This is a genomic window from Phytomonospora endophytica, from assembly GCF_014202425.1.
Classification (GTDB): Bacteria; Actinomycetota; Actinomycetes; order Mycobacteriales; family Micromonosporaceae; genus Phytomonospora; species Phytomonospora endophytica.
This window is the reverse complement of record NZ_JACHGT010000005.1, coordinates 111,936-224,658: the sequence shown is the minus strand read 5'-3', so window position 1 is coordinate 224,658 and position 112,723 is coordinate 111,936. Positions and strand designations below refer to the sequence as shown.

Annotated in this window: 105 protein-coding genes and 1 pseudogene (2 of these 106 only partly in view); 50 read left to right on the top strand and 56 right to left on the bottom strand. The window is 71.7% G+C overall.

From position 1 onward, the window contains the following. Nucleotides 1–577: the 5' portion of an ABC transporter permease gene (locus HNR73_RS12925; protein ID WP_184787644.1), read on the bottom strand. The gene continues 215 nt to the left of window position 1, outside the view; the window shows 577 of its 792 coding nt (coding positions 1–577); the start codon lies at nt 575–577; its stop codon lies off the left edge, out of view. A 257-nt stretch (nt 578–834) separates the two neighbouring features. On the opposite strand from HNR73_RS12925, the gene HNR73_RS12920 reads away from it, so the two are divergent. After that, entirely contained in the window at nt 835–1,917 is a 1,083-nt protein-coding gene (locus HNR73_RS12920; RefSeq protein WP_184787643.1) for a WG repeat-containing protein, read from the top strand. 45 nt (nt 1,918–1,962) lie between these two features. Here HNR73_RS12920 and HNR73_RS12915 read toward each other — a convergent pair whose 3' ends face one another. Then, nucleotides 1,963–3,573 carry an alpha/beta fold hydrolase gene (locus HNR73_RS12915; RefSeq protein WP_184787642.1) on the bottom strand — a complete coding sequence of 537 codons (1,611 nt, stop codon included), beginning with the start codon at nt 3,571–3,573 and terminating at the stop codon, nt 1,963–1,965. Nucleotides 3,574–3,710: 137 nt separating this feature from the next. On the opposite strand from HNR73_RS12915, the gene HNR73_RS12910 reads away from it, so the two are divergent. The 3 genes from HNR73_RS12910 to HNR73_RS12900 all read left to right on the top strand — a co-directional run bounded on the left by HNR73_RS12910 (nt 3,711) and on the right by HNR73_RS12900 (nt 6,161). Continuing rightward, complete coding sequence (locus HNR73_RS12910) at nt 3,711–5,033, top strand: sensor histidine kinase (protein WP_184787641.1); 1,323 nt, start codon at nt 3,711–3,713, stop codon at nt 5,031–5,033. Beyond that, nucleotides 5,030–5,701 (top strand): response regulator, encoded by a 672-nt coding sequence (locus HNR73_RS12905; RefSeq protein WP_184787640.1) that lies wholly within the window; start codon nt 5,030–5,032, stop codon nt 5,699–5,701. The genes HNR73_RS12910 and HNR73_RS12905 overlap by 4 nt, the downstream gene beginning before the upstream one ends. Nucleotides 5,702–5,762: 61 nt before the next feature. Continuing rightward, nucleotides 5,763–6,161: a helix-turn-helix domain-containing protein gene (locus HNR73_RS12900; RefSeq protein ID WP_184787639.1), complete on the top strand. Its 399-nt coding sequence runs from the start codon at nt 5,763–5,765 to the stop codon at nt 6,159–6,161. Between the two features lie 53 nt (nt 6,162–6,214). Here the strand turns inward: HNR73_RS12900 and HNR73_RS12895 are convergent, their stop codons facing one another. The 3 genes from HNR73_RS12895 to HNR73_RS12885 all read right to left on the bottom strand — a co-directional run bounded on the left by HNR73_RS12895 (nt 6,215) and on the right by HNR73_RS12885 (nt 8,350). Further along, on the bottom strand, nt 6,215–7,144 hold the full coding sequence (locus HNR73_RS12895; RefSeq protein WP_184787638.1) for a 2-dehydropantoate 2-reductase: 930 nt from the start codon (nt 7,142–7,144) through the stop codon (nt 6,215–6,217). A gap of 142 nt (nt 7,145–7,286) precedes the next feature. Then, entirely contained in the window at nt 7,287–7,880 is a 594-nt protein-coding gene (locus HNR73_RS12890; protein WP_184787637.1) for a GNAT family N-acetyltransferase, read from the bottom strand. A 68-nt stretch (nt 7,881–7,948) separates the two neighbouring features. Then, nucleotides 7,949–8,350: a helix-turn-helix domain-containing protein gene (locus HNR73_RS12885; RefSeq protein WP_184787636.1), complete on the bottom strand. Its 402-nt coding sequence runs from the start codon at nt 8,348–8,350 to the stop codon at nt 7,949–7,951. A 244-nt stretch (nt 8,351–8,594) separates the two neighbouring features. On the opposite strand from HNR73_RS12885, the gene HNR73_RS12880 reads away from it, so the two are divergent. Next, complete coding sequence (locus HNR73_RS12880; RefSeq protein WP_203686649.1) at nt 8,595–9,512, top strand: sporulation protein; 918 nt, start codon at nt 8,595–8,597, stop codon at nt 9,510–9,512. A gap of 85 nt (nt 9,513–9,597) precedes the next feature. On the opposite strand, the gene HNR73_RS12875 is transcribed toward HNR73_RS12880, so the two are convergent. Genes HNR73_RS12875 through HNR73_RS12860 form a run of 4 tightly spaced genes read right to left on the bottom strand, consistent with a single transcriptional unit; the run spans nt 9,598 to nt 12,688 of the window. After that, on the bottom strand, nt 9,598–10,653 hold the full coding sequence (locus HNR73_RS12875) for an ABC transporter ATP-binding protein (RefSeq protein ID WP_184787635.1): 1,056 nt from the start codon (nt 10,651–10,653) through the stop codon (nt 9,598–9,600). After that, the gene (locus HNR73_RS12870; RefSeq protein ID WP_184787634.1) at nt 10,650–11,492 is read right to left on the bottom strand and encodes an ABC transporter permease; all 843 of its coding nucleotides are present in this window, start codon (nt 11,490–11,492) and stop codon (nt 10,650–10,652) included. Before HNR73_RS12870 ends, HNR73_RS12875 begins: the two co-directional genes overlap by 4 nt. A gap of 3 nt (nt 11,493–11,495) precedes the next feature. Next, entirely contained in the window at nt 11,496–12,278 is a 783-nt protein-coding gene (modA, locus tag HNR73_RS12865) for a molybdate ABC transporter substrate-binding protein (protein ID WP_184787633.1), read from the bottom strand. Further along, entirely contained in the window at nt 12,275–12,688 is a 414-nt protein-coding gene (locus HNR73_RS12860; protein WP_184787632.1) for a TOBE domain-containing protein, read from the bottom strand. The genes modA and HNR73_RS12860 overlap by 4 nt, the downstream gene beginning before the upstream one ends. A 177-nt stretch (nt 12,689–12,865) precedes the next feature. Here HNR73_RS12860 and HNR73_RS12855 point away from each other — a divergent pair, with 177 nt between their 5' ends. After that, nucleotides 12,866–13,369 (top strand): hypothetical protein, encoded by a 504-nt coding sequence (locus tag HNR73_RS12855; RefSeq protein WP_184787631.1) that lies wholly within the window; start codon nt 12,866–12,868, stop codon nt 13,367–13,369. Nucleotides 13,370–13,406: 37 nt separating this feature from the next. On the opposite strand, the gene HNR73_RS12850 is transcribed toward HNR73_RS12855, so the two are convergent. Further along, on the bottom strand, nt 13,407–14,291 hold the full coding sequence (locus HNR73_RS12850; RefSeq protein ID WP_184787630.1) for a TIR domain-containing protein: 885 nt from the start codon (nt 14,289–14,291) through the stop codon (nt 13,407–13,409). Between the two features lie 482 nt (nt 14,292–14,773). Here HNR73_RS12850 and HNR73_RS40690 point away from each other — a divergent pair, with 482 nt between their 5' ends. From HNR73_RS40690 to HNR73_RS12835, 3 genes are read left to right on the top strand one after another with little or no spacing between them, the layout of a single operon-like run. Beyond that, a complete protein-coding gene (locus HNR73_RS40690) occupies nt 14,774–16,060 on the top strand; it encodes a DUF2786 domain-containing protein (protein WP_184787629.1) in 1,287 nt (428 codons plus the stop codon). A 42-nt stretch (nt 16,061–16,102) separates the two neighbouring features. Continuing rightward, complete coding sequence (locus HNR73_RS12840) at nt 16,103–16,669, top strand: TetR/AcrR family transcriptional regulator (protein WP_184787628.1); 567 nt, start codon at nt 16,103–16,105, stop codon at nt 16,667–16,669. A 10-nt stretch (nt 16,670–16,679) separates the two neighbouring features. Then, entirely contained in the window at nt 16,680–16,976 is a 297-nt protein-coding gene (locus tag HNR73_RS12835) for a hypothetical protein (RefSeq protein ID WP_184787627.1), read from the top strand. 51 nt (nt 16,977–17,027) lie between these two features. Here the strand turns inward: HNR73_RS12835 and HNR73_RS12830 are convergent, their stop codons facing one another. Further along, the gene (locus HNR73_RS12830; RefSeq protein WP_184787626.1) at nt 17,028–17,741 is read right to left on the bottom strand and encodes a flavodoxin family protein; all 714 of its coding nucleotides are present in this window, start codon (nt 17,739–17,741) and stop codon (nt 17,028–17,030) included. A 136-nt stretch (nt 17,742–17,877) separates the two neighbouring features. Between HNR73_RS12830 and HNR73_RS12825 the strand changes: the two genes are divergently transcribed. From HNR73_RS12825 to HNR73_RS12795, 7 genes are all read left to right on the top strand, one after another. After that, nucleotides 17,878–19,536, top strand: coding sequence for an ABC transporter transmembrane domain-containing protein (locus HNR73_RS12825; RefSeq protein WP_184787625.1), 1,659 nt, complete (start codon nt 17,878–17,880; stop codon nt 19,534–19,536). Beyond that, a complete protein-coding gene (locus tag HNR73_RS12820; protein ID WP_184787624.1) occupies nt 19,533–21,305 on the top strand; it encodes an ABC transporter ATP-binding protein in 1,773 nt (590 codons plus the stop codon). Before HNR73_RS12825 ends, HNR73_RS12820 begins: the two co-directional genes overlap by 4 nt. A 14-nt stretch (nt 21,306–21,319) precedes the next feature. Then, nucleotides 21,320–21,751, top strand: a complete 432-nt coding sequence (locus tag HNR73_RS12815) for a hypothetical protein (RefSeq protein WP_184787623.1) — start codon at nt 21,320–21,322, stop codon at nt 21,749–21,751. Between the two features lie 81 nt (nt 21,752–21,832). Further along, complete coding sequence (locus tag HNR73_RS12810) at nt 21,833–22,816, top strand: aldo/keto reductase (RefSeq protein ID WP_184787622.1); 984 nt, start codon at nt 21,833–21,835, stop codon at nt 22,814–22,816. A 160-nt stretch (nt 22,817–22,976) separates the two neighbouring features. After that, nucleotides 22,977–23,519, top strand: coding sequence for an EXLDI protein (locus HNR73_RS12805; RefSeq protein ID WP_239122259.1), 543 nt, complete (start codon nt 22,977–22,979; stop codon nt 23,517–23,519). A gap of 14 nt (nt 23,520–23,533) precedes the next feature. Continuing rightward, nucleotides 23,534–24,493: an ATP-binding cassette domain-containing protein gene (locus HNR73_RS12800; protein ID WP_184787621.1), complete on the top strand. Its 960-nt coding sequence runs from the start codon at nt 23,534–23,536 to the stop codon at nt 24,491–24,493. Further along, on the top strand, nt 24,490–25,263 hold the full coding sequence (locus HNR73_RS12795) for an ABC transporter permease (protein WP_184787620.1): 774 nt from the start codon (nt 24,490–24,492) through the stop codon (nt 25,261–25,263). Before HNR73_RS12800 ends, HNR73_RS12795 begins: the two co-directional genes overlap by 4 nt. Before the next feature lie 3 nt (nt 25,264–25,266). Here the strand turns inward: HNR73_RS12795 and HNR73_RS40685 are convergent, their stop codons facing one another. The 7 genes from HNR73_RS40685 to HNR73_RS12760 form a co-directional block, all read right to left on the bottom strand. After that, nucleotides 25,267–25,911, bottom strand: a complete 645-nt coding sequence (locus tag HNR73_RS40685) for a transglycosylase SLT domain-containing protein (RefSeq protein ID WP_184787619.1) — start codon at nt 25,909–25,911, stop codon at nt 25,267–25,269. Nucleotides 25,912–26,024: 113 nt separating this feature from the next. Next, entirely contained in the window at nt 26,025–27,245 is a 1,221-nt protein-coding gene (locus HNR73_RS12785) for a cytochrome P450 family protein (RefSeq protein WP_184787618.1), read from the bottom strand. 13 nt (nt 27,246–27,258) lie between these two features. Then, a complete protein-coding gene (locus tag HNR73_RS12780) occupies nt 27,259–28,503 on the bottom strand; it encodes a cytochrome P450 (protein WP_184787617.1) in 1,245 nt (414 codons plus the stop codon). Then, nucleotides 28,500–29,102, bottom strand: coding sequence for a GTP-binding protein (locus tag HNR73_RS12775; protein ID WP_184787616.1), 603 nt, complete (start codon nt 29,100–29,102; stop codon nt 28,500–28,502). Before HNR73_RS12775 ends, HNR73_RS12780 begins: the two co-directional genes overlap by 4 nt. Then, complete coding sequence (locus HNR73_RS12770) at nt 29,077–29,445, bottom strand: DUF742 domain-containing protein (RefSeq protein WP_184787615.1); 369 nt, start codon at nt 29,443–29,445, stop codon at nt 29,077–29,079. Before HNR73_RS12770 ends, HNR73_RS12775 begins: the two co-directional genes overlap by 26 nt. After that, nucleotides 29,442–29,873 carry a roadblock/LC7 domain-containing protein gene (locus HNR73_RS12765; RefSeq protein WP_184787614.1) on the bottom strand — a complete coding sequence of 144 codons (432 nt, stop codon included), beginning with the start codon at nt 29,871–29,873 and terminating at the stop codon, nt 29,442–29,444. Before HNR73_RS12765 ends, HNR73_RS12770 begins: the two co-directional genes overlap by 4 nt. Next, entirely contained in the window at nt 29,873–31,267 is a 1,395-nt protein-coding gene (locus HNR73_RS12760) for an ATP-binding protein (RefSeq protein ID WP_184787613.1), read from the bottom strand. The genes HNR73_RS12765 and HNR73_RS12760 overlap by 1 nt, the downstream gene beginning before the upstream one ends. 2,362 nt (nt 31,268–33,629) lie before the next feature. Here HNR73_RS12760 and HNR73_RS12755 point away from each other — a divergent pair. After that, nucleotides 33,630–33,998, top strand: a complete 369-nt coding sequence (locus HNR73_RS12755; RefSeq protein ID WP_184787612.1) for a helix-turn-helix domain-containing protein — start codon at nt 33,630–33,632, stop codon at nt 33,996–33,998. A 64-nt stretch (nt 33,999–34,062) separates the two neighbouring features. Here the strand turns inward: HNR73_RS12755 and HNR73_RS12750 are convergent, their stop codons facing one another. From HNR73_RS12750 to HNR73_RS12730, 5 genes are all read right to left on the bottom strand, one after another. Continuing rightward, nucleotides 34,063–34,683, bottom strand: a complete 621-nt coding sequence (locus HNR73_RS12750) for a ClpP family protease (protein ID WP_184787611.1) — start codon at nt 34,681–34,683, stop codon at nt 34,063–34,065. 2 nt (nt 34,684–34,685) lie between these two features. Further along, on the bottom strand, nt 34,686–35,291 hold the full coding sequence (locus HNR73_RS12745) for a ClpP family protease (protein ID WP_184787610.1): 606 nt from the start codon (nt 35,289–35,291) through the stop codon (nt 34,686–34,688). Between the two features lie 105 nt (nt 35,292–35,396). Then, nucleotides 35,397–35,951: a YbaK/EbsC family protein gene (locus HNR73_RS12740; protein WP_184787609.1), complete on the bottom strand. Its 555-nt coding sequence runs from the start codon at nt 35,949–35,951 to the stop codon at nt 35,397–35,399. 56 nt (nt 35,952–36,007) lie between these two features. Continuing rightward, a complete protein-coding gene (locus HNR73_RS12735) occupies nt 36,008–37,996 on the bottom strand; it encodes a hypothetical protein (RefSeq protein ID WP_184787608.1) in 1,989 nt (662 codons plus the stop codon). Nucleotides 37,997–38,085: 89 nt separating this feature from the next. Continuing rightward, entirely contained in the window at nt 38,086–38,706 is a 621-nt protein-coding gene (locus HNR73_RS12730) for a TetR/AcrR family transcriptional regulator (RefSeq protein ID WP_184787607.1), read from the bottom strand. Nucleotides 38,707–38,788: 82 nt separating this feature from the next. Here HNR73_RS12730 and HNR73_RS40680 point away from each other — a divergent pair, with 82 nt between their 5' ends. The 3 genes from HNR73_RS40680 to HNR73_RS12715 are packed head-to-tail and all read left to right on the top strand — an operon-like array spanning nt 38,789 to nt 41,780. Next, nucleotides 38,789–39,298 carry a PH domain-containing protein gene (locus HNR73_RS40680; RefSeq protein ID WP_203686666.1) on the top strand — a complete coding sequence of 170 codons (510 nt, stop codon included), beginning with the start codon at nt 38,789–38,791 and terminating at the stop codon, nt 39,296–39,298. After that, nucleotides 39,295–40,794: a PH domain-containing protein gene (locus HNR73_RS12720; RefSeq protein WP_184787605.1), complete on the top strand. Its 1,500-nt coding sequence runs from the start codon at nt 39,295–39,297 to the stop codon at nt 40,792–40,794. The genes HNR73_RS40680 and HNR73_RS12720 overlap by 4 nt, the downstream gene beginning before the upstream one ends. Next, nucleotides 40,791–41,780, top strand: coding sequence for an MsnO8 family LLM class oxidoreductase (locus HNR73_RS12715; protein ID WP_184787604.1), 990 nt, complete (start codon nt 40,791–40,793; stop codon nt 41,778–41,780). The genes HNR73_RS12720 and HNR73_RS12715 overlap by 4 nt, the downstream gene beginning before the upstream one ends. Before the next feature lie 37 nt (nt 41,781–41,817). On the opposite strand, the gene HNR73_RS12710 is transcribed toward HNR73_RS12715, so the two are convergent. Next, nucleotides 41,818–43,251, bottom strand: a complete 1,434-nt coding sequence (locus HNR73_RS12710; RefSeq protein ID WP_184787603.1) for an MFS transporter — start codon at nt 43,249–43,251, stop codon at nt 41,818–41,820. Between the two features lie 97 nt (nt 43,252–43,348). Here HNR73_RS12710 and HNR73_RS12705 point away from each other — a divergent pair, with 97 nt between their 5' ends. Then, nucleotides 43,349–43,996, top strand: a complete 648-nt coding sequence (locus tag HNR73_RS12705; protein WP_184787602.1) for a TetR/AcrR family transcriptional regulator — start codon at nt 43,349–43,351, stop codon at nt 43,994–43,996. A gap of 634 nt (nt 43,997–44,630) precedes the next feature. Here the strand turns inward: HNR73_RS12705 and HNR73_RS12700 are convergent. Then, the gene (locus HNR73_RS12700) at nt 44,631–45,560 is read right to left on the bottom strand and encodes a prenyltransferase/squalene oxidase repeat-containing protein (RefSeq protein ID WP_184787601.1); all 930 of its coding nucleotides are present in this window, start codon (nt 45,558–45,560) and stop codon (nt 44,631–44,633) included. Between the two features lie 199 nt (nt 45,561–45,759). Between HNR73_RS12700 and HNR73_RS12695 the strand changes: the two genes are divergently transcribed. Then, nucleotides 45,760–46,212, top strand: a complete 453-nt coding sequence (locus HNR73_RS12695; protein WP_184787600.1) for an iron chaperone — start codon at nt 45,760–45,762, stop codon at nt 46,210–46,212. Nucleotides 46,213–46,264: 52 nt separating this feature from the next. Here the strand turns inward: HNR73_RS12695 and HNR73_RS12690 are convergent, their stop codons facing one another. The 4 genes from HNR73_RS12690 to HNR73_RS12675 all read right to left on the bottom strand — a co-directional run bounded on the left by HNR73_RS12690 (nt 46,265) and on the right by HNR73_RS12675 (nt 48,248). Next, nucleotides 46,265–47,059 carry a WXG100 family type VII secretion target gene (locus tag HNR73_RS12690; RefSeq protein ID WP_184787599.1) on the bottom strand — a complete coding sequence of 265 codons (795 nt, stop codon included), beginning with the start codon at nt 47,057–47,059 and terminating at the stop codon, nt 46,265–46,267. 4 nt (nt 47,060–47,063) lie between these two features. Beyond that, nucleotides 47,064–47,378 carry a type VII secretion target gene (locus HNR73_RS12685; RefSeq protein ID WP_184787598.1) on the bottom strand — a complete coding sequence of 105 codons (315 nt, stop codon included), beginning with the start codon at nt 47,376–47,378 and terminating at the stop codon, nt 47,064–47,066. Further along, nucleotides 47,375–47,758 carry a YbaB/EbfC family nucleoid-associated protein gene (locus HNR73_RS12680; RefSeq protein ID WP_184787597.1) on the bottom strand — a complete coding sequence of 128 codons (384 nt, stop codon included), beginning with the start codon at nt 47,756–47,758 and terminating at the stop codon, nt 47,375–47,377. The genes HNR73_RS12685 and HNR73_RS12680 overlap by 4 nt, the downstream gene beginning before the upstream one ends. Nucleotides 47,759–47,837: 79 nt before the next feature. Continuing rightward, nucleotides 47,838–48,248: a MarR family winged helix-turn-helix transcriptional regulator gene (locus HNR73_RS12675; protein ID WP_184787596.1), complete on the bottom strand. Its 411-nt coding sequence runs from the start codon at nt 48,246–48,248 to the stop codon at nt 47,838–47,840. An 86-nt stretch (nt 48,249–48,334) separates the two neighbouring features. On the opposite strand from HNR73_RS12675, the gene HNR73_RS12670 reads away from it, so the two are divergent. Further along, nucleotides 48,335–49,777 (top strand): MFS transporter, encoded by a 1,443-nt coding sequence (locus HNR73_RS12670; RefSeq protein ID WP_239122262.1) that lies wholly within the window; start codon nt 48,335–48,337, stop codon nt 49,775–49,777. Nucleotides 49,778–49,865: 88 nt separating this feature from the next. On the opposite strand, the gene HNR73_RS12665 is transcribed toward HNR73_RS12670, so the two are convergent. The 3 genes from HNR73_RS12665 to HNR73_RS12655 form a co-directional block, all read right to left on the bottom strand. After that, complete coding sequence (locus HNR73_RS12665) at nt 49,866–53,099, bottom strand: S8 family peptidase (protein WP_184787594.1); 3,234 nt, start codon at nt 53,097–53,099, stop codon at nt 49,866–49,868. Nucleotides 53,100–53,178: 79 nt separating this feature from the next. After that, nucleotides 53,179–54,180 (bottom strand): CU044_5270 family protein, encoded by a 1,002-nt coding sequence (locus tag HNR73_RS12660; RefSeq protein WP_184787593.1) that lies wholly within the window; start codon nt 54,178–54,180, stop codon nt 53,179–53,181. Then, nucleotides 54,177–54,836, bottom strand: a complete 660-nt coding sequence (locus HNR73_RS12655) for an RNA polymerase sigma factor (RefSeq protein ID WP_184787592.1) — start codon at nt 54,834–54,836, stop codon at nt 54,177–54,179. The genes HNR73_RS12660 and HNR73_RS12655 overlap by 4 nt, the downstream gene beginning before the upstream one ends. A 114-nt stretch (nt 54,837–54,950) precedes the next feature. On the opposite strand from HNR73_RS12655, the gene HNR73_RS12650 reads away from it, so the two are divergent. Beyond that, nucleotides 54,951–55,943, top strand: a complete 993-nt coding sequence (locus tag HNR73_RS12650) for an aldo/keto reductase family protein (protein WP_184787591.1) — start codon at nt 54,951–54,953, stop codon at nt 55,941–55,943. Nucleotides 55,944–55,990: 47 nt separating this feature from the next. Here the strand turns inward: HNR73_RS12650 and HNR73_RS12645 are convergent, their stop codons facing one another. Beyond that, the gene (locus HNR73_RS12645) at nt 55,991–56,194 is read right to left on the bottom strand and encodes a hypothetical protein (protein ID WP_373316629.1); all 204 of its coding nucleotides are present in this window, start codon (nt 56,192–56,194) and stop codon (nt 55,991–55,993) included. Between the two features lie 45 nt (nt 56,195–56,239). Here HNR73_RS12645 and HNR73_RS12640 point away from each other — a divergent pair, with 45 nt between their 5' ends. Further along, nucleotides 56,240–57,286: a nicotinate-nucleotide--dimethylbenzimidazole phosphoribosyltransferase gene (locus HNR73_RS12640; RefSeq protein ID WP_184787590.1), complete on the top strand. Its 1,047-nt coding sequence runs from the start codon at nt 56,240–56,242 to the stop codon at nt 57,284–57,286. Nucleotides 57,287–57,330: 44 nt separating this feature from the next. Further along, a complete protein-coding gene (locus HNR73_RS12635; protein WP_184787589.1) occupies nt 57,331–57,690 on the top strand; it encodes an MmcQ/YjbR family DNA-binding protein in 360 nt (119 codons plus the stop codon). Nucleotides 57,691–57,696: 6 nt separating this feature from the next. Here the strand turns inward: HNR73_RS12635 and gcvT are convergent, their stop codons facing one another. After that, nucleotides 57,697–58,800, bottom strand: coding sequence for a glycine cleavage system aminomethyltransferase GcvT (gene gcvT, locus HNR73_RS12630; protein ID WP_184787588.1), 1,104 nt, complete (start codon nt 58,798–58,800; stop codon nt 57,697–57,699). A 113-nt stretch (nt 58,801–58,913) separates the two neighbouring features. On the opposite strand from gcvT, the gene HNR73_RS12625 reads away from it, so the two are divergent. From HNR73_RS12625 to HNR73_RS12615, 3 genes are all read left to right on the top strand, one after another. After that, nucleotides 58,914–60,398: a leucyl aminopeptidase gene (locus tag HNR73_RS12625; RefSeq protein ID WP_184787587.1), complete on the top strand. Its 1,485-nt coding sequence runs from the start codon at nt 58,914–58,916 to the stop codon at nt 60,396–60,398. Nucleotides 60,399–60,518: 120 nt separating this feature from the next. Next, nucleotides 60,519–62,189 (top strand): RNA ligase family protein, encoded by a 1,671-nt coding sequence (locus tag HNR73_RS12620; RefSeq protein ID WP_184787586.1) that lies wholly within the window; start codon nt 60,519–60,521, stop codon nt 62,187–62,189. Then, nucleotides 62,176–64,740: an RNA repair domain-containing protein gene (locus HNR73_RS12615; protein ID WP_184787585.1), complete on the top strand. Its 2,565-nt coding sequence runs from the start codon at nt 62,176–62,178 to the stop codon at nt 64,738–64,740. The genes HNR73_RS12620 and HNR73_RS12615 overlap by 14 nt, the downstream gene beginning before the upstream one ends. A gap of 18 nt (nt 64,741–64,758) precedes the next feature. Here HNR73_RS12615 and HNR73_RS12610 read toward each other — a convergent pair whose 3' ends face one another. Continuing rightward, the gene (locus HNR73_RS12610; RefSeq protein WP_184787584.1) at nt 64,759–65,589 is read right to left on the bottom strand and encodes an SDR family oxidoreductase; all 831 of its coding nucleotides are present in this window, start codon (nt 65,587–65,589) and stop codon (nt 64,759–64,761) included. Between the two features lie 123 nt (nt 65,590–65,712). Between HNR73_RS12610 and HNR73_RS12605 the strand changes: the two genes are divergently transcribed. From HNR73_RS12605 to HNR73_RS12595, 3 genes are all read left to right on the top strand, one after another. Then, nucleotides 65,713–66,297: a TetR/AcrR family transcriptional regulator gene (locus HNR73_RS12605; protein WP_184787583.1), complete on the top strand. Its 585-nt coding sequence runs from the start codon at nt 65,713–65,715 to the stop codon at nt 66,295–66,297. A gap of 289 nt (nt 66,298–66,586) precedes the next feature. Further along, entirely contained in the window at nt 66,587–68,248 is a 1,662-nt protein-coding gene (locus HNR73_RS12600; protein ID WP_184787582.1) for an ABC-F family ATP-binding cassette domain-containing protein, read from the top strand. Between the two features lie 70 nt (nt 68,249–68,318). Next, on the top strand, nt 68,319–69,359 hold the full coding sequence (locus tag HNR73_RS12595) for a protein kinase family protein (protein WP_184787581.1): 1,041 nt from the start codon (nt 68,319–68,321) through the stop codon (nt 69,357–69,359). Nucleotides 69,360–69,486: 127 nt separating this feature from the next. Here HNR73_RS12595 and HNR73_RS12590 read toward each other — a convergent pair whose 3' ends face one another. Further along, on the bottom strand, nt 69,487–69,810 hold the full coding sequence (locus HNR73_RS12590; RefSeq protein ID WP_184787580.1) for an oxidoreductase: 324 nt from the start codon (nt 69,808–69,810) through the stop codon (nt 69,487–69,489). 174 nt (nt 69,811–69,984) lie between these two features. Between HNR73_RS12590 and lpdA the strand changes: the two genes are divergently transcribed. The 5 genes from lpdA to HNR73_RS12565 all read left to right on the top strand — a co-directional run bounded on the left by lpdA (nt 69,985) and on the right by HNR73_RS12565 (nt 77,166). Then, nucleotides 69,985–71,370: a dihydrolipoyl dehydrogenase gene (gene lpdA / locus HNR73_RS12585; RefSeq protein WP_311677454.1), complete on the top strand. Its 1,386-nt coding sequence runs from the start codon at nt 69,985–69,987 to the stop codon at nt 71,368–71,370. A 23-nt stretch (nt 71,371–71,393) separates the two neighbouring features. Continuing rightward, nucleotides 71,394–73,136, top strand: a complete 1,743-nt coding sequence (gene sucB / locus HNR73_RS12580; RefSeq protein WP_184787579.1) for a 2-oxoglutarate dehydrogenase, E2 component, dihydrolipoamide succinyltransferase — start codon at nt 71,394–71,396, stop codon at nt 73,134–73,136. 82 nt (nt 73,137–73,218) lie between these two features. Beyond that, nucleotides 73,219–74,193 carry a magnesium and cobalt transport protein CorA gene (locus tag HNR73_RS12575; RefSeq protein ID WP_184787578.1) on the top strand — a complete coding sequence of 325 codons (975 nt, stop codon included), beginning with the start codon at nt 73,219–73,221 and terminating at the stop codon, nt 74,191–74,193. Between the two features lie 19 nt (nt 74,194–74,212). After that, complete coding sequence (locus HNR73_RS12570) at nt 74,213–75,097, top strand: TIGR01777 family oxidoreductase (protein WP_184787577.1); 885 nt, start codon at nt 74,213–74,215, stop codon at nt 75,095–75,097. Nucleotides 75,098–75,105: 8 nt separating this feature from the next. Then, entirely contained in the window at nt 75,106–77,166 is a 2,061-nt protein-coding gene (locus HNR73_RS12565; protein WP_184787576.1) for a caspase, EACC1-associated type, read from the top strand. Here the strand turns inward: HNR73_RS12565 and HNR73_RS12560 are convergent. The 3 genes from HNR73_RS12560 to HNR73_RS12550 form a co-directional block, all read right to left on the bottom strand. After that, nucleotides 77,163–77,963: a metallophosphoesterase family protein gene (locus tag HNR73_RS12560; RefSeq protein ID WP_184787575.1), complete on the bottom strand. Its 801-nt coding sequence runs from the start codon at nt 77,961–77,963 to the stop codon at nt 77,163–77,165. The two genes, HNR73_RS12565 and HNR73_RS12560, sit on opposite strands and share 4 nt — an antisense overlap. 7 nt (nt 77,964–77,970) lie before the next feature. Beyond that, a complete protein-coding gene (locus HNR73_RS12555) occupies nt 77,971–79,890 on the bottom strand; it encodes an ABC1 kinase family protein (RefSeq protein WP_184787574.1) in 1,920 nt (639 codons plus the stop codon). A gap of 70 nt (nt 79,891–79,960) precedes the next feature. Further along, nucleotides 79,961–80,791: an SDR family NAD(P)-dependent oxidoreductase gene (locus HNR73_RS12550; protein ID WP_184787573.1), complete on the bottom strand. Its 831-nt coding sequence runs from the start codon at nt 80,789–80,791 to the stop codon at nt 79,961–79,963. A gap of 149 nt (nt 80,792–80,940) precedes the next feature. Between HNR73_RS12550 and HNR73_RS12545 the strand changes: the two genes are divergently transcribed. Both HNR73_RS12545 and HNR73_RS12540 read left to right on the top strand, forming a co-directional pair. Then, the gene (locus HNR73_RS12545) at nt 80,941–82,527 is read left to right on the top strand and encodes a cellulase family glycosylhydrolase (RefSeq protein ID WP_184787572.1); all 1,587 of its coding nucleotides are present in this window, start codon (nt 80,941–80,943) and stop codon (nt 82,525–82,527) included. 208 nt (nt 82,528–82,735) lie between these two features. Continuing rightward, complete coding sequence (locus HNR73_RS12540; RefSeq protein ID WP_184787571.1) at nt 82,736–85,273, top strand: phosphocholine-specific phospholipase C; 2,538 nt, start codon at nt 82,736–82,738, stop codon at nt 85,271–85,273. 35 nt (nt 85,274–85,308) lie between these two features. Here HNR73_RS12540 and HNR73_RS12535 read toward each other — a convergent pair whose 3' ends face one another. The 6 genes from HNR73_RS12535 to HNR73_RS12510 form a co-directional block, all read right to left on the bottom strand. Continuing rightward, nucleotides 85,309–86,424, bottom strand: a complete 1,116-nt coding sequence (locus HNR73_RS12535) for an ArnT family glycosyltransferase (RefSeq protein WP_184787570.1) — start codon at nt 86,422–86,424, stop codon at nt 85,309–85,311. 103 nt (nt 86,425–86,527) lie between these two features. Further along, nucleotides 86,528–87,277: a ribonuclease III gene (rnc, locus tag HNR73_RS12530; RefSeq protein WP_184787569.1), complete on the bottom strand. Its 750-nt coding sequence runs from the start codon at nt 87,275–87,277 to the stop codon at nt 86,528–86,530. A 14-nt stretch (nt 87,278–87,291) separates the two neighbouring features. Continuing rightward, nucleotides 87,292–87,465, bottom strand: a complete 174-nt coding sequence (rpmF, locus tag HNR73_RS12525; RefSeq protein ID WP_184787568.1) for a 50S ribosomal protein L32 — start codon at nt 87,463–87,465, stop codon at nt 87,292–87,294. Between the two features lie 3 nt (nt 87,466–87,468). Beyond that, nucleotides 87,469–88,035: a YceD family protein gene (locus HNR73_RS12520; RefSeq protein ID WP_184787567.1), complete on the bottom strand. Its 567-nt coding sequence runs from the start codon at nt 88,033–88,035 to the stop codon at nt 87,469–87,471. Nucleotides 88,036–88,188: 153 nt separating this feature from the next. Then, nucleotides 88,189–90,441 (bottom strand): KAP family P-loop NTPase fold protein, encoded by a 2,253-nt coding sequence (locus HNR73_RS12515; RefSeq protein ID WP_184787566.1) that lies wholly within the window; start codon nt 90,439–90,441, stop codon nt 88,189–88,191. 25 nt (nt 90,442–90,466) lie between these two features. Then, nucleotides 90,467–90,964 (bottom strand): SPFH domain-containing protein, encoded by a 498-nt coding sequence (locus tag HNR73_RS12510; protein ID WP_184787565.1) that lies wholly within the window; start codon nt 90,962–90,964, stop codon nt 90,467–90,469. A 108-nt stretch (nt 90,965–91,072) separates the two neighbouring features. Between HNR73_RS12510 and HNR73_RS12505 the strand changes: the two genes are divergently transcribed. Then, nucleotides 91,073–92,182: an RNA-guided endonuclease InsQ/TnpB family protein gene (locus tag HNR73_RS12505; RefSeq protein ID WP_184787564.1), complete on the top strand. Its 1,110-nt coding sequence runs from the start codon at nt 91,073–91,075 to the stop codon at nt 92,180–92,182. Nucleotides 92,183–92,305: 123 nt separating this feature from the next. Here HNR73_RS12505 and coaD read toward each other — a convergent pair whose 3' ends face one another. Genes coaD through HNR73_RS12480 form a run of 5 tightly spaced genes read right to left on the bottom strand, consistent with a single transcriptional unit; the run spans nt 92,306 to nt 98,807 of the window. Then, nucleotides 92,306–92,785: a pantetheine-phosphate adenylyltransferase gene (gene coaD / locus HNR73_RS12500; RefSeq protein ID WP_184787909.1), complete on the bottom strand. Its 480-nt coding sequence runs from the start codon at nt 92,783–92,785 to the stop codon at nt 92,306–92,308. 8 nt (nt 92,786–92,793) lie between these two features. Next, nucleotides 92,794–93,354, bottom strand: a complete 561-nt coding sequence (gene rsmD, locus HNR73_RS12495) for a 16S rRNA (guanine(966)-N(2))-methyltransferase RsmD (protein ID WP_184787563.1) — start codon at nt 93,352–93,354, stop codon at nt 92,794–92,796. After that, entirely contained in the window at nt 93,351–95,576 is a 2,226-nt protein-coding gene (recG, locus tag HNR73_RS12490; RefSeq protein ID WP_184787562.1) for an ATP-dependent DNA helicase RecG, read from the bottom strand. The genes rsmD and recG overlap by 4 nt, the downstream gene beginning before the upstream one ends. Further along, nucleotides 95,573–97,282 (bottom strand): fatty acid kinase ATP-binding subunit FakA, encoded by a 1,710-nt coding sequence (locus HNR73_RS12485; protein WP_184787561.1) that lies wholly within the window; start codon nt 97,280–97,282, stop codon nt 95,573–95,575. The genes recG and HNR73_RS12485 overlap by 4 nt, the downstream gene beginning before the upstream one ends. A gap of 49 nt (nt 97,283–97,331) precedes the next feature. After that, the gene (locus tag HNR73_RS12480; RefSeq protein ID WP_184787937.1) at nt 97,332–98,807 is read right to left on the bottom strand and encodes a hypothetical protein; all 1,476 of its coding nucleotides are present in this window, start codon (nt 98,805–98,807) and stop codon (nt 97,332–97,334) included. Between the two features lie 192 nt (nt 98,808–98,999). Between HNR73_RS12480 and rpmB the strand changes: the two genes are divergently transcribed. Further along, nucleotides 99,000–99,194, top strand: coding sequence for a 50S ribosomal protein L28 (gene rpmB, locus HNR73_RS12475; RefSeq protein ID WP_184787560.1), 195 nt, complete (start codon nt 99,000–99,002; stop codon nt 99,192–99,194). A gap of 121 nt (nt 99,195–99,315) precedes the next feature. On the opposite strand, the gene HNR73_RS12470 is transcribed toward rpmB, so the two are convergent. After that, the gene (locus tag HNR73_RS12470) at nt 99,316–100,281 is read right to left on the bottom strand and encodes a thiamine-phosphate kinase (RefSeq protein WP_184787559.1); all 966 of its coding nucleotides are present in this window, start codon (nt 100,279–100,281) and stop codon (nt 99,316–99,318) included. Nucleotides 100,282–100,464: 183 nt separating this feature from the next. Between HNR73_RS12470 and HNR73_RS12465 the strand changes: the two genes are divergently transcribed. Both HNR73_RS12465 and HNR73_RS12460 read left to right on the top strand, forming a co-directional pair. Next, nucleotides 100,465–100,698 (top strand): Lrp/AsnC ligand binding domain-containing protein, encoded by a 234-nt coding sequence (locus tag HNR73_RS12465; protein ID WP_184787558.1) that lies wholly within the window; start codon nt 100,465–100,467, stop codon nt 100,696–100,698. An 11-nt stretch (nt 100,699–100,709) separates the two neighbouring features. Next, nucleotides 100,710–101,261, top strand: coding sequence for a DUF3515 domain-containing protein (locus tag HNR73_RS12460; RefSeq protein WP_184787557.1), 552 nt, complete (start codon nt 100,710–100,712; stop codon nt 101,259–101,261). A 160-nt stretch (nt 101,262–101,421) separates the two neighbouring features. On the opposite strand, the gene HNR73_RS12455 is transcribed toward HNR73_RS12460, so the two are convergent. Continuing rightward, nucleotides 101,422–102,423 carry an NAD(P)H-dependent glycerol-3-phosphate dehydrogenase gene (locus tag HNR73_RS12455; RefSeq protein ID WP_184787556.1) on the bottom strand — a complete coding sequence of 334 codons (1,002 nt, stop codon included), beginning with the start codon at nt 102,421–102,423 and terminating at the stop codon, nt 101,422–101,424. A gap of 10 nt (nt 102,424–102,433) precedes the next feature. Further along, the gene (locus HNR73_RS12450) at nt 102,434–103,093 is read right to left on the bottom strand and encodes a lysophospholipid acyltransferase family protein (RefSeq protein ID WP_184787908.1); all 660 of its coding nucleotides are present in this window, start codon (nt 103,091–103,093) and stop codon (nt 102,434–102,436) included. Nucleotides 103,094–103,324: 231 nt separating this feature from the next. Between HNR73_RS12450 and HNR73_RS12445 the strand changes: the two genes are divergently transcribed. The 6 genes and pseudogenes from HNR73_RS12445 (at nt 103,325) to mraY (ending at nt 108,594) form a co-directional block, all read left to right on the top strand. Then, nucleotides 103,325–103,534, top strand: a complete 210-nt coding sequence (locus tag HNR73_RS12445; RefSeq protein ID WP_184787555.1) for a hypothetical protein — start codon at nt 103,325–103,327, stop codon at nt 103,532–103,534. Nucleotides 103,535–103,536: 2 nt separating this feature from the next. After that, a pseudogene (gene cofC, locus HNR73_RS12440) lies at nt 103,537–104,076 on the top strand (2-phospho-L-lactate guanylyltransferase); the annotation flags it as partial. Nucleotides 104,077–104,167: 91 nt separating this feature from the next. After that, nucleotides 104,168–104,374 (top strand): cold-shock protein, encoded by a 207-nt coding sequence (locus HNR73_RS39705; RefSeq protein ID WP_444544128.1) that lies wholly within the window; start codon nt 104,168–104,170, stop codon nt 104,372–104,374. A 71-nt stretch (nt 104,375–104,445) separates the two neighbouring features. Then, complete coding sequence (locus HNR73_RS12435) at nt 104,446–106,536, top strand: RNA degradosome polyphosphate kinase (RefSeq protein ID WP_184787554.1); 2,091 nt, start codon at nt 104,446–104,448, stop codon at nt 106,534–106,536. Nucleotides 106,537–106,541: 5 nt separating this feature from the next. Then, nucleotides 106,542–107,438, top strand: coding sequence for an NUDIX hydrolase (locus HNR73_RS12430; protein WP_184787553.1), 897 nt, complete (start codon nt 106,542–106,544; stop codon nt 107,436–107,438). Nucleotides 107,439–107,505: 67 nt separating this feature from the next. Then, nucleotides 107,506–108,594: a phospho-N-acetylmuramoyl-pentapeptide-transferase gene (gene mraY / locus HNR73_RS12425; RefSeq protein WP_184787552.1), complete on the top strand. Its 1,089-nt coding sequence runs from the start codon at nt 107,506–107,508 to the stop codon at nt 108,592–108,594. Between the two features lie 1,142 nt (nt 108,595–109,736). Here mraY and HNR73_RS12420 read toward each other — a convergent pair. The 3 genes from HNR73_RS12420 to leuC all read right to left on the bottom strand — a co-directional run bounded on the left by HNR73_RS12420 (nt 109,737) and on the right by leuC (nt 112,579). Beyond that, nucleotides 109,737–110,330 (bottom strand): HU family DNA-binding protein, encoded by a 594-nt coding sequence (locus tag HNR73_RS12420; RefSeq protein ID WP_184787551.1) that lies wholly within the window; start codon nt 110,328–110,330, stop codon nt 109,737–109,739. Nucleotides 110,331–110,564: 234 nt separating this feature from the next. Then, complete coding sequence (gene leuD / locus HNR73_RS12415; RefSeq protein WP_184787550.1) at nt 110,565–111,158, bottom strand: 3-isopropylmalate dehydratase small subunit; 594 nt, start codon at nt 111,156–111,158, stop codon at nt 110,565–110,567. A 14-nt stretch (nt 111,159–111,172) separates the two neighbouring features. Next, a complete protein-coding gene (gene leuC, locus HNR73_RS12410) occupies nt 111,173–112,579 on the bottom strand; it encodes a 3-isopropylmalate dehydratase large subunit (RefSeq protein WP_184787549.1) in 1,407 nt (468 codons plus the stop codon). A gap of 64 nt (nt 112,580–112,643) precedes the next feature. On the opposite strand from leuC, the gene HNR73_RS12405 reads away from it, so the two are divergent. Then, on the top strand, nt 112,644–112,723 hold the beginning of the coding sequence (locus HNR73_RS12405) for an IclR family transcriptional regulator (protein WP_184787907.1). It continues 607 nt past the right edge of the window; the window shows 80 of its 687 coding nt (coding positions 1–80); the start codon lies at nt 112,644–112,646; its stop codon lies off the right edge, out of view.

Sequence of the window (112,723 nt, the reverse complement as noted above, 5' to 3'; positions counted from 1 at the left end):
CGAGCGGGAAGTACAGGCCGGACAGCACGCCGGCGGCCGCCATCCACAGCGACACGACCCCGCGGATGTCGAGCAGCCAGAACGCCGTGAGGTTGACCAGGTAGCGGCAGGCGAAGCAGAGCAGCACCGCCAGCACCAGGCTGACACCGAAGAGCGGGTAGCTGAGCGGTTCGCGCGGCCAGTAGAAGGGGAAGAACAGGGCACCGAACAGCACCGGGACGAGCAGCCTGATCAGGGCGGCGTGCCCGGCCCGGCCGAGGTCGGTGGCGAGATAGGTCCAGACCGGATTGACCGGCCGGAGCAGGTCGGCGACCACGTCACCGGAGCGGACCCGGTCGGAAAGCTCCGTCCAGCCCCACATCAGGATCGTGGCCAGCAGTCCCTGCCCGACCCAGATGTAGGTGCCCAGCTGCGGCACGGTGTACCCGGCCATCACTCCCCCGGCCGCCGCACCCGCCGCCACCAGGACGTACATGCGCAGCATCCCGAAGACGATGTTGGTGGACAGGCCGGCGAGGGTCGCCTGCCGGTAGGTGGAATAACGCCGGAAACCGGCACGTGCCAAGGCGGCGCCCATGGCGACGCTCCGCACATTCAATGAAACTCCCTGGATGCAGAAGAGCACGAAATGATCACGAGTCCAGGCGAGCGGCTACGGCTCGCGAGTCCAGGGCGCGAAGGAGGTACTTTACTCCGACCGCACAGGTCTCGCACGCCCGATATCAACGGGGGCCAGATCTTCCGCTCCCTTGGGCGGCATGGCAGAGTAGGCGCCAGAGATGTGTGGTTAGTGCAGGTGGCATACGGCGGCCACCGGGCGGTATCGGGACCCAGATGACGGAAACGGCAGGCTTGGCGAGGGCGCTGCAACGCGCCACCATGCGCTTCGACCCCAATACTTTGCGCGAGTACGTCGACGACGCCGAGTCATTGTGGGCCGTGCGCGAGGAGATGGCCACCCGTCTCCCGACACTCCATCTCGACGTCGACCGCGCCCGGCTGCTCGGGCTCAAGGTCGTCGCCTCCCGCCTGCTCGGGGACTTCGAGACCGCCATGACCGACGGCAAGCAGGCCCTGGAGATCGCCGAGGCGACCGGCCGGGACCTCATCGTCGCCCCCGCCCGCGCGCGACTCGCCCGCGTCCACGCCTGGCGCAACGAACACGACGAGGCCGACCGGCTCTTCGCGCTCGCCGAGGCCGGCGACCTGCCGCGCGCGCTGGTCGCGTCGGTGCGCCTGCACGCGGGACTGTCGTGCATCGCGCAGGGGCGCCTCATCGAGGCCCTGATCCATCTCGAACGCGCCCTCGACAACTCCAACAACGACGAGTGGCTCACCTCGATCGCCGCCTACGCCCTCGACGCCGCGCACCGCCGCGCCGGGGCCTACGGCTTCGGGCCCCGCCCGCGCTCGTGGGCCGAACGGGCCCAGAACCCGGCACCGCGGCCCTACCGCGACCGCGAGACCGGCCGCTACGGCTACAAGGACGCCGACGGCAACCCCGTCATCATGAGCGCCTTCGACCAGGTCGGCGACTTCCGCGGCGGCGTCGCCACGGTCCGCCGCGGCCTGTGGGGAGCGATCAGCCGCGAAGGCCGCACGGTCGTGCCCTTCCTCTACGACGAGATGCGCACCGAGATGCCCGACGGCCGGGTCGTCGACGGGTTCGTCGACGGCGTCGTCGGTGTCGACCGCAGGGGCGGGAAAGGCGCCGTCGACCGGACCGGAAAGCTCGTCGTCCCCCCGAAGTACCGGCAGGTGCTGGCGCACCCGGGCGGTTTCGCGGTGTGCACGTCCTTCGGCCAGTGGGGCGCCATCGACCGCGACGGCGTCGAGGTCCTGCCCGAGCGCTACCGGCGCGAGCAGGTGCTGTCGCGGCTGGAGTCGTTCATCGTCGTCGACAACGGGCCGCTGTAGACGCGAGACCGGGCCGCCATGGCGGCCCGGTCCCCCATGCGGTCTCTAGAAGCGGAACCCCGATCCCTCGGCGAAGGCGAAGGTCCCCGTCTCCTCCGGCTCGCTCGGCGCACCGACGCAGGTCCGGGAACCCACCCTGCCGGTCTCGAAGAACTCCGCGATCCGGCCGGCGCAGTCCGGCGACATGAGCGCCGAGCCGTGCACGTCGTCGTTGACGGTCATGACCTTCCCGCCGACCTCGTCGTGCATGTCCCAGGTCCACTCATAGGGCGACAGGGTCTCGTAACGGTGGCCCGACAGGACCAGCGGCGTGCCGGAATCGCGCAGCCGCACCGGCTCCGGCGGGATCGTCCAGCCGGCGCAGGGCGGGACGAAGCCGCGCAGGCGCCCGGTGACCGGGTACTTCTTGAGGGCCTTGCGGTAGTCGGCCCAGGTCGAGTCGAAGTCGCGGTCGCCGAGGTCCTCGTTGCAGAACACGGCCTGGTTCATGGTCTCGTTGAACAGGCGCGGCGTCCCGGGCGGCGGGTCGCCGCGATCGGGCTCGTCGAACAGATCCTTGACCGACTGCGGCGCCTCGGGACCGGTCGCGTCGCGCAGGTCGGCGAGGAGCCGGGCGGCCAGTGCCCAGGTCGGCGCGTCCTGGTCGCCGGCCATGGCGACGAACGCCCCGTCGAAGACGAAGTCGAGATCGGTGAAGACGCGAGGTTCGGCGTCGAACGCCGCGGCCAGCCGGGCCAGGGACTTCTCGACCGCGCGGGTGGTCGTGCCGAAGCCGTACTCGTCGTGTTCGGCGAGCCAGCCCGCCATGCGGGTGAAGTCGCGGCCCACGGCGTTGCTGCGGACGGTGGCGAACTCGTCGAAGCGGAACTCCGGCGGCGCGACGCTGTCGATCCAGACCCGCCCGGCGTGCCTCGGGTGCTCGCTGCGGTAGACCGCGCCGAGCCAGGTGCCCCAGGAGACGCCGAGGAAGTTCATCCGGTCCTCACCGAGCGCCGCCCGGATCCGGTCGAGGTCGTGGGCGACGTTGACCGTGGTGAGCTGGGCGAGGAAGTCGGCGTTCGACTGCGAGCACTCGCGGTTGGCGGCGACGACGGCCGCGTACATCTCCCGCGCGTCGGCCTCGGTGACCACTCCCGCCGGGTGCCGTCCGCCGGGGCCGAGGTCGGCGCAGTCGTAGGAGGTGCTGTAGCCGACACCGCGCGGATCGAAGCCGATGAGGTCGTAACGCTCGTTGAGTTCGAGACCGACCGGCGTGACCCCCGGCGGGGCCATCGACAGGTCCAGCGGCATGAGGTAACCGCTGCCGCCGGGTCCGCCCGGGTTGACCGCGAGGCTGCCGAGACGGTTGGCCTGGTCGGTCGCCTTCAGGCGGGTGAGGGCGACGGTGATCCGCTCCCCGCCGGGATCGTCGTAGTCGAGTGGGACGCTGATCGTCCCGCATTCGGTGCGGGCCATGAGTTCGTGGAAGCTCGGGACCGCCTCGGCGGGCACGCCCAGCCAGGCGAGCATCTCGTCGGTGTACTCCGGACACGCGTTCCAGGACACCGTGGACGGACGGTCGGCCGCGTTCGCGGCGGCCGAGGGTTCCGGTGTGAACATGGGTGCGCCGACGGCGAGCAGCGTGGCGGCCGCGGCGATGGTCCTCGGTAAGGTCATGCCGCCACGTTCGCCCGGGCCGTGCTGCGCACGCGTCTGCCGGGCGGGAGACCGGCGGGTATGCCTCAGGGCATACGCGGCCGCCGTCCTCGCGGCCGATTCGCCCGGCGCGGATGCCGCATAGGCTCCTGGTTGCCATGTCGCACAACGTCTTCCGCGCATTTCGAGCCTGGTCGCGACGTCTCTGGGTCCAGGACGCCGGGCTCGCCCTCGGGCTGCTCGCGGCCACCGTCATGACCACCGGCCCGGAGGGCATGATGCCGCCCGGACCGCCGTGGTCGACCGAGCCCATGCCGAACTACGGCCTGTGGTGGCTGGCGACCGCGGTCGCCGTGCCCGCCCTGGCCCTGCGCCGCCGGTGGCCGTTGCCGCTACTGGCGGTGTGCGCGCTGACGGCGGTGACGCACATGTCGATCGGAGCGCTCGGCACACCGGTCGACCTGGCCACGCCGATCCTGCTGGGCACGGTCGCGGTCCGCCATTCGCGGCGGCTGTCGGTGGGCGTGCTGGTCGCGTTCGTGATCGGCGCGACCCTGTGGAGCATCGGGCTGACCGACACGGGCGCGGCGCCGAACGGGCTGGAGGAGGCGATCCAGGGGCAGACCACGGTCTCGGGCAAACGGCCGCCCGCGCCGCCCACCGCCGAGATCAAGATGCTCCACTACAGCGAGCCGGAGGGGCTGCTCCCGGCGACCTGGGGCGGCCTGCCGGTACTCGGTTCGGTGCTGATCGCCGCCTGGGCCTTCGGTTCGCGCGCGAAGGCCCGCCGCGCCTGGCTCGACGAACTGACCGCCCGCGCCCGCGACCTGGAACGCCAGCGCGACCAGCGCGCGGCCCTGGCCGTGGCCGCCGAGCGCGACCGGATCAGCCGGGAGTTGCACGACGTCGTCGCACACGGCCTGTCGGTCATGGTCGTGCAGGCGCAGGGCGGCGCGGCGGCCATGGACAACCGTCCCGCCGACACCAGGGCCGCGCTGGCCGCGATCGTCGAGACCGGGCGGGGAGCGCTGGCCGACATGCGCCGGGCGCTGGCCGCCGTCGGATCCGTCGACGCCACCCGGGAGCCCGCGCCGGGGCTGGCGGACCTCGCGGGACTGGCCGAACGGCTGCGGGGGGCGGGCACACCGGTCGAGCTGCGGATCGAGGGCCGCACCGCCCCGCTCCCGTCCACTGTGGACCTCTCGGCGTACCGCATCGCCCAGGAGGCGCTGACCAACACCGTCAAGCACGCCGGACCGGGCGCGAGCGCGGTCGTCACGCTCGTCCACGCCGACGGCGAGATCCGCGTCTCGGTCACCGATGACGGAACGGCCGCCCCCGTCGCCGACGGTTCGGGCAACGGACTGCGCGGCATGCGCGAACGCGCCGAACTGCTCGGCGGGACCCTCACCGCGGGCCCGGCGCCCGGTGGCGGATTCACCGTCGAGGCCAGGCTGCCCATCGAAAGGCGTCCACGATGACGACCCCGCCCGCACGCATCCGCGTCCTCCTGGCCGACGACCAGGCCCTGGTCCGCACCGGCTTCCGGATGATCCTCGACAACTCGCCCGACGCCGTCGTCGTAGGCGAGGCCGGGGACGGCGCCGAGGCGGTCGCGCTGGCCGCCGAGGTCGACGCCGACGTGGTGCTGATGGACATCCGCATGCCGGGGACGGACGGCGTCGACGCCACCAGGCTGATCCGCGCGGCCGGCGGCCCTCGCGTGCTGGTCCTGACCACCTTCGACCTCGACGAGTACGTCTACGCCGCCCTGCGGGCCGGCGCGAGCGGCTTCCTGCTCAAGGACACCCTCGCCCCGGACCTCCTCTCGGCGATCCGCGTCGTCGCCGCGGGCGAGGCGATCGTCGCGCCGACCGTGACCCGCCGCCTGCTGGAGCGCTACGTCGGCACCGGCGAGCCCGCTCCCCCGCCGGTCGACCTGGACGTGCTCACCGACCGCGAACGCGAGGTGCTGGGGCTGGTCGCGCGGGGACTGTCGAACGCCGAGATCGCCGCGCGGATCTACGTCTCGGAGGGCACGGTGAAGACGCACGTGAGCCGGATCCTCGGCAAGTTCGGGCTGCGCGACCGGGTGCAGGCCGTCGTGCTCGCCTACGAGAGCGGGCTCGTGCGGGCCGGGTCGGTGTGAGGCCCGCCGCCGGAACCGGCGTCCGGGCGTGGCCGACACACCCCCGTGCCATGCTGACCTGGTGAGCACCGACGACCTGGTCCGCCTGCGGCGGGCCCGCGATCTCATGGACCGCTCCTACCGCGAGCCCATCGACGTCGCCGTGCTCGCGCGCGAGGCCCTGATGTCACCGGGCCACTTCTCCCGCAGTTTCCGCGCGGCCTTCGGTGAGACGCCCTACAGCTACCTGATGACGCGCCGGATCGAGCGCGCGAAGGCACTGCTGCGCCGGGGCGATCTGTCGGTCACCGAGGTCTGCTTCGAGGTCGGCTGTACGTCCCTGGGCTCGTTCAGCTCGCGCTTCACCGAGATCGTCGGCGAGAGCCCGAGCGTCTACCGGGCGCGCTCGCACGAGGAGAGCGCCAACATCCCCGCCTGTTACGCGCGGATGTTCACCCGGCCGGTACGGCGGCCCGGGTAGGCCGGTGAAGGCGGCCCGGCGCTGTGCCGGCGTCGAACCGCCCGTTTCCCGCCCTACCCCCGCCGGGAGGCCTCCCGCGCCGACAGGATCGTGTAGACGAAGGCGCAGACCGGCGTCGGCGTGCCCGTGCGCTTCCCGAGGCGCACGACCGAGCCCGTCCAGGCCTCCAGTTCGGAGCGCTTGCCTTCAAGGATGTCGCGGTGCAACGAGGGCGTGCCCTCGGCGGGCTGCCGGTCGAGGAAGGCCATGCTCTCGTCGACGATGTCGGCCGGGAGCTCGACGCCCTCGGCCGCGGCGACCGCCGCCACCTCCGTCATCGCCGCGGCGACCATGGCGCGGGTACCGGCCTGCTCGCGGATGACGCCGAACGGTGCCTCCACGGTCGCGCACAGGCCCCCGGCGGTCGCCACGAAGAGCAGCTTCGCCCACAACGCGACCCACGGGTCGGCGGGCAGCTCGACGGAGACGCCCGCGCCGTTCAGGGCCTCGGCGAAGCGCTCCACGCGCGCGGAACGGCGCCCGTCCCACTCGCCGAAGGTCAGCAGCCCGGCGCCGCCGACGTGGCGGACGTGTCCCAGCCCGGCCAGCAGCGCGATGATGCGGGCGGTTCCCGGCCACACCGCGTCACGGCCGACGGCCTCGGCGACCTCGACCGGTGCCTCGACACCGTTCTGGAGGGTGATCACGGCGGTCCCGGGCCCCATCAGCGGCGGCAGTGCCTTGACGGCCTCGTCGAGCTGCCAGGTCTTGACGCAGAGCAGCACGACGTCGACCGGGCCGACCTCGCCCGTGTCGCCGGTGGCGGTGAAACCCGCCGGGGCGAGGGTGAAGTCGCCCTTGGGGCTGTCGACGGTCAGGCCGTCGCGGCGCAGGGCCGCGAGGTGCTCACCGCGCGCGACCAGCGCGACCTCGTGCCCGGCGACGGCGAGCCGCCCGCCGAAGTAGCCGCCGATGCCGCCTGCTCCGATGACCGCGATCCTCATGTGGGTCCTCCTTCGTGTGGCCGGTCGATCGGCCGGCCGGGTGGACCGGCCCATCCGGGCGCCGGCCGAGTGGTGGGGCGAGCTCCCCACCCGCCGAGCCGGTGGAAGGCCGTGTGGCGGGAGCGGACGTGCCGCGGGCAGGTCAGCGCGCGAGTTTCGACACCAGCCGCTCGCGGGCGGGCGGCCACTCCTCGGCGACGATCGAGTAGACGACGGTGTCGCGGAAGGACCCGTCCGGGCGCAGCCGGTGCCGCCGCAGCACGCCCTCGCGGGCCGCGCCGAGGCGTTCGATGGCCCGCTGGGAGCGTTCGTTGCGGTGGTCGGTGTGCCAGGCGACGCGCTCGGCGCCCAGATCACCGAAGGCGCGGTCGAGCAGGAGCAGCTTCGCCTCGGTGTTGACGCCCGTGCGCCGCCACTTCGCGCCGATCCAGGTGCCGCCGATGCACAGACCGCGGTCGGTGGCCTCGACGTCGTGATACGACGTGGTCCCGGCGACCTCGCCGCTGCCGGCGTCCACCTGGACCCACGGCACGGTCTTCCCGGCGGCGTGGGCGGCGAGGGAACCGGCCACGATCGCGCGCATCTCGTCCACTGTGGACGGTTGCCGGTGGCGCAGCCAGGTCCAGATGCCGGGGTCGGCCGAGGCCGCGAACAGCCCTTCGGCGTGGTCGAGGGAGAGCGGCTCCAACCGCACGTGCGCGCCCGCGAGAACGGGCCGGTCGAACCAGTCGGTCATGCCGGTGATCCTTCCGCCCGGCGGCGGCCCGGACAACGATCGCGGCCGAAGTGTGCCCAACGCGACTGTCAGGGCGGGGGCACGGCCCCGCCGAGCTCTATCGCGGTGATCAGCAGCGTGTGGGCGCGTTCGACGATCGCCCCGATCAGACCGTGCAGTTGCGGGTCGAGGGCTCCCGGGGCGGCGTCCTCCAGGGTCGACAGGTCCTCGCCGACCCGCGCGAGCAGCGCCGACAGGTCCGCCGGGGCCTTGCTGAGGGCGCCACCGACGTCGGTGAGGCTCAGGCCGTGCCCTTCGAGGCGCTGGATCAGGTGCACGCGGTCGACGGCCTCGACGGCGTAGAGCCGGTATCCGCCGGGCGAGCGCGTCGCCGGTGCGAGCAGGCCGAGCTGGGTGTAGTGGTCGATGGTGCGCGGTGACACGCCGGCTCTGGCGGCGAGCTCGCCGATCTTGAGCAGTCCGTCGGTCATGACCTCGCCCCCTCGTCACTCGAATACACGGCCGTTCGCGGTGGGTAACCATACAGTGGCACGTGCTACTCTTCGCTCGTGCCGGACGACGATACAGAGGGCTCCGTTCCTCGGCCGGGCCGGGCCCGGCGTCGTCTCATGGCGCTGCCGACGATCGTCGGCAGCGGGTGTCCCCACCCGTCGAGTGTGGGGCGTCGCTCCACGCTTCCCCTGCGAAGGATTCCAGCGAAGGAGCGGTTCTTCCGTGGTCTTCAAGAAGATGTTGCGCGTGTTCGGCGTCGGCGGTCCCACGGTGGACACCGTGCTCGACCCGCCGCGGGCCCGTCCGGGCGAGACGCTGACCGGCACGGTCCACATCAAGGGCGGTGACCACGACGTCGCCATCGAGGGCGTCGCCCTCGGGCTCGTCACGCGCGTCGAGGTGGAGAGCGGCGACGGCGAGTTCGGGGCGACGACGGAGTTCGCGCGGCTGGCGGTGTCGGGTCCGTTCCGGCTGGCCGCGGGCGAGACGCGCGACATCCCCTTCGGTTTCCCGGTGCCTTTCGAGACCCCGGTGACCCACGTGCACGGCCGGAACCTGCGGGGCATGACCTTGGGCGTGCGCACCGAACTGGCGGTCGCCAAGGCCGTCGACAAGGGCGACCTGGACGCCGTCGAGATCCACCCCCTGGCCTCCCAGGAGCGGGTCCTCGGGGCCTTCGGCGAGCTCGGGTTCGGTTTCAAGAGCGCCGACCTGGAGCGCGGGCGGATTCACGGCCTGCGCCAGGAGCTGCCCTTCTATCAGGAGATCGAGTTCCATCCTCCGTCCCGTTTCGCCGGGCGGGTCGGTGAGGTCGAGCTGACCTTCGTCGCCGACGCTCATCACCTGGCCGTGGTCCTTGAGGCCGACCGCCGGGGTGGCGTGTTCGGTGGTGGCGGCGACGCCTTCGGGCGCTGGACCTTCCCACACGAGGTCGCGCTGCGCACCGACTGGGAGGGCGAGATCGGGCGCTGGCTCGACGAGGTCGCCCAGCGCGGCGGCCGGCCCGGCGGGCACGGGCATCGCGGGCACGGTGGCGTCGGGGCGGGCGGTGTCGTGGCGGGCGCGGCGGCCGGGATCGTCGGCGGCATGGTGCTCGGTGAGGTCTTCGACGAGATGGGCGACTTCGGCGACGAGGGCTAGTCCGCGCGTCCCATGAACGGCCGGTCCGGGCCGCCTCTCCCAGCGGCCCGGACCGGTGGCCTTCACCGCGGGTCCGTCGCGCGGTCTACACCGGGTAGGCGCGGACCTGGGTCGCCTTGACCGCGGCCCAGACCTCGCGGCCGGGCACGAGCCGCAGTTGCGCGACGGCGGCGGGGGTGACGTCGGCGGCGACCGGGATCGGCCCGTCGAGGCGGACGCGCAGGTTGTCGCCGTTGTGCTGGACGCTGGCGACCGTCGCGGGCCAGGTGTTGCGGGCGCTGCCTTCGGGCCGTTCGGGATGCAGCGCCACCGCCGAGGGCGGGAACGCCGCGAAGACCTCGCCCGACACGCGGTCGGCGACGGCGAGGGGGAAGTCCGCGCCGACGCGCACGTCGTGGCCGTCGCCGTGGCCTCGGAAGAGGTTGAGGCCGACGAGCCGGGCGACGTAGTCGGTCCGGGGCCGCGCGGTGACGGCGGCGGCGTCGCCTTCCTGGACCACCCGGCCGTCTTCGATGATGACCAGCCGGTCGGCGAGGATCAGCGCGTCGAGCGGGTCGTGGGTGACCAGCAGGGTCGCGCCGGCGTGCTCGCCGAGGTGGGTGTGCAGTTCGGTGCGGGTGTCGAGGCGCGTGCGTGCGTCGAGGGCGGCGAGCGGCTCGTCGAGGAGCAGCAGCGTCGGCTCGACCGCCAGCGCGCGGGCCAGTGCGACCCGTTGCGCCTGGCCGCCGGACAGGTGCCGGGGCTTGCGGGCGGCGTAGTCGGTGAGGTCCATGCGTTTGAGCCAGTCGGCGGCCTTCGCGCGCGCGTCGCGTTTCGCCAGCCCTCGCCGCCGCGGACCGAAGGCGACGTTGTCGAGGGCGCTCAGGTGCGGGAACAGCAGGTAGTCCTGGAACACGACGCCGACCCGGCGCCGCTCCACCGGTGTCCACAGTCGGCTGCCGGGCCGGTCGAGGTCGAGCCCGTCGAGGGTGACGTGCCCGGCCGTCAGCGGCCGCAGCCCGGCCAGCGCGCGCAGGGCGGTGGTCTTCCCCGCGCCGTTCGGGCCGAGGAGCGCCACGACCTCCCCGGCGGCGATGCGCAGGGGCACGTCGAGGCGGAAGGTCTCCCGCTCGACGACCAGGTGCGCGTCCAGGACCGTCATGGCGAACTGATCCACCGGTCGCGCAGGCCGGCCAGGATCACCACGGAGACGACCAGCAGGACGAGGCTGAGCACGATCGCGGCCTCCAGGTCGGTCTCCAGGGCGAGGTAGACCGCCAGGGGCATCGTCTGGGTACGGCCGGGGAAGTTGCCGGCGAAGGTGATGGTGGCGCCGAACTCGCCGAGCGCGCGGGCCCAGCAGAGCACGGCTCCGGCGGCGATGCCGGGCGCGACCAGGGGGAGCGTGACGCGTGTGAAGGTCGTCCAGCGCCCGGCGCCCAGGGTCGCCGCGGCCTCCTCGTAGCGGCTGTCGGCGGCGCGCAGGGCGCCTTCGACGGCGATGACGAGGAAGGGCATCGCGACGAAGGCCTCGGCGAGGACGACGCCGGCCGTGGTGAACGGGAGCGTGATCCCGAAGGCGGAGTCGAGCCAGGCGCCGAGGATTCCCTTGCGCCCGAACACGAGCAGGAGCGCAACGCCGCCGACGACCGGTGGGAGGACGAGCGGGACGGTGACCAGCGCGCGGACCACGCGCTTGCCGGGGAAGTCGACGCGGGCCAGCAGCCAGGCCAGCGGGACGCCGAGGACGAGGCACACGACGGTCGCCATGGTGGCGGTCTGCACCGACAGGCCCAGCGCGGTGAGCACGCCGGGCTCGGCGAGCCGTCGCGGGAGGGTGGTCCAGGGCGCGCGGACGAGCAGCCCGGCGAGGGGCAGGACCAAAAGCAGCAGGCCGAGGACGGCCGGGACGAGCAGCGCGACCGGTACCCGCCCGGCACGCCGCCGCCGTCTCGGCGCCCGGACGGGGGCGGAGACGGCGGCGGACGGGTCGGCGGACATCGGTCAGGCGGCCTGGAATCCGGCGGTGGTGAGCACGAGCTTCGCCGGGTCGGACAGGACGTGGTCGACGAAGGCGCGGGCGGTGGCCTTGTTGGGGGCGTTCCTCAGCACGGCGATCGGGTACTCGTTGATCGCGCCCGCCGACTCGGCGAACTCGACACCGTCCACATCGGACGCCGCGGCGATCGCGTCGGTCCGGTAGACCAGGGCCGCGTCGACCTCGCCGAGGGTGACCTTCGACAGCACGGACTTGACGTCCTGCTCGAAGGTGACCGGCGTCAGCTCCACCGAGGCCGCTTGGAGGGCCTTCTTCGCGGCCGCCCCACAGGGGACCTGCTCGGCGCACAGGGCGACCTTCACGTCGGGGCCGACGAGGTCGGACAGGCCGGTGATCCCCTTCGGGTTGCCCTTGGGGACGGCGATGACGAGCTGGTTCTTGACGAAGGTGACGGCCTCGCCGTCGACGTCGCCCGCGTCGGCGACGGTCGCCATGTTGGCCGGGGCGGCCGAGGCGAAGACGTCGGCGGGCGCGCCCTGCCCGATCTGGGTCGCGAGCGCCGAACTGCCGGCGAAGTTGAAGGTGACCTTCGTGCCGGGGTTGGCGGCCTCGAAGTCGGCGCCGATCCTCGTGAAGGACTCCGTCAGCGAGGCGGCCGCGAAGACCGTGATCTCGCCGGTGACCTCCGAACCGCCGCCACCGGCGTCGTCGTCGCCGCAGGCGGTCAACCCGACCGCGGCCAGCGCGATCAGCCCGGCGGCCAGTCCGCGTATCCAGCGTGCCTTCACGTGACGGTCCTCCCTCTGGCGGCCGGGGCGGGCCTCTCCACCACGACCGTCGTCGACTTGATGACGGCGACCGCGACCGACCCGACCCGCAGGTCGAGCTCGTCGACGGCCTCCCGGCTCATGAGCGAGACGACGCGGAAGGGACCGGCCTGGATGTCGACCTGGGCCATGACGGCGTCCTTGACGACGGCGGTGACGATCCCGCGCATCCGGTTGCGGGCCGAGGACAACTCGGAACCGGGTGTCGCGGCCTGGGCGGTGACGAAGGCGGCGAGGTCGGCGCCGGCGATGACACGGTGGCCGTGGTCGTCGCGCGCGGCGGCCAGCCGCCCGGCGTCGACCCAGCGGCGCACGGTGTCGGCGCTGACGCTGAGGAGCTCGGCGGCCTCGCTGATCCGGAAGTCGCTCACGCCGCCAGCCTAGCCCTCGCAGTTGCGAAGGCAAAGAGGCGGTTCAACACGCAAGTGCGAGCTGATGACACGAACCTCGGGCGCGCCGGATTTCCCCTCAACGTATGTGACACAAGGTGTCAGGTATCCCGGTTTACGGTCTCCCCGCACGATCCGACCGACCCGAGGGACACCACGATGACCGACACCCTGCCCACCGAGACGGCGACCGCCGACGGCCGCGGAGACTTCGACTTCTACCACGGCCGCTGGCACACCTCTCACCGCAAACTCCGCGACGTGCTCGACCCGGAATGCACCGAGTGGCTGGAGTTCGAGGGCGTCAACACCTGCTCGACGATCCTCGGCGGCCTCGGCAACACCGAGACGAGCACCTTCGACTACGAGACGCCCTTCGAGGGCTACACCCTGCGGCTCTACGACCCCGCCGCGGGACTCTGGCGGATCTGGTGGGCCTCGACCCGTCAGCCCGGCGTCATGGGCCCGCCCGTCGAAGGGAGCTTCGCAGACGGCAAGGGGATCTTCCTCGCCGACGAGGAACTCGCCGGGCGCATGACGAAGGTCCGCTTCGCGTGGACCGTCGTCTCCGAGGACGAAACGCACTGGGAGCAGTCGTTCTCCTACGACGAGGGCGCCACCTGGCGCGCCAACTGGTCCACCGTCTCCCGCCGGGAGAAGTGAGGCGGCGGGCGCGGCGCGTCCTCGCGCGCCGCGCCCGTCACCGCCCCACGAGCACCTTGAAGGCCTCGACGATCCCGCCCGCCGCGACCGAACTCAGGACCGAGCCGAGCATGGTCCACACCACGGTCGCGGCCCGGCTCACCTCGGGCTCGCGCAGGCCGCCCTCCTGCGAGGCGCGTCGCAGGACGTAGACGGCCTCCCACAGCTGACGCGACTGCTGGCGGTTGAGCGCCAGCTCCCGCTCGTGCTCCTCGACCAGGCGGACGACCTCGCCGAGCGCGGCCCGGGTCGCGCCATCGGAGAAGCCCCCGTGGTACTCGTGGCGGATCCCGCTCTGGCCACCGTGGATGTTCACGTCACCGTTCGCCGGGCTGTTGATGACACCGCCGTTGTAGGCGGTGTTGGTCTGCTGGAACCCGGGCAGGACACCGGCCGGCGGCCGTTCCCGGCGCGCGGACAGCCCGGGGAGGATGCGACGCAACTTCTTCTCCAATCGCTCGATGTCCGAGATCGTGGTGCGCGCGTCGAGCCGCTCGTACTGGCACCGCGCCAGCGCGGCGAGGTCGTCGGGGAGGCCTTCGCCCGACAGCGGCGGCAGCCCGTCGAGCAGGACCGGGATGACCGTGCGGCCCGCCGCCAGCGCCGTGGCGATCTCACGGCGCACCCAGTCCTCGGGGTTCTCCAGCCGGCGGCCCCCGTCGGCACCCGCCGCGTCGAGCCAGTACGGGCCCACGACGGCGAGCATCGCCGCACAACCGGCCGCCTGTTCGAGGAGCGTGGTGACGTAGTCGGCGCCCAAGGGGATCGAGTTGCTCGACCGGAACACCGCGTCCGGCCCGAGACGCGCCGAGAGCTCACGATGCAGGGTGTCGGCGGCGTGCTGGCCGTCCCTGTTGCGGAAGTTGATGAAGATCCTCGCCATGGACGGGCGCCCTCCTCGCGATCGACGGCCGGGAGACCCGTGCCACGCCGGTGGGACAAGCCTAGGGAGAAAGTCCGGTCACGGTAAGGGGCGCAAGGGGATCGGCAACGGGGACACGGGGAATCACCCGACGGGACTCACGCGGGGAGACGGCCCGCGACCGGCTCCCCGGGAAGGCTCTTGGCGCCGTCTCCGCCGACGAACGTGAACGCGACTCCGGCGGCGGCGAGCACGGCGGTGCTCGCCCCGCACGCGGGGGTGGGCGCGCGGGACGGCGCCGAGGCGCGGCGAGGACGCCGGGGCCGCACAAGGGTGGGACGGCGCAGGCGATGACGTGCACGACTCGACCCTTCGTCGTCACCGTCTCAGCCGGGGCCGGAAACCCTCCCCCACCGAGATCCCCGCCACGCCCTCACCGTCGGCGTCTCCGCCTCCGGCATCATTGCGGAGTTAAAGGACACCGACTGTGAGGCCGAGTCACCGTGAACAAGCGCACCAGCGCCGTCGACCCCGCGACGACCGAGCTCGTCGAGCAGGCCTTCGCCGGGGTGATCGCCGCAACCGACGCCGGGCTCGACCTCGCGCTCGATCTGGGCGCCTCGAAGCTGGCCGCGTCGGCCGCGACGTGGCCCGAGGTCGGCAGCGCCCTCCTCGCCTACGGCGAGGCCGCCGTCGGGCGGGCCTGGACGCGCGGCTGGCGGCCCGCCGACCTGGCGCGCGTCGCCCGCCGGGAGCTCGGTCCCGAGCAGGTCGCGCTCGCCGCCGACCTGATCGCGGCCGAAGGCAGGCGCCACGCCGTCGCGACGCTGGACCGCCGGTGGGTCGAGCAGTTGCGCGAACTGTCGGCCGATCAGACCTGGTGGAGCCGCGACGAGGAGTTCCTGCCGGGCTTCACCGCACGCCACCGGCTCGACCGCTTCAGCGCGGCGACGGCGGCGCTGGAACTGCTGCGCCTGTGGGCGCGCCTGCCCGCGATCACGCCGGTCGCGCCCGCGCCCGGTGAGGCGCCCCGGGAGATGTCGCGCGGCCCGGTGGCCGGCGAGTCGCCGATGTTGTCGCGGATCCGGGCACTGCTGGCCAAGGCCGAGTCGACCGATTTCCCCGACGAGGCCGAGGCCCTGACCGCCAAGGCGCAGGAGCTGATGGCCCGCCACAGCATCGACGAGGCGCTGCTGTCGGCCGGCCGGCCCGGCGACGCGCCCGGCGCGCTCCGCATCGGTGTCGACGCCCCCTACGAGAGCCCGAAGGCGATGCTCCTCGACGCCGTGGCCGACGCCAACCGCTGCCGCGCGGTCTGGTCGAAGGAGTACGGCTTCTGCACGATCGTCGGCTTCGACGCCGACCTCGATGCCGTCGACCTGCTCTACACCTCGCTGCTCGTGCAGGCCACGGCCGCGATGCAGCGCGCGGGCGACAAGCGGCACCAGGCCGGTGCCGCGCGGACCAAGTCCTTCCGCCAGTCGTTCCTGGTCGCCTACGCCATCCGCATCGGCGAGCGGCTCGCCGCGGCCGCCGCGCAGGTGGTCGACGAGGCGACGGCGGGCCTGCGCCCGCGTGCGGACGGGTCCGCCGGGGAGCCCGCGGCCGACGAGCGGCTGCTGCCGGTCCTGGCCGCGCGGGAGGTCGCCGTCGACGACGCGGTCGACGAGATGTTCGGGAAGCTGACCTCGCGGCGGGTCCGGATCGCCGACGACGCCGGCTGGTACGCCGGGCGGGAGGCCGCCGACCGGGCCTCGCTGCGCGGGCGGCCCGAGGCCGTCGGCCGCTGACCCCGCACACCAACCGCTGACACTTCGACGTATAGTGTCAGCATGTCAGATCCGCGCTCCCGCATCCTCGACGCCGCCGCCGCGGTGTTCGGCCGGTACGGCTACCGGCGCAGCACCATGGATCTGCTCGCCAAGGCCGCCGGGATGTCGAGGCCGGCCGTCTACCAGTACTTCGCAGGCAAGGAAGCCGTCTTCCACGCCCTCGGGGAACGACTCGTCGGCGAGGTCATCGCCGCCGCCGAACGGGCGCGCGACGCGCGGGACCTGTCCCTCGCCGAGCGCCTGTACGGGGTCCTGACCGCCAAACTCGACGCGGTGACCGGCGGTTTCGGCCCCGAGGCGCGCGCCGAGATCCTCGGCGAGGCCGTCGAGGTCACGCCCGCGCTCGTCGTCTCCTTCAAGGAGCGGCACACCGCGATCCTCGCCGAGGTGCTCGACGGTGAACCCGGCCTCGACCTGGCGGCGTTCCCCGCGCGGAACGTCGCGATCCTGCTGTCGGGCGCCCTCACCGGGATCGCCCAGGAGGCGGGGGAACCCGGCGAGCTGCGCGCCCTCCTGCGGGAGCACGTCGACCTCATCATCCGGGGCCTCGCGCGCCCCACGACCTAGGAGCACCGACATGTGGCAGATGGTCGCCCTGACCTTCCTCGCCGGCGTCTTCGCCGCCAACGCGACACCGCACTTCGTCAAGGGCATCACCAAGGAGCACTTCCCGACCGTCTTCGGCTCGGGCCCGCTGGTCAACGTCGTCGTCGGCTGGACCGGCTACGTCATCGCGGGCCTGCTGTTCAGCGTGTCCCGCGCCGGGACGCACCCGCGGCTGGCGTTCGCGGCGGTGTCGTTCGGAGTCCTGGTGATGGCCGTGTTCCACGCGTGGGTCGGTGCCTTCGGGAAGCGGACGGCGGTGCGGTCGTGACACTCGACTCCGGCCGGTTCATCCGGTGCGCCGCCCTGATCCGGCCCGGCCCTACCGGTGCTCCGGATTCTCGAAGTCGTACCGGCACCCCGCGTCCCAGCCGGAGCGCTGATTCCCGTACGCCGGGATCCCGCCCGCGCGCTTGAGCATCGCCGCCAGGTGCATGAGGTTCCAGGTCGCGAAGGTCGTGTTCCGGTTGGTGAAGTCGTTCTCCGGCCCGCCGGAGCCCTCGTCCAGATAGGACGGTCCGGGCCCGACCTCGCCGATCCAGCCCGCGTCGGCCTGGGGCGGGACGGTGTAGCCGATGTGCTGGAGGCTGTAGAGGACGTTCATCGCACAGTGCTTGAGGCCGTCCTCGTTCCCGGTGATCAGGCAGCCGCCGACCCGCCCGTAGTAGGCGTACTGGCCCGACGCGTTGAGCTCGCCCGAACCGGAGTACAGCCGCTCGATGACGCGCTTCATCACCGAGGAGTTGTCGCCGAGCCAGATCGGCCCGGCGAGCACGAGGATGTCGGCGTCGAGGACCCGGCGGTAGATCGCGGGCCAGGCGTCGGAGGCGGCGCCGTGCTCGGTCATGTCCGGGTAGACGCCGGTGGCGATGTCCTCGTCGGCGGCGCGCACCACCTCGACGGACACACCGTGCTTGGCCATGATGCCCGCGCTGACGTCGACGAGGCCCTGGGTGTTGCTGACGGCGGGCGAAGGCTTGAGGGTGCAGTTGACGAACATCGCGCGGAGGTCGTCGAAGCGGTATTCGGTCGGCATGGGGTCATCCTGGCACCGGAACCACGCCGTCCGGTGGAGGTTGACCGACGCGTCAACACACCGTTGGATCCGTGTCGGATCCCACCTCCCGGCACCTCCCCTTCCCTTCCACTTAGGCAAGCCTTACCATTCCGTGGTGTCCCACCCCCGTCCGTCGGCCCTCCGCCCCCTCAAACCGCGCCTCGGCAAGATCGCGCTCGGCTCCTTCGCGCTGACGTCCCACCAGATCTGCGAGGCGATGGTCCCGGTGGCGATCGGTCTGACCATCGACAACGGCATCGTCCCGCGCGACCCGGGCGGTTTCGCCACGCACATCGCCCTCCTCGCGGGCCTGTTCGTCGTCCTCAGCCTCAGCTGGCGCACGGGCTTCACCGTCCTGATGCGCGTCAGCCTGGAGATCGGCCACGACCTGCGCCAGACCGTCACCGACCGCGCCCTGCGCCCCGGCGGCCTCGCCGGACACCGCTCGGCCGGCGAGTCGACCGTCATCGCGACCTCCGACGCCACCCGCGTCAGCTCGCTCGCCTGGCAGGTCGGCGTGCAGGTCGCCGCGCTCGCCGCGGTCGCGACCTGCACGATCGCGCTCATGCGCGTCTCGGTCGTGCTCGGCCTGATCGTGCTGATCGCCTCGCCGCTGACGCTGCTGTTCATGCACCTGCTCTCCCGGCCGCTGGAACGGCGTAGCGAGGCCGAGCAGGAGGCCGCCGCCGCGGCCGGCGGGCTGGCCACCGAGTTCGTCTCGGGAATCCGCGTGGTGAAGGGGATCGGCGCCGAGACCGAGACCGCCCGGCGCTACCGGCTGACCAGCCGCGACTCACTGCGCGCGGCCGTGCGGGCGGTGCGCGCGAAGGCCGCCTACGACGGCGTCGCCACGACCGCGACCGCCGCGCTGACCGCGGGCGTCGCGCTGGTCGCGGGACTCTTCGCCCTCGACGACCGCATCGCCATCGGCCAGCTCGTCACCGTCGTCGGCCTCGCCCAGTTCGTGCAGGGCCCGATGACCCGCCTCGGCGCCTTCGGCGTCGAACTGGCGCAGAAGCGCGCGTCGGTCCGCCGCGTCGACGACTACGTCAACACCCCTCCGGCGATCACGCCCGTCGAGGCGCCCGAACCCGCCGACAAGACCTCCCTGCTCACGGTCACCCGCGACGACCACGGCACCTGGCCGGACCTGCGCGTCGGCGAGGGCGAGCGCGTCGGGGTCGTGTTCGCCGACCAGGCCGACGCGGTGTCCTTCGTGGCCGCGCTGACCCGCCGCGAGGCCCTCGAAGGGGGCCGGATCACCGTCGGTGGAAGGGATCTGGCCACCCTGACGCCGGACGAGGCCCGCGCCGGCGTGCACGCCCAGCCACGTGACGCGCGCGTGCTGACCGACACCGTCCGCGACAACCTGACCCTCGACGGCCCACTCGACGAGAAGGCCCTGCACGCCGCGGCCGTCGAAGACGTCCTCGCGGCCCTGCCGGGCGGGCTCGACGAGCGGCTCGAAGGCTCCGGGCGAACACTGTCGGGCGGACAGCGTCAGCGGGTGCTGCTGGCCCGCGCGCTGCACACACCGCAGCCGCTGCTGGTCCTGCACGACCCGACCTCGGCGCTCGACGCGGTCACCGAGTCCCATGTCGCCGCCGGTATCGCGGGACTCGACGGGCGCGGGATCGTGCTCGTCACGACCAGCCCGGCGCTGCTGTCGTCCTGCGACTCCGTGACCGCCCGCCTCGACGGCGAGTGGACGGCCGCGACGCACGCCGAACTCTTCGACTCCTCGGCCTCCTATCGGGAACTGGTGGGCGCGTGAACCTCCTCCCCATCGCCGACGCGGCGACGACGCGCCGTCTCACCTGGCGTCTGCTGACCCGCCGTCCCTGGGCGCCGGCCGGTGTCGCCGCGCTGTTCGTCATCGCCGCCGCGTGCGGCCTGGCCGCCCCGGCGCTGCTCGGCGTCATCGTGTCCACGGTGGACTCCGACGGGCCGGCCGGCACGATCGTGGCCGCCGCCGTCGGCATCCTCGGCGCGGGCGCGCTCGCGGCCTTCCTCACCGCCTACGCCCAGGCCGCCATGGCGCGGCTGCTGCAGAACGCCCTCGCCGACCTGCGCGAAGACGTCTTCGCCACCACCCTGCGCATCCCGCAGGCCTCGATCGAGCGCGCGGGCGTCGGCGACGTCCTCAGCCGGGTCTCCGGCGACGTCGAAGCCGTCGGCGAGGCCGTGAGCGGTGTCCTCCCGGCCTTCACCTCGGCGGCGTTCACAATCATCCTGACCGTCACCGGCCTCGGCGTCATCGACTGGCGCTTCGCCGTCGCCGCCGCGCTCGCCGCGCCGATCCAGGTCCTCGGGCTGCGCTGGTTCCTCGGCAAGTCCGGGCCGATGTACCGGCGGGTGCGCATCGCCGAGGGCGAGCGCACCGGACAGCTGGTCGAGGCCTTCGAGGGCGCGGGGACGATCACCTCGCTCGGCCGGGGCGAGCGGCACTCCGCGCGGGTCGCGTCGGCCTCGCGGGAGGCCGTGGAGCTGTCGATGGGCGCCACGAAGGTCATGGCGCGCTTCTGGAACCGGGTCAACACCGCCGAGTTCGTGGGTCTGGCCTCGGTGCTGGCCGTCGGGTACTGGCTGACGTCGTCGGGGCTGGCCGGGATCGGGATGGCGACGGCGGCGGCGCTGCTGTTCTTCCGGCTGTTCGACCCGATCGGGACGGTCCTCGCCGAGTTCGACGAGCTGCAGAAGGCCTTCGCCGGGCTGAGCCGCCTCTTCGGCGTGCTCCAGCACAAGGGCGACCCGGAGGTCGACGGTGGATGGACGGGTTCGGCCGGGCGGCTGGAGGTGCGCAACGTCTCCTTCTCCTACACGCCGGGGCGTCTCGTGCTCGACGACGTCTCGCTGACCGTCGCGCCCGGTGAGCGGGTGGCGGTCGTGGGCGCCTCGGGTTCGGGGAAGTCGACGCTGGCCGCGCTCATCGCCGGCATCCACCCGCCCGGCGAGGGGCGCGTGCTCCTCGACGGTGAACCGGTCGAGACCGGGCGGGCGGCGGCCTCGGGCGTCATGCTCGTGACGCAGGAGGTCCGCACCTTCAGCGGAACCGTCGCCGATAACCTGCGGCTCGCCTCACCCAAGGCCGACGACGCCGCTTTGGACGCGGCCGTGCGGGCCGTCGGCGCCGACTGGGTCGGCGAGCTGTCCGAAGGGCTCGCCACCGTCGTCGGCGAGCACGGCGTCGCCCTCACCGGTGAGCAGGCGCAGCAGCTCGCGCTGGCGCGGGTCGCGCTCGCCGGGCCCCGGCTGGCGATCCTCGACGAGGCGACCGCCGAGACCGGTGCGCGCGCGGCGAAACGGCTCGACCGGGCCACCGCCGAGGCCGTGGGGGGCGCCAGTGCGCTGATCATCGCCCACCGGCTCACCCAGGCCGCCGCGGCCGACCGGGTGATCGTGATGGAGGCCGGGCGGATCGTGGAGTCCGGCGCGCACGACGAGCTGACGCGGGCGGGCGGGCCGTACGCGCGCCTGTGGGAGGCGTGGACGCGGCACGCGCGGGGCACGGCGGTAACGTCGGGCGGATCGGGTACCGGCTGAACCGAGGAGAGCTGATGACCGGGGCGGAACTGTTCGAGATCAACATCGGCGTCTACGCGGCGGGCAAGAACCTCGTGCGGCTCGCCGCCGACTTCTCCCTCCTCCTTGAGGAGCGCGACCTGCCGAGCCAGCTGTCGGTGGCGCGATCCGAGGGCGACTTCTACGCCGACCTGGCCGGGCAGTGGCGGACCGAGAACCCCGGCGCCGACCCGGGGACCCGGGAACTGCACGAGATACGGGTGGGCGTCTACACCTCGCGCGAGGACATGGACGCGCTGCGGGCGGAGCTGATCCGGCTGCTCTGCCCCGACGCGGAGCACGACACGCCCTGCCCGGTCCCGTGGGCCTCGGGCTACATCGACGCGGGCGTCGGCGAGGACGGCGTGCCCGACCCCGACCAGTCGGGCTATCTCGGCGACGAGTACGGACATCTCGTACCGTCCTGAGTGGACACTTGACCTGGAGCGCGCTCCAGGTCGCACACTCCCGGTGAGGCCCTGGAATCAGGGCCGCACGGGAGGAAACACATGAGGTACCGCACCATCGGCACCGACCCTTCGACCCGCCGCGAGGTCAGCTCGCTGTCCCTCGGCGCGATGCTGTTCGGGACCGACACCGACGAGAAGACGTCCTTCGCCGTCCTCGACCGCTTCGTCGAGGCGGGCGGCACGTTCATCGACACGTCGAACAACTACGCCTTCTGGTACGACGACGGTCTCGGCGGCCAGAGCGAGGAACTGCTCGGCCGCTGGCTGCGCAGCCGGGACGCCTACGACCGGGTCGTCATCGCCACCAAGCTCGGCGCCCGGCCGCGCACGCCCGGCACGAGCTTCCTCGACAACCCCGAAGGCCTGTCCGCGAAGACGATCCGCGCCGCCGTCGAAGGCAGCCTCGAACGGCTCGGCGTCGAACGGCTCGACCTGCTCTACGCCCACATCGAGGACCGCGTGACGCCCGCCGAGGAGACCGTCGGCGCCTTCGGCGAGCTCGTCGCCGAGGGGACCGTCGGGCTGCTCGGGGTCAGCAACCACACGACCTGGCGCATCGAGCGCGCCCGCGCGATCGCGGCGGCGACGGGCGTCGCGGGCTACGAGGTGCTCCAGTACAGCCACAGTTATCTGCGGCCGCGCACCGACATACCGCGCGGGATGTTCCCCGACGGGGGCGTCCACCCGGGCACCGAGCTGCTGAGTTACCTGCGGGCCGAGCCGGGTCTGAGCCTGGTCGCCTACTCGCCGCTGCTCAAGGGTGCGTACACGCGAGCCGACAAGCCGCTCTCCGACGACTACGACCACCCGGGCACGCCCGCGCGGCTGGCGGCGCTGCGGGAGGTGGCCGCCGAGACCGGCGCGACGCTCAACCAGGTCGTGCTCGCCTGGCAGACGGGGCACGAGATCCCGATCATCCCGCTCGCCGGCGCGTCCTCGGTGGCGCAGCTCGACGAGATCCTCGGCTCGGTGGAGCTGGAGCTGACCGCCGAGCAGCGCGCGAAGCTCGACGCCGCGCACTAGGAGGCACCGGCCGGAGGCCGATCGGGCGTGCGCCCGGTCGGCCTCCGGCGTGTCCGGCCACCCCTGACGTCATCGGGCCGGGGCGATCGGGAATCGTCGTCGGGGAACCCGGACGGAACCGGGCTTGCCATATACGCACACCTATACGTATGCTCGATTCATGGAGGTCCCCATGCCGAACAAGACGATCTATGTCTCCGACGACGACATGCCGCTGTTCAAACGCGCGCAGGAGTTGGCCGGCGGCAGTCTGTCGGCCGCGATCGGCACCGCGCTGCGGCGCTACGTCGAACTCCACGAAGGCGCCGAGGAGGGCTACGAGGAGATCACCGTCCGCGTCGGCGTCGGCGTGGGCCGCAAGAAACGCTTCTCCGGCGTCCTCCTCGGCGAATGGGGCCGCTCGAAGGGCAGCAACGTCGAGGCCTACCAGGTCTACCGGACCCGCCGCGGCAAGTTCGTCGTGCACACCACCCGCAGCCAGTACTTCGACTCCAACGAGAGCGAGGACGGCAACTGGGTCAAGGACCTCAACTGGCGCACCCTGCTCGGCATCGGCGAGCAGGTCTGGGCCTCCGCCGAGGACGAGAAACGCATGGAGATCGTCGACACCCTCGCCGAACTCGAAGACAAGATCCCGCCGAAGTTGTACGAGATGGTCGCCATCCTGGCCGAGGAGCCCGCGGTGGAGGACCTGGACATCTGATGAATTGAGGAACCATGACCACCGCCCTGGCCGGGCCGGCCATCGAGACGGCCGGCCTGCGCAAATCCTTCGGGGACCACACGGTCCTCGACGGCATCGACCTGCGCATCCCCGAAGGATCGGTCTTCGCGCTGCTCGGCCCCAACGGCGCCGGTAAGACCACGATGGTGCGGATCCTGTCGACACTGATCCCCGCCGACGGCGGCCGCGCGTCGGTCGCCGGGCACGACGTCGCCGCCGAAGGCGACGCCGTCCGGGCCGTGATCGGCGTGACGGGCCAGTTCTCCGCGGTCGACAACCTGCTGACCGGCCGGGAGAACCTGATCCTGATGGCCGACCTGTACCACCTCGGCCGCGCCGAAGGCCGCCGTCGCGCCGACGAACTGCTCGCCCTCTTCGACCTCGCCGACGCCGGCGGCAAGATCCCCGCGGCCTACTCCGGCGGCATGAAACGCCGCCTCGACCTCGCCATGACCCTGGTCGGCCGCCCGCGCATCATCTTCCTCGACGAACCGACCACCGGCCTCGACCCGCGCAGCCGCCGGGCCGTGTGGGACATCGTCCGCGGCCTGGTCGCCGACGGCACCACCGTCTTCCTCACCACCCAGTACCTCGACGAGGCCGACCAGCTCGCCGACCGCGTCGCCGTCCTCGACCACGGCCGCTTCGTCGCCGAGGGCACGCCCGGCGAGCTCAAACGGCTCGTCCCCGGCGGTCACGTCCTGCTCCGCTTCACCACCCCGGCGAGCCTCGCCGCGGCGACCCGGCTCCTCCCCGGAGCCGCCGCCGACGAGGAGAACCTGACCCTGCGCGTCGAGGACGACGGCCGCGTCCGCTCGATGCGCGCGCTCCTGGAACGCATCGACGACGCCGGACTCGACGTCGGCGACCTGACCGTCCACCGCCCCGACCTCGACGACGTATTCCTCGCCATCACCGGACGCCCCGGCGCCGAAAAGGAGACCGCGCGATGAGCCACGCCATCACCGACTCGGCGACCATGCTGCGCCGCAACCTCCGTCGCGCGCTGCGCTACCCGGGCCTGACCGTGAGCATGCTCGCGATGCCGGTCCTGCTGATGCTGCTGTTCGTCTACGTCCTGGGCGGCGCCCTCGGCGGGGGCATCGGCGGCGACATCCGCTACGTCGACTACCTCACCCCCGGCATCGCCCTGATGACCATCACGACCTCGACGATGACGGCCGCCATCGGGGTCTGCTCCGACCTGACCGAAGGGATCATCGCCCGCTTCCGGACGATGCCCATCTCCCCCAACGCCGTCTTGACCGGCCGCGTCGTCGACAGCATGATCCAGACCCTGCTCAGCGTCGCCCTCGTCATCGCCGCGGCGACCCTGATGGGCTTTCGGCCGACCGCGACCTTCCCCGAATGGCTCGCGGCGACCGGGCTGGTCGTCCTGCTGACCTTCGGCGTGACGTGGCTGGCGATCGCGATGGGCCTGCTGTCGAAGAACCCCGAAGGCGCCAGCAACATCGTCATGCCCCTGGCCTACCTGCCGTTCCTGGGCAGCGCCTTCGTGCCGCCCGACTCGATGTCGGGAGGACTGCGCTGGTTCGCCGAACACCAGCCGTTCACGCCCATCATCGAGACCCTGCGCGGGCTGCTCCTCGGCACCGGCATCGGCACGAGCGGCTACTGGGCCGTCGGCTGGTGCCTGGCCATGACCGTCGGCGGCTACCTGTGGGCGCGCTCGACCTTCCGGAAACGCGCCCTGGAGGCCTGAACCTCAGCCTTCGACCGCCTCGGTCGCCTTCTCCCAGTTGGCGTCGAGGCGATCGAGGTAGTCGGCGACCGACGCGCTCGGCTCGGCACCGTCGAGATAGGCCGACATCGAACCCGGACCGGCGTTGTACCCGGCGGCCAGCAACTGGTCGCGGGTGTAGGCGCCGGTCTCACCGTCGGGAAGACCCTCGGCGAGATCGTGCAGATACCAGGCCGCGGCCTGTACGGCGAGGTCGCGGTCGTCGGGGAGTTCCTCCCACTGCCGGCCGGCGAAGTCGCGGCCCCGCTTGGTGTCGTCGAAGGCGGCCTTGTGCATGTTGGCGATGCCGAAGGAGGCGTCCGGGTCGAGCTTCTGCCAGGCGCGCTCGGCCTCGGGATCGTGCGGCTTGTAGGACTCGTTGTAGAGGATCGCCATGATCAGCACCGGATTGACGTCCGTGGTCTCCGCGTGCTCGCGGACCTCGGCGGCGTAGTCGGCCGGATCGTAGTCCCCGCCGATGGGCTTCGGGTTCCACGAGTAGTCGTCACCGGCGGGAGTCGGCGACGGGGGCGAGTCCTCCGGGGACGACGGGAGGCCGCATCCGGCGAGCGCGAACAGCGTCAGGGCCGCCGTCGTGGCGGCGAACAGCCGTCGTCGTCTCGCACCCACCGTGACCTCCTCCGTCGAGTGCGACGTTACCGGCGCGGCCCGCCCCGGCCGCGCGCGACCCGCTGGCGCGCGAAAGCGCCCGCCGGAGACGGCGGGCGCTCTCCTGAAGCGCTCTAACCCTTCGGGGTCAGCACCACCGGCAGCCGCCGGTGGCCGTTGGAGATGAAGCTGGGAACCGGCTCCAGCTCCTCGCCGGAAAGGCGCATGTCCGGGAAGCGAGCGAACAGCGCGGGCAGCGCCACCGCCGCCTCCAGCCGCGCCAGCGGCGCGCCCAGGCAGTGGTGGACGCCGTAACCGAAGGCGAGGTGGTCCTTGTCGGCACGGGTCACGTCGAACTCGCCCGCCGTCGCGCCGTGCGACTTCTCGCCGCGCCCCGCCGCCGCGAACGACGCCAGGATCGCGTCGCCCTTGGCGATGACGACACCACCGGCCTCGATGTCCTCCACGGCGAAACGCAGCGGCAGGTTCGCCACCGGCGCCTCGAAGCGCAGGGCCTCCTCGATGACGTCGTCCCAGGTGGCCCGGCCGGCACGGACGTGCTCCAGCTGCTCGGGGTGGCTCAGCAGCGCGTGGATAGCCTGGTCGAGCAGGTTGACCGTCGTCTCGTGCCCGGCGCTGATCACCAGCAGCAGCGTGTCGACGAGCTCCTGCTCGGTCAGCGCCGAACCGTCGTCCTCGTCGCGCGTGCCGATCAGGACGCTGGTCATGTCGTCACCGGGGTGATCGCGCTTGATCTCGACGAGCTCGCCAAGGATCCCGTACATCGTCTGGAAGTTCGCGGTGGCCTCTTCGGGCGTCAGCGAGGTGTCGAAGATGCCGTCGACGCACGTGCGCAGCCCCGGCCCGAGCGATTCCGGCACACCCATGAGGTCGGTGATGACCTGGATCGGCAGCGGGTAGGCGAAGTCCTCGCGCAGGTCGGCGGCGTCGCCCTCGGGCGTCGCCGCGAGCTTCGCGAGCAGCTCCTCGGTGATCTCCTCGATCCGTGGACGCAACGCGGCGGTCCGCCGGTGCGTGAACGCCGGGGCGACCAGCCTGCGCAGACGACGGTGGTCGCCGCCGTAGGCGGTGAACATGTTCGTCACCGCCACCCACAGGAACAGCGACCAGGTGTGCGAGATCTCGCCGTTGACGAACGCCGGCCAATGCTGCCGCGCGTCCTTCGAGACCCGCGCGTCGACCAGCAGCTTCCGCAGGATCTCGGCGTCACTGACCGACCAGGCGCGGACACCGCCGGGCAGCTCGACGAGGGTGACCGGGCCGCGCTCGCGGATGCGCGCGGCCTCGGCCTGGATGTCGGTCCCGGCGGGATCGAGGACGAGGGGATGGTCCATCTGAAGGTTCTCCTTAGGCCACGGTGAGGGGCGGTGACGCGGGGAAGGCGACCGGCAGTGCCGCCAGCGACCGCGCGAAGGGGCCCGGCCGCCACGTCAGCCGGTCGGCGGGCACGGCGAGGCGGAGCTCGGGGAGGGCGTCGAGGATCTGGTCGATCGCGTCCTGCGCGATCAGGTAGGCCGCCGACTGGGCCGGGCAGGCGTGCGGGCCGATGCTCCAGGCGAGGTGGGAGCGGTTGTCGGTCCGGTCCCCGGCGGCGATGGCGGGGTCGTTGTTGCACCCGGCGAGGCTGATCACGACCGGCTGGTGCGCCGGCAGCCACACGTCGCCGATCATGATCGGCTGGGCCGGGTAGGACATGCAGTAGTTCGCCATCGGCGGGTCCTCGAAGAGCACCTCGTCGAGGGCGTCGCGCGCCGACATGCTGCCACCGAGCACGTTCCCGGCGAAACGCTCGTCGGTGAGCATCAGCAGCAACGTGTTGCCGATCAGGTTCGTCAGCGGCTCGATCCCCGCGCCGTAGAGGGTCACCAGCTGGTGGATCATCTCGACGTCGTCGAGGCCGTTCCTGTGCGCCATCAACCGGGAGGTGACGTCGTTGTGCTCGCCCTCCTTCTTCAGCCCCACCAGCTCCACCAGCGCGGTGGTGAGCATCTCGTTGCCCGCCTCGGCGTCGTCGAGCTCGAAGATCGCGGCCATGCCCTTGGCGACGCGCTCGCCGATCTCGGGCGGGCACCCGAGCATCGCGTTGATGACCTGGAAGGTCAGCGGCCACGCGTACTGGGTCAGCAGGTCGGCCGATCCGGTGGTGCAGAAGGAATTAATGAGCGGAACGGCGAGCCGCTCGACGGTGGTGTGCAGGGCGTGCAGGTCCACGCCGTCGAGGGCGGCGGTGTTGGCCTGCCGGTACCGGGTGTGCTCGGCGCCCGCGCTGCGCAGCGCGTTGGGCCGCCACTCCAGCATCGGACGCACCGGGCAGTCCTCGGCGACACCGCGCTGCCACATGCGCGGGTCGGCCGGGAAGTGCTCCGGATCGTTGAGGATGCGGACGGCGTCGTGGTAGCCGATGACGAGCGTGGCCGGCACGCCCGGGGACAGCTCGACCGGCACGAGCGACCCGAAGCGGGCGCGCAGCTCGCGGTAGGCGCCGTGCGGGTCGGCGGCGTACTCCGGCGCGTACAGCGGATAGCGGTATCCCGCCGGAGTCGCGGAGACGGGGCAGACCGGCGGGGAGGCGGAGGACTGCTGGGTACTCAAGGGCGGGACTCCAGTCGGTGGAACAGGAATTCGACGAGGGTGATGAGCGCGGCCACACACGTGGCCCGGTCCCTGGCGTCGACCGACGTCAGGGGCGTGGCGGGATCGAGGTCGAGGGCCTCGCGGATCTCTTCGAGTGGATAGCGGGCGGCGCCGTCGAACTCGTTGACGGCGACCGCGAAGGGCACCCCGCGCTCTTCGAGGACGGCCAGGACCTCGTCGGCGTGGTCGAGCCGGCGGGTGTCGACCAGGACCAGCGCGCCGAGGGCGCCTTTGGCGAGGTCGTCCCACATGGGCAGGAAACGGCGCTGGCCGGGCGTCCCGAACAGGTACAGCGCGAGACTCGCGCTGACGGTGATGCGGCCGAAGTCCATCGCCACCGTGGTCTGCGTCTTGCCGTCAAGCCCGGCGAGGTCGTCGACGCCGACGCTGGCCTCGGTGATGGTCTCCTCGGTGCGCAACGGCTTGATCTCCGAGACGCTGCCCACGAAGGTGGTCTTGCCGACGCCGAAGTTCCCCGCGACCAGCAGCTTCACCGAGCGGGTCACGGTCTCGGCGACGTAGGCGACCTGCTCAGACCGCGAGAGCGCGGAGCCCATGCAGCACCTCCTCCAGCATGCTCAGCTCCGGCACGGTCTCGGCCGGGGCCGGCGAGTCGGCGTGGCCGCCGTCCATGAGATCGCTGACCACGATCTTCACCACCGAGGGCGGAAGGTCCAGGTAGGCCGCGATCTCGGCGACCGACAGCGCGCCGTGCCTGCCGCACAGCCCCATGACCCGGCGGGCGTCGGGCGGCATGGTCTGCGGGGTGACGTTCGACTTCGGCGGGTTCTTCGCGGCGACGACGAGGGTGACCAGGTCCAGGTCACGCGTCGCGCGCGAGCGACCGCCGGTCCGGACATAGGCCCGGACCAGGTCGGGATCGCGCCGCGGCCCGCTCATGTCCCGCTGCCGCCGTCGCCGCGCCGGGGCTCGCTGCCCAGCTCGTGCCCGACCCGCGCGGCGAGCTCGTTCATCCGGTGCGCGACGAGGCCGACGTCGACCGCGGTGGTCGTGGCGACGCCCAGGAGGGCGCCCTCACCGGCCGCGGTGATGAAGATCAGGCCCTCGTCGTACTCGGTCATGTTCTGCCGCACGGCGTTGCGGCGGCCGCCGCAGAACTCCGCGAGGGCCTTGCCGAGGGACTGGAGACCGGACGCGGCCGCGGCGAAGCGTTCGGCGTCGTCGACGCGGACGCCGTCGGAGTGCGCGATGCGCATGCCGTCGGCCGAGAGCAGGACCGAGAAGCGCACGCCCGGGCCGTCGAGTTCTCTGAGCATCCAGCCGAGCCGGTTGGTGGCCTCGGTGACCTGCGCGTCGGGTGTGCCCATCAGGATGTCGTCCCTTCGGTGTGGTCGGATGCGGCGGCGCGGCCGCTGCGGGTCCCGGTGTGCCAGGCGGCGGCGATGCCGGGACGGGCGGGCTCGGAGCTGATGGCGCGGCCGTTCTGGGCGATCGGCGCGGCGACCGGCCGCCGGCGGCGCTTCGGCAGCCCGCCGGGGGTCTCCTCGACGGTGAGCGGCACGTCCGCGGGCTCCGCTTCGGCGACGGCGGCCGCGACCTGCGCCGGGGCGGTCACGGCGCCGTTGGACGCGGCCGCGGCGACGGCCGCCTGGACGGGCTCGCGCTCGGCGGCGACCGAGACCAGGAGGGACTCGGGGACGAACACCATCGCGCGCATTCCTCCGTAGGCGTTGGGACCGTCGACGGTGACGCTGAAGCCGTAACGGCGGGCGAGGGCGGCGATGCCGGGAAAGCCGACCTTCGGGGACGGACCGAGCTGGTGGACGTCGACCGGTCGCTCGCCGGAGAGGACGAGGCGGGCGTTCTCGCGCTGTTCGGCGTTCATCCGCACGCCGGCGTCGTCGACGATGACGGTGACGCCGTGGTGGCCCTCCTGGAAGCCGACCTCCACATAGGACGTCGGCGGTGAGTAGCGCAGAGCGTTGTCCAGCAAGGTCGCCAGGGTGTGCACCAGCGGTTCGACGGCACGGCTGATGACCCCGCGTTCGAGCTGCTTGGGCTGCACCCGCGTGTAGTCGCGGACGCGGCCCATGGCGCCGCCGATGACGTCGGTGAAGGTCTGCGTCGGCCAGCGCCGGCCGGGCAGGCCACCGCAGACGATCACGTAGGACTGGGCCTGGCGGATCATCTGCTGGACGGTGTGGTCGATGCGGGTGAGGGTCTCGTAGACCTCGTCCTCGCGATGCTCGCGCAGGGCCCTGCTGACGATCTGGCCGACGTCGGCGCCGAGGCTGACCACGGAGGTGCCGAAGGAGCGAACGGCGGCGCGGGTGACGTCGTGGGCCTCGGTCTCGATGCGGGCCAGCGTCGACTCCTCGGCGGCCAGGATGGCCTCGCGCGCCTCGGCCTCGACCTCTTCGCGCACCGTCTTCTCGGTGTGGGCGCGCAGGGAGCGCAGGTCGGTGCCGTAGCGGTCGGCGACGGTCCGGAGGTTCTCCGAGAAGCGCGAGTTCTCCAGGCGGGGCGCGGTGAAGTCGGCGACCTGCGCGTCGGGCCGTTCGAGGGATTCGGCGACCGAGGGGAGCGTCTTGGCGACGAAGTGTTCGAGGGCGCCGTCGCGGGCGTCGAGGCGAACCTTCAGGGCGTCGGCGCGGACGCGCTGCCGCTTGGCCGTCCGCGCCAGGTAGACCGCCGCCGCGACCGCCAGTACGAGGGCGGGAACGGCGCACCACAAAAGGACCACGGCTGTTTCAGGTCTCATCAGTTCTCTCGCTGGGGTCGAGGGACGGGGATCGCCGGGCGGGCCGAACGCGGCCGGACGGGCGGGAGGGGACCCGCGAAGGCGAGGCGGGTTAACGGGGCGTGGCCAAGGGGGCCGGGAGATCCTGCCGACGGGAGGGGGCGAAGCGCTTCGAGCGGCCGTGAACCGACTCCACCGTCCGATCTCACAGTGATCGTCCGCCCTCCATCCGATGCCGTCCACCGACCCGGGCTACTCCAGGTCACGGCACGAGTCACCGGATAACGGTCCCGTGCCGACGGAGCCCGATCAATGCCTCCGAACCCGACGATTCGCCCACACTAACAGCAATCCGCCGGGAGGCAAGGCGTGGTCCACATTGGATAACGAGGAACTTACATGTTCGATACGGGCGGATCCGCACGCGTCGCATTCATCGCCCGAAGCGGTGGGAAGGCCTCGATTTCGCGCGGCGTCCGCCGGTGCCGCGGCGCCGAGCGCTCGTTTCGGTTTCACGCGCGGGGCTGAGAGGGCGTGGTGCGGCGGGCGGCGTTTCGGCTTCGCGGGTGGGGTTTGCGGTGATGCGGAGGCGGCGTTCGCTTTCGCGCGCGTGGGCGCGGGCGGGTGCGGGTGCGGGTCGCAGGCCGTCGGCGATGGCGGCCGCGTTGGCGTTCGCTTTCGCGCGCGGGCTCTCGCGCGGGCGGGCGGACGGCGTGGTGGACTTCGCCCGCACTCGGGCGGACCCGGCGGAGTCCGCGCGGGCGGGAGGACGGCATCCGCCGATGGCGCGGCGCCAAGCCCTCGTTTCGGTCTCACGCGCGGAGCTGAGAGGGCGTGGTGCGGCGGGCACCGTTTCGCTTTCGCGGGTGAGGTTTGCGGTGGTGCGGAGGCAGCGTTCGCTTTCGAGCGCGCGGACGGGCTCCATGCGCGCCGAGGCAGCACAGCGGCGAAGGCCTTTCGCGCGCGGGCGGACGGGCGGCGTGGTGGACTCCGCCCGCTCTCGGGCGAATCAGGCGGAGTCGGCACGCGGGCGGGAGGACGGCATCCGCCGATGGCGCGGCGCCAAGCCCTCGTTTCGGTCTCACGCGCGGAGCTGAGAGGGCGTGGTGCGGCGGGCGGCGTTTCGCTTTCGCGGGTGGGGTTTGGGGTGGTGCGCAGGCAGCCTTCGCTTTCGAGCGCGTGGTCGGGAGGACGCACTGGCCGGGCCTCCGCCAGGCGGGCAGGCTCGTTCGCTTTCGCACGCGGGCGGGAGGGCCGGAGGGCGGCGTGGCGGACTCCGCCCGCACTCGGGCGGACCAGATGGAGTCCGCGCGGGCGGGAGGACGGATCGCCCACACCGCGAAAGCCATGGTGTCGCCGTGGAGTCTGCGCGCGGTCGGGAGGACGGCGTCCGCCGATGGCGCGGCGCCGAGCCCTCGTTTCGATGTCGCGCGCGGGGCCAAAAGGGCGTGCTGCGCGCGGAAACGGGGAGGGGACGCGGCACAAACCGACGGCGCCGGTGGAAACGCGGCGACAACGCGTCGCGAAGCCGATGACGGCACCGAGGCGCCCGAGCCGCGCACTCCCCCGCCGCCGCCCAGCGAACACGCGCTCATGGCGCCGGCGGAGGAGGTGTGGTGACGGTGATCGGCGGCCGATTCGGCGCCTCCGCGCCCGCCGCCGACGGCTCCCCGGCGTACGGCCCGCGCCCACGGCCGCTGCGCCACACGCACGTCGGTTGGAGCACCTCCGATCTGCGCGTTCGCACGATCAGGGCTCCTGCTCGCGGGTGAGGGCGTTGGCCGCCGCTCCGGTCCGCGCGTGCGCGCGATGAGGGTCCCTGCTGCGCTTCCGGAGCGAGGACCACGGCTCCGGTCCGCGCGTGCGCGCGATGAGGGGAGCGGATGCCGGAGTTCGTCGCCGAGCTCACCTCCGCTCTGCGCGTTCGCACGATCAGGGCTCCTGCTCGCGGGCGAGAGCGTTAGCCACCTCTCCGCTCTGCGCGTTCGCACGATCAGGGCTCATGCTCGCGGGCGAGGGCGTTGGCCGCCGCTCCGGTCCGCGCTTGCGCGATGACGGTGCTGGGAGTGGCGGCGCTCGGGTTCGGCGCCCTACGGCTCACACGCGGGAGTCCGCTCGCAGTCGGGTCGTCCGGCCCACGCGTGCACGGCAAGACGCCCAGACCTCGGTCTCGACGTCTCGACGTCTCGACGTCTCGATCGCGCTAGACCGCCCGCCCTCCCGCGCGCGTGCGGGAACGCGTGGATCCTCCGCCGCATCGCCGTCCGCGAGACCTCACCCACCCCCTGCGTCCCTTACGCCGAGCGCGAAAACCCGCGCCCGCGCACCCCCCACCCCGGTATAGCTGAGGGCAGATCTCACCCCCGCCCCGCGAAGGAGTGCCATGCCGGACCCGGTCCCCGTCACCGACGACCGCACCCGCCGGTCGCGGCTCCTCCTGCGCACGCTCATCGGCGCGGTCCTGCGCCGTGCCCGTCTCGACCAGGGCCGGACCCTCGCCGACGTGGCCCGCATGGCCCGCGTCTCGATGCAGTACCTCTCCGAACTCGAACGTGGCCGCAAGGAGGCCTCGTCGGAGGTCCTGGCCGCGATCTGCGAGGCACTGCGGATCGAACTCGCCGACGTCCTGACCGAGGTCGCCGCCTTCCTGGCCGCCGACCGTGCTCGCCGCGCGCCGGTCGGGCGGCTCGACGTCGTCCCGGTCCGGGCGCAGTCGCGCGGGTCCGGCGACGTGTTCTGCCTGGCGGCCTGAGGGCCCGCGGGTGTTTCGGCCCGCGCGATCGCTCGCGCGGGCCGATGCCGACGGAAACCCGGCCTCAGCGCGCCATCGCGAGCCGTTTGCCGCTCGCCTTGCGGCTGCCCACGATCCGGTCGGCCAAACCGAAGTCGACGGCCTCCTGCGCGCTGAAGGTGATGTTGCGGTCGGTGTCCTCACGGATCTTCTCCACCGAGTGCCCGGTGTGGGCTCCGAGGATCTCGTCCATCTCCTGCCGCATCCGCGCGACCTCCTTGGCCTGCACCGCCAGGTCGGGCAGGGTGCCCCGTGCCTGACTCGACGGCTGGTGCAGCATGACCTTCGCGCGCGGCAGGATCGAGCGCCTGCCCGGCGCGCCCGCCGCGAGCAGCACCGCCGCCGCGCCCGAGGCCTGCCCCATGCAATAGGTGGCGATGTCCGGCCGGATGAACTGCATCGTGTCGTAGATGGCCGTCAAGGCACTGAAGGAACCACCGGGCGAGTTGATGTACAGCCCGATCTCCAGGTCCGGGCTCTCCGACTCCAGATGCAGCAGCTGCGCCATGATGACGTTGGCGACGCCGTCGTCGATCTCGGTGCCCAGAAAGATGATCCGCTCCGACAGCAGCCGCGAGTAGATGTCGAAGGCGCGCTCGCCGTTCGGGGTCTTCTCGATGACCGTGGGAATCGTGTACTGGCCCATCGTCACACCCCCACCCGGCGCTGCGCGACGGCGGGACGCACGTCGGAGACGTGCTGAACGATGTGGTCGATCATCCCGTAGTCGCGGGCCTCCTCGGCGCTGAACCAACGGTCGCGCAGGCCGTCCTTCTGGATCGTCTCGGGCGACTGCCCGGTGTGCTCGGCGGTCAGTTTGTCCATCAGGCGGCCGATGCGCTCCAGCTGCCCGGCGTAGATCTCCACGTCGGCGGCGGTCCCGCCGAACCCGGCCGAGCCCTGGTGCATGAGAACCTGCGAGTGCGGCAGGCTGTAACGCTTCCCGGCGGTGCCGGCGCACAGCAGGAACTGACCCATGCTCGCCGCCAGTCCCATCACCAATGTGCTGACGTCATTGGGAATCAGCCGCATGGTGTCGTAGATGGCGAGTCCGGCGCTGACCGAACCGCCCGGGGAGTTGATGTAGAGGCTGATGTCGCCGCGCGGGTCCTCGGCCGACAGCAGCAGCAACTGGGCGCACAGGCGGTTGGCGACCTGGTCGTCGACCTCGGTCCCGAGCACGATGATGCGTTGCTGGAGGAGCCTGGCGGCCAGTTGGTCGTCGAGTGATCCGCTTATCGTCGTGGTCTGCATCGCGCCTTCTTTCGTCGACTGCGAAACCGCCGGAAAGCGGTTCTCGCGATCAACAATGTGCCGCCCGATCGGCGCTCCACAAGGCGATCTGCTGTCAGCAGAGAATCAGCCGGCGAGGCCCTCGACGACTTCGGCGCCGGGCTGGGCGGCCAGCGCGCGGCCCGGCACGATCAGCTTCCCGCGGCGGGAGCCGCTGCCGATGAGCACGTGCGGGCTCGCGGCGACGGCGGCGTCGATGAGCAGCGGCCAGCCGTCGGGCAGGCCGATCGGGGTGATCCCGCCGTACTCCATGCCGGTCTCGGCGACGGCGGTGTCCATCGGCGCGAAGGAGGCCTTGCGCGCCCCAAGGTGCTTGCGGACGGTCTTGTTGACGTCGAGGCGGGTCGTGGCGAGCACGACGCAGGCCGCCAGGGTGGTGACCTCGCCGCGGCGGGCGGCGACGATGACGCAGTTGGCCGAGACTTCGGGGGCGACGTCGTAGGTCTCGCAGAACACCGTCGTGTCGGCCTTCTCCGGGTCGGTGTCGACCAGGAGCACCGACTCCACCGGGTCCTCGGCCGTCCAGTGCTTCAAGGCGGCGGCGACCGGCGCGACGAGCAGGTCGGCCCGCTCGACGGCGGTATGGACGGTGTCGAAGGACCCGAAGGGCGCGTTGACCATGCCTTCCAGGAAAGCACGCGCGGGTGCCCGGTGCGTCCGGGCACCCGCGCTTCCCATCAGACGAGCGCGTAGGAGCGGACGGTCGTCTGGGTGATCGACGAGCCGAGGTCGTCGGTGGCGGTGGTGCGCACCGAGACGAAGCCCGCCCCCGCCGGGTGGTGCAGGGTGGCGGTGGCGTGGTCGCCGTCGCGGTCGAGGGCGACGGACGTCCAGGTGGCGCCCTCGTCGTAGGAGACCTCGAAGGCCAAGGTCGACGCCGTGGCCTCGGTACCGCCGGACTGCGAGGTGTAGTCCAGCGTCACCCGCTGCGGGGTCTCGCGGTCGGCGACGCCGCCGTGCACGCCGTCGGCGCCGAACACGACCAGGGAGAACGGCAGCGGCGTCGACTTTTCCGGCACGCCCGAGGGCGCGGTGTCGAAGGTCCAGTCGAGGCGGTAACCGGTGAGCAGGTTCGACCAGGGCACATCCAGGTGGCCGTCGATGACGAGGCGGTAGCGGCCCGCCTCGCCCGGTGGGAGGCCGGTGTCGAACCAGGTCACATCGCCGGTGATCCGGTTGATCTCGGCCCCGTCCCGGGTGATCACGGCGACGTTGTTCAGCGGCGAGTCGTCCATGTCGCCCCCGTAGAGCCAGTAGTCCTCGCCGGCCGGTCCGTCGCCGAGCTGGTCGAAGCCGAAATAGAGCAGGTCGTCGACGCGGTACATGCCCGAGGCGCCCTTGTCGTCGTCGGGATCCTCGGTGGCGTACGGCCGGATCCCATAGGTGAGCGGGCCGGTGCCGACACTCCACTCGTAGTCGCCGGGGGCCGCGAAGGACCGCGGCGGCCCGTCGTAACCCATGGTCTGCCAGGTCTCCCGGTCGCGCAGCTCGATGGACGGGAGGTTGTAGAGGTCCGGATCGGCGACGACCAGCTCGGTTCCCCGGTAGGGCAGGTCGACGGTCTCGGAAATACAGCTCGGGACCTCACGGCGGTCGGCGTGGCCCTGGTTGAAGCACAGCCTGGCGGCGGCCGCCGGGATCCCGAAGCCGCCGTACTCGACCGCGACGGCGGCGAGTTCGTCGTCGTCGACCTCGTGGACAAGGCGGGCGGGGACCTTTCCGGCCTCGGTGAACAGGAGCCGGTAGGTGTAGGAGCCATTCGCCCCTTGTGGACCGTTGCGGATCTCGGAGTGCGCGTATCCGGCGCGGGGGTCGGCCAGCGGGGTGGCGTACACCGCGACGTCGGGACCGAAGGAGGCGTCGGTCCGCAGTTGCCCCGGCTCCTCACCGCCGTAGGCCCAGGTGAGGTTGAGCTGCCGGGCTTCGAGCGTCGACCGGCGTTCGACCTTGGCGGTGACGGGCACGGACTTCGCGCCGTTCACGGTGATGGCGACGGGCGCGTCGCCGACGGTGAAGGTCTTGAGGGCGGCGACGTAGACGGCCTTCCGGTCGCCTTCGGCGGCGTCGAGAATGTCGGCGGCGAGGCCGTATTCACCGGGCGGCAGTTCCATGGTCGCGACGGCGGCGTCGTCGAGGTACACCGAATCCCAGACGGCGCCGTCGGCGGAGACGACGCTCGCGTTCACGTTGTCGGGCACGGCTCCCGACTTGTCGCGGAAGGTCACCGTGACCGTCCTGGTCTCCTTCGTGGCGAGGGTGTTCGCGGAGGCGGGCACGAGGCCGTCATAGGCACGGGCGTCGGCGACCGGCGCCGTAGCGGCGTCGGTGACCCCGGCGCGCAGGAGCGCCGAGACGTTGAAGCGACGGGGATCGAGGCCGCCCTCGCCGAACTCGCCGACCATGTCGGCGGGGATGAAGCTGACATCGCCGGAGCCGTCGAGGGCCTTCGGGCTGAGGTAACCGATGCCGTCGCGTCCGGCGGCGGGCTCGAAGCCGTAGGCGCCGTTCGGGTACAGGTTCACGCGGTCGCCGGTCGGCAGGGTCACCGACCGGGACGGGGCCGGCGTCGTGGGGCTCGCCGGCGCGGCCTGCCCGGTGGTGGCGGGAACGGTCGACAGCAGGACGGCCGCGGCCGCCAGCAGTGGCGTCACGAGTCGTGATCGCACCAGATGTCCTCCGGTTCATGGGGAGTGGGTCGCCCCTTGAACGAGAGTGGGAGCACGTCCGGTTGCCTCGGAATCCTCAATGGACGGAGTCAGTGGGTGTCGGCGCGCCCCTGGAACAGGCGGCCGAGGTGGTAGTCGACCAGCTCGGCGGCACGTTCGGCCTCGTGCACGTCGAGGAGCGTGTAGGTGGTCAGCCCGTCGGTGAGTGCGAGCAGGAGCATCGCCTCGGCGCCGAGGTCGCGGTCGGCGGCGATCTCGCCGCGGTCGACGGCGGTGCGCAGCAGCTCGGCGAACCAGGTGAGCAGCGGCGGGATGCCCTTGCGCGCGGGTTCGCGCATGCGGGCGTCGCGCACGGCCCGGCTGAAGTAGGCGATCTGGACGAGGATGCCGGTGCGGGTGTTGTCGTCGAGGGGCAGCATGCCGCGCAGGCAGACGCGGAGCAGCTCGTAGGGTGTCGGCGGCCGGTCGGGGAAGGCTCCGGCCAGGCGCGCGCGGATCTGGCGGTCGGCGAGTTCGCTGATGTGGTTCGACGCGAAGACGAGCATGTCGTCCTTGCTGGCGAAGTAGTGCTGGAGGCGACCGAGGGAGATGCCGGCCTCGTGGGCGACCTCGCGCAGGCTGGCGCCGTCGAGGCCGCGCTGACTGGCGATCCGCCAGAGCGCCTCGGCGATCTCCTGGCGGACGGCTTCGTGGTCGACGCGCTTGGGCAAGACGGCCCTCCTTTTTTCAAGTCAAGTGTACTGATATGGTCGCGGCGAAGGTTCCAATACAACTGACTTGGAAGGTGGCCCGGTGACCCCTCTCCGACTGCGACCGCCCCGGCACAAGGCCGATCCGCGCGCCCGGACCTGGTGGACCGTCCAGGCCCTCGTCGTGTTCAGCGGACCGTCGCTGCTGACCGCGCTGGCGCTGCTGGTGCTGTCCGCCCTGTTCTTCCCCGGCGCCCTGCCGTGGCTGGCGCCGCTGACCACCGTCGTCCTGGTCCTCCCGGCACTGGCCTACCTGCTGGCCATGCCGCGCCTGCGCTACCGCGTCCACGCCTGGGAACTGAGCACCGGCGCGGTCTACTCGGCCTCGGGCTGGTTCTGGCGCGAGCAGCGGATCGCGCCCCTGTCGCGGGTGCAGACCGTCGACACCGTGCGGGGGCCGATCCAGCGGGCCTTCGGGCTGGCGTCGGTCACCATGACCACCGCCTCGACGGCCGCGAACGTCACCATCGCGGGCCTGTCGTCCGCCGACGCCGACGAGATCGCCACCCGCATCGGCGCGGCGGCCCGGCTGGAGACGGGGGACGCGGCATGACCTGGCAGCGGCTGTCGGCGCGGACCGCGGTGGTCCGCGCGACCTGGCTCCTCCCGCCCCTCGGTTCGGCGCTGCTCGCCGCCCTGGCCTCCGGCGGGAACCTCGACGCCCGCTGCTGGATCCTCGTGGGCTCAACGGGTCTGACCTTCGCCGTCATCACCCTCAGCGGCCTGCTCCGGCTGCGCACGACCCGCTACCGGCTCACCGCCGACGCCCTGGAGACGCGCGTGCGGCTCCTCGGCAGCCGCACACGGACGGTGCCGCTGACCCGGATCCGCTACGCCGACCTGACCGCAGGGCCGGTCCACCGGCTCCTCGGACTGGAGGTCCTGCGCGTCGGGACGGCCGGGGCCGGTGACCTGGTCCTCGACGCCCTGCCCCGCGAGGAGGCCCGCCGCCTGCGGGAGCGGCTGGCGGCCCAAAGCGACGGGGACCGCACGGTCCTGTCGGCGATGAACCTCCGCTGGCTGCGTTACGCGCCACTGACCTTCTGGGTCTTCGGCGGCGTCGGGATCGTCGTCGGGTCGGCCTTCCGTCTCCTCGACCAGCTCGGCCTCGAACCGTGGCGGATTCCCGTCGTCGCCCGCGTCTTCACCGACTACGGGCCCGGCGCGCTGTGGCTGGCGATCCCGCTGACAGTGCTCGGCGTCGCCGTGATCGGCGGCATCGGCGCCACCGCCGTGTACCTGGAGAACTGGTGGCGCTTCCGGCTGACCCGCAGCGATCCGGAGACCCTGCGCGTCACGCGCGGACTGTTCACGACGCGGTCGGTGTCAATGGAACGACGTCTCCTGCGCGGTGCCGAACTCGCCGAACCCCTGCTGCTGCGCGCGGGCGGGGGCGCGAGCGTCCGTGCCGTCGCCGGGGGTCTCGGCGACGCCGAGGAGGCCCGCGCCCGCAGCCGCGTCCTGCCGCCGGCTCCGCGCGCGGAGGCCGTCGCGGTCGCCACGGCACTGCTCGGCACCTCCCCGGAAGTCGCGCTGCTCCCTCACCCGCGCGCCGCCCGCCGCCGCCGGACGACGCGCGGGCTGCTCTGGGCCGTCCTGCCATTCACGGTGGCGTTCCTCGTGCTCGCCGCGCTGTTCGGACCGGGCTGGCTGCACGGCGCGTGGGCCTGGTGCGCGGCCTCGTCGGCGGCCACCTGGTGGCTCGCCCGCGACGCACACCGCTCGCTCGGGCACGCGATCGCCGGACCGCACCTGATGATCCGCAGCGGCACCTTCAGCCGCGACACCGTCGCCCTCGACCGCTCCGGGATCCTGGCCTGGACACTGTCGGACAGCCCCTTCTCGCGACGCGCCGGGCTGGCGAGCCTCACCGCGGCCGTCGCCGCGGGCCGGCACGGCTACCGCATCCCCGACATGGCGGCCGACGAGGCCGCCGGCTTCGCCGACGACGCCGCCCCGGGCATCCTGCGCGAATTCCTGGTGCCCGGCGTCACCTTCGCCACGTCCGGGAATCCCACCCCCCACCCGGCGCCGTTGCACCCGTCATGACGACCTTCTCGGTGCTCGACCGCTCCCTCGTCCGGCGTGGCGGGGACCCCGCCTCCGCCCTGCGCGACACCGTCGCCTTCGCGCGGGAGATCGAAGCCCTCGGCTACCACCGGATCTGGGTGTCGGAGCACCACAGCGTCCCGGGCGTGGCGGGTTCGGCACCGACGGTCCTCGCGGCCGCCGTCGCGGCGGCGACCACGCGGATCCGCGTCGGCACCGGCGGCGTGATGCTGCCCAACCACCGGCCGCTGGTGGTCGCCGAACAGTTCGGGGTCCTGGAATCGCTGTTCCCGGGGCGCGTCGACATGGGTCTCGGCCGCTCGGTCGGCTTCACCGACGGGATCCGCCGCGCCCTCGGCGTCGGCAAGGACGTCGTCGACGACTTCGGCGAACGCCTCGGCGAGCTCCTCGGCTGGGTCGACGGGACGCAGCACGAACACCCGGGTGTCCACGCGATCCCGGCGGAGGGCCTGCCGATCCCGGCCTTCGTGCTGGCCATCGACGGCGGCGCCGACATCGCCGCGGCGCACGGGCTTCCCCTCGTCATCGGCTCGGGCCGCAGCCGCGAGCGGCTCGTCGCCGCCGTCGGGCGCTACCGCGCGGCCTTCCGGCCTTCGATGCGTGCCGCCGAGCCCCAGGTCGTCGTCGCGGCCAACATCGCCGTCGCCGAGACCATCGAGGAGGCCGCGCTGCTGCAACTGCCCGAGGCCTGGGCCACCGTCGAGTCACGCACGCGCGGGGTCTTCCCGCCGCTGGTGCCGGTCGAGGAGATCCCGGAGCCCGACGAGCGACGACGGCGCCTGCTGGAGGAGGCCCGCGGTTCGCAGATCTTCGGCACCGAAAGCGAAGTGGCGATCGTGCTCGACGAACTGGTCGCCGACACCGGCGCCGGGGAGATCCTGGTCACCCTCAACACGTTCGACCGTGAACAGCGGCTCGATTCCTACCGTCGGCTCGCGCGGATCGCGTCGCGGGCGGCGGTCTAGGAGCGGCGGAGTCGGCCCGGGGCCGACTCCGCCATGCTCAGCGGCCCGCGCCGACGAGTTCGCGCGACGGCGCCTCCGGGGCCGCCGAACGCCGCCCCGGCAGGAACGACGCGACCACGAACGCGATGACCGCCGCCCCGGCGCCGATCCCCATGACGAGCTGGAAACCCTCCTTGGCGGGCAGCGTGACCGGGCCGAGCGTCATGGTCAGCTGCGCGAGGACGACACCCGCGACCGCGCTGGAGATCGAGGTGCCGATCGAGCGCGACAGCGTGTTGAGGCTGTTCGCGGCGGCCGTCTCCGCGACCGGCACCGCGCCCATGATGAGCGCGGGCATCGCGCCGTAGGCCAGCCCGATCCCGGCGCCGATGAGGCCCGAGACGAGCACCAGCTGCCAGATCTCGGCCATCAGGACGGTGCTCAGGCCGTAGCCGGCGGCGACGACGAGGGCGCCCGCCATGAGCGTGATCTTCGGTCCCCGGGTGCGCGAGATGCGCGCCGACAGCGGCGCCATGGCCATCATCACCAGGCCCGAGGGCGCCATGACCAGACCGACGGTCATCATCGAGCGGCCGAGGCCGTAGCCGGTCGCCGTCGGGAACTGCAGGATCTGCGGCAGCACCAGCGACATCGCGAACATCGCGAAGCCGAAGACGGCCGAGGCGATGTTGGTCAACAGCACCTGGCGGCCGACGCTGACGCGCAGGTCGACCAGCGGCTCCCGCGTCCGCAGCTGCCACAGGCCCCACAGCAGCAGGACGACGGCCGCGGCGGCGAACAGGCCGAGCGTGCGCGGGGCGGTCCAGCCCCAGTCGCCGCCCTTCGAGATGGCCAGGAGGAGGCTGACCAGACCGGCCGACAGGCCGAGCGCGCCGAGCAGGTCGAAGCGGCCGCCGGAGCGCACCGCCGATTCGGGGACGAGCGTGGCGACCAGGAGGGTCGCGACCACGCCGAAGCCCGCGGCGGTCCAGAAGAGGACGTGCCAGTCGGCGTTCTCGGCGAGGAAGGCCGCGGCGGGCAGGCCGAGGGCGCCGCCGACGCCGAGGGACGCGCTCATCAGAGCCGTCGCCGAGCCGAGGCGCTCACGCGGGAGCTCGTCGCGCATGATGCTGATGCCGAGCGGGATGACGCCAGCGGCGAGGCCCTGGAGCGTGCGGCCGACGACCATCGGCGCCAGGCTCGTCGACAAGGCCGCGACGACCGAGCCGACGACCAGCATGCCGAGGCTCAGCAGGAGCATCCGGCGCTTGCCGTACATGTCGCCGAGGCGGCCGACGGTCGGTGTGGCCACCGCGCCGGCGAGCAGCGTGGCGGTGATGGCCCAGGTGGCGTCGGACGGGGCGGCGTGGAGGAGGTCGGGCAGCTCGGGGATCAGCGGGATCACGAGGGTCTGCATGAGCGAGACGACGATCCCGGCGAAGGCGAGGACCGCCACGATGAACCGGCCGGGTTTCGCGGGTGGAACGGACAAGGCGGGACGCCTTCCTTGCGAAGTTTTAAGTCAACTGATTGACTTAACGTACCAGGCCAAAGTGAACGGCCATGATCGAGCCGGAGAGGATGGCGACATGACCGGCAGGACGATGCGCGCCGACGCGACCCGCGAACTGATCCTCGACGCCGCCGAACGGCTGTTCGCCGAGGACGGGGTCTTCGCCGTGTCGAACCGCCAGGTCAGCGAGGCCGCCGGGCAGGGCAACAACGCCGCCGTCGGCTACCACTTCGGGACGAAGGCCGACCTGATCCGCGCGATCATCCGCCGCCGGAGCGCCCGGATCGAGGCCATCCGCCGACGCATGCTCGACGCGCTCCCCGAGACCCCCTCCCTCCGCGACTGGCTCGCCTGCCTCGTGCGCCCCGCGACGGTCCACCTGGCCGAACTCGGCGAGCCGCCGAGCTGGTACGCCCGCTTCGGCGCCCAGGTCATGACCGACCCGACGCTGCGGCCGATCATGGTCGAGGAGGCCCTGACATCGCCGGCCCTCGCCCGCATCGTCGAAGGCCTGCGCGACACCCTCCCCGACCTCCCCGACGACGTCCGCGCCGAACGCGGCGACATGGCCCGCCAGCTCATGGTCCACACACTCGCCGAACGCGAACGCGCCCTCGCCGAGGGCACCCCGACCCCGCGCGCCACGTGGGAGGACGCGGCGACGGGGTTGGTGGACGCACTGGCGGGGATGTGGGGGGCGGGGGTGAGTGGGGGCAGGGGTTAGGGGCACCCGCGCAGCGTCGGCGCGCCCGGCTACCGGCTCCCGACGCCGAGGGCGACGCGGTCGACGCGGTCGACGCGGTCGAGCGCGAGGGTCCGCCGGGGTGAACGGCTCCCCGCCCGCACCGCCGCCACGGCTCGGCACGGCACGGCACGGCAACGCCACCGTCCCGAGGTCGATGCCGTGGGACGCGAGGGTTCGGGGCACCCGCGCCACGACGCGCCACACGACTGGTTCGGCGACGACACCGCCACCAAGGCCGACGCGGTCGAGCACGGAGGTAAGCGGGGAGTTAGCGGCACCCGCGCCACGCCACCGCACACACGGCTCGCTCACTGAGGACACCGCCACCAAGGTCGGCACGGTGGGCCGCAGGCGTCAGCCGGGGCGAACGGCATCCCGCAGCACGGGCGCCGCCGTACACACGGCTCGCCGCTGTCGCCGTCACCAAGGTCGACGCGGAGGCGTCCCTTGTGGACGGAGCCACCATCCCAAGCCCCTCCAGGCCACGCGCAGGCGGACGGGAGCCGCCGGCCCTCCCCCATGTCAGCACCACCGCGAGCCCCACCCCCTCGGTTCCCCGCCCCGCCTCCCGAAAGGCGAAGCACGTCCCTCCCCCCGTGGACATACGCCCCGGTCAACCCCTCCCCCACCACTCCAGCACCCGCCGTGCCCGCAGCGTGTTCCACGCGCTCGGCTCTCCCACGCCGCCTTCGTCGAAGGCGAAGTGCACGCGGCCGGGGTGGACGCGGTCGAGCGGCCAGATGCCGTCGGGCCTCCGTTTGGCGCGCACGAGCTCGACCGCCTCGGCCATGCGCGGGTCACGGTCGGCGTCGGCGGCGCGGAAGTGGTCGAGCGCGCGCAGGACGTCGTAGTGCCAGTAGTACGGGAACGCCATGTCCAGGTACTCGGGGCGCACGACTTCGCCGGTCGAGCGCCGCCGGAACAACCCTCGCTCCAGCAGGTACTCCTCCCCCGCGCGGCGGGCGTCGCGGACGCCGGCGGAACCGCCGGTCGCCCGCTCGAAGGCGAGCAGCCCGTCGAGAACGTTGATCGTCGTGTCGAAGGAGGACCGCACCGAGCCGTTCTCGGCCTCGCAGTTCCACCCGCCGTCGGGCAGGCGCTCGGCGAGCAGCCGCTCGACAACCGGCGTGACGTCCACGCCGAAGTAGGCGCCCGTCTCGACCGTGCGGCCGTTGATGCAGGGCTCGACCTCGCCGTCGAAGAAACGCTGGCCGTCGTTCTCCCAGCGGGCGTTCTCCGCGACGAGGCCAACGGCCCGGCGCGCCGACGCGCAGTCGGGGTCCAGGCCGAGGATCCGCAGGGTCTGGAGGGAGTGCATCGTCGTCGTCCACGGCTGGCCGGGTTCGCCCTCGGCACGCGGCACGGGGAACAGCGCGCCGCCGTCCCACATCCCGTCGTCGCCTTGCAGCGCGAGGAGACGGGCGCCCAGGCCTTCGTGTTCGACGCGGGCGCGTTCGGTGGCGACGTCGGCGGCGGGGGCCCCGGTGAGGTCGCGCATGACCTGCCAGCGCAGGGCCGGATCGGTGTCGAAAAGCGCGTCCATCGCGGCAGCGTAGCGCCTTTCGGGGCGTCCCGGCAGCCGTGCGTCCCAGGCGCCGGGCCGGGAACGCCGTCGCGTTTTCCCAGCCAGGACGCCTCGCGGGTGTCCCACCCTGTCCCACGACGGATGCGCGGGGGTGGGCGCGGGTGGTGACATGTTCTCACCGGCGGAACCGCCGGGAACGAGACAAGGGAGAACGACGATGGCCGCCACGAAGGACACCACCGGTACCGGCTACGAGGGCTTCACCGCCGAAGAGCGCGACGCGATGAAGCAGCGCGCGAAGGAGCTCAAGGCCAGCGCGAAGGCCGAGGCGAAGGCCGCCGACGCCGAGAAGGACGTGCTCGCCAAGATCGCCAAACTGAACCCGGCCGACCGCGTCCTCGCCGAGGGCTTCCACGCGCTGGTCAAGGAGCACGCCCCAGAGTTGACGCCCCGCACCTGGTACGGCATGCCCGCCTACGCCCGCGACGGCAAGATCGTCTGCCACTTCCAGCCCGCCGAGAAGTTCAAGACGCGCTACCCGACCATCACCTTCAGCGACGAGGCGAAGCTCGACGACGGCGTCCTGTGGCCGGTCTCGTTCGCCCTCACCGAGCTGAACGCGGGCAGCGAGACCGCGATCGCCGAACTCCTCAAGGGCGCGATGGGCTGACGCCCCGTTCCTTTGGGCCGGGCCTTCGGGCCCGGCCCTACGTCGTCAAGCCCTATACCGGCTGCGGTGTCAGCCCTTTGAGGATGTCGAGCAGCTTCTGGAGCTTGCGCATGAGCTCGCCGAGCCGCGCCAGCAGCCCCTGGATCCGCGCGAGGACCTTGGCCGCGTTGGCCATGATCTTGGCGAAGAGCGCGGCGAAGCGCTGGATGATCGCGACAACGCGGGCCACGCCGGCCGTCGTGCGGATGACGTTCGCGACGGGGATCAGCATCATCGCGGCCATCGCCGCGATCTCCTGCTTGACCTGCATGATCGCCTCGATGAGCTTGTCGGTGAGCAAGGTGCGCACCTCCTCGACGACCTTGGCGGCGACGGCCGTCTCGCCCTCCATCGCCTTGGCGGCCTGCGCGACGGCGGTGAACGCCTCGCTCGCCGCCCCGGCCTGGGTGCGGTACTTGCGCGCGGCCTTCGACTGCCAGGTGCCGAGGTCGGCGGTGACGACGGCGTCGAGCGCGTCACGGCGGCCTTCGGCGGCTTCGGCGACGTTGGCCCAGATCTTGGCGTAGGCCTCGACCGCGGCGGGGTCGCCGGTGGTCTTGTTGATCGCGTCGGTGAGCGGTTTGAAGTGCTCGATGGCCCACCCGAGGCCCTGTTCGACGATGAAGTCGCCGGGATTCTGCGCGGCGTCCTTGAGGTCACCGAAGGTCTCGACGCCGCTCTTGGCCGCGTCGGCGTAGTCGCCGCTGTTGAGGGAGTCGACGATGTCGCCGATGTCCTCGATGATGGTGCCGTCGAAGTCCCCCGGCTGCTCGGCCTCTTCGATGAGGTTCAGGTCGGGCTCGGGCATCGGCTCACCTCGGTTCCACGCGCAGTTTCTTGATGGCGCTCTTGTTGCCGGTCTCGGTCAGTTCGTAGGCGTCGGCGGACTTCTCCACGCGTTTCGCCATCGCCTCCAGGGAAGCCCGCAGGTCCGCGCAGGCCTTCGAGATCGCCGTCTGGGCCTCCTCGAAGGCGGCGGCGAGCGGCTGGTGGATGGCACCGAAGGCGTGGTCGCCGAGGCGGACGTACTCGGCGGCGGTGTGCATCTGGCCGGTCTGGCCGGCGAGGGTCGTGACGGTACGGGCGTGCCGGTGCATGGCCTCGAAGTCGACCTCGATGGTGCTCACCAGGTCGTCTCCTTCGCTCGCGCGGGAAGGTTCTCGCGCAGGCCCTCGGCGAACAGCCGCCGCAGGCGGCCACCGGGCGGCACGAGCCGGGCGACGACGTCGGCGGCCGCGTCGGCGCAGTCGCGCTGTGCGGCCTGGGCCGTCTCGACGACGGTCCTGGCGAGCCGGTGGGTCGGCCACGACTGGGTTCTGGGGTCGATCGCGAGGTCGATCAGCGCACCCGTCGGTCCGACGGTCGCCTTGACCAGGCCCGAGCGGTCGGCCGCGCGACCGGTCAGCGAGGACAGTTCGGCGGTGACGGCGTCGGCTACGGCGAGGTCGACGGCGGACTGCTCGGCGAGTTCGGCGATCTCGCGTTCGAGGGCGTCAAGGCCAGGCATCTGCGCGCTCCATTCCGTTGGGAACAAAGCGGAGTGTATGGCCGGGGAGGGGTCTCGCGCTGTCCCGCGGAGGGGACGCTCAGACCGAAACCGCCATCCGCTCGCACACCGCCTGCTCGCGCAGGACCCTGGTGTACGTGGGAAGAGCGTCGTCGTAGCGTCGCCGCCCGAGGTCGCTGAGTTCGACGAAGAGCGCGCGCCGGTCCATGTCGCAGGCGGCCCGGGTGAGCAGTCCGGCGTCGTGGAGGCGGGTGACGGTCCGCGACAGGGCGCTCTGGCTCAGGTACATCTTGGCTTCCAGGTCCTTCATGCGCATCTTCCCGCCGTCGGCCGGGCAGTCGCCGCCGAGGACGAGGAGCACCTGGAACTCACTGAGGCCGAGACCGTGTTCGGCCTGGAGCGCGTGCTCCAGGACGGCCGAGGTGACGTGAACCACCCGGAGTGTCGCGCACCACTGCTCGCGAACCTCGACATCGGTGAGAGCTGCCATGACCAGGAGATTAACATGTCAACACATTAAATGCAAGCGGGTTCGATGTGTTGACATTGAATGCACGGGCATGTAATTTTCCCGGCGTGACACTGACTGACGCACGACTCCGGCCGACCATCGACACTCCCGCCCCCGCACCCTCCCGCAAGTGGAGCGCGAAACTCTGGGCCATCCTGATCGTCGCCGGACTGGCGATGTTCCTCGACGCGCTCGACGTCTCCATGGTCGGCGTCGCGCTGCCGTCCATCGGCGCCGAACTCGGCATGGAGACCGAGAGCCTCCAGTGGATCGTGAACGGCTACATCCTCGGCTACGGCGGCCTCCTGCTGCTGGGCGGCAGGGCCTCCGACCTGCTGGGCCGCCGCAAGGTCTTCCTGATCGCCCTCGCGGTCTTCGGGGTCGCCTCGCTCGTCGGCGGACTGGTCGACTCGGGCGGCCTCCTGATCGCCAGCCGCATCGTCAAGGGACTTGCCGCCGCCTTCACCGCCCCGGCCGCGCTGTCCATCATCACCACGACCTTCAAGGAAGGCCACGACCGCAACCGCGCCCTGTCGCTGTTCACCATCTTCGGCGCGACCGGTTACGCCTCCGGCCTGATCGTGTCCGGCCTGCTGACCGGAATCGACTGGCGCCTGACCTTCTTCGCCCCCGTCATCGCCGTCGCGATCGTCATCGTCGCCGCCTTCATCGTGGTGCCGAAGACCAAGAACGAGGAGCGCGGGCAGATCGACTTCGCCGGAGCGGCCACCCTCACCGGCGGCATGCTGGCGGCGGTCTACACCATCGTGACCGTCCCCGAAACCGGCTTCACACCCTTCCTGATCACCACCACCGTCGCGGCCGTCGTGCTGCTGGCCGCGTTCCTCCTCATCCAGAAGAAGGTCCGCGAGCCCCTGGTGCGCCTGGGGATCTTCAAGGTCGCCTCGATCGTGCGGGCCAACCTGGCCGCGCTGGCCATCTTCGGCTCCTACATCAGCTTCCAGACGATCGTGTCCCTGTACCTGCAGAACACCCTCAAGTGGGAGCCGCTCGACATGGCCCTCGCGCTGGCCCCGGCCGGCATCATCGTGGCCTTCCTCTCGCCGGTCGCGGGCAAGCTCATCGACCGCTTCGGCACCCGCCCGATGATCATCGCGTCGATGGCCTCCTTCGTGCTGGGCTACGCCTGGTTCATCGTCCGCGGCGGCGACGCCGAGCCGGCCTACTTCGTCGACTACCTGCCGTCGTTCCTGCTGCTCGGACTCGGCTTCGCGCTGGGCTTCTCGGCGGTGATGGTGCAGGCGACCGAGGGGATCTCCGACGACGAGCAGGGACTCGCCTCGGGTCTCGTCCAGACCTCCGGCCAGATCGGCGGAGCGGTCGTCCTGGCCGTCGTCACCGGCCTCATCAGCGGCGGCGTCGCGACGAGCCTGACGCAGTACCGGCCCGGTTTGTACTTCGTGATCGCCGTGGCCGTGGTGGGCCTGCTCGCCGCCGCGAGCGCCCTGCTGGGCTCCCGCAAGACGGAGGCCGAGCTGGCGGCCTGAGGCCCGGGCTCGACGGGAGCCACCGGACCGGACGGAGAACGGCGAAGCGCCGACGGGCATCCTGCCCGTCGGCGCTTCGCCGTTCGGGTTACCTCAAGCCCCACGAACCGATCGTCGTCTGCTTCGAGGTGTTGCCGTGGTCGTCCACAGTGGTCATCCGCACCGAAACCGACGTCGCGCCCGCCGGGTGGGTCAGCGTCGCCACACCCGTGTCGGCGTGGCGGGCCACGGTGACGGACCTCCACGTCTTGCCGGAGTCGTAGGAGACCTCGAAGGTCAGCGAGGTCACCTTCGTGCGGACCGCGCCCGTGTGGTCGACCGTCAGCGCGACGACCTGCGGGAGGCCCCTCTTGGCGTAGCCGTTCTCGACACCGGACGCGTTGAGGCGCACGGCGGTGAGGTACTGGTCGGCCATGCCGGTGACCGGGGCGGTCTGGAACGTCCACTCGCCGGTGGACTTCGCCCCGATCGCCGACCACGGCACGTCACGGTCCAGCGAGCACGTCAGCGTGACGGTGCCGGCGGCGTCGGCGGGGATGTCACCGCCGTGCGCGCAGGCCTGGCCCTCGTCGTCCATCAGCGTCTCGCCGTCGAGGGTCATGGTCGTGGTCCCCTCGAACTCGTACTGCGTGGTCGTCTCGATCCGGACGTCAGGTCCGGTGAACAGCGGGACGCTCATCAGCATCGTGCTGCCGAGGTGCTCGTCGTTAACCCGTGTCACTCCCGAGTTTCCGGGCAGGCCCACGCCCAGCGGGGCACGGTTCCAGCGCAGCGTCTCCACCCGCCCGGCACCGTAGACGGCGGAGTGTTGCGAGCTCTCGTAGGACTCCGAGCCTTCGACCTCGTTCATGTAGACCATGCCACTCGACCATGCTCCCGGGGTGAAGTACACGGTCCGGCTGCCCGGGACGGGCACGTGGAGCGCGGGGGTTCCCGTCCCACCGAATTCGGTCTCGTGGCTGTAGGAGACGAGCGTCTCGCCGGATACTCCCTGGCTCTCGTATCGGGCGTCCTGGCGGCCGAGTTCGTTGTCGCCGACCTCGACGTCGATCGTGGGGACCCGGTCGTAGCCGTAGTAGAGGTTGTACTGCCAGGTCTGCGCGGCGTCCCGGGACACGATCGTGGCGGCCAGCTCGACCCTGAAGAAGTACCCGCCCGGGTTCTCGCCGGGGATCGTGTAAGCCTCCGCCGAAGACCCGCCGTAGGAGTACGTCCCGCCGTTCTCGACCGGTTGCAGGAACTCTCCGACGGAGAGATCGGCGTACGTCGGGCCGGTACGGTCCTTGAGACGCAACGAGACCGGAACGGCCCGGCTCCCGTCGACCACCTGCTCGACGTCCGCCGCGATGCGCAGCGCGGGGAGCGTGAAGTGGGTGAGGGCGCCCTGGTCGTCGGTGATCTCGCCGGCCGTGAAGTAGTCGCCCGGCGGCACGCGGAAGTCGACGGACCCGTCGGCGTTGTACTTCGCGGGGAAGTGGACGTCCCCGGTGGCCTTGTCGACGTAGGCCAGGTTCAGATCGGTGACGGTACGCCCGTTCGGAGCCGTCGCCTTGACGTGCGCGTCGTACAGCTCCGGTTCGACGGTGACGCCGAGCGGGGTGCGCACGACGTGCTCCCCGGCGGTCGCCGTCAAGACCGCGGCGTGGGTGCCGAGCGCGTCGCCGACGGTGGGGCTCAACGCGACCGTGGCCCGCGCGGTGCCGCCCGCCGGGACGGTCAGGCTCGCCGGGCTCACGGTGAACATCCCGGCGGTGCCGGCCGAGGTGACCGCGAGCTCGACCGTGACGTCCATAGTGGACGTGTTGCGGTAGGTGACGGCCTTCTCCTTGGGGGAACCGTCGTCCGGGAACTCCACCGTCGGGAAGCTGACGCCGGCGTTCTCGGCGTACACGGCCGCGCCGATCGCGGCGGCGACGTCCACGCGGCCGGAACCGGTGGTGTAGACGCCGACGCTGTCGAGTCCCTTGGCACTGCCCATGAGCGCGGACTTGAGCTGCTGACCGGTCCAGTCGGGATGGCGCTGCTTGAGGATCGCGGCGGCCCCGGCGACGTGCGGGGTGGCCATCGAGGTGCCGTCGTGCGCGACGTACCCGCCCGTCCCGGCCTCGGCGGCCGTGATGGCCACGCCGGGGGCCGAGATGTCGGGCTTGACGGCGTAGTCGCCCACGCGGGGTCCGCGGCTGGAGAAGTCCGCCGGCGCGTCCTGCTTGTCGACCGCGCCGACGGTCAGTGCCGCGTCGGCCGAACCGGGCGACTCGACGGTGCCGTCACCGCCCTCGTTTCCGGCCGCGACGGTGAACAGGGTGCCGTACCGCGCCGACAACTCGTTGACGGCGAGGGCCATCGGGTCGGTGCCGTCGGTGGGCATGCCGCCGAGGCTCATGCTGATCGTTGAGGCGCCTTGGCTCGCGGCCCACTCCATGCCGTCGACGATGCCGCTGAAGGAGCCGGAGCCCTCGTCGTCGAGGACCTTGCCGACGAGGAGCGTCGCGCCCGGCGCGACGCCCTTGTAGCGCCCCTGGGAGGCCGCGCCGGTGCCCGCGATGGTGGATGCCACGTGGGTGCCGTGGCCGTGGCCGTCGGCGGCGTCCGGCGAGGTGCCGGTGAAGTCCTTCGCCTGCGCGACCTGGCCTTCGAGGTCGGGATGCGCGGTGTCGTAACCGGTGTCGAGGACGGCGACGGTGACGCCGGTGCCGTCGTACCCGGCTTCCCAGGCGGTCGGCGCGCCGATCTGCGGGACGCTCTGGTCGAGGAGGACGTCCGCCTTGGCGTCGAGCCAGATGTGCTCGACGTCGGCGTTCATCGCGCGGTTCCCGCCGCTGGGCGCGATGCGCCCCCACAGCTCGGTGGCGCCTTCGGCGGTGACGGACAGGGCGCGTGCGTCGATGCTGTCGAGGTCGCGGCCGTCCGCGGACAGACCGGAATCACCCGCGGCGGAACGGAACGCGGCACTGTCGCCGTTCTGGACGATGACCGGCAGGTCGGCACCGTCGGCGTACCCGTCCTCGATGAGCCCGTTGACGTCGAAGAGGGCGCGGTCGAGCAGGCCGCGGTTGACCAGCGGCGCGGCGTCGAGGGGCAGAACGCCCGCGCCGGAACGGATGTAGCCGATGTGTTCACGGCCGACGGCGGGCAGGTAGACGTAGCCGCCGTCGGCTTTGACGTGGATCTTGTCGCCGGTGATGAGGGTGACGAGGTGAGTCCGACCGTCGGCGGGCGCGGGAAGAGGTGTCCCGCCGGTATCGGTGGCCGCCTGGGCCGGAGTCGCCGCGACGGCGGCGGCCAGCAACCCGAGGGCGGCGAGGGTCGAGCGGATGCGCATGGGTCTCCTGGTTCGAAGTAGACAGTCCTATGTGGACAGACGACGCACGGTGTCGCCCACCGCGCGTCGTCCGCGCGCGTCAGGGGGTCAGACCGAACCCGTCGACGACACCCGAGGCGTCCCGGAAGAAGATGCTCTCGACCTCGCCCTTCTTCATCGAGATGTCGGACTCCTCGTAGGTGCCGTCGGCCACGGCGATCTCGCGGAAACCGACGTACTCGTGCGTCGCCGGGTCGACCAGTACCTGGTGCGACCACCAGCCGTCCTCGACGAAACCGAGCGTGAGGACCTCGCGGCCCTCGATCTCCGTCGGCCCCTCCACGACCGCGCCGGGGATCAGCGCGGCGGCCTGCCACAGCGCCGAGGTCACGTCGGGCGGAAGGAGGTTGTTGTCGAGGATGCTCAGGACGTACCGCCCCAGACCGGGGTTGTCCTCGCCGACCGGGCTCTGTACGTCTTCGGCGCCGTCGGCGCCCTGCTCCAACTTGGCCAGCAGCGCGTCCAGGAGCTGCTGCGGATCGGTGGGCAGGGTGGACAGGAACGGGTACTCGTTGTCCTGGTCCCAGGCCTCGATCTTGCCGTGGAGCTCGTTGTAGGCGGCCATCTGGACCCCGTCGGCCCGAAGCCAGACCTCGTCGGTGCCCTCCTTGCTCATTCCCTTGGATTCGGCCATCGGGCCGGGGTTGCTGCCACTGCTCTTGATGTAGAGCCACTGGTCGGGGCGCGGGTCGGTCCACGGCTGCGCCGCGGCGTACTGGGCGGCGAGGCGGAAGGTCCGGGCCGCCGGGGTCTCGTCCGGGTACTGCTGGGTCGCGGCGGTGTCCGGCGCGGTGCCGTCCCCGCCCGCCAGCAGGCCGAAACCGCCGGTGGCCGCGCCCACCGCGACCGCCGCCGCCGCGAGGACGGAGGCGGTGACGAGCGCGAATCGACGGCGCGGACGGCGAACCGGCCGCGCTTCCGGCTGGAACTCGGTCATGAGGAACTCCTGGATCTGGCGGTGGCGGTGCGCGGACAGGTCCCGGATCGCCGGGTCCGGCAGCAGCCGGGCCAGCTCGTCGTGGTCGTCGTGTTCATTGGTCATCGGGGTGTCTCCTGTGCGAACCGGACCGCATTCGTGCGGTCGCCTCGTGTCTGTCCCGGGCGGGCCACCGGTTCCCGCTTTTCTTCGGCCGGTTCCGCGAGCGGCCGCACACGTCCGGCGGCGACGAGCTTTTCGAGCCGCTTGCGGGCCCGCGAGAGGCGCGACCGGACGGTCCCCACGGGCACTCCGAGCGCCTGCGCGGCCTCGGTGTAACCGAACCCGGACCACACGCACAAGGTCAGAACCTCCCGCTCGTGCTTGCGCAGGCGGGCCACCGCGTCGCGCACCATGGAGAGCCGCTCGCGCTCGTCGATGGTGGCGACGACCTCGTCGGCGTGGTCGGGCACGGGTTGGGGCTTCGGGAGCCGCGCCATCGCCGACGCGTGGCGCCGAGCCGCCCGCCGCACGTTGCGGGCCACGTTGGTCGCCACGCCGTACAGCCAGGCCCGCAACGGCCCGGCGCTCTCGTCGGAGTCGACGCGTTCCCGAAGCCGCCAGGCTTCGAGGAAGGTCAGCGAGACGACGTCCTCGGCCGTCGACCAGTCGCCGGTGAGGCGGTAGGCATGGTGGTGGATGGCGCGGGCGTACTCGTCGAAGAGCTCGCCGAAGGCGTCGCGGTCCCCGTCACGGATCCGGGCGCGGATAGTCGGTTTCACGGTTGCTGCTGTCCGCGACGGCGGGAGGGTTCCGTGAGGTGGGTCACAGGAAGCATCGGGCGTGCGCGGTCCAGTCCAATACGCAGGTTCCCGGCCTGTTGTAGGTTCGACCCCATGGAATTCCGTCACCTCGGCCGCTCCGGCCTCGTCATCAGCGAAATCGCCTACGGTAACTGGATCACGCACGGCTCCCAGGTGGAGGAGGAGGCCGCGCACGCGTGCGTCCGCGCCGCCCTCGACGCCGGCATCACGACCTTCGACACCGCCGACGTCTACGCCGCCACGAAGGCCGAGTCCGTCCTCGGCCGCGCGCTCAAGGGCGAGCGCCGCGAAGGCCTGGAGATCTTCACGAAGGTCTACTGGCCGACCGGTCCGGGCCGCAACGACCGCGGCCTGTCCCGCAAGCACATCATGGAGTCCATCAACGGCTCGCTGGAGCGTCTCCAGACCGACTACGTCGACCTGTACCAGGCCCACCGCTATGACTACGAGACCCCGCTGGAAGAGACGATGGAGGCCTTCGCCGACATCGTGCACGCGGGTAAGGCGCACTACATCGGTGTGTCCGAGTGGCGCGCGGAGGAGATCCGGGCCGCGCACGCCCTCGCCCGGGAACTGAAGATCCAGCTGGTCAGCTCGCAGCCGCAGTACTCGATGTTGTGGCGGGTCATCGAGGCCGAGGTCGTCCCGACCTCGGAGGAGCTGGGCATCGGCCAGATCGTCTGGTCGCCGATCGCGCAGGGCGTCCTCACCGGCAAGTACCTGCCGGGGCAGGCGGCGCCCGAGGGCAGCCGCGGTGCCAACGAGGACGGCGGCGTCGGCCGCTACCTCAACGACGACGTCCTGTCCCGCGTGCAGCGGCTCAAGCCGATCGCCGAGGGCGCGGGCCTGTCGCTGGCGCAGCTGGCCGTGGCGTGGGTCCTGCAGAACCCGAACGTGTCGGCCGCGATCATCGGCGCGAGCCGTCCCGAGCAGGTCGCCGAGAACGTCAAGGCGGCCGGTGTGAAGCTCGACGCCGACGCGCTCAAGGCCATCGACGAGATCCTGGACCCGGTCGTCGAGCGCGACGCGGCCAAGACCGTCAGCCCCGAGAAGCGCCCGCTGTAGTCCGTCGCGCCGCCCCACCGCCTCGGTGGGGCGGCGTCGCGCGGCCGCTACTCCTGGTCGGCGTTGAGGCCCATGCGGTACTCGACACGCTCGTCCTCAAGGAGGACCACCGTGGCCACGCCCTGCTCGCTGAGTTCACGCCACTTCATCCCGAGCCACGATTCGGCGTCGCCCTGGCTTTGGTGCGTGTCCTCGGGGTCGGGCTTGCGCTGACCCTCGCCGTCCTCCAGCTGCCACGTCCACACCATCATGTCCCCTCTCATTGTCTGCCTTGGCAGGCTATAGCCTTGCTCCTCGTGAGCACTGAGAGCAGTTCGGCCGACACCGCCCCCGAGCCCGCGGCCATCGACATCACGCAGGTCACCGCACCGTTCCCGGACGAGGCGTTCTCCGGGGCCACGCGCAACCGCCTGACCACACTCGACCTGCCCGGCGGCGGTTTCGGCAACGCCGCCAACCTGCTCGCGTGGGTCGGCCGTGTGCAGGGCAGCGAGAACCCGAAGCCCTTCACCAAGGTCCGCGCGATCGTGCTGGCGGGCGGCTTCGCCGGTGACTTCGCGGCCGGCGACGAGGACCTCTCCCGGCGTCTGGCCGAGGTCCGCGACGGTTCGAGCCCCTTGAGCGTGCTCGCCGACGCCGCGGGCATCGGTCTGCAGATCGTCGAGGCGGACGAGGCGAAGGCCCCCGAGTCCGGCGACACGATGACCGAGGACGAGGTCACCTCGGCCATGAAGCGCGGTGCCGCCCTCGCCGACGCCGCCGTCGACTCCGGCGCCGACCTGATCGTCCTCGGCGCGCTCGGCCAGGGCCTGCGCACGGCCGCGATCGCGCTGGCCGCGCACGCCACGAACTCCGAGGCGATCGGCTGGCTCCCCCGGGTCCTGGCCGAGCCCGGCCGGTACGACGACGAGGCGTGGATGCGGCGTGCCGCCGCCGTCCGCGACGCCTCGACGAACGCCCGCCCGCAGGCCCGTCGCGCGCAGGTCATGCTGCGCGTGCTCGGCGGCCCGGCGCTGGCCGTCGCGACCGGCCTGATCATCGGCGCGGCCCTGCGCCGTACGCCGATCCTCTACGACGGCCCGGTCGCCGCGGCGGCGGCGATCATGGCCCGCGACGTGACCCTGGGCGCCCCGAAGTGGTGCTACGCGCCCGACCACGGCCCGCACAAGCCGGTCGAGAAGGTCAACGACCTCATCGGCTACCTGCCGGTCTTCGACCTGAAGCTCGACCTCGGCGAGGGCGCCACGGCGCTGTCGCTGCTGCCGGTGGTGAACACGCTGCTGGCGATGTCCTCGACGGGCAAGGTCCACGCTCCCGCGCGCGACGACGGGGACGCGACCTGACGACGGTGGCGGGGGATGTCGGTGGCCGGGCCTAACCTGGCCCCATGACGATCACCTACGAACAGGTTCGCGAGTGGGTCCTCGACCTCCCCGGCGGCCGCGAGGTCGTCGTGGCGGAGTGGGGGCACTCGCAGACCCTGCGCGTCGGCGACAAGGTCTTGGCCATGGGCGCCGAGGGCAGCGGGCAGCTGTCGGTGAAGGCGAGCCGGGAGATGCAGGCGGAGCTGCTGGACGGTTTCCCGGAGGTCTACGAGAAGGCGCCCTACGTGGGCCGCTTCGGGTGGGTGCGGGTCGACCTGGAAAAGGCCGACCCGGACGACCTGCGCGACCTGGTCGAGGACGCGTGGCGCCGCACCGCCCCGAAGCGAGTCGTCCGGGAGTTCGACGCCCGCGAGGACGGCTGACGGGCCCTAACGCACCGAGGGCTGCACGAACGGCGGTTTGACGACCTTCATCTCGACGCGGCGGCCGCGCACGTCGACCTCCACGATCGCGCCCTCGTCGAGCCCGGCGGCGGTGTCGAGGAGCGCCAGCGCGATGCCGGTCTTCTTGGTCGGCGAGAAGGTGCCCGAGGTGACCGTGCCGACGGCGTCATCACCGTTGTAGACGGTCATGTCGGCGCGCGGGATGCCACGGCCGGTGGCCTCAAGGCCCCACAGGCGGCGGCCCGGCCCGGCGGCCTTCTCGGCGACGAGGGCCTCGCGGCCCCAGAACTCCGGCTTCTTCCAGCCGACGGCCCAGCCGGTGCGTGCCTCGTTGGGCGTGATGTCCATCGACAGTTCGTGGCCGTGGAGCGGGTAGCCCATCTCGGTGCGCAGGGTGTCGCGCGCGCCGAGCCCGGCGGGGCGGACGCCCTGCGGCTCCCCGGCCTTGATCAGCGCGTCCCAGACGGCGACGGCGCCGTCGGCGGGGACGACCAGCTCGTAGCCGTGTTCACCGGTGTAGCCGGTGCGGCAGACGACGAGGGAGACGCCGTCGAGGTCGGCGTCGGCGAAGGACATGTAGTCGTGCTCGGTGGGCAGGCCGAGGGCGGCCAGGACCTCGGTCGACTTCGGGCCCTGCACGGCGAGCACCGCGTGGTCGGCGTGCTGCTCCTCGACGGTGACGCCCTCGGGCGCGGCGGCGGCGAGGCGGCGGGCGACCTCGGCGGTGTTGGCCGCGTTGGGGATGAGGAACACGCGGTCCTCGCCGTAGAGGTAGGCGATGAGGTCGTCGACGACGCCTCCGCCGGCGTCGCAGCACAGCGTGTACTGCGCCTTGCCGGGGGCGATGCGGCCCAGGTCGTTGGTGAGGCAGCGGTTGACGAAGTCGGCGGCCCCTTCACCGCGCACGTCGACCTTGCCCAGGTGCGAGACGTCGAAGACGCCGACGCCCTCGCGGACCGCGGTGTGCTCGGCGATCACGCCGCCGCCGGCGTACTCAAGGGGCATGTCCCAGCCGCCGAACTCGGCGAACTTGGCGCCCGCGGCTACGTGGCGGTCGTGCAGTGGTGATCGGCGAGACGTCGTGGTCATGAGGGGAACCTACCGCGCCTTCCCGGGCCGTACGATCGACGGGATCGAGAAAGATCCACGTGCCACACCGCAGAGCTGCGCAAGCCCGCCAGACACTGATTAAGGACACAGCTGTGACCGACTTGACCCTGACCACCGCCGATGCGACGGCCCTCGGCGTCGACGTCCTCGTGATCGGCCTGCACAGCGGCGACGAGCTGACCCTCGCCCCCGGCGCCGAGGCCGTCGACGCCGCATTCGACGGCGCCCTTTCGTCCACCCTCGAACTGCTCGGCGCGTCCGGTGCGGTCGGCGAGGTGACCCGGTTCGCGTCCCTTGGCAAGGTGACCGCGCCCGTCGTGGCCGCCGTCGGCCTCGGCCCCGTCCCGGAGGACGGCGAGTCGGTCAAGGCGGAGAGCCTGCGCCGCGCCGCCGGTTCGGTCGCGCGTTCGGCGACGGGCCGCGAGTCGGTCGCGCTGGTCCTGTCGACCGACGGCGACGAAGGCGCCTCGCTCGCCGAGGGCGCGCTGCTGGGCGCCTACCGCTTCGCCGGCTACAAGTCGGAGACCGACGAGAAGAGCCTGCCGGTCAAGACGGTCACCTTGGTCGGTTCGAACGCCGACGTCGCGCGCGCCACGGCGATCGCCGACGCCGTCGCGCGGTGCCGCGACTGGGTCAACACCCCCGCCAACCTGCTGCGTCCGCCCGGTTTCGCCGAGCTGGCCTCGGCGGCGGCGACCGAGGCCGGCCTTGAGGTCGAGGTCCTCGACGAGCACGCCCTGGAGGCGGGCGGCTACGGCGGCATCCTGGCCGTCGGCAACGGCTCGGACGCCAAGCCGCGCCTGGTCCGCATCGCCTACCGCACGCCTGGCGCGGCCAAGCACGTGGCGCTGGTCGGCAAGGGCATCACCTTCGACACCGGCGGCATCTCCATCAAGCCCCCGCAGGGCATGTGGGACATGAAGACCGACATGGGCGGCGCCGCCGCGGTGATCACCACGATCCTCGCCGTGGCCGCACTCAAGCCGAACGTCAACGTCACCGCCTACGCGGCGATGGCCGAGAACATGCTGTCGGGCTCGTCGTACCGTCCCGGCGACGTCGTCACCGCCTACGGCGGCAAGACGATCGAGGTCCTCAACACCGACGCCGAGGGCCGCATGGTCCTGTGCGACGCGATCGTGCGCGCCGGCGAGGACGACCCGGACTTCCTCTACGAGACCTCGACGCTGACCGGCGGGCAGGTCATCGGCCTCGGCAAGCGCACCAGCGGCGTCATGGGCGACGAGACCGAGTGCGCCCGCGTCAAGGCCGCCGGTGAGCGCGTCGGCGAGCTGATGTGGCCGATGCCGTTCCCGGAGGAGATCCACAAGATCATGGACTCCCCGATCGCCGACACCTCGCAGGTCGCGCAGGGCATGGACCGCGCCGGGCACATGCTCCAGGCGGGGATCTTCCTGTCGCGCTTCGTCAAGGAGGGTCTGCCGTGGGCGCACATCGACATCGCGGGCCCGTCGGGTCACGCGGGTGAACCCTACGGCTACATCCCGAAGGGCGCCACGGGCGTTCCGGTGCGGACGCTGCTCGCGCTGATCGAGGAGCACGCGGCGGCCGAGTAGCCGTCACACGTCGCCGACGGCGCCGGTTCCCCTCGCGAGGGCCGGCGCCGTCGGCAATTGCGTTGTCGTGTCGCGACGTCCCCGCCTAACCTGACCGGGCAGCCGATCGAGGGGGAAGTCATGCGCGTGTCCTATCCGCGCACCCCGCATCTGCCGTGGTCGCCGGGGTTCACCGCCGACGACCTGCGCACGGGAGTCGTGGCCCTCGGCGGGCGCGAGGTCGTGGTGACCGAGAAACTCGACGGCGAGAACACCACGCTCTACCGCGACGGCCTGCACGCCCGGTCCCTCGACTCCGGGCACCATCCGTCCCGGGCGAGGGTCAAGGCCCTGCACGGCCGCGTCGGGCGGCTCATCCCCGAGGGGTGGCGCGTGTGCGGGGAGAACATGTACGCCCGCCACTCCCTGGCCTACGACGACCTCGACGGCCACTTCTACGCCTTCTCCGTCTGGGACGGCGACACCTGCCTCGGCTGGGACGCCACCGCCGGCTTCGCGCGTGGGCTCGGCCTGCCCGTCCCGCGCGTGCTGTACCGCGGTCCCTACGACGAGCGTTTCCTGCGTCGGCTGCGGCTCGACACCGAGCGCGTCGAAGGCTACGTCGTGCGCGACGCCGCCGCGTTCACCCTCGGCGAGTTCGGCGAGCGCATGGCGAAGTGGGTACGGGCGCGGCACGTACGGACCGACACGCACTGGATGCACGCGACCGTGGTGCCGAACGGGCTGGGGCCGGCCGCGGCGTTGTGGGAGGTCCGCTCGGGCGGGAAACCCGATGTCGCCGCCTTGGCCGCGCTGACCGGACTGGGCGTGGAGCACGCCGACGCCGCCGTCGAGGCGGCCGCCCGGCTCGGGGACCGGACCGGGGACGCGCGGCTGTCGGGCGTCCTGGCCGCCCTCGCGCACGACCGGCCACGTGCCCGGCTGGCCGCGGAGCTGGCGTCGCGGGTCGGGGTGGGCCTCGCGCGCCGGGTCGCCGACCTGGTGGGCCTGCGGCCGCGACTGTCGGATCCGCCGGACCATGTGGCCTTGTCCGACGAGCGCCGCCGGGCGGGGTTGCTGCGCATGTCGGCCTCGGCCGACCTGGGCGTCCTGCACGCCGTGGCGATGGCCGTCGCGCCCGGCGAGGAGGTCGAGTGGTCGGCCGTGCACGCCGCCGAACTGCCGCTCGCCCGGCCGGTCCACGACGGGCTCACCGGCGACGCCGACGTCGTCGCGCGCCGCTGGGGCGAGGCCCGGGACGCCTTCGCCGACGGCCGGATCCGCACCGCCGAGGAGGCCGGGGCGCTGACCTGGCGCTGGCGCGACGGGGGTTTCCCGCGTGTGGTGATCACCGTGGGGCCGTCCGGAAGCGGCAAGTCGCGTTTCGCCGAGACGGTCGCCGCCGACGAGGTGCTCTCCCTCGACGCCCTGCGCGTCGCGCGCGGTTCCCGCGCCGACCAGCGCGACAACGCCGCCGTGCATCGCGAAGGGCTCGCGCGGCTGGGTGCGGCCTTGAGCGGGAAACGCACGGTCGTGTGGGACGCGACCGCCCTCAACGCCCATCAGCGCGCCTCGGTCCACGCCGTGGCCGCCCGCCGGGACGCCCTGGTCACCCACGCGGTGTTCCTCGTCGACGCCGGGGAGCTCGCCCGCCGCAACGACGCGCGCGAGAACCGCGTCCCGCCCGGAGTCCTCGACGCGCAGCTCGCGCGTTTCAGTCCGCCGTATCCCGGTGAGACGCACCGCACCTGGTACGTCGCACCGGACGGCTCGATCGCCGACACCGCGGGAGCCCCCGATGCGCACCAGTGACGAGATCTACCACCGGATCCGCTGGGACGCGCGCTTCGACCCGGCGCGCTTCGTCGTCGGTGTCGCCGAACGCGGTCGCGAGCCCAAGCGGGTGCCGTTCCCCGTGTTCGCCCCGGGCGGGGACGTGCCCTGGCACCGGGTGCTGTTCGTGGAGGCCGACGGGGAAACCGTGTGGGACCGCGCGAGCGGCCTCGACGTCCTCGACTCCGCCGGGCTCGGGCTCGTGCGGCACGAGAGCCTGCTGCGACCGCCGTTCTTCAGCGCCCGCGCGGTACGCGGGGAGGGCACGTCGACGGCGGCGGCCGTGCGCGTCTTGACGTGGAACACCCTGTGGGACCGCTTCGAGTCGCATCGGGTCCGCACCGCCGAGCGCCGTCCCCTTCTGCTGGCGGCACTGCGGGAGGCCGAGGCCGACGTCATCGCGCTCCAGGAGGTCGAGCTTCCGCTGCTGGCGATGCTGGAACCGTGGACGGCGTCCGGCTGGGCGGTGCTCGGCGAGCCCGACGACGTCGCCACGGCCGGGCTGGTCCTGCTGTCGCGGCTGCCGGTCCGTGAAGCCGGGTGGCACGCCCTCAGCGGGCACAAGGCCGTCGCGGCGATCGTCGTGGAGACCGCGACCGGCCCGCTGACCGTCCTGACCACGCACCTGACCAGCGACCACACCGAAGGTGGAGGCGACCGCCGGGGCGGCGAGCTGGCCCGCATCGCCGAGGGACTGTCCGGGGTGGACGGCGAGGTGGTCCTCACCGGCGACTTCAACGAGATCGGCGAGCGGCCGGCGACGATCCTGGCGATGCGCGACGCCTGGTCGCAGGCGCGCGGGGACGAGACGCCGACCTTCGACCCGGGCGCGAATCCGCTCGCCGCGATCGCCTCGCTGTCGGGGCGCTCGGGGCGGATCGACAAGATCTTCCTGCGCGGCCCGCACGCGGCGTCCGCCTCGCTGCACGGCGACGTGCCGGTCGGCGGGCTGCATCCGTCCGACCACTATGGAGTGTCCGCGGTGCTCGGCGGCCGGCCCGAAGGCGAGATCCTCGACGCCGCTCCCGGCGCGCGGACCGCCATGGCGTGGATCCCGCCGGAGGAGTTGTGGGAGCCGATCCAGCGTGTCCGGCGCGACCACGACGGATCCTTCGGCCGCTGGCCGCCGCACGTGAACGTGCTCTTCGGCTTCGTCCCCGAGGCCGACTTCGACCGGGCCGCGCGGCTCGCGGCGGAGGCCCTGTCTGGCGTCGCGCCGTTCACCGCCCGTCTCGGCGAGGTCCGCCGCTTCGAGCAGGGCACGGTCTGGCAGCACCCGGGCGACGCGGGCTGGAACGCCCTGCGCGACGCCCTCGGCGCCCGGTTCCCGGGCTGTGCGGGCCGCGCCTACATCCCGCACCTGACCGTCGGGCGCGGCGACGTCGCACCGAATCTGCCCGTCGCGACCGCTCCGGTCACCGCGCTCACCTTGCTGTCCCGCCGGGGCGACGGGCCGATGGAACCCCGTGCGACGGTTTCCCTCGGCACCGGCGAGGTCACCTGGATCGACGCGGCACCGACCGCGCCCACGCCGGGCCGCACGAGTCCCGCGTCGGTGATCGCGCGCGTCACCGCCGCCCTCCCCGACGCCGACGTCCACCTCGTCGGCTCCCGGCGCCTCGGCTGCGAACTGCCCGGCGCCGACGTGGACCTCGTGGCCGCCGGGACCGTGCCGGCCGCCGCGATCGCCGCACTGCCCGGCGTCACCGGGTTCCGGGAGCTGACCGACGCCCGCGTCACGGGCATGCGCTTCCGGCTCGGCGACCTCGCCGTCGACCTGGCCGTCGCGCCCGGCGAGCCGCGCGCGGTCGCCCGCCGGACCGAACGCGACCCGGCCACCGCGATCACCCTCAGCGCCGTCGGCGACGCCGAGGCCCTCGACGGGCGGGTGAATCCCGCGCTCGCCCGCCGGGTCAAGGCCTGGGCACGGGCGCGCGGGCTGGACGGCGCGCCGTTCGGCATGCCGCCGGGCCTCGCCTGGACGGTGATGGCGGCGCTGGTCTCCGGCGGTCTCGCCGACTTCTTCGCGCACTGGGCCGCCTGGGACTGGAACCGCCCGATCGCACTCGACGGCTCCCCCGAGCCGACCGGTGCGCCCATGACCGTCCTGACCCCGAGCGCGCCCGTCCGCTCCTGCACCACGCAGGTTCTGCCCGGCACCGTCGAGCTGCTCACCGAGGAGCTCTACCGGGGCTGGGAACTCGCCGGATCGTCCGGACTCCTCGCTCCCCCGCCCGTGCACCGCCGGCATCGCGCGTGGGCGGTGATCACCGTGTCCGCGACGGGCGACTTCGAGGCCGCCCGGGGCCGGATGCGCGGCCGGATGAACGCCCTGCTCGCCGAACTGCCCGAGGGCGCCCACGCCTGGCCGCGGCCCTTCGAGGAGCGCCCGGGCCGCGCCCGCTACGCCGTCGGACTCGGTCGCGGCGACATCGACGGCGTCGACGCGACCCTGACGGCCTGGGCACGCGGCCTGAGAGGCGTGTCGGCGGAGCTCGCGGGAAACGGCGAGGTCCCGGACCTGGTGTGAGGCCGGGACCCGCCGGGATCAGCGGACGACGGCCTCGCCCTGGGCCGCGACCGAGAGCCCGGCCCAGTCGTTCCAGGTCCGCAGCCGCTCGGCGTAGATCGGCGCGATCATCTCCAGCGGCTGCGCGCCGAAGAAGACGCGCAGCGGCGGGTTCTCCGCGTCGACGATCCGCAGCAGCGCCGGACCGGCCGCGGCCGGGTCGCCGATGATCGCGCCGCCGAACAGCCGCGCCCGTGCCTCGCGCACCGCGTCGTAGGCGCTGTTGGGCGCGGTGTGGGCGGCGGAGGCGCCGCCCCAGTCGGTGCTGAAGCCGCCGGGCTCGACGATGGTCACCTTGATCCCGAGCCCGGCGACCTCACCGGCCAGGGCCTCGCTGAAGCCCTCCAGGGCCCACTTGGAGGCGTGGTAGGCGCCGAGGAGGCCGAAGGCGGCGACGCCGCCGATGCTGGAGATCTGGACGATGTGGCCGGAGCCCTGCCCGCGCAGGATCGGCAGTGCCGCCTGGGTGACCCACATGGCGCCGAACAGGTTCGTCTCCAGCTGGGCGCGCAGTTGGGGCTCGGTGAGCTCCTCGATCGCGCCGAACTGCCCGTAGCCGGCGTTGTTGACGACGACGTCGAGCCGCCCGAAGTGCTCGTGGGCCGCGGTGACGGCGGCGAAGACCGCCTCCCGGTCGGTGACGTCGAGCGTCAACGGCAGGATCGCATCGCCGTGGGCGGCGGCCAGATCGGCGAGAGCGGTGACGTCGCGGGCGGTCGCGGCGACCTTGTCCCCGCGCCCGAGGGCCGAGGCGACGAACTCGCGGCCGAAACCGCGCGACGAACCGGTGACGAACCAGACCTTGCTCATGACCTTCTCCTTCGCTCGGCGCCACCTTCGGGCGGAGGCGCCGGACCTTCAATGTAGACGCTGACAACAAAGTTGGCAACGACAACAATGATGGCGTCGACAACATCACGTTAGGATCGGTGCATGTCCGCCCGCCCGTACCACCACGGAGACCTCCGCGCGGCCCTGCTCACCGCGGCCGAGCGAACCGTGCGCGAGAACGGCGCGGCGGCGCTGTCGCTGCGCGAACTGGCCCGCGACATCGGGGTCAGCCACGCCGCCCCCGGCCGCCACTTCAAAGACCGCCAGGCCCTCCTCGACGCCCTCGCCCTCACCGGCTACGAACGGCTCATCACCGGGCTCGAACAGGCCGGCGGAACCGGCACCCGCGAGCGCGTCGACGCGCTCGCCACCGCCTACCTCGGCTTCGCCGTCGACAACGCCGAGCTGCTGCGGATCATGTACACCAGCAAGCACCACCCGGAGGTCTCGGCGCGGCTGACGGCCGCCGTCGGCCGGATGGGCGAGATCTTCCGGGACGCGATCAGCGACGGCCAGCGCGCCGGGGACCTCGCCGAGGGCGACCCCATCCGCGTGGCCCTGGTCCTGGTCGCGACCCTGCACGGCCTGGCGGCGTTCAGTGCGAACGGAGCCTTCACGCCCGAGGAGACCCTCGGCGGAATCGGCGACGTCCTCGACCGCCTCTGGTCGGGCCTGTCACCGCGCTGACGACACGCGTGTCCGCGATCACGCTTGCGCGCCGGTGATCGCCTCGCCTATCATTGCGTCGTTCTTGTCCCCGACGTCAGGACGTCCATTGAACATCTGAGATCGCGAGACACCGCAGCGGCCGTAGCCGTACGCCTCCTTGTGCGTACCCGCTCGCCATGCGCGCGATCTTGGTGTGGACTCCCGTCGGGTTTCTTTATGCCCCGGGCCCGGATCACCGTCTCCACGGCACTCGCCGTGTCTCGCCATCGACGCAGGAAGCCGACGCGAGATCTTTCCGGAGCCGCTCATGACCACCGCCCAACATTCCATCGTCTGCACCGGCCTGACCTTCTCCTGGCCGGACGGCAGCCCGGTGTTCACCGGACTCGACTTCACCGCCGGGACCGGCCGGACCGCCCTCATCGGCGACAACGGCTCCGGAAAGTCGACCCTCCTCAAGCTCATCGCGGGCCTGCTCACACCGACCGGCGGGCACATCACCCTGGCCGGTGAGCTGGCCTACCTGCCGCAGGAGCTGCCGCTCCAGCTGCACCGGACGGTCGACGATCTGCTCGGCATCGCGGGAGTCCGCGCCGCCCTGCGCGCCATCGAGGGCGGGGACGCCGACGAGGCGCACTTCGCGGCCGTCGGCGACGCCTGGGACGTCGAGGAGCGCGCCCGCGCGACCCTCGACCGGCTCGGCCTGCCCCACGTGGAGCTCGACCGGCCCGTCTCGACCCTGTCGGGCGGGGAGTCGATGCTGGTCGGCCTCGCCGGGAAGCTGCTGTCGGAACCGACGGTGCTGCTCCTGGACGAGCCGACGAACAACCTGGACCTGTCCGCCCGGCGCAACCTCTACCGGGCCGTCGCCGAGTTCAGCGGTGCGCTGCTGCTGGTCAGCCACGACCGCGAACTCCTCGACCAGGTCGACCAGATCGCCGAACTGCGCGAAGGACGTGTGCGCATGTACGGCGGCGACTTCTCCATGTACGAGGAGGCCGTGGCCGGCGAGACCGACGTCGCCGAACGCGCGCTGCGCACGGCGCAGGCCGACCTCCGCAAGCAGAAGAGAGAACTCATTGAGGCCCAGATCAAGATCGACCGCCGTACGAGCAATGGCCGCAAGGCGCAACTGGCCGGAGGCATCCCCAAGATTGTCGCGGGCGGACTCAAGCGGAAGGCCGAGGTCAGCGCCGGCAAGCTACGCGGGTCCCACGAAACGGAGATCGCCGAGGCCGAAGCTGCCCGAGCCGATGCGGAACTCGCGCTTCGCGACGAGACGGTGATCAGGCTCGACCTCCCGCACACGCGCGTCCCGAACGGGCGCACGGTGCTGGAGGTCGAGAACCTCGCGCACGCCTACCTTCCCGCGCCGGTGACCTTCGAGGTGCGCGGTCCCGAACGGATCGCGCTGACCGGCGGCAACGGCGCCGGGAAGACCACGCTGATGCGGCTGCTCACGGGCACGATCGAGCCCGAGGGCGGCACCTTCCGGTACAACGTCCCGGGCGTGCACTACCTGCCGCAGCGGCTGGAGATCCTCGACGACGAGGCCAGCGCGCTGGACAACGTCCGGCGTTACGCGCCCGAACTGAGCGACCACGACGCCCGCACGCGGCTGGCCGCGCTCGGGTTCCGCAACAACCGGGCGCAGCGCCGCAGCGGCGTCCGCAACACCCGCGCCGAGCAGGAGGTCCGCACGCTCTCGGGCGGCGAGCGCCTGCGGGTGGCGCTGGCGGCGGTGCTGTCGGCCGAGCCGGCGCCGCAGCTGCTCATGCTCGACGAACCGACGAACAACCTCGACATGACCAGCGTGCGGCAGCTCGAACAGGCGCTGCTGTCCTACGAGGGCGCGCTGATCGTGGTCAGCCACGACCTGCCGTTCCTGCGGGCCATCGGGATCGACCGGTGGCTGCGGCTGGAGCGCGGCGAGGAGCCGGGGCTGACCTCCTCGGTCGAGGAGCCGTAAAAGCGGGCGCGCGGGCGGACGGGACCGGTTACGGTCGCGTTCGCCCGCCGTTCCAGCCCGAGGAGCCCGTATGAACCGCGACGATCGCCGGCACGCCCACGACACGGTCGCCGCGCGGCTCGGAACGTACGGCGACGAGGAACTGTCCGCGCTCCTGGCGGGCGGCGAGCCGCACGAGACCGGAATCGGCGGAAGCTCGGTCCTGCTGTCGGTCGAGGGCGTACGGGTCTTCGTCAAGAAGATCCCGCTGACCGACCTGGAGGCCCGGCCGGAACACCACCGCTCGACGGCGAACCTGTTCGGCCTGCCGCCCTTCTATCAGTACGGGGTGGGCTCGGCGGGGTTCGGCGCCTGGCGGGAGCTGGCCGCGCACCTGATGACCACGGGCTGGGTCCTCGACGGCGAACACGCGGGTTTCCCACTGCTCCACCACTGGCGGGTGCTGCCGGGATCGGCGGGCGCCGATGACGGCCGGAGCCTCGACGAGCGGGTCGCGTACTGGGACGGGTCGCCGGCGGTCCGGGCGCGGCTGGAGGCGATCGCGGGTTCCACGGCGAGCCTCGTGGTCTTCCTGGAGTACTTCCCGCACGCCCTGTACCGGTGGCTGCCGGAGCAGGGGCCCGGGGCGTACGCGCGGGTCGAGGCGGAGCTCGCGGCGACGGCGGCGTTCATGCGCGACCGGGGCCTCGTCCACTTCGACGCCCACTACCGCAACGTCGTCACCGACGGCCGCCACCACTACCTCACCGACTTCGGCCTGGCCGTCGGCGAGGACTTCGACCTGTCGCCCGGCGAGCGCGCCTTCCTCGCGGTGCACCGTGACTACGATCTCGCCTACGGGGCCGCGCACCTGGTCAACCACCACATCGCCGCGCGCTACCGGGCCGGGCGCGGCCACGGCGACTTCGTCGCAGGGTGGACGCGCGGCGAGCGACCGGCGGACGTCCCCGCGCCGGTCGCGGAGATCCTCGACCGGCACGCCCCGACGGCAGTGGTGATGGCCGGTTTCCTCGACCGGCTGATCGCCGGGCCGAAGACGACGCCCTACCCGGTGGCCGAGCTGGCCGCCGCCGCCCACGGGCGCGCATCGCGCGCCGGGGCCGGGGGCTGACACGCGGACCGGTGTCGAGGGCGGTGCGGGGGCCGGGACTTCAACCGGCCGCCGAACTCGCGACGGTCACCCGTGCGCCCGCGTGCCGCGCGTCGCGGTCACACTCGCCGGCCCGAACCGGCGACGGTCACTCGCGCGTCCGCTTGACGCGCTGACGGGCGTCGTAGTCGCGCTTGCGCTGCGGGTATCCCACGCGGGCCACGTCGTAGACCGGGATGCCGAGACGCTGCCCGAGGCGGTAGGCCGCGTCGGGGGCGTCGATGCGGCGGCGCGTCCATTCACCGTCACTGGCGATCAAGATCACGGTCGTCTCGGTGACCGTCGTCTGCGGCTCGACGTAGGCCTCGACCCCGATGCGCGTTCGCACGAATTCCTCCAGGTGGGAGGTGTCGAGCTGGGTCCGGGCCCGATCGCCGTTGCCCGGGCGACGCTTGCGGCGGAACAGACGCACGGCATTCCTCCTTGCACACGAGAGGTCAATATATGGACGAGATTCAAATGTCTGTCAAGACTATGGGACGGTCCACGTGTCTCCGCACACACCGGCGCACGGGTCCCGCCACATGCGACTCGCGCCAGGTGCGAGGATGGGCAGCGAACCTTGAGGATGACTTTGGGAGAACTCGTGAGCGACCCGAACCTTGGTTACGACGTGGTAATCCTGGGCGGCGGTAGCGGCGGTTACGCCTGCGCCCTCCGTGCCGTCCAGCTCGGACTCCGCGTCGCACTGATCGAGAAGGACAAGGTGGGGGGCACCTGCCTGCACCGTGGCTGCATCCCGACCAAGGCGCTCCTGCACGCCGCCGAGGTCGCCGACTCCACCCGCGAGAGCGCGCAGTTCGGTGTGCTCGCCGAGCTGACCGGCATTGACATGAGCGGCGTCAACGCCTACAAGGACGGCGTGGTCGCCAAGCTGTACAAGGGCCTGCAGGGCATGATCAAGGCCGCCAAGATCGACTACATCGAGGGCACCGGCAAGCTCGTCGGGAAGAACACCGTCGAGGTCGACGGGCGCCGCATCACCGGCAAGAACCTCGTGCTGGCCACCGGCTCGTACTCCAAGTCGATCCCCGGCCTCGACATCGACGGCGAGCGGGTCATCTCCTCCGAGCACGCCCTGAACCTCGGCGAGGTCCCCGCCTCCGCGGTCATCCTGGGCGGCGGTGTGATCGGAGTCGAGTTCGCCAGCGCGTGGCACTCCTTCGGCACCGACGTCACCATCATCGAGGCCCTCCCCCGCCTCGTCGCCGCCGAGGACGCCGACTGCTCCAAGCAGGTGGAGCGGACCTTCCGCAAGCGCGGCATCACCTTCAAGACCGGCAAGCCCTTCGAGTCGGTCAAGCACACCGACACCGGCGTTTCCGTGACGATCCAGGGCGGCGAGGTCGTCGAGGCCGAACTGCTGCTGGTGGCCGTCGGCCGCGGTCCGGTCACCCAGGGCATCGGCTACGAGGAGCAGGGCGTCGGCATGGACCGCGGTTTCGTCCTCACCGACGAGCGCCTGCGCACCAACATCCCCGGCGTCTACGCCGTCGGCGACATCGTCCCCGGCATGCAGCTGGCCCACCGCGGTTTCGCGCAGGGCATCTTCGTCGCCGAGGACATCGCGGGTCTCGACCCGCAGCCGATCGACGAGAACGGCATCCCGCGCGTGACGTACTGCGAACCCGAGGTCGCCTCCGTCGGACTCACCGAGGAGAAGGCCAAGGAGAAGTACGGGGCCGACAAGGTCAAGACCTACAACTACAACCTCGGCGGCAACGGCAAGAGCCAGATCCTCAAGACCCAGGGATTCGTCAAGCTCGTCGGTGTCGTCGACGGCCCCGTGGTGGGTGTACACATGGTCGGCAGCCGCGTCGGCGAGTTGATCGGCGAGGCCCAGTTGATCTACAACTGGGAGGCGTTCCCGAGTGACGTCGCCCAGCTCATCCACATGCACCCGACCCAGAACGAGGCACTCGGCGAGGCCCACCTGGCCCTCGCGGGCAAGCCGCTGCACGCGCACGCGTAGACGACCACAGGAGTTTGACGACCATGCCGGTATCGGTCACCATGCCCGCGCTCGGAGAGAGCGTCACCGAGGGCACCATCACCCGTTGGCTGAAGAAGGAAGGCGAGCGCGTCGAAGTCGACGAACCGCTGCTGGAGGTCTCCACCGACAAAGTCGACACCGAGATCCCCTCGCCCGCGGCCGGCATCGTGTCGCGCATCGTCGCGGCGGAGGACGAGACCGTCGACGTCGGCGGGGAGCTCGCGGTGATCTCCGAAGAGGGCGAGTCGACCGATGAGGCCCCGGCCTCCCCGGCCGCTCCCGCCGAGGAGCCCGCCGCCGAGGCCGAGCCCGAGCCCGCCGCCGAGGCGGAGCCCGAGCCGGAACCCGCTCCCGCCGCCGAGGCCGCTCCGGCCGCCTCTTCGGGCGGGTCGGGCACCGAGGTGCCGATGCCCGCGCTGGGCGAGTCGGTCACCGAGGGCACGGTGACGCGTTGGCTCAAGGCCGTCGGTGACTCCGTCGAGGTCGACGAACCGTTGCTGGAGGTGTCGACGGACAAGGTCGACACCGAGATCCCGTCGCCCGTCGCGGGTACTTTGCTGGAGATCAAGGCCGCCGAGGACGAGACCGTCGACGTCGGCGCGACCCTCGCGGTGATCGGGACCTCGGGTGACGCTCCGGCGGCCGCTCCGGCCCCGGCCGAGAAGCCCGCGCCGGCCGCCGAGCCGGCTCCGGCCCCCGCCGCGGCTCCGGCTCCGAAGCCCGCTCCGGCTCCCGCCGCCGCTCCCGCTCCGGCACCCGCGGCGGCTCCCGCCCCCGCGAAGGCCGCCGAGCCGGCCGCCGCGCAGAACGGCGGCGCGTACGTGACGCCGCTGGTCCGCAAGCTCGCCAACGAGCACGGTGTCGACCTGTCCTCGCTGTCCGGCACCGGTGTCGGCGGACGCATCCGCAAGCAGGACGTGCTGGCCGCCGCCGAGGCCGCCAAGGCGCCCGCTCCGGCCGCCGCGGCTCCCGCCGCTGCCGCCGCCCCGGCGAAGGCCGCGACGCCGAGTGAGCCGAGCCCGCTGCGCGGCCGCACCGAGAAGATGTCGCGGCTGCGGCAGACGATCGCCACGCGCATGGTCGAGGCGCTGCACACGCAGGCGCAGCTCACCTCGGTCGTCGAGATCGACGTCACGAAGGTCGCGCAGCTACGCGCCAGGGCCAAGGACGCCTTCCTGGCCCGCCACGGCGTGAAGCTGTCCTTCCTGCCGTTCTTCGCGCAGGCGGCCGTCGAGGCCCTGCAGGTCTTCCCGCAGGTCAACGCAACGATCGACATGGAGGCCAAGACGGTCACCTACCCCGACGCCGAGAACCTCGGCGTGGCGGTGGACACCGAGAAGGGCCTGATCGTCCCGGTCATCAAGAACGCCGGTGACCTGAACCTGGCCGGGATCGCCAAGCGCATCGCCGACCTGGCCGAGCGGACCCGCACCAACAAGCTGACCCCGGACGACATCGCCGGCGGCACGTTCACGCTGACCAACACCGGTTCGCGCGGCGCGCTGTTCGACACGCCGATCGTCAACGCGCCGCAGTCGGCGATCCTGGGCACCGGGGCCGTCGTCAAGCGCGCGGTCGTGGTCAACGACCCGCAGCTCGGCGAGGTCATCGTGCCGCGGTCGATGATGTTCCTGGCCCTGTCCTACGACCACCGGATCGTGGACGGCGCCGACGCGGCCCGCTACCTGACGCACGTCAAGGCGCGTCTGGAAGAGGGCAACTTCGAAGCCGAACTCGGCCTCTAGGAACGAACCGCGAAGGCCCCCGTGCTCGTCGAGCACGGGGGCCTTCGCGCACGGTTGCGCGAGGGGCGCAGAATGATCCGTCATGGCCTACCTCTCCACCGCCTACAAAGCCGGCCGGCGCGTCGAGCACGCCGGGGAACCCGTCGACGCCCTGGACAAGGTCGCCGACGCGCGCGGCGGTTTCGTGTGGGTCGACATGGTCTCGCCCACGTCGGAGGAGTTCGAGAAGGTCACCGACCAGCTCGGCATCGGCGGGCTCACCCTCGAAGACCTGTCCTACCACCGCCCGCGCCACGCGATCGAGCAGATCAACGGGCTCCTGGTGATCACCTTGAAGGGCTTCAGCCGCACCGGTGAGGAGACCACCAACCTCGCTACGGTGTCGATGCACATCTGCGTGACGTCGAAGGCGGTCGTCACCGTCCACAAGACCGCCGACGGGCTGCTCGCGGGCATTCGCCGCCGTCTGGAGGGCCGTACGAAGCTCCTCTCCTGTGGTCCCGACGCCGTCCTGCAGGCGATCTGCGACGAGGTCGTCGCCGGCTACGACCGGATCTCCCACGACATCGAGGGCGACATCATCGAACTGGAGCGCGACGTCTTCGACACGAAGGCCAGTCACCCGGTCGACGAGATCTACAGCCTCAAGCGCAAGGTGCTGTACCTGCGCCGGGTGGAGGACCCGCTGCACTCGGTCCTCGCCGACCTGGCGCGCGGAGACGTCGAGGTGCACAAGGGGACCGTCGACCATTTCCAGCACACCCTCGACCGGCTCGACCGCGTCGACAACACCATCGACGGCCTCAACGAGCTGATCACGAGCATCCTCCAGGCGCACCTGGCGCAGGTCGCCGTGCAGCAGAACTCCGACATGCGCAAGATCTCCTCGTGGGCGGCGATCATCGCCGTGCCGACGATGATCGCCGGGCTGTACGGGATGAACTTCGACTTCATGCCCGAGACGAAGTGGAAGGTCGGCTATCCGGGCGCCGTCGTGGTCATGTTGATCGCGTGCTGGATCGTTTACCGGCGTCTGAAGAAGAGCGGATGGCTCTGACTGCGGCATGATGTGACCCATGCGCATCGTCATAGCGGGCTCATCGGGCCACCTCGGCACCGCCCTCGTGAGCCGACTCCACGAGCAGGGACACGACGTCGTCCGCCTCGTCCGCCGCGAAGCCCGCACCGATGACCAGATCAGCTGGGATCCCTACCGGAGACCGCTCGACCCGGCCGTGCTCGAAGGCGCCGACGCCGTGGTCAACCTCTGCGGGGCCGGTATCGGCGACAAGCGCTGGACGCCCGCCTACAAGGGACTGCTCCAGGCGAGCCGCATCGAGCCGACGAGGGTCCTCGCCGAGGCGATCGCCGCGGCCGGGGTCCCGGTGCTGCTCAACGGATCCGCCGTCGGCTACTACGGCGACGGCGGGGAACTGCCCGAAGTGGACGAGTCGGCGCCCGCCGCGGACGACTTCCTCGGCAGGTTGTGCCAGCGCTGGGAGGCCGCGGCCGCCGCCGCGTCGGACTCGCGGGTGGTCTTCCTGCGCTCCACGCACGTCTTCGGGCCGGGCGCACTGATGCTCAAGCGGCTGGTGCCGCTGTTCAAGATGGGGCTGGGCGGCCGCTTCGGCAACGGCGAGCAGTACCTGCCGTGGATCTCGCTGCTCGACTGGACCCGCGCGGTGGAATTCCTGCTCACCAACGACGTCGCCGGCCCCGTCAACCTCGCCGGACCGACCCCGATCACCAACCGCGAGTTCGTCGCGGCCCTGGCGGGGGCCCTGGGACGTCCGGCTCCGTGGGCGGTGCCGGGCTTCGCGCTGAAGATCGCCGCCGGCGAGGCCGCCGTGGAGCTGCTGCGGGGTGTGCGGGTGCGGCCGAGGGCACTGGAGGACGCCGGTTTCGTGTGGGAGCACGCGAGCATGACGGATACCTTGGGGTGGGCGCTGGGCACGACGTAGGGGGACGGATGGAACTGAGCCTTTTCGACGAGGACGCCCGGGGGGCCGTGGCCCTCGCCGTAGAGTTCGCGCGGCTGCGCGAGCACGCACGCACCGAACGTCGTCACCTGTTACTCGCGCTCGCCTCGGACCCGAAGACGCGCACGGCGGGGCTCCTCGCCGAAGCCGGTATCGACGCCGACACCATCGACACCGAACTCGGGCGGCACAAGCCCGTCGGCCCGGTGCCCGACGGTGATCCCCCGCTCTCCCCGGATCTGCAGCGGATCCTCGACCTCGCCCCTCGTGAGGCCGCGCGGCTGACCGAGGCGCGCACTCGGCCCGAGCATCTCCTGCTCGCCATGCCGGCCTTCGACTCCGGAGAATCGATCCTCGACTCCTTCGCGCACGGCGGCCTCCGCGAGACCATCACGACCGAGCGCGGAGCGGACCTCGGCAAACCCGGCCTGCGCGACAGACTCGTCCGGGCGCCGGGGGACTACGCGCAGGTCTCGGACAACCTCCGCCACTACACGACCGACCTCTCCGAACGGCCGCGGAACCTGATCACGCCGATCGCCCGGGACGCCGAGATCGAACGAGCCGCGCAGGTCCTGGCCCGCAAGAACCGCAGCAGCCCCGTCCTCGTCGGCCGCCCGGGTGTGGGGACGTCCGCCATCATCACCGGGCTGGCACTGCTGGCGCGCGACACCATCGGCCGTCCCACCCGGGCCGGCATGATCAGGTCCCTCGACTGGGAGCTACTGGATCGCTCCGGCCACCCCGACACGGTCGAACGGATCTTCCGCGAGGCGGCCTCGCTTCGCGGGTTCGTGCTCTGCGTCGACAACGCCGCCGAACGTCTCGACCTCGGCCCTGGGCCGGGCACCGTCGGCGAATGGCTCTGGCCCCTCACCGCCAAGAGCGGCCTGCGACTCGTCTTGGCCATGACCCCCGGCGAGCTCGCCGCGCTCAACGCCCGGGGGTCTCGCCTGGAGTCGCTCTGCCAGCCGATGACGATCGCCGAACCGAACGTCGATCGGGCCACCGCGATGATCACCGCCGGGCTGCACGGGCTCGAATCCGAGTACCGCCTCCGGATCACCCAGGAGGCGGCCGCCGCCACCGTCGCGCTCGCCGACCGGTACGTCACCGACGCCCTCCTCCCGCTGAAGGCCGCGCACATACTCACCGAGGCGTGCGCCGCCGTGGCACGGACACAACGGCTCACCCCGGTCGTCGACGTCGCCGCCGTAACGAGGGCCGTCGCCGACTGGACCGGACTCCCCGCCGACGAGATCACGGCGCCGGAACCCGCGCCCCACGTCGTCGCTGCGGCCCCCACGGTCAGCGGCTCGCGTCTCCCTCTCCCCGCCCAGTCGACCGCCCTGCTCATCGGCACGGCGACCTACGACGACCCCGGGATCCCCGACATCCGCTCGATCTCGGGCAACCTCAACGACCTGCGCGCGGCCCTCACCCACGACCGCACGGGTGGTTTCGCGGCGAGCCGGACACACGTCTTCGCCGACGCCGACGACTCGCTGCGGCCGCGCGTCGCCGAACTCGCCGCCGAGGCCCGCGACACGCTCCTGCTGTACTTCGGCGGCCACGGCTGGGTCGACCCCGACGGGCGCCTCTACCTCGGACTGCGCACGACCGAATCAGCGCTGCGCAGATACACCAGCCTCCCCTACGAGGACCTGCGTTCGATGGTCATCGACAGTCCCGCCCGGCGCAAACTGGTCGTCCTCGACTGCTGCTTCTCCGGGCGGGCCATCGACATGCTCGGCGACGGCGAGGACACCGCCGGACAGCTAGACATCAGCGGGACCTACGTGTGCACCGCCACCTCCGCCACGCGCATGGCCCACGCCCCCGACGGCGCCCGCAACTCCGCCTTCACCGAAGCGCTCCTCGGCGTCCTGCGCGACGGGGTCGAGCACGGCGGCGAACTGATCCGCGTCGCCGACGTGTTCCCGCAGGTGCGCTCGCGGCTGGCCGCGAAAGGCCTTCCCGAGCCGCAGCAGCGCGGCACGAACACCATCGGCGAGCTGGCCATCGCCCGCAACCCGCGCCACCGCGGCTAGTCGCTGAAGACCCGCTCCTCGGCGTGCGCGACGACCTCGGCGACCGTCGGCGGTGTCGTCATCATCCGTTCCATGACCTCGGCGCTCGGGTCGCCGGCGTCCCAGGCGCGCAGGACGGCGTCGGCGACGTCGAAGGGGGTCCGGCGCGGGGACACGTCGGGGCCGAGCAGGGCCCACATGGCCGTACCGGCTTCGCCGTCGTGGAAGGCGAGTCCGACGCTGCCGGGGTTGACGCTTCGCCGGTCGCCGACGCGGCGGTCGAACTGGAGGTGGGTGTGCCCGGAGACCAATGTGGACTCGGGGTGGCCCGACATCAGGTCGGCGAAGCGCGCCTCCGGCGTCTCCGGGGTGATCACCTCGGTGTCGCCGCGCGGCGAGCCGTGACAGAAGCGGACAGGGCCGAGGCCAACGACGTCGACGACGACGTTGAAGTGGAAGCGCGACAACAGGTCCAGCGCCTCCGGCGAGTGTCGGCCCGGCATCCAGGCGTCCCGGGGACGTTCGCGGGGGCGGTCGCCGGCGGCGAGTTCGAGGACGGCGCGGTCGGCGTTGCCGCGCACGAAGACGGCCCGCGACCCGAGCTCGCCGACCAGGGAGACGGTCTCCTCGGGCTCGGGTCCCCAGGTCAGGTCGCCGCAGAAGACGACGAGGTCGGCCGAGGCGACGTCCCTTTCGGACAGTACGGCGCGGAGGGCGGGGATGTTGGCGTGAACGTCGGACAGGACGGCGACGCGCTCGACGGGGCCGAGCACCGGCGTCGGGGGCTCATCGGGCCGGGGCCCGTGCAGGACGGCCATGTCCCCATCATCGGCCGCGGCGGAAGATCCCCACAAGCACCCGCACGATGATCGTCACGCTCACCAGCAGCATGAGGTAGCCGAAGACCTGATAGACACTGACATCCGGCGCGAGCTTCGGGCCCTTCTCATTGCCCAGCAGCAGCACCGACATGATCCCGGTCGTGGCGCCGAGGATCGTCAGGAGCGCCTGGCCGAGGTAGCCGGCGACGGTCTCCCGGTCGCGGGCGTCGGCGAAGAGCCGCACGTTCACCGACAGCTGGCCGCGTTCCAGGGCCGCGCTGATGCGCTCGGCACGGCGGGGCAGACGGCGCAGCACCGGCAGCATCGGCACCAGTTCCCTGACGACGGCCTCCTCGACCGAGCCCGGTGTGAAGGTCGCGGCCAGCTGGGAGGAGGCGAAAGCCCTCGCCTCGTCGACGATGTGGAAACCCGGCGCGAGATCGGAGAGGGTTCCCTCCACTGTGGCCAGTGCCCGGAAGGCCGCCGCGACCTCGCGCGGGATGGCGATCCCGTGCGCGGAGACGAGCTTGAACAGGTCGGTGAACATCCCCGCGTCGGGCACCTGGCCCGCCGACAGGTGCCGCGCCATGAAGCGCCCGAGCGCGCGTTCCAGGCGCTCGCCGTCGATCCCCTCGGAGCGTTCCATGATCTCGATGAGGCCGTCGCGCAACCCGGCGGGGTCGCGCTGGTCGATGGCCATCAGGAGCGCGTGCAGGGCGCCCTGGAGGCCGGCGTCGATGCGGCCCACCGAGCCGAAGTCGATGAGGCCGAGGCGGTTGTCGTCGAGCAGGAGGATGTTGCCCGGGTGGGGATCGGCGTGGAAGACGCCGTCGATGAGGACCTGGCGGAGCAGGCAGCGCAGCAGGGCCTGCGCCAGCGCGGCCCGGTCGACGTCTCGGGCGACGTCGGCGGCGCTCGGCGATCCGATCGGCACGCCCGAAAGGCGCTCCATGACCAGGACCCGGCGGCTGCTGAAGTCGGCGTGCACCTCGGGCAGCACGACCTCGGTGAAACCCTCGCTGACGGCGCGGACGGCGGCGAGGTTGCGGGCCTCGATGCGGAAGTCGAGTTCTTCACGCAGGGCCTCGCTGAAACCTTCGGCCAGGTCACGGATGCCGACGTTGCGCGCCCATTCCGCGCGCTGGTGGAGGGTGCGCGAGAGTCTGTCCACAATGTCCAGATCGCGTTCGACGACCGGCCCGATCCCGGGCCGTTGCACCTTCACCACGACCGACTCCCCACTGTGGAGGGTCGCCCCGTAGACCTGGGCGATCGAGGCCGCCGCGATGGGCGTGGTGTCGAAGGAGGCGAAGACCTCACCGACGGGCGCGCCGAGTTCCTCGGTGAGCTGACGCTCGATCCGTTCCCACGGCACGGCTTCCACGTCGTCCTGGAGCCGCGCGAGTTCGTTGATGACGGCCGGGCCGAACAGGTCACGCCGGGTGGAGAGCACCTGCCCCAGCTTGACGAAGGTGACGCCGCCCTCTTCGAGCGCCGACCGCAGCGAACGGGCCAGGGCCATCGACGAGCCGTCGGGCCCGCGGCGCCCGGTGAGGTAACCGCCGAGTCCGTGCCGGACGCCGATCGCGGTGATGGCCGAATAGCGGCGGGCACGGCGGATCCGCCGGCGCAGCGAACTCCACCAGCTGATCAGCCCGGAGGGGCGCAGGCGGATGGCCTCGCTGACGGCCATGGCCACGAGGGTCGCGAAGAGGGCGACACCGGCGAAGGTCCAGAAGAGTCCCGCGCGGTTCGGCGCGTCCTCCATGACCGGGCCGATGGTGATCCCGGCGACGATGAGGCCGAGGAAGCCCGACGCGGCCGCCCGCACCGGGCCGACGCGCAGGCCCATCAGGCGCCCGGCGGCCATCATGAACAGCCCGACGACCACCAACGTGCCGAAAAACCCCAGCAACGCGCCCATGCGTCTCCCTCCGATGCCGCCCGTACGCTACCCGAGACGATCACCGTCGCTCGGGCGCGTGCGGAAGGCCTCAGAGCCAGGGGACGACCGTCCGGTACTGCACCAGCTCGCCGTAGGGTTCCCGCGCGGCCTTCGGCAGCAACGCCAGCCACAGCACGTCCTCGGCGGCGTCGTCGGGGCTCTTCGCCGCGCTCATGTCGGCGAACCAGGGCCGCGAGGCGGGGGTGTCGACCAGTCCCGGGCAGGCCGCGTTGATGACGATGCCGCGGCCGTCGCCGGCGAGTTCGCGCGCCATGACGCGCATGCTGGCGACCTGCCCGACCTTCGAGGGCACGTTGATCCAGTCCGGCCAGCCCGCCCCGGCGGCCGTCCCGTCGCCGACGGCGGCGGTGTACTCGTCCATCACGGCCGTGACGTCCTCAAGGGACATGTTCGCGGTGTCGAAACGCCCGTGCAGCCGGGGATCGAGCTGACTGAGGGTCCCGAAGAAGCTGGCGACGACGACGTACCTGCCGCCGTCGCGCAGCAGCGGCACGAAGGCCTTGAGCATCCGGGTCGTGCCGTGGTTGTTGGTGTCGACGAAACCGCCGACCTGCGCCGCGGCCCTCAACTCGGGCGAGATGCGCGCGGCGGCGTTGGACAAGACGATGTCGATGCCGCCGTGCTCCTCCGCGATCGCCGCGGCCAGCGCCGTCACGGACGCGTCGTCGGTGACGTCGAGCAGCGCGGGCCGAGCGGTGAGGCCCTCCCCGCGCAGGCGCGACACCGCCGCGCGACCGCGCTTGGGATCGCGCGCGGCGAGGTAGACCACGGCGTCGGGTCCCAGTCTCTCGCTGAGGCCGCGTACGAGGGCCAGCCCCAAGCCCTGGTTGCCGCCGGTCACGAGGGCCACTGTGGACATGTGTGCGCCTTCCGCTCGGTGTGCAGTCTGGCCGATGTTACGGGGCGTGGGGTGACACCGGCCGTACGTTGGGATTCCCATCCGCGACGACAGTCGCTACCCTCGTGCTGGGAGCGCTCCCATTTCACCGAACTCCCTGGAGTATCGCGATGCGGAGCAAACGCAGCCTCGCCGTCCTTCTCGCCACGGCGCTCGCCGCGGCACTGGCCGCCGTCGTCGTCCCCGCGCTGTCGAGCGCACCCGCCCACGCCGCCGGAACCGGCACCGGATATCTGAGCACCAGCGGCGCCCGGATCGTCGACGCCACCGGCACCGCCATCCGGATGACCGGCATCAACTGGTTCGGCATGGAGACCGACAACAAGACCTTCCACGGCCTGTGGGCCCAGGTCACCTGGCGCAGCCAGGTCGACCACATGGCCCAGCTCGGCTACAACACCCTCCGGATCCCCTACTCCGACGACGCCCTCAAACCCGGCGCCGTCGCCACCGGCATCAACGACTACACCAATCCCGACCTCGTCGGGCTGTCACCGCTGCAGATCCTCGACAAGGTCATCGACTACGCCGGTGACAAGGGGATGCGCGTCATCCTCGACCGGCACCGGCCGACCAGCGCCGGGCAGAGCGCGCTCTGGTACACCGCCGCCACGCCGGAGTCGACGTGGATCGCCAACATGACCATGCTCGCGCGCCGCTACGCCGGGGACACCACGGTCGTCGGCATCGACCTGCACAACGAACCGCACGCCGAGGGCACCGAGCCCAACGCGACCGGATCCTGCTGGGGCTGCGGCGATCCCGCCCGCGACTGGCGGCTGGCCGCCGAACGCGGCGGCAACGCCGTCCTGGCCGCCAACCCGAACTGGCTGATCGTCGTCGAAGGCGTCAGCTGCCCCAGCGGCGGCAACCCCAACGTCTGGGACGAGATCCCCGACGAGCCCTGCGGCTGGTGGGGCGGCAACCTGTCGAAGGCCGGCCAGGACCCGGTCCGGCTCAGCAAGCCCGGCAAGCTCGTCTACTCCGCCCACGACTACGCCATCTCCGTGTACCACCAGAGCTGGTTCGACGACCCGGCCTTCCCGGCGAACCTCCCCGGCATCTGGGACGGCTTCTGGGGCTACCTCTTCAAGAACAACACCGCACCGGTCCTACTCGGCGAGTTCGGCAGCACCCTCCAGGACCCGCGTGACGCGGTGTGGCTGCGGGAACTGCTGCGCTATCTGGGATCGGGCACGTCCGGGCAGAGCTTCACCTACTGGTCGTGGAACCCCAACTCCGGCGACACCGGCGGGATCGTCGGCGACGACTGGGTCACCGTCAACCAGGCCAAGCAGAGCATCCTCCAGCCGTACCTGATCCCACCGGCCGGCGGTGGCGGCCCGACGGGTTCGCCGACGACGAGCCCGGCACCGGGCGGCCCCGGGTCGTGCACCGCCGCGGTGCGCATCGACAACAGCTGGCAGGGCGGGTTCCAGGCGGCCGTGTCGGTCACCAACACGGGTAGCACGGCGGCGAATCCGTGGTCGGTGTCCTTCACCCTCCCGGCGGGCGCGACCGTCCAGAGTGGATGGAACGGCGACTTCTCCCAGAGCGGGACCACGGTGACGGTCACCGCGCCCGCGCACAACCGCTCCCTGGCGCCCGGCGCGAGCGCGAGCGTCGGCTTCACCTCCACCGGATCCTCGACACCGCCGCCGGGTTCGGTACGACTCAACGGCGCGGCCTGCACCTGAGCCGCAGGCGGCCTCCCGGTGGTGCGCGCCGCCGGGAGGCCGCCCAAACGCTGAATGCCCGCCGTCGCTCGCGGCGAGCTTTTCATTCGCGGCCCTTGCGCCGTTTTCCCCGTCTGCCCCATCATGTCGCCAGACGCCACGAACCAACGTCGGTAGCAACATTTACCAACACCGACGGGTGGCCGCACACCGACGCGAGGAGTAGACAATGGACAGACGCGGATTCCTCCGCTCCACGGCGACCGCCGCGGGCGCCACCGCCGCCTTCGCCCTCCTGCCCGACAGCCTGCGCGAGGCCCTGGCCGCCCCGGCACCGACCGGCGGCCTCGACGTGATCGAGCACGTGGTCGTGCTCATGCAGGAGAACCGCTCCTTCGACCACTACTACGGCACCCTGCGCGGTGTCCGCGGCTTCAACGACCCGACCGCGATCACCCTCCCGACCGGCAGACCCGTCTACTACCAGCCCAACGGGAGCGGATACGTCCTCCCCTACCCCGTCGACGACCAGTTCATGAAAGGCACCGCCCACGGCTGGAGCGACGGCCACAACGCCTGGAACAACGGACGCCACGACCAATGGATCCCCAACAAGGGCGTCCGGACCATGACCACGCATCTGCGCGGCGCCCTGCCCTTCTACTACCAGCTCGCCGACGCCTTCACCATGTGCGACGCCTACTTCTGCTCCGAGAACGGACCCACCAACCCCAACCGCTTCTACCTCTTCAGCGGCACCATCGGCTACGAGCCGGGCACCACGAAACGGGCCATCGGCAACGACTCCTGGCAGAACCCGGGCCACACCGGCTACACCTGGACCTCCTACGCCGAACGCCTGGAGGCCGCCGGGATCAGCTGGCGCGTCTACCAGGAGTGGGACAACTACGGCGACAACTCCCTCGACTACTTCGCCAGCTTCCTCACCGTCGGCAGGAAGGCCCTGGCCAAGACCGGCCAGACGAAGCTGGAGTACTTCTACTACGCGCTCGCCGACGCCGACGCCGCCGGGCAGCGCGACCTGCTCGCCAGGCTCGACGAGGGCCTGGCGACGCTCACCGCGACCGAGCGCCGCCTCTACGACCGTGCCCTGCAACGGGTCCGGCCCGACCAGACCGTCGCGGCCTTCGGTGCCGACGTCGCCGCCGGAAGGCTCCCGGCGGTGTCGTGGATCGTGGCACCCGAGGCGAAGACCGAACACCCCGACTGGGGCCCCAACCAGGGCGCGGAGTTCACCAAGCAGCTGCTCGACAAGCTCGCCTCGAACCCCGCCGTGTGGAACAAGACGGTCGTGTTCATCACCTACGACGAGAACGACGGGTTCTTCGACCACATCCCGCCACCGGCGCCGCCCGTCGACGCGAACCAGGGACAGTCGACCGCGCCCGTCGCCGACGACCTCACCCTCGGCGCGCCGATCGGGCTCGGCACACGCGTGCCGATGGTCGTCGTCTCACCGTGGACGCGCGGCGGGAACGTCTGCTCCCAGGTCTTCGACCACACCTCGGTCCTTCAGTTCCTGGAGAAGTGGACCGGCGTCGCCGAACCCAACATCTCGCCGTGGCGACGGGCGGTCTGCGGCGACCTGACCTCGGCGCTCGACCTCGGCACCGCCAACCCGGCATACCCGAGTCTGCCGACGCCCGTACCGACCAGCGGCCCGTGGTCGACGAACCCGCAACCACCGGCCGTGCAGGCCCTGCCCGTTCAAGAAGGCGGCGTCCGCCCGGCCCGCGCGCTGCCCTACGACCTGACCGTCTCCGGCCGGGTGCTCGCCGACAGGTTCTGGCTTGACTTCACCAACACGGGCGCGGCCGGAGCGCACTTCTACGTCCACGCCGCCTCCTACCGGACCGACGGGCCGTGGCGTTACACCGTCGGCGCCGGCAAGACCGCCACCGACTACTGGCAGGCGGGCACCCCGGCCGGGGCCTACGACCTGATCGTCAGCGGCCCCAACGGTTTCCTGCACCGCTTCACCGGCAACCGGGTCACCGCGACGACGACCGGCAACGCCGACCCGGAGGTGACGATGCGGTACGCGCCCGCGCAGAACCTCGTCTACCTGACCATGACCAACAAGGGCCAGAAGGCCTGCGTCATCACGGTTCGCGGCAACAACCGGCCCGGTGGACCGTGGACCTACCCCCTCGCGGCCGGACAGACCGTCGAGGACTCCTTCACCATCGCCAACGGCATGAAGGGCTGGTACGACCTGACCGCGACCGCCGACACCGCCGACGGCTTCCTCCGCCGCTTCGCCGGACGCGTCGAGAACGGCTCGGCGGGGATCAGCGACCCGATCATGGGTTCCGGCCGCCTCGCCGCCACCGTGTCCCATGTGGACAGTCAGGAGACCGCGTCGGAGTCCGGCGCGGCCACCCGTGCCGTCGACGGCCGGACCGACACCTTCTGGCACACCAAGTGGTCCGGCGGCGCCGACCCGCTCCCCCACGAGCTGCGCCTCGACCTGGGCGGCACGCGGACCGTCACCGGCCTGCACTACCTGCCGCGGCAGGACGGCGGCGCCAACGGCCGCGTCGGCGCCTACGAGCTGTACCTCAGCGCCGACGGGAACGACTGGGGCCGGGCGGTCGCGTCGGGCACCTTCGCCGACACCGCCGACGCGAAGACGATCCGTTGCTGGCCGACCTCGGCCCGGTACGTGCGCTTCCGCGCGCTCACCGAGGCCGGCGGCCGCGGTCCGTGGACATCGGCGGCCGAGGTCGCCCCACTCGGCTGGTGACACGACGGCGCCCCGGCCGAAGCCGGGGCGCCGCCTCAGATCGCGTAGTGCCAGACGGTGATCATGTGCGCGCCGTACCAGGTCCCGAACAGCAGGCCCGTCGCCGCCAGCGGGACCGCGATCCGCGGCCGCGCGCGCGACAGGGCCTTCGCGACCGGGACCAGCAGCACCAGCGCGGGAACCAGCAACCGCAGCTTCGAGTGGTAGTAGCCGTCGGTGCCCAGGGCCATCGCCACGATCACGACACCGTAGGCCAGCAGGGGCGGCCAGGGCCGGTCGAAGGCGGCGGCGACCAGCAGCGCCAGCGACACCAGGATCAGCACCGCCGTGCTCACCGGCACCCAGCCGTCGCCCGCCCGGAGGGTCTCCTCAAGGAAGGCGAAGGTGCCCTGCCCGAAGTCCCAGCGCGAACTCCACCCGGCGTCCTGGATGGCGAACCAGGCGCCGTCGTCACCCACCCGGGCGTCGACCCACCACCAGTACAGCGGGAGCGCCACGGCGGCCGCCAGCAGCCCACCGCCGATCCGCAGCCACACCTTCACGTCGAGGCGCGGCCCGTCGGCACGCCGCCACTCCGCACGCAGGAACAGGACCAGCGCGACGACGAGCGCGATACAGGCCGCGACGCCGACGACGCGCGTGAGGCACGCCCCGGCCGCGCACAGTCCCGCCGTCAGCCACGCCTGCCGCCGCATCGCCAGCAGCGAACCGGCCGCGAAGGCCAGGAACAGCGACTCGCTGTAGCCCATGGACAGCACGACCGACATCGGCAGCGCGCCGAGGCAGAAGACCAGCGCGAGCGCGAAACGGCGCCCGTGGAGATCCTTGCCGAGGAGGTAGATGAGGACGACGGCGACCAGGGCCGCGAGCGTGCTCGCCAGCAGCGGGGCGACCTGGTCGGAGAACCCGAGCCACAGGAAGGCGCGGATCAGGAGCGGATAGCCCGGCAGGAAGGCCAGGCCGTTGCCGAGGAGGACACCGCTGTCGTCGTAGGTGTATCCCTGCGGGTAGCCCTCGGAGGCGACGCGGACGAACCAGCCGCTGTCCCAGGACAGCAGCCGGTTCCACACGGTGTTGCCCGGGTCGTTGCCCGTCCACGCCAGCACGAGGAGCTGGACCGAGCGGGTGATGAGGAAGACGCCGATCGGCATCGACCACTCGCGCAGCCGCGCGACGGTGGCAATCCTGGAGCTTTCGGGCGAAGCGGACGCAGACGGGTCGTCCTCACCGGGCCGCCCCGTCACGGGAGCGGACTCAGCCGCCGCCACCGGCCTTCTCGAACCGGCTGGTCAACTCACGCCAGGCCGATTCGGCCGCGATCTGCTCGGCTTCCTTCTTGCTGCGCCCCTGACCCGAGCCGAAGGACTCCCCCGCCACGACGGCGCGCGCGGTGAAGGTCTTGGCGTGGTCGGGGCCGTCCTCGGTGATCCGGTATTCGGGCACGCCGAGGTCGTTGTCGGCGGTCAGCTCCTGGAGACTCGTCTTCCAGTCGAGGCCCGCGCCGCGACGGCTCGCGTCGGCGATCAGCGGATCGAACAGCTTGTGCACGACGGTGGTGGCCACGTCGATGCCGTGCTGGAGATAGATCGCACCGAGCAGCGCCTCCACCACGTCGGCGAGGATGCTCGTCTTGTCACGACCGCCCGTCGACTCCTCACCCTTACCGAGGTACAGGTACGGGCCGACCCCGTAGGGGCCGAGGCCGCGCGCGACCGACGCGAGGGCCCGCATGTTCACCACGCTCGCCCGCAGCTTCGCCAGTTGCCCTTCGGGCAGGTCCGGGTAGCGCTGGTAGAGAGCCGTGGTGACCACGAGGCTCAAAACGGCGTCCCCGAGGAACTCAAGACGCTCGTTCGTCGGCAGCCCACCGTGCTCATACGCGTACGAGCGATGGGTCAGCGCGAGGGTGAGAAGGTCGGTGTCGAAGGCGACGCCACACGCCGCTTCGAGATGGGTCGGAGAAGGCCGCCTCGTCGAGGACGAAGCGGACCGGCCCTGTGCCACTGCTGATCTGCCGATCAGACTTCGACGACCGTACGACCCTTGTACGTGCCGCAGACGCCGCACGCGGTGTGCGGAAGCTTCGGTGAGCGGCACTGGTCGCACGCGACCGTGTTAACGGCCTGCGCCTTCCAGTTCGCCCGCCGGCTACGGGTGTTGCTGCGCGACATCTTGCGCTTGGGAACGGCCACAATTCACTCCGAACGATCTTCACCCAACAGGTTGCCCAACGCCGCCCAGCGCGGGTCGAGCTTCTCGTGCCGATGGTCGGCGGGAAGCTCGTCCCAAGCCTGTCCGCAATCCGGACAAAGCCCCGGGCAGTCCGTGCGGCACAACGGGTTGACCGGAAGACCGAGCATCACCGCGTCCCGCACAGGTGGTTCCAGGTCGATCAGATCGTCCTGCAACCGCATGACCTCGTCCTCGTCGGTGGTCTCCTCCGTGGCGCTGTCCGGATACGCGTACAGCTCCTGGATGTCGAACACCGACGTGTCCTCGATCGGGCGCAAACACCGACCGCACTCGCCTACGACGGGCGCGGTGACCGTGCCCGTAGCGAGCACGCCCTCGGTGACCGAGGTCAGCGTGAGCTCGATGTGCAGCTCCGCGTCCTTCGGCACGCCGATCAAGTCGAGACCGAGACCGTCCAAGGACGGCACGTCGAGACGCAGCTCACGAAAGGTTCCCGGGCTACGCGGCAGTGACCGCGTGTCGACCACTAGCGGGGCCGCGGGATCTGGTGTGGGCGTCTTCTCATGCATCGTCATCGTTGGTTTCGGCTCAAGACAGGCCGACGTTGAACCTTACCTGACACGTGGACTCCTCCGCGAACTGGCATCGATGGGGCACCCGGGCGGTCGGCGACCGGGCCGGTCAAGGGTACTGGGGGCGCGGACGGGAAGAGGTGCGCGGCCTCACCGCGAGGGCGGCGGAGCGATGTCGCCGGAAGGCGGGACCGGCGGCTCGGCGTCGTCGAGGGCGGGACGGTTGCCGCAGCAGGCGCGGACCTCACGGCCGGTCAGGGGCACGGGCAGCGCGGCGAGGAGGGCGCGAAGTTCCACGGTGGCGGCGTCGCCGCCGCCACCGGCGGCCAGCTCGTCCAGCAGTTCCGGGCGCGCCTCCAGCTCGTCGGCCAGCTGCGGCCAGCGGGAGCGGATCATCGCCCAGGCGGCGAGGGTGTCCAGGTCCACCGGCACCGCCTCCAGCGTCCGGAGAGTGCGCAGCACCGTGTACGTGTTCAGGAACCGCTTGATGCCCCGCGGGTTCGGCTGGAGCAGGGGCGCGAACTTCAGCAGCGCGTGCTCGGTCGAGCGCAGGATGTCGGGGTCGGCCATCTTCACGGCGGCCTGCGCGGCCACCCGCACCCGGACGTCGGCGGGAACCTCGCGCAGGACCTCGACGACCTCCGCCTCGCTCCTCGCCGACGCGATCCGCCGTGCCGCGTCGGCGTCCTCGCCCGGTGCCGTCGCCCGCCCGAGTGTGAGCAGGCTCGCCATGTACGACGACTGCTGCTCGCCGGGCAGGAACCTCAGCGGCACGCTCAGCTGGAACAGCTTGTCCTGGAAGAGGTAGCCGAGGGGCCGTCCGGGTTCGTCGATGGCCGCCTTGAAGTCCTCGAAGTGGCCCTCGAAGGCGCAGCGCAGCCAGGCGCCGTCGGCGGAGACGACGAAGGAGGCGGCGTCGCCGGGCTCGGCCCCCGGACTCTCGCGGATGAGGTTCTGGACGACCTCCAGGGTCTCGACCACCGTCGCCCGGTCGCAGCGGTCGAGGTCGTCGATGAAGATCACGACCGGCCGCCGCGCGTGCCGCAGCAGCCACGCGAAGTGGTGCGCGACCTCGCCCATCGGGTCCTTGTGCGACTGCTCGAAGATGCGGGCGCCCCGCGCGGAGTCCCAGAGGAAGAGCCTCGCCGCGACCCGCGAGGCACCCCAGACGAGGCCCGCGACGGCGAGCGCCGGGCCGGCGACGGAGAGGATCGCGCCGGACCGCACCGGGTCCCAGTTGGCGCTGAGGGCGAGGACTCCGGCGGTGATCGCCACCGAGGTCGCGGCCATCGGCAGTGCCCAGCTCGCACCGGCGTAGCGGATGCGCATCAGGGTTTCCCGCAGGCGCAGGAGGCGGAAGTGGTACCAGGGGCGGGAATCGACGACGGTGTCGCGCACGGCGGTGAGGAGGGGGTACCAGGTGGGTTCGACGCGGGAGTGCCGCCAGGCGTTGAAGCCGACGACGACGAAGTCCTCGCCGAGGTCTTCGGCGAGGAGGTTGAGGAGGGTGGACTTCCCGGTGCCCCACTGGCCGTCGAGATGGGCGAGGAAGGAGACGCCGGGCGCCTCGGTGGTGACCTGGCGCAGGCGCTTGCCGAGGATCCGGGCGAGCGCCTCGCGCTGGAGGAGGTCGCGGGAGGCGGGGGTGTCGTGTTGCCAGGGGACGTGGTGGGAGGGGGGTGGTGGGGCGGAAGGAAGGCCGAAGGCGCGGTTGCGGGCGAGAGCGAGGCGGGACGGGCCGTCGCCCCTGTGCGCGGCCACGGACCGGACCGCGCCCGCGATCTCGTCGACCGTGAGAAGCTCCGGCCCGCCCCGGACTCCTCCGCTCAGGACGCTCACCACCGCCGCGCTCAGGCCGGTGTTCGCGGACCTGTGCCGAACGAGCACCTGTACCGGGCCGCCGAGTCCCCTCAAGTCGGCTGAGAGCCCACAGTCCAGGATCAACAGGCGCAGGCTCGCCGAACTCGATGCGACGGTGTTGAGCAGGTCGATCAACGGCAACATCGACTCCGCCGACGTGTCGGAAGCGTCGAGCCGCAGGTCAACGTCGCGGCCCTCGTGAGGAACGGCCGGCCCCTTGAAGCAGACCACGAACGCCTCGGTCGCGTCTCTCGCCGACTGCCGCAGCTGAGCCAGCATCTTGGCGCGCTCGGTGACCGAGTGGATGCGGCAATCACTCGCCGAGAGGCCCCAGACCGCGCCGTCCATCAGCGCGAGCGCCAGTTCGGAGATCTCGATGCCGGGGACATGTGGCGAGTCCCCGTCGATCAGCACCGCCCGCGACCGTCCGGGATCGGCTAACCGCGGCTCGAAGGCCGCCTCCGCCTCCGATTCCGGGGCGAGGGACGAACTCCCGAAGGGCCCGCCGCCCTTCGCCGTCGGAACGTTCTGCGATTCCACCACGCCGCACTCCCCCACCCCGAAACCGCTACATCGGCAGCGGCTTCTCCTCCTCGTCGGACGGCTGGAAGCTCCCGATCTCGCGCAGCGCGTGCATCTTGTCGCGGCCGCGCTCGACACCGGACAGCGCGCGGTGCAGGAACTGCTCGAAGTTGGCGAGGGTGGTGTCCACGTACTCGTCGACCTCGTTGCGCAGGCGGTTGGCCTCGTCGCGCGCCATGTTGATCAGGCGCTGCGCCTCGTGCTCGGCCGACACGGTGACCTCGTGTCCGGCGACGAGGCGGGCGTGCTCGGCCTCGGCCTCGGAGATGATCCGGTTGGCCTCGCGCTGACCGGCGTCGATGATCTTGTCCCGCTCGGCGAGCATGGCGTCGGCGCGGCGCAGCTCGGCGGGCAGTTCGCCGCCGAGTTCTTCGAGCATCGCGATGATCTCACCGCGGTCGATCTTGGCGGCCCGCGACATCGGCACGGCCTTGGCCTGCTCGACGTACGCGATCAGCTCTTCAATGCGCTCCAGTGGCCCCACCGGGTACTCCCCTCGAAATCGAGCGACTCTGTAGACAAGGCCACTCCATGGTCGCCTGCATGACAACGACCAGCAAGCTTAACATGACGGGATGCTATCGTGTTAAACATGGCGCTAACGGTGAAGCGGGCTTATAGGTACCGTTTCTACCCCACCGGCGAGCAGGCGGCCCTCTTGACGCGCACGTTCGGGTGCGTCCGCTTCGTCTGGAACAAGGCCCTCGAAGAACGCACCCGCCGCCATCGCGACCTGGGACTGGCCACCAACTACGTCGAGACCGCCCACTGGCTCACCGCCTGGAAGCAGGACGCCGACACGGCGTTCCTGGCGGAGGTCTCGAACGTGCCCCTCCAGCAGGCCCTGCGGCACCTCCAGTCGGCCTTCAGCCGCTTCCACGCCCGGCTCGCCCGGTACCCGCGCTTCAAGACCAGGCACCGGGGCAAGGCCTCGGCGACGTTCCAGAGCAACGCCTTCCGCTTCCGCGACGGCCGGCTCCATCTGGCGAAACTGGCCGAACCGCTCGACATCGTCTGGTCGCGGCCGCTGCCGGCGGGCGTCGACCCGACGACGGTCACGGTCAGCCGCGACGCCGCCGGGCGCTGGTTCGTTTCCATGCTCGTCGAGGAGCGGCTCAGTCCGGCACCGCCCGTCGAGGGCCGGGTCGGGATCGGCACCGGCGCCAACGCGCTGATCACGCTGTCCACCGGGGAGAAGATCACCGTTCCCCGGCAGGAGAGGGCCGACCGGCGCAGGCTGGCGCGGGCCAGGCGGACGCACGACCGCACGACACCGGGGAGCCGCAACCGGGCGAAGGCCCGCGTCAAGGTCGCGCGGATACAAGCGCGGATCGCCGACCGGCGGTCCGACCACCTGCACAAGGTCACCACCTCGATCGTTCGCGAGAACCAAACGATCGTCATCGAGGATCTCGGCCCGCGCGACACGGCGGGCGACCACGATCAGGGCACCTCGGACGCCGGCCGGGTCCGGCTGCGGTCACTGCTGGAGTACAAGGCCGCCTGGTGGGGACGCACCCTGCGGGTGGTGGACCGGTGGTATCCCAGCGCCGAGCTCTGTTCGACGGCCGCCTGCGGCCACCTCAACACCTCCCTGCCCCCGAGCGCCCGGTCGTGGAAATGCCCCCGCTGCGGGGTGCTCCACGACCGCGACCTCAACACGGCACGGAACGTTCTCGCCGCCGGGCTGGCGGAGAGCTGAAACGCCTGCGGAGGGCAGGTGAGTCCGATCCCGGAGCGTTCCGGGTGGGCACTGCCCGTCGAGACAGGAAACGCCGTGGGCGACCACGGTCCGCCCCTCCTCGGAGGAGCGCAGGTCAATGAGTCACTGCTCCCGCAGCCTGGCCACCAGGCGGCGCGCCACGGTCTCCGGAACGTATCCGGAGACGTCACCGCCCCACTTCGCGACATCGCGCACCAGGCTCGACGACACGAAGGAGTAGAGCCGGTTCGTCGGGATGAGGAAGGTCTCGACGCCCGACAGGCCGTGGTTCATCTGCGCCATCGACAGCTCGTAGTCGAAGTCCGACACGGCCCGGATTCCCTTGATGACGACGTCGATCCCCCGGGACTTGCAGTAATCCACGACGAGCCCCTGGAAGGAGTCCACCTTCACGTTGGGGAGGTCGGCGGTCACCTCCTCCAGCATCTCCAGGCGCTCGTCGATGTCGAAGAACCCCTGCTTGGAGGAGTTCGCGAACACCGCGACGTACACCTCGTCGTACAGCCGGCTCATCCGCTCGAAGATGTCGAGATGACCGAGGGTCACCGGGTCGAAGGATCCCGGGCATACCGCGCGTCGCACCGTCGTCGTCACGATCGGGCACCGTACCAAATAATGGACTCCCCATAACGGCGCCCACGCGTCTCTGTGAGCGTTTCGGGCCACGCGAAGGCCTTCGTTCGCGTGGACCGCTCCACCAGGACGAGCGAGTCCTCGTGCAGCCAGCCGCCCTCGACGAGCGCCGCGAGGTCGGCGGTGACCTCGGCGTTGTCCAGTGTGTAGGGCGGATCGGCGAAGACCAGATCGTAGGGTTCGCCGGGCGGCGCGGCCAGCGCGCCGCGCACGCTGGACGTGGTGAGGACCACACGGTCGCCGACGCCGAGCGCGGTGATGTTGGCGCGGATGACCCGGGCGGCGCGGGCGTCGGACTCGACGAGCAGGACGTGCCCGGCCCCGCGCGAGCAGGCCTCCAGCCCGACGGCTCCCGAACCGGCGTAGAGATCGGCGACGCGGGCGCCGTCGAAGTCGAGGAGGCTCGTCAGCGAGCCGAACAGGGCCTCGCGCACGCGGTCCGAGGTCGGCCTGGTGCGGTCCCCCGGCGGCGTCTGGAGCCGGCGGCCCTTCATGTCCCCGGCGATGATGCGGGTCAACCCTTCTCCAGGTACTCGGCGCGCTCGTCGTCGACGAGGGCGGCAACGGCGGCGGCCAGTGCGGGATGGCGGACGAGATCGGGGTCGTCGTCGACGATCACCACGGCCGCCTCGCGGGCGGCGCGGATCAGGTCGGCGTCCTTGAGCAGCGACAGCAGCTTCACCGACGAGCGGTGACCCGACTGGGCCTCACCGAGGACGTCGCCTTCCCTGCGCTGCTCCAGGTCCAGCTCGGCGAGCCGGAAACCGTCGGTGGTCTCGGCGACGGCGGCGAGCCGCTCGGCGGCCGGGCTGCCCGGCGCCGACTCGCTGACCAGGAGGCACAGTCCGGCGGCGCTGCCCCGGCCGACGCGGCCGCGCAGCTGGTGCAGCTGGGAGACGCCGAAGCGGTCGGCGTCGAGGATGACCATCATGGTCGCGTTGGGGACGTCGACGCCGACCTCGATGACGGTCGTGGCGACGATGACGTCGAGCTCGCGGGCCTTGAAGGCGCGCATGATCGCGTCCTTCTCCTCGGCGGGCATCCTGCCGTGCAGGATCCCGACGCGCAGGTCGTGCAGGGCGCCTTCGGCGAGCGCCGGGCCGACGTCCATGACGGCCACGGGCGGGCGGCGGCCGTCGTCGTCCTTCGGAGGCTTGTCATCGTCGTCGCCCCCGATCCTCGGCGCCACGATGTAGGCCTGATGCCCGGCCTGGACCTCTTCGCGGATGCGCTGCCAGCTCCGGCGCATCCACCGCTCGTCGGTGCCGGGCACGACGTGCGTCGTGATCGGCGAACGGCCTTTCGGCAGCTGTGCGAGCGCCGAGACCTCCAGGTCGCCGTAGACGGTCATGGCGACGGTGCGCGGGATCGGTGTGGCGGTCATGACCAGGACGTGCGGCGGGACCTCGGCCTTGGCGCGCAGGGCGTCGCGCTGCTCGACGCCGAAGCGGTGCTGTTCGTCGACGACGACGAGGCCCAGGTCGGCGAAGTCGACGCCGTCGTAGAGCAGGGCGTGGGTGCCGACGACGATCCCGGCGGTGCCGTCGGCGGCCTCGGCGAGGGCCGCGCGGCGGGCCTTGGCGCCCTGGGAGCCGGTGACGAGGGTGACGCGGGTGGCCTCACCGGCGGCGTCCAGCTCACCGGCACGGCCGTGCGCCCCCAGGAGTTCCACGATCGTGCGGTGGTGCTGGGTCGCGAGTACCTCCGTGGGCGCCAGCAGGGCCGCCTGTCCCCCGGCATCGACGACCTGGAGCATCGCGCGGACCGAGACGAGCGTCTTGCCCGACCCGACCTCGCCCTGGAGCAGGCGGTGCATCGGGTGCGGGGTGGCGAGGTCGGCGGCGATGTCCCCGCCCACCTCGCGCTGGCCCTCGGTGAGGGTGAACGGGAGCGAGGCGTCGAAGGCGGCGAGGATCCCGTCGCCGCGCTGCGGCCTGGCCTTGCCCTTCACCGCCCGCGCCGAGGCCTTGCGCCGCACCAGGACCATCTGGAGGCCGAAGGCCTCCTCCCATTTCAGGCGCTTGACGGCCGCGTACAACTCGCCCTTGCTGCCGGGCCGGTGGATGTCGTGGATCGCCTTGGCGAAACCGAGGAGCTTGTGCTCCTCGCGCAACCCCCTGGGCAGGAAGTCGGGCCCGTCGAGGGTGACGGTGTCCAGGACCGTCCGCACGCACTTCGCGAGGGTCCAGCTGGGCACCTTCGCCGCCGCCGGATAGACCGGGATGAGCGCCCCGGCGAACTCCTCCATGACCTCGGCGGCCCGCGCGCCCTCCCCCGCGACCGCGCCCGGCGTGAGCGCCGCCGTCAGGTCCTCACCGGCTTCCTCGGTGTCCGGGAGGAGCCGGTAGTCGGGCCCGTTGAGCTGGCGTTTCCCACGGAAGTCGGTGACCTTCCCGGCGAACAGCCCCCACCGGCCGACCAGTAGCTCGCGTTCCCGCCACGGCTGGTTGAAGAAGGTCAGCGACAGCGTGTACCCGCCGTCGCCGATGATGACCTCCAGGATGCTGCCGCGGCGGTTGCGCATGGCCCGCCGGTTCACCGCGCGGATCTCGCCCATCACGGTGACCTGCTCGCCGACTTCGAGGGTCCCGAGGTCCGTGCGTTCACCGCGCTCGGCGTAGCGGCGCGGGTAGTGGCGCAGGAGGTCGCCGACCGTGCGCAGCCCGAAGGCGTCGTCGAGCGCTTCGGCGGTCTTGCCCCCGAGCGGGGTCTTCAGCGGCGTGTCCAGCGTGATCTTCATTCGACCCCCACCAGGAGCGGATGGCGCCGCTGGCCGCCCTCGTAGCAGGACACCTCGACCAGCGGCCAGCGCGAGGCGAGGTGCGCGGTGACCCGCGCGACGGCGTCGTCGGACAGGCCCGCGCCGGTGACCAGGGTGACCAGTTCGCCGCCGGCGGCGCACATGCGGTCGAGGAGTTCGCAGGCGACCACGGCCGCGTCCTCGCCGATGATCACGACGTCGCCTTCGGCGAGGCCGAGGACGTCGCCCGGCTCGCAGCGCCCGGCGGTGGTCAGCGCGATCCGGGCCGCGACGGCCAGGGCGCCGAAGCGGCAGGCCCCGGCGGCCTCGGCCATGGCGATGACGTCGTCGTCGAAGCGGCGGCCCGGGTCGCGCACGGCGAGCGCGGCGAGGGCCTGCACCGGTGAGCGGGTCGGGACGACCGAGACGTGGAGTCCTTCGGCGCGGGCGAGTTCGGCGGCGCTGTCGGCGACCGACTGGCTGCTGCCGTCGTTGGGCAGCAGGATGACCTCGGCGGCGCCGGTGGAGCGGACGGCGGTGAGGAGTTCCTGGGTCGACGGGGGGCTGCTGACGACGGGGTGGGCGCCTTCGGCGGCGAAGAGCTGGGCGAGGCCGGTGCCCCCGGCGACGGCGACGACCGCGCGGGAGGCCGCTTCGGCCGGGCGGGAAACCCCCTCGTCGGGTGTTTCGGGGTGGGCGTGGGGGTGGCCGTGATCGTCGGCGAAGCGGGTGACCGAGATGCGGTGGGGCCGGCCGGCCTCGATCCCGGCCTCGATGGCGGCGCCGATGTCGTTGACGTGGACGTGGACGTTCCAGGTCTGGCGTTCGCCCTCGTCCGCGGGTTCGTCGCGGATGCCGGTGCCGACGACGACGAGGGAGTCGCCGAGGCCGGTCAGGCGCAGCCGGAGCCGCTCGACCGCGCCGGGCTCGGCGTCGAGGAGGTACTGGACCTCGTAGGCGAAGTCGCTCGAACCGGTCTCGCGTTCGGCGGGGACGACCGGGATCTTCAGGCCCTCGTCGAGTTCGGCGGCGGCCTGGGGCGCGCCCGTCGCCTCGCCGGTGACGGTCGCGACGAGCGCGTCGAGCACGAGCGCGAGCCCGAAACCGCCGGAGTCGACGACACCGGCGCGGGCCAGCGCGGGAAGCTGGCGCGGGGTCAGCTCGACGGCCTGCGCGGCGCCGAGGCAGGCCGCGGTGACGACCTTCGGCAGGGGCTCGTCGGCGAGACGGGCGACGGCGTCGGCGGCAGCGTCGGCGACCGACAGCATCGTGCCCTCGGTGGGCACGGCGACGGCGGCACGGCAGGCGTCGGCGGCGACGCGCAGACCGATGACGACGGCGGAGGGACCGGCCTCGGCGGCACCGGCGCCGCGGTGGGCCCAGGAGTCGGCGAGGCCGCGGAAGAACTGGGCCAGGATCACCCCGGAGTTGCCGCGCGCGCCGAGCAGGGCCCCGCGCGCGAAGCGCCGGAGCGCCTCGGAGAGGTCGGCGACCGTCCCCGCCTCCAGGGCGTGCAGGCCCGCGGTGAGGGTGGCGACCATGTTCGTGCCGGTGTCGCCGTCTGGCACGGGAAAGACGTTGAGCTCGTCGATGTCGCGCCGATGCCGGCGGAGGACGTCGACGCTCGCCGCGCACCAGCGGTGGAAACCTGCCGCGTCGATGCTCGTGAGCGGTTCCTCGGCGACCGCTTCCTCTACGTCCCGCACGAAGAACGAGCCTAGTGCCAGCCCCCGACACCGCGGAGGCTGGCGGCGACTACATGTTGAAGTGGAGCGTCATCAAGCGGTCTTCGGCGCTCTTGACCAGATCGGGCATGTCGTCGGGGACGGCCGTGTAGACCGCCGCCGCGCGCGACCCGTCGATGTCGATGAGCGCGACGGTGACGGTGTCGCCGCCGGCCGCCTTGGCCGGGTCGTCCCAGATCATGTGGTAGCGCAGGATGACCGCGACCCGGCCGTCGATGCGCGCCTGCTGGACGGTCGGCGCGGCCTCGCGCTTGAGGCCCTTGAGCGGGTTGCCGTCCGTGCCGACGTAGCGGCCGCCGTCGAGGGTCGTCGCCAGGTCCGCGGCCGCCACGCCGATCTGGGCGGGGCCCGCGTACGGGATCAGCGCGGTGTCGAGCCCGCCGTTGAGGAACAGCGCCGGGAAACTCGCGCCCTCCTTGAGCTCGCCGACGGCCTGGGCCAGCTCGTTGAACGCGGCCGGGGCCGTCGTCAGCGCCGTCCAGTCGCCGGGGGTGAGGTACTCCAGGCGGGTCTGCTCGTTGGTGACCGGGTTGAGCGCGATGACCGGCGGGCCGCTGGCCTGCGGGTCCTGCGAGGAGTTCGCGCTCGGGTCGGCGCTCGGCGTGCCGCCGCCGGTGTTGAAGAACAGCACCGCGCCGATGCCCAGCGCCACGACCACGATGATCACCGAGACGATCACGACGGCCTTCGGGATGCCCTTCTTCGGGCCGGGGACGGGCGCGCCGCCCCACAGCGCCGGGTCGGGCTGCGTGCCGGTGAAGGTCGGGCCGTCCGGCACGACCGGTTTCGGCGCGAAGACCTGCGGGTCCGGGCCGGACGGGTACTGCTGATGCGCGGGCGGCGCCGAGACCGGCGGCACATAGACGGGCGGGCCGGAGACCTGCTGGTTCGGCGGCGACGAGACGGGCTGCTGTGAGAAGGCGGGCGGGCCTGACACCTGCCCGCTGGGTGGGGCGGAGACCGGAGGCGGCGTGTACGCGGGTGGGCCGGACACGGGAGGCGTGTAGGCGGGAGGACCCGAGACCGGCGGCGTGTACACCGGCGGCGCCGACACCTGCTGACTCGGCGGAGCCGAGACCGGAGGCGGCGTGTACGCGGGAGGACCCGAGACGGGAGGCTGGTACGGCGGCTGCGGCTGCTCGGGCGTGTAGACCGGCGGGTTCTGCGGGACGTACACCTGCGGCTGCTGCGGTCCCCACTGGTTGGGGACCGTCGGCGGCTCGGCCGGGTTCGCCGGAGGCTGCTGCGGGTACTGGGGTTGCTGCGGCTGCTGGTACTGCGGCTGGGCGGGCTGCTGATACTGCTGAGGCTGCGGCTGCGGCGGCCCGTAGGAGGGCGGCGCGAAGGGATCCACCGGCTGCGGAGCGGCCTGCTGCGGGTCGGGCGCGGGCCCGAACGGCGAGACCGGATCCTCCTGCTCCTGCTGACGGTGGATTGCCTGGGTGTCCTCCGACGACTCCTCGTCGGGCTGCTGCGGGTAGGTCATCAGGGGCAAACTTTCCGGAGGGGGTACCGTCGCTCATGGACGCCTGCGGTAACGTCGCTGCCAGCGTACGTGAGCGTGACACCTTCTACACCACCCCCGTTTGGCGGTGGACGGTGACTCTCAGGTAGGCTTCCCAGGCTGCCCCTGTGTGGGCGATCAAGATCTACGTCAACACTCAGGAGTGCGTTCATCATGTCCAGCAGGTGCGATGTCTGCGGCAAGGGCCCCGGCTTCGGCAACAACGTGTCCCACTCGCACCGTCGGACGCGTCGTCGGTGGAACCCGAACATCCAGGTCGTGCGCACCAACGTGGCCGGCGGGGACAACAAGCGCAAGGTGAAGCTGTGCTCGTCCTGCCTGAAGGCCGGTAAGGTCGCCCGCGCATAGAGCGCGACCCGCGAAACTTATCGCCGGGCCCCTCGGGGCCCGGCTTTTTCGTGCCCGGCGGACGGGGTTTCCCGCCGGACAGGGGCCGCGGGCCATGGCCACGCCTCCCCCGCCTTGCCGGTCATTCCTGCCGGAAGTGGTCCCACCCCGCGGCCGAGCGCGTCCAGCGCGTTCCGTCGACCGTGACGCCCTCCCCCGCGCGGACCACGCCGATCTCGGCCCACTCACCGCCGAGCATCACGTCGGGTGGGAAGGTCGCCACCAGCGCGTGATCCTCACCACCGGTGAAGATCCATTCGTATGGGTCGACGCCCAGCGCGTTGGCCGAGTCGGCCATCTGCCGGGGCAGCGTGAAGTTCGCCCGGCGCAGGTCGATGTGCACACCCGAGGCGGCCGCGATGTGGCCGACGTCGGCGAGCATCCCGTCGGAGACGTCGATCATCGCCGTCGCGCCCAGCTCGGCGGCCAGGATCCCGGCGGCGTAGGGCACCTCCGGGCGGCGGAAGGCGTTGACCAGCGCTCCCGGTGAACGGAATCCGCGCGACAGGATCGTGTAGCCCGCGGCGGCCCAGCCGAGCCGGCCCGCCATGGCGACGATGTCGCCGGGGCGCGCGCCCGCGCGCGTGACGGGCTCCCGGCGCTGGAGGTCACCGAGCGCGGTGACCGCGATGGTCAGCGACGGACTGGCCACGGTGTCGCCCCCGACCACCGAGGCGCCGACCAGCGCGGCCTCGGCGGCCATGCCGTCGGCGAACTCCTCGGCCCACTCGACGGGCAGATCGCGCGGGGTGCAGAAGCCGATGAGCAGCGCGGTGGGCCGGGCGCCCATGGCGGCGATGTCGGCGAGGTTCGCGGCGGCGGCGCGATGGCCGACGTCGGTGGCGGTGGACCAGTCGCGGCGGAAGTGGCGTCCCTCGACGAGGACGTCGGTGCAGGCCACCACCCGGCCGTCGGGCGCGCGGACGACCGCCGCGTCGTCGCCGGGGCCGAGGAGGCAGTCGGCGTCGGCACCGTTCTGGGCGGGGATCGCCAGACGCCGGGTCACCCGCTCGATCAGGCCGAACTCGCCGGTCTGCGCCACCGTCATCTCGTCTCCTCCTGTAGCCCGCGCATAGCTTAGTGTCAACCGGGGAACACCCGAAGTGCGGCCGGGCGCGCCGCGCGCCCTCGCCTACGGCCCCCGTGTCCCCCTGGACACCGGCTCCCGTTGCGGTAGTTTCGCTCAAAGCCGAGCGCGTGTCTTGCGTGTTACGTGTTAAGGAGTCGTGTTGTGGTCCAGGCGTACATCCTTATTCAGACCGAGGTGGGCAAGGCGCGCGACGTCGCCACCACGATCAAGGAAATCACCGGCGTGGTCAAAGTGGACGCGGTCACCGGGCCCTACGACGTCGTGGTGCTCACAGAGGCGCGCACCGTCGACGAGTTGGGGCACATGGTCGTCAGTAAAGTGCAGCAGGTACCGGGCATCACCCGGACCTTGACTTGCTCTGTCGTCCATTTGTGAAGGAGTGACCCGTGGCCGACACGGTCACGCGGGGCGCCGCACGACTCGCCACGCTCATCGCGATTCCCGTGGCCATCGTCGCGGCGGTCGGCGTTTTCGTCCTCGTCAGCAACGCCGCGCCGCCGCTGGAGGACGAACCCGCGCCGGTGTCGAGTGAACCCGTAGCGGTCACGCTCCCCTCCCTCGACGAAGATCAGGCCGTCGCCTGCCGTGCCCTTCTGGCCAAGCTTCCGGACACCGCGCACACTCAGCCCCGCCGCCCCGTCACCGAAGGCGCCGAACAGGCCGCCGCATTCGGAGACCCCGCGGTGACCCTCGTCTGCGGTGTCGACGCCCCGAAGATCGAGCCGACCGAGACGGTGTACCCGATGGACGGTGTGTGCTGGGTACAGCGCCCCGGCACCGGCGCCGCGGTCTGGACGACCGTCGACCGGCAGGTGCCCGTCGCGCTGACCGTGCCCGGTGACGGGAACGGGTCGGGCGAGTGGGCACAGGCCTTCTCCAAGATCGTCAAGCAGCAGCTGCGGCCCCTCGACAAGGGTGTGCCGAGCGGCTGCGGCTAGGTAGGTCCAGGGACGCGCCGGCCCGGGCGCGTGTGCCCGCCTTGGGGTGCCCGCGCCCGTGCTCACCGGAGCTTTCGGCCGGGCTCCTTTGGGGCATACGGGAGAGCACGCGATCCGGTCGCTCAACCCGCGCTGAGGCGTGCCGTGAACCCGCCCGCACCTACCCCGGAATCTCCGGCTTCGTCTCCCGCGACATCAGCGCCGCCACGCCCTTGCGGGGATCCAGCCCTTCGTGGCACACCCGCTCCACCTGCTCCGTGATCGGCATCTCCACGCCGTTGGCGACCGCGAGGTCGCGCACCGAGCGGCAGCTCTTCACGCCTTCGGCGGTCTGCTTCGTCGCCGCCTGCGCCTCGGCGAGGCTCTCGCCGCGTCCGAGCCGCTCGCCGAAGGTCCGGTTCCGCGCGATCGGCGACACGCACGACGCCACCAGGTCACCGAGACCGGCGAGGCCTGCGAAGGTCAGCGGGTCGGCGCCGAGCTTGGCGCCCAGGCGGGCGGTCTCGGCGAGGCCCCGCGTGATCAGCGTCGCCTTGGTGTTGTCGCCGAGGCCCATGCCCGACAGCATCCCGTAGGCCAGGGCGATGACGTTCTTGACGGCGCCGCCGAGTTCGCAGCCGACGACGTCGGTGTTCGTGTACGGCCGGAAGTAGTCGGTGCTGATGGCGTCCTGGACGGCCGTCGTACGCGCGGTGTCGGTCCCGGCCACGACCGTCGCCGTCGGCTGCCGGTTGGCGATCTCGGGCGCCAGGTTCGGCCCGGACACGACCACGATCTGCCCCGGCTCGACCCCGGCGACCTCGGCGATGACCTCGCTCATCCGCAGCGTCGTGCCCAGCTCGATGCCCTTCATCAGGCTCACCAGGGTCGCGCCGGGCGGCAGCGCCGAACGCCACTCGCTAAGGTTCTCCCGCAACGACTGGCTGGGCACCGACAGCACGACCAGCTCGGCCCCGTCGAGGGCCTCGCGGTAGTCGGTGGTGGCCGTGATCAGCGCCGGGAGCGAAACACCGGGCAGGTACTCGCCGTTGCTGTGCTCCTCGTTGATCTCCCGCGCGATCCTCTCGCGACGGGCGTGGAGCGTGGTGCGGTGCCCGTTGTCGGCGAGGACCTTCGCGAAGGTGGTCCCCCAGGAACCCGCGCTAAGTACGGCCGTCCGCATGCCTTCTCCCTCACGCCTTCTTGTTGTTCTTGCGCGCCGCCGGGTCGTACAGCGGCGGGGGCGCCTCGCCGCGCAGCTCGCCGACGAGGCCGGCGACCGCCCGCATGATCGTGTCGGTCATCTCGTTGAGGGTCGACGCGGTCGCCTCGACGCCGTCCCAGGCCGACAGGTCGACCGCCGGGCCGGCCTTGACGACGCAGGGCGTGCGAGGACGCAGGCGCATCTTCTTCGTGATCGGGTTGTAGAGGTTCTGCGGACCCCACTGGGCGATCGGGATCACCGGGGCACCGGTCTCCAGGGCGAGACGGGCGACACCGTTCTTGCCGCGCATCGGCCACAGGTCCGGCGAGCGGGTCGTCGTGCCCTCCGGGTAGATGATCACGGCCTGCCCCGACCTGACCGCGCCGATGGCCGCGTGCAGCGACTTCACCGCGTCGGAGGTGCCCCGGTACACCGGGATCTGGCCGGTCGCCTGGATGATCGGGCCGAGCACCGGGATCTTGAAGATGCTGGCCTTGCCCAGGAAGCTGGGGTTGCGGCCGGAGTCGTAGACGTAGAAGGCCATGAGCAGCGGGTCGGCGTGCGAGAGGTGGTTGACCGCGAAGATCGCCCCGCCCTTCAGGGGGATGTTCTCGAAGCCGAGCCACGTGGCCCTCGTCATCAGGCTCATGACGGGTTTGACCAGTAGGACCGCCACCCGAAGCCAGAAGCCGACCTTCTGATCACCGCCTTTTCGGCGCCCGAACAAGCCCACGGTTCTCCTTAAGCGAACGGTTGTGGAACGACCTTACTGGCATCCTGGGGTCAGGGATTTCCCCTATGGCGCCGAAGCCCAACTGATGTCATCCTGGAGTCAGAGTGACAGCGGACCCTCCGTCGTCACCGCAAGAAGGAGACTCACATGAACCTCCGCCTTCTGGCCTGGATCGTCCTGCCGGTCGTCGGACTCATCCTCGTCGGGTGGCTCGCGATCAAGTTCCTCGCCTTCATCTTCGGCTGGATCGTCTACCTGGCCATCGGCGCAGCCGTGGTCGCCGGCGCGATCTACGCGTGGGGCAAGGTCCGCCAGGCACTGGGCAAGGGCCCGACGCGGCGCTCCCTCCCCCGCTAGCCATGCCCGACTGGACCGTCCTGATCCCGGTCAAGCGGCTGGCGGCGGCGAAGTCCCGGCTCCGGTCGGCGACGATGACCGTGCCGCGCGAGTCCCTCGCGCTCGCCTTCGCGCTCGACACGGCGCACGCCGCCACGAGCTGCCGCACGGTGGCGCGGGTCGTCGCCGTCTCCGGGGATCCCGCGGTCCGCAAAGCCGTCGCGGGGATGGGAATGGACACCCTGCACGAGGGGCCGCGTGCCGATCTCAATGCGGCGATCCGGTACGCGGCGGCCCGGCTGCGCGCGGCCGACCCGGCCGCCCACCTCGCCGTCCTGACCTCCGACCTGCCCGCCCTGCGTCCCGGTGAACTCGCCGAGGCCCTCGGCCGCGCCTCCCGTTTCCCGCGCGCGTTCGTCCCCGACGCCCTCGGCACCGGGACCGTCATGCTCACCGCCACCGAAGGCGCCGAACTCGACCCGAGCTTCGGTCCCGGCTCGGCCGCCGCCCACCGCGCGTCGGGCGCCGAACGCCTCGGCGGCCTGTGGCCCAGCCTTCGCCGCGACGTCGACACCGCCGCCGACCTCGCCGCCGCCGGATACCTCGGCCTCGGCCGCCACACGCTCGTCCTGCTGTTATCGGCGGAGAGGTGTAATGTCGGCCACCATGCAGGGCACCGTCGCCACGTTCGACCCCGACACCCGCTCCGGGACCGTCTTCCTGGACAACGGCGTGAAGATCGACTACGGCGCGGAGGCCTTCGCCGCCTCCGGCCTGCGCCTGCTCCGCCTCGGCCAGCGTGTGCGCCTCGACACCGACACCGAGGGCCGCGTCACGGGACTCGCCCTGCCGACCATGTAGTGACCGGGTTATCCAGGCCAGTTCACCCGAAGGTCATTTACTGGTAACCCGAACCCGGCCAGAATGGTGCGGTGAGCACCCCAGAACGAGGCACGGCTTCCGGCGGTCCAGCCCCAGGCGAACACGTCGTGGCCGACGGCAGCCCGTACCTCAACCGCGAACTGTCCTGGCTCGACTTCAACGCCCGTGTGCTCGCGCTCGCCGAGGACCAGCAGGTCCCCCTGCTGGAGCGGGCCAAGTTCCTGGCGATCTTCGCCTCGAACCTCGACGAGTTCTACATGGTGCGCGTCGCCGGCCTCAAACGGCGCATGCAGGCGGGCCTGACCGTCCGCGGCAACGACGGCCGCACCGCCCGCGAGCAGCTGCGCCTGATCGCACTGCAGGGCAACGAACTGGTGTCGCGGCACGCGCACTGCTTCTCCGACGACGTGGCCAAGTCCCTGGCCGACGAGGGCATCCGCATCGTCAGCTGGGAGGAGCTCGGCACCGATGAGCGCGAGCGCCTGCACCGCCTGTTCACCGACCAGATCTTCCCCGTCCTCACGCCCCTGGCGGTCGACCCGGCGCACCCCTTCCCGTACATCTCGGGCCTGTCGCTGAACCTCGCGGTCATCGTCCGCGACCTCGACTCCCCCGGCGCGCCGGAGCGGTTCGCGCGCGTAAAGGTCCCCAACAACGTCTCCCGCTTCGTCCGCGTCAACGACGACTCGACCTTCCTGCCGGTCGAGGAACTGATCGCCGCACACCTGCCCGCGCTCTTCCCCGGTATGAGAGTCGTCGAGCACCTGACCTTCCGCGTGACCCGCAACGCCGACGTCGAGGTCGAGGAGGACCGCGACGAGGATCTGCTCCAGGCGATGGAGCGCGAACTGGCGATGCGGCGCTTCGGGCCGCCGGTCCGGCTGGAGATCAACGACTCGGTGTCACCGCACGTCCTGGAGCTCCTGGTGCGCGAACTGGGCATCGACGAGCACGACGTGCAGCAGGTGCCGGGGCTCGTCGACCTGTCGGGCCTGTGGCAGCTCTACGGCGACGTCGACCGCGACGACCTCAAGGACCCGGTGTTCGTCCCATCGACGCACCCGAAGTTCACCGAGGGGTCGAGCCCGAAGAGCGTCTTCGCGACCCTCCGCGAAGGCGACATCCTCGTCCACCACCCCTACGACTCCTTCGCCACGAGCGTGCAGCGCTTCATCGAGCAGGCCGCCGACGACCCGCACGTGCTGGCCATCAAGCAGACGCTGTACCGCACCTCGGGCGACTCGCCGATCGTGGACGCGCTCATCGCCGCCGCCGAGGCCGGCAAGCAGGTCGTGGTCCTCGTCGAGGTCAAGGCCCGCTTCGACGAGCAGGCCAACATCGCCTGGGCCCGCGAACTGGAGAAGGCGGGCTGCCACGTCGTCTACGGCGTCGTCGGCATGAAGACGCACTGCAAGACCGCGCTGGTCGTGCGGCAGGAGAGCGGACGGCTGCGCCGCTACTGCCACATCGGGACGGGCAACTACCACCCGCGCACCGCCCGCCTGTACGAGGACTTCGGGCTCCTCACCGCCGACCCCGAGGTCGGCGCGGACCTCACCGACCTGTTCAACGTCCTCACCGGCTACAGCCGCCAGACCACCTACCGGCGGCTTCTGGTGGCGCCGCACGGGATCCGGCACGGCATCATCGAGCGGATCGAGCGCGAGACGGCCCGCGGCGAGCGCGGCCTGATCCAGATCAAGGTGAACTCGATCGTCGACGAGGCGATCATCGACGCGCTGTACCGGGCCAGTGCGGCCGGTGTGCGCGTTGATCTGCTGGTGCGCGGGATCTGCGCGCTGCGGCCGGGTGTGCCCGGGCTCAGCGAGGGGATCCGGGTCCGTTCGGTGCTGGGGCGTTTCCTGGAGCACTCGCGGGTGTTCCGGTTCGGGGCCGACGCCAAGACGATGGAGATGTTCATCGGTTCGGCCGACCTGCTGCACCGCAACCTCGACCGCCGGGTGGAGGCGCTGGTACGGGTCGACGATCCGGACGCCAAGGCACAACTGGTGTCGATGTTCGCGCTGATGCTCGACGACGGCACCGATTCCTTCGAGCTGGCGGGTGACGGGACGTGGCGCCGGCGGTCCGCCGACACGCCACTATCCGACGCACAGCGCCGCCTGATGCGATTACGGTAGGCGCCATGGCGTTGACGAACGACGTGGAACGGGTGCGGGCCGCCGGCGGGGTCCTGTGGGACTCCACTGGGGACGGTGTGCGGCTCGCGCTGGTGTACCGGCCCGGTTGCGACAACTGGTCGCTGCCGAAGGGGAAGTTGTCCCCCGGCGAGCATCCGCTCGCCGCGGCCTGCCGCGAGGTCGAGGAGGAGACCGGCGTCGCCGGGATTCCCGGGCCGTTCCTGACCACGGCGTCGTACACGCTGCCCAATCCCGAGCGCGAGAAGCACAAGACGGTCGACTACTGGGCGATGCGCGCGCTCAACCCGAAGACCGAGTTCGTGCCGAACAGCGAGATCGCCGAGTGCCGGTGGGTGTCGGTGGAGGAGGCGCGGGAACTGTGCAGCCGCCCACGCGACTTCGCCGCGCTGGACTCCTTCGCCGCGCTGCCGACGGTGACGGGGACGGTGGTGCTGCTGCGGCACGCCAAGGCTGCCTCGGTGACCTTCGACGGCCCCGACGTGGCCAGGCCGCTGGAGACCAGGGGCAAGGCGCAGGCGGGGCTTCTGGTGCCGCTGCTGGCCCTGTTCCAGCCGACGAGGATCATCGCGGCCTCGCCCCTGCGGTGCGTCAAGACCGTGGAGCCGCTCGCCGAGGCCCTGAGCCTGCCGCTCGAAGGCGATTCGGTCTTCGACGCCGAAGGGCACCTGCGCAACACCGAGCGGGCCGCCGCGCGGCTCGGGGAGCTGGGGGCGTCGGGCGCGACGACGGTCGTGTGCAGCCAGCTCCCGGTGATCGCCGACTCCCTGGCGTTGCTCGCCGACACCTCCGGGTTGGCGGTCCCCAGCGTGCACACGGGTACCGGTGAGGGCTGGATCCTGGGCTTCGACGGGACGACTCTGGTTACCGCCCACCGCCTCTAGGGGCCGTTCGACGCCTGGCGTAGGGTCTGCGTCCGAAGCAGCCCCAACCTAGGAGGTCGCACCCCCGATGAGGTCCGTCATCGTAGGCGCTCTCACCGCGTTCGTGATCTCCTTGTTCCTGACGCCCCTGGCCATCCGTTTCCTCCGCAATCGCACCGGGCAACCGATTCGCGACATCGGCATCCAGGCCCACCAGGTCAAGCGCGGCACCCCGACGATGGGCGGCGTCGCCTTCATCTCCGCCACCGTCCTGGCGTACGGCGTCGGCCACGTGGCCCTCATCCCCCTCGAAGGCCGTCCGCACCTGCCGACGATCACGGGCCTGGTCCTGCTGGGGCTCTTCGTGTGCGGTGGGCTCCTCGGTTTTCTCGACGACTTCCTGAAGGTCGCGAAGAAGAACAGCGCGGGTCTGGCCGGCCGGTGGAAGCTGCTGGGGCAGCTGGTCATCGGCGTCGGTTTCGGGACGATCGCGCTGTACTACCCCAGCCCGGAGGGTTTCACCGTCGGGAGCCAGTACCTGACCGTCGTGCGCGAGATCGACTGGCTGCACATCGGAAAGGTCGGATCGGTGCTGCTCTTCGCCGCGCTGATCCTCGGCACGTCCAACGCGGTGAACCTCACCGACGGGCTGGACGGGCTGGCCACGGGCAGCACGGCCATCGCGTTCCTGGCGTACCTGGCGATCGCCTACTGGCAGTACCGCCACTGGTGCGCCGACTCGACCAACCTCTCGTCGTCCTGTTATCCGGTCCGCGACCCGCTGGAGGTCGCGCTCATCGCCGGGGCGGTCGTGGGAGCGCTGGTCGGTTTCCTGTGGTGGAACACCTCACCGGCGAAGATCTTCATGGGCGACATGGGATCCCTCGGCCTGGGCTGTCTCATGGCGGGAATGTCCGTGGCGACCCATACCGTCATGCTGCTGCCGGTGATCGGCGCGTTGTTCGTGCTGATCACCTTCCAGCGGATCGTGCAGTACGTGTCATTCAAGACCACCGGAAAACGTGTCTTCCGGTCCTCGCCGCTGCACCACCACTTCGAGATGGCCGGCTGGAGCGAGGCGACGATCGTGATCCGCTTCTGGCTCCTGGCCGGGGTCGGTGTCGCGTTGGGACTCGGTGTGTTCTTCGCCGACTTCCTGCGCACCTCGGGCTGGTGAAGGGCCCTTATCCGGGCTCGCCGATCGCCCCATTTCGCACGGGAAGAATGGACGGAATGGGTACGGTCGCGGCCGTCGCCGATGGCGGGGGCCGGAGCGGATAACCGTGCGGGAATGGGACGTCCGTCCCGCGACTCCCCCATTCCCCGGTCGTCGGCCATGCCGCGAGGGTGCCGGGGCGTGGCGGTGAGACGCATTCTTCGCGCGCAAGCAGCATCATGCCCGGGCGAACGCCGGTGCGTGCGGTTTCGGGGAAAGTCGCCGGGGACCCGGGCGTGGTTTCCCGCCTGGACGGGCGTTCTGGCGAAGGCCCGTAAGGACCGGGGCGCGGTCTTGGGGCGGATGTGACGCCGGACCGCCTGCGGCGGCGGCGATCGGGGATCGTGCGGGCCGAGGCTCGGTGCCGTGGCCGGGTGGGGTGCGCGGGACCCGGTGGACGGGACCGGGACGTCAGGCGGGAAACCGCCGCTTCGGGTGAGCGGTGGGGTGCGCCTGAGTGCGGCAGGTCGCTGGAGCGCGCGGCGACTCTGGCAGACGAAGGCTCCTCCCCAGGCGGGAAACCACCACTTCGGCACATGATTCGAATTGCGGGAACACCGCCGTACCGGCGATCTCTGCCGGGTTGGGAGGGAAACGAGGACCGGGATCCGCGCCTGCGGGGGCTGCCTGTCGGCCCTTGCCGTGTCTGGAACCGGGTGGAGGGGCCGGGCCGTGCGGGCGGCGGGGATCGCGTCAAGCCGCCGGAAAACTCCTTCGAGCTGCGAGAACACCGCCGGCAAGCCGCCCAGAACCGCTTGTGCGCCCGGCATGTACGCCGGGGCGGTTCCGGGGTCGGCGATCCGGTGACGTCGCCTCCAGCGCGGACTGAGGCGGCCGGATGGGCGTCCCGGGCCGCCGATCACGTCCGGATCAGGGCTTTCGCCGGGGATCCCCGCCACCGGAGGTGCCCGGCTTCGCAGCGGGCGCGAGGCCGGTGGGGCCGTCGGCGGCCGCGTGACCCCGAGCGCGGACGGACGCCCGCCTGCGATCGCGTGCTGTGGCGGTGATCCCGGCGAAGGCTGTGCCCGCCGGCCCTCCACCACGCAGAACACCGCCGGAGCCAAGTGGTGGATGGCTCCGGCGGTGTGTGGATCCGCATACCGCTACTTCTTCTTGGCGGCCTTCTTCGCGCCCTTCTTCGCCGCCACGGCCTTGGTCGTGGTGGCCTTCTTCGTCGCCGTCTTGGCGGCGGCCTTCACCGTCTTCTTGGCTCCGGCGGCCTTGGTCGCCGTCTTGCGGGTGGCGGCCTTGGTCGCCGGGGCGGTGGTCTTCTTCGCCGCGGTCTTCTTGGCGGTGCTCTTCTTGGCCGCCGTCTTCTTCGCCGTCGCCTTCGTCGCCTTGACGGTCGACTTGGCGGCGGCCTTCTTCGTGGTGGTCTTGGCGCTCGACTTCGACGAGGACTTCGCGGCCGGAGCCGGCTTCGTCACGCCGGAGACGAGATCCTTGAAGCCCTGGCCGGGACGGAACGCAGGAACCGACGTCTTCTTCACCTTGACCGCTTCACCCGTACGCGGGTTGCGCGCCATGCGGGCCGCACGGGCCCGCTTCTCGAAGACGCCGAAGCCGGCGACAGAGACCTTGTCCCCCTTGGACACCGCGCGCTGGATCTCCTCCAGCACCGCGTCGAGCGCTGCCTGGGCACTTTTGCGGTCCCCCAAGCGAGCAGTGAGCACCTCGACAAGCTCGGCCTTGTTCACGACTTTCCCTCCCGGAATGTTCGGTGGTCCTTACGGACCGTATGGGCGAACGGTATGCCGCATTGCGTCCAAATTCAACTATTTCGGCAGGAAAGTCGTTGTGTCGCAAGGAAAAATCGTTCACCAGGCGTGAACTCGGCCCTCTCGGAGGGTCACGAGACCGATCCGAGAGGGCCGAAAAGTGATCGGCGCGAGCACTCTAAGACACCACGAGGTGTCTCCGGAGTGCCGCCGTTAAGCGGCTTGCGTTCGCGGCAAACGCGATGGGCGAGCCCCTTCAAAGGCCGTGATGTCGGCCTCGTGCCGCAAGGTCAGACCGATGTCGTCGAGTCCTTCCAGCAAGCGCCAGCGGCTGAAATCGTCGAGCGGGAACGACCACGACCGCTCCCCCGCGCGGACTTCGCGCGCTTCGAGATCGACGGTGACCGCCAGGGCAGGGTCGGCGTCGAGCGCGTCCCACAGCCATTCCACGGCCTCCGAGGGCAACTCGACCGGGAGCAGGCCGCCCTTGAGGGCGTTGCCGCGGAAGATGTCGCCGAAGCGCGGCGCCACGATCGCGCGGAATCCCTGATCCTGAAGCGCCCACACGGCGTGTTCGCGGGACGATCCGACGCCGAACTCGGTGCCGGTCACCAGGATCGTGGCCGTGGCGTGGGCGGGCTGGTTCAGCACGAACGTGGGATCATCACGCCAGGCCTTGAACAGGCCGTCGGCGAATCCCGTGCGGCTGACCCGCTTGAGGTACTCGGCGGGGATGATCTGGTCGGTGTCCACGTTGGAACGACGCAGCGGAGCCGCGGTCCCGGTGTGCACGGTGAACTTCTCCATGTCTCACGTCCTCCCTAGACCAGGTCCGCCGGTGCGGCGAAGTGTCCGGCGACGGCCGTCGCGGCGGCGACCTGCGGCGACACCAGATGCGTGCGGCCGCCGGGGCCCTGCCGGCCCTCGAAGTTGCGGTTCGACGTCGACGCCGAGCGCGCGCCGGGCGCGAGCTTGTCGGGGTTCATGCCCAGGCACATCGAACAGCCCGCGAAACGCCAGTCGGCGCCCGCCTCGCGGAAGATCTCGTGCAGTCCCTCGCTCTCGGCCTGCGCGCGCACCCGCGCCGAACCGGGCACGACCATCATCGTGACGCCGTCGGCGACCTTGCGGCCCCGCAGCACCTCGGCGGCGTTGCGCAGGTCCTCGATGCGGCCGTTGGTGCAGGAACCGACGAACACGACGTCGACGTCCACGTCGCGCATCGCCGTGCCCGGCGTGAGGGCCATGTATTCGAGCGCGCGCTCCGCGGCACCGCGCTGCACCGGATCGGTGTAGACGGACGGATCCGGTACGACCGCGCCCAGCGGTACGCCCTGACCGGGGTTGGTGCCCCACGTGACGAAGGGCGTGAGCTCGGCGGCGTCGATGACGATCTCGGCGTCGAAGACGGCGTCCTCGTCGGTCGGGAGCGTGCGCCAGTAGGCGACCGCCTCGTCCCACGCCTCGCCCTTCGGGGCGTGCGGGCGGCCTTCGAGGTAGGCGAAGGTCGTCTCGTCGGGCGCGATGAGGCCGGCCTTGGCGCCCCACTCGATGGACATGTTGCAGACTGTCATGCGGCCTTCCATCGACAGGGCGCGGATCGCCTCGCCCCGGTACTCGACGACGTGACCGATGCCGCCGCCGGTGCCCGCCTTGGCGATGACGGCGAGGATCAGGTCCTTGGCGCTGACGCCCTCGGGCAGGACACCGTCCACAGTGACCGCCATCGTCTTCGGCGGGCGCTGGGTGAGGGTCTGCGTGGCCAGGACGTGCTCGACCTCGCTGGTGCCGATCCCGAAGGCGAGCGCGCCGAAGGCGCCGTGGGTCGAGGTGTGCGAGTCGCCGCACACGACCGTCATGCCCGGCTGGGTGAGGCCGAGCTGCGGGCCGACGACGTGGACGACGCCCTGCTCGTCGTCGCCGAGGGGATGGAGGCGGACGCCGAACTCGGCGCAGTTCTTGCGCAGCGTCTCCAGCTGGGTCTGGGAGACCGGGTCCACGATCGAGAAGAGGTTGTCCGTGGGGGTGTTGTGGTCCTCGGTGGCGATGGTGAGGTCGGTGCGCCGCACCGGCCGCCCGGCCGCGCGCAGACCGTCGAACGCCTGGGGGCTGGTCACCTCGTGGACGAGGTGGAGGTCGATGTAGAGCAGGTCCGGCTCATCGCCTCCGGCGCGCACCAGGTGCGCGTCCCACAGTTTTTCCGCGAGCGTGCGCGGCTGGTCCGACATCACTGCTCCCATCATCTGGACATCCCGGGATTTGGGATGTATGTTTCGGGTCGTGGGAAACAATATCAGCGGCGTCGGGGTCCTCGACAAGGCCGTTCTCATCCTGACCGCGTGCGTGGACGGTGCGAGCCTCGCCGACCTCGT

Excerpts from the sequence above, each read along its gene's own strand:
- HNR73_RS12905 (WP_184787640.1), top strand. The coding sequence starts at position 5,030 with ATGACGACCCCGCCCGCACGCATCCGCGTCCTCCTGGCCGACGACCAG.
- HNR73_RS12445 (WP_184787555.1), top strand. The coding sequence starts at position 103,325 with ATGAACCTCCGCCTTCTGGCCTGGATCGTCCTGCCGGTCGTCGGACTC.
- HNR73_RS12895 (WP_184787638.1), bottom strand. The coding sequence starts at position 7,144 with ATGAGGATCGCGGTCATCGGAGCAGGCGGCATCGGCGGCTACTTCGGC.
- HNR73_RS12595 (WP_184787581.1), top strand. The coding sequence starts at position 68,319 with ATGAACCGCGACGATCGCCGGCACGCCCACGACACGGTCGCCGCGCGG.
- HNR73_RS12770 (WP_184787615.1), bottom strand. The coding sequence starts at position 29,445 with ATGAGCGGGCCGCGGCGCGATCCCGACCTGGTCCGGGCCTATGTCCGG.
- HNR73_RS12680 (WP_184787597.1), bottom strand. The coding sequence starts at position 47,758 with ATGCCTGGCCTTGACGCCCTCGAACGCGAGATCGCCGAACTCGCCGAG.
- HNR73_RS12705 (WP_184787602.1), top strand. The coding sequence starts at position 43,349 with ATGACCGGCAGGACGATGCGCGCCGACGCGACCCGCGAACTGATCCTC.
- mraY (WP_184787552.1), top strand. The coding sequence starts at position 107,506 with ATGAGGTCCGTCATCGTAGGCGCTCTCACCGCGTTCGTGATCTCCTTG.
- HNR73_RS12660 (WP_184787593.1), bottom strand. The coding sequence starts at position 54,180 with ATGACCAATGAACACGACGACCACGACGAGCTGGCCCGGCTGCTGCCG.
- HNR73_RS12765 (WP_184787614.1), bottom strand. The coding sequence starts at position 29,873 with ATGGGCACACCCGACGCGCAGGTCACCGAGGCCACCAACCGGCTCGGC.
- HNR73_RS12800 (WP_184787621.1), top strand. The coding sequence starts at position 23,534 with ATGACCACCGCCCTGGCCGGGCCGGCCATCGAGACGGCCGGCCTGCGC.
- HNR73_RS12695 (WP_184787600.1), top strand. The coding sequence starts at position 45,760 with ATGGCCGCCACGAAGGACACCACCGGTACCGGCTACGAGGGCTTCACC.
- HNR73_RS12645 (WP_373316629.1), bottom strand. The coding sequence starts at position 56,194 with ATGATGGTGTGGACGTGGCAGCTGGAGGACGGCGAGGGTCAGCGCAAG.
- HNR73_RS12575 (WP_184787578.1), top strand. The coding sequence starts at position 73,219 with ATGGCCTACCTCTCCACCGCCTACAAAGCCGGCCGGCGCGTCGAGCAC.
- HNR73_RS12690 (WP_184787599.1), bottom strand. The coding sequence starts at position 47,059 with ATGCCCGAGCCCGACCTGAACCTCATCGAAGAGGCCGAGCAGCCGGGG.
- HNR73_RS12610 (WP_184787584.1), bottom strand. The coding sequence starts at position 65,589 with ATGAGCAAGGTCTGGTTCGTCACCGGTTCGTCGCGCGGTTTCGGCCGC.
- HNR73_RS12830 (WP_184787626.1), bottom strand. The coding sequence starts at position 17,741 with ATGCCGACCGAATACCGCTTCGACGACCTCCGCGCGATGTTCGTCAAC.
- HNR73_RS12840 (WP_184787628.1), top strand. The coding sequence starts at position 16,103 with ATGTCAGATCCGCGCTCCCGCATCCTCGACGCCGCCGCCGCGGTGTTC.
- HNR73_RS12455 (WP_184787556.1), bottom strand. The coding sequence starts at position 102,423 with ATGCGGACGGCCGTACTTAGCGCGGGTTCCTGGGGGACCACCTTCGCG.
- rpmB (WP_184787560.1), top strand. The coding sequence starts at position 99,000 with ATGTCCAGCAGGTGCGATGTCTGCGGCAAGGGCCCCGGCTTCGGCAAC.
- HNR73_RS12720 (WP_184787605.1), top strand. The coding sequence starts at position 39,295 with ATGACCTGGCAGCGGCTGTCGGCGCGGACCGCGGTGGTCCGCGCGACC.
- HNR73_RS12755 (WP_184787612.1), top strand. The coding sequence starts at position 33,630 with ATGCCGGACCCGGTCCCCGTCACCGACGACCGCACCCGCCGGTCGCGG.
- HNR73_RS12795 (WP_184787620.1), top strand. The coding sequence starts at position 24,490 with ATGAGCCACGCCATCACCGACTCGGCGACCATGCTGCGCCGCAACCTC.
- HNR73_RS12675 (WP_184787596.1), bottom strand. The coding sequence starts at position 48,248 with ATGGCAGCTCTCACCGATGTCGAGGTTCGCGAGCAGTGGTGCGCGACA.
- leuC (WP_184787549.1), bottom strand. The coding sequence starts at position 112,579 with ATGTCGGACCAGCCGCGCACGCTCGCGGAAAAACTGTGGGACGCGCAC.
- HNR73_RS12470 (WP_184787559.1), bottom strand. The coding sequence starts at position 100,281 with ATGACGGTGGCGCAGACCGGCGAGTTCGGCCTGATCGAGCGGGTGACC.
- HNR73_RS12870 (WP_184787634.1), bottom strand. The coding sequence starts at position 11,492 with ATGTCCGCCGACCCGTCCGCCGCCGTCTCCGCCCCCGTCCGGGCGCCG.
- HNR73_RS12855 (WP_184787631.1), top strand. The coding sequence starts at position 12,866 with ATGACCGACACCCTGCCCACCGAGACGGCGACCGCCGACGGCCGCGGA.
- HNR73_RS12635 (WP_184787589.1), top strand. The coding sequence starts at position 57,331 with ATGACGATCACCTACGAACAGGTTCGCGAGTGGGTCCTCGACCTCCCC.
- sucB (WP_184787579.1), top strand. The coding sequence starts at position 71,394 with ATGCCGGTATCGGTCACCATGCCCGCGCTCGGAGAGAGCGTCACCGAG.
- HNR73_RS12505 (WP_184787564.1), top strand. The coding sequence starts at position 91,073 with ATGGCGCTAACGGTGAAGCGGGCTTATAGGTACCGTTTCTACCCCACC.
- HNR73_RS12785 (WP_184787618.1), bottom strand. The coding sequence starts at position 27,245 with ATGGACCATCCCCTCGTCCTCGATCCCGCCGGGACCGACATCCAGGCC.
- HNR73_RS12540 (WP_184787571.1), top strand. The coding sequence starts at position 82,736 with ATGGACAGACGCGGATTCCTCCGCTCCACGGCGACCGCCGCGGGCGCC.
- HNR73_RS12920 (WP_184787643.1), top strand. The coding sequence starts at position 835 with ATGACGGAAACGGCAGGCTTGGCGAGGGCGCTGCAACGCGCCACCATG.
- HNR73_RS12850 (WP_184787630.1), bottom strand. The coding sequence starts at position 14,291 with ATGGCGAGGATCTTCATCAACTTCCGCAACAGGGACGGCCAGCACGCC.
- HNR73_RS12835 (WP_184787627.1), top strand. The coding sequence starts at position 16,680 with ATGTGGCAGATGGTCGCCCTGACCTTCCTCGCCGGCGTCTTCGCCGCC.
- HNR73_RS12915 (WP_184787642.1), bottom strand. The coding sequence starts at position 3,573 with ATGACCTTACCGAGGACCATCGCCGCGGCCGCCACGCTGCTCGCCGTC.
- HNR73_RS12620 (WP_184787586.1), top strand. The coding sequence starts at position 60,519 with ATGCGCGTGTCCTATCCGCGCACCCCGCATCTGCCGTGGTCGCCGGGG.
- HNR73_RS12665 (WP_184787594.1), bottom strand. The coding sequence starts at position 53,099 with ATGCGCATCCGCTCGACCCTCGCCGCCCTCGGGTTGCTGGCCGCCGCC.
- HNR73_RS12805 (WP_239122259.1), top strand. The coding sequence starts at position 22,977 with ATGGAGGTCCCCATGCCGAACAAGACGATCTATGTCTCCGACGACGAC.
- HNR73_RS12555 (WP_184787574.1), bottom strand. The coding sequence starts at position 79,890 with ATGGGCGCGTTGCTGGGGTTTTTCGGCACGTTGGTGGTCGTCGGGCTG.
- HNR73_RS12700 (WP_184787601.1), bottom strand. The coding sequence starts at position 45,560 with ATGGACGCGCTTTTCGACACCGATCCGGCCCTGCGCTGGCAGGTCATG.
- HNR73_RS12875 (WP_184787635.1), bottom strand. The coding sequence starts at position 10,653 with ATGACGGTCCTGGACGCGCACCTGGTCGTCGAGCGGGAGACCTTCCGC.
- HNR73_RS12605 (WP_184787583.1), top strand. The coding sequence starts at position 65,713 with ATGTCCGCCCGCCCGTACCACCACGGAGACCTCCGCGCGGCCCTGCTC.
- HNR73_RS12810 (WP_184787622.1), top strand. The coding sequence starts at position 21,833 with ATGAGGTACCGCACCATCGGCACCGACCCTTCGACCCGCCGCGAGGTC.
- HNR73_RS12570 (WP_184787577.1), top strand. The coding sequence starts at position 74,213 with ATGCGCATCGTCATAGCGGGCTCATCGGGCCACCTCGGCACCGCCCTC.
- HNR73_RS12600 (WP_184787582.1), top strand. The coding sequence starts at position 66,587 with ATGACCACCGCCCAACATTCCATCGTCTGCACCGGCCTGACCTTCTCC.
- gcvT (WP_184787588.1), bottom strand. The coding sequence starts at position 58,800 with ATGACCACGACGTCTCGCCGATCACCACTGCACGACCGCCACGTAGCC.
- HNR73_RS12565 (WP_184787576.1), top strand. The coding sequence starts at position 75,106 with ATGGAACTGAGCCTTTTCGACGAGGACGCCCGGGGGGCCGTGGCCCTC.
- HNR73_RS12715 (WP_184787604.1), top strand. The coding sequence starts at position 40,791 with ATGACGACCTTCTCGGTGCTCGACCGCTCCCTCGTCCGGCGTGGCGGG.
- HNR73_RS12890 (WP_184787637.1), bottom strand. The coding sequence starts at position 7,880 with ATGACCGACTGGTTCGACCGGCCCGTTCTCGCGGGCGCGCACGTGCGG.
- HNR73_RS12550 (WP_184787573.1), bottom strand. The coding sequence starts at position 80,791 with ATGTCCACAGTGGCCCTCGTGACCGGCGGCAACCAGGGCTTGGGGCTG.
- HNR73_RS12545 (WP_184787572.1), top strand. The coding sequence starts at position 80,941 with ATGCGGAGCAAACGCAGCCTCGCCGTCCTTCTCGCCACGGCGCTCGCC.
- HNR73_RS12430 (WP_184787553.1), top strand. The coding sequence starts at position 106,542 with ATGGCGTTGACGAACGACGTGGAACGGGTGCGGGCCGCCGGCGGGGTC.
- HNR73_RS12750 (WP_184787611.1), bottom strand. The coding sequence starts at position 34,683 with ATGGGCCAGTACACGATTCCCACGGTCATCGAGAAGACCCCGAACGGC.
- HNR73_RS12760 (WP_184787613.1), bottom strand. The coding sequence starts at position 31,267 with ATGAGACCTGAAACAGCCGTGGTCCTTTTGTGGTGCGCCGTTCCCGCC.
- HNR73_RS12745 (WP_184787610.1), bottom strand. The coding sequence starts at position 35,291 with ATGCAGACCACGACGATAAGCGGATCACTCGACGACCAACTGGCCGCC.
- HNR73_RS12535 (WP_184787570.1), bottom strand. The coding sequence starts at position 86,424 with ATGCCGATCGGCGTCTTCCTCATCACCCGCTCGGTCCAGCTCCTCGTG.
- HNR73_RS12910 (WP_184787641.1), top strand. The coding sequence starts at position 3,711 with ATGTCGCACAACGTCTTCCGCGCATTTCGAGCCTGGTCGCGACGTCTC.
- HNR73_RS12650 (WP_184787591.1), top strand. The coding sequence starts at position 54,951 with ATGGAATTCCGTCACCTCGGCCGCTCCGGCCTCGTCATCAGCGAAATC.
- HNR73_RS12560 (WP_184787575.1), bottom strand. The coding sequence starts at position 77,963 with ATGGCCGTCCTGCACGGGCCCCGGCCCGATGAGCCCCCGACGCCGGTG.
- HNR73_RS12615 (WP_184787585.1), top strand. The coding sequence starts at position 62,176 with ATGCGCACCAGTGACGAGATCTACCACCGGATCCGCTGGGACGCGCGC.
- HNR73_RS12815 (WP_184787623.1), top strand. The coding sequence starts at position 21,320 with ATGACCGGGGCGGAACTGTTCGAGATCAACATCGGCGTCTACGCGGCG.
- HNR73_RS12885 (WP_184787636.1), bottom strand. The coding sequence starts at position 8,350 with ATGACCGACGGACTGCTCAAGATCGGCGAGCTCGCCGCCAGAGCCGGC.
- HNR73_RS12775 (WP_184787616.1), bottom strand. The coding sequence starts at position 29,102 with ATGGGCTCCGCGCTCTCGCGGTCTGAGCAGGTCGCCTACGTCGCCGAG.
- HNR73_RS39705 (WP_444544128.1), top strand. The coding sequence starts at position 104,168 with ATGTCGGCCACCATGCAGGGCACCGTCGCCACGTTCGACCCCGACACC.
- leuD (WP_184787550.1), bottom strand. The coding sequence starts at position 111,158 with ATGGAGAAGTTCACCGTGCACACCGGGACCGCGGCTCCGCTGCGTCGT.
- HNR73_RS12480 (WP_184787937.1), bottom strand. The coding sequence starts at position 98,807 with ATGACCTACCCGCAGCAGCCCGACGAGGAGTCGTCGGAGGACACCCAG.
- HNR73_RS12520 (WP_184787567.1), bottom strand. The coding sequence starts at position 88,035 with ATGCATGAGAAGACGCCCACACCAGATCCCGCGGCCCCGCTAGTGGTC.
- HNR73_RS12450 (WP_184787908.1), bottom strand. The coding sequence starts at position 103,093 with ATGAGCCTGATGACGAGGGCCACGTGGCTCGGCTTCGAGAACATCCCC.
- recG (WP_184787562.1), bottom strand. The coding sequence starts at position 95,576 with ATGAAGATCACGCTGGACACGCCGCTGAAGACCCCGCTCGGGGGCAAG.
- HNR73_RS12740 (WP_184787609.1), bottom strand. The coding sequence starts at position 35,951 with ATGGTCAACGCGCCCTTCGGGTCCTTCGACACCGTCCATACCGCCGTC.